Origin of the sequence: Chitinophaga oryzae, from assembly GCF_012516375.2 — a bacterium.
GTDB classification, from domain to species: Bacteria; Bacteroidota; Bacteroidia; order Chitinophagales; family Chitinophagaceae; genus Chitinophaga; species Chitinophaga oryzae.
This window is the reverse complement of record NZ_CP051204.2, coordinates 230,686-346,028: the sequence shown is the minus strand read 5'-3', so window position 1 is coordinate 346,028 and position 115,343 is coordinate 230,686. Positions and strand designations below refer to the sequence as shown.

Annotated in this window: 100 protein-coding genes, 1 tRNA gene and 1 riboswitch (1 of these 102 running past the window's edge); of the genes, 61 read left to right on the top strand and 40 right to left on the bottom strand. The window is 51.0% G+C overall.

Going from position 1 to position 115,343, the window contains the following annotated elements; translation table 11 throughout:
• Both HF324_RS01465 and HF324_RS01460 read right to left on the bottom strand, forming a co-directional pair.
• A protein-coding gene (locus HF324_RS01465) for a DEAD/DEAH box helicase (protein ID WP_168808769.1) crosses the window boundary here: on the bottom strand, positions 1-3,601 show its 5' portion. The gene continues 140 nt to the left of window position 1, outside the view; the window shows 3,601 of its 3,741 coding nt (coding positions 1-3,601); the start codon lies at positions 3,599-3,601; its stop codon lies off the left edge, out of view.
• Positions 3,602-4,028: 427 nt separating this feature from the next.
• On the bottom strand, positions 4,029-4,934 hold the full coding sequence (locus HF324_RS01460) for an MBL fold metallo-hydrolase (RefSeq protein ID WP_246269375.1): 906 nt from the start codon (positions 4,932-4,934) through the stop codon (positions 4,029-4,031).
• Between the two features lie 85 nt (positions 4,935-5,019).
• On the opposite strand from HF324_RS01460, the gene HF324_RS01455 reads away from it, so the two are divergent.
• On the top strand, positions 5,020-5,907 hold the full coding sequence (locus HF324_RS01455) for a helix-turn-helix domain-containing protein (protein ID WP_168861796.1): 888 nt from the start codon (positions 5,020-5,022) through the stop codon (positions 5,905-5,907).
• Between the two features lie 87 nt (positions 5,908-5,994).
• Positions 5,995-6,399 carry a DoxX family protein gene (locus HF324_RS01450; RefSeq protein ID WP_168861795.1) on the top strand — a complete coding sequence of 135 codons (405 nt, stop codon included), beginning with the start codon at positions 5,995-5,997 and terminating at the stop codon, positions 6,397-6,399.
• 90 nt (positions 6,400-6,489) lie between these two features.
• Here the strand turns inward: HF324_RS01450 and HF324_RS01445 are convergent, their stop codons facing one another.
• The 3 genes from HF324_RS01445 to gcvT all read right to left on the bottom strand — a co-directional run bounded on the left by HF324_RS01445 (position 6,490) and on the right by gcvT (position 9,002).
• Positions 6,490-7,212, bottom strand: coding sequence for a 2-phosphosulfolactate phosphatase (locus HF324_RS01445; protein WP_168861794.1), 723 nt, complete (start codon positions 7,210-7,212; stop codon positions 6,490-6,492).
• Between the two features lie 17 nt (positions 7,213-7,229).
• The gene (locus tag HF324_RS01440; RefSeq protein ID WP_168808761.1) at positions 7,230-7,703 is read right to left on the bottom strand and encodes an SRPBCC family protein; all 474 of its coding nucleotides are present in this window, start codon (positions 7,701-7,703) and stop codon (positions 7,230-7,232) included.
• Positions 7,704-7,913: 210 nt separating this feature from the next.
• Positions 7,914-9,002 carry a glycine cleavage system aminomethyltransferase GcvT gene (gene gcvT, locus HF324_RS01435; protein ID WP_168808759.1) on the bottom strand — a complete coding sequence of 363 codons (1,089 nt, stop codon included), beginning with the start codon at positions 9,000-9,002 and terminating at the stop codon, positions 7,914-7,916.
• A gap of 198 nt (positions 9,003-9,200) precedes the next feature.
• Here gcvT and HF324_RS01430 point away from each other — a divergent pair, with 198 nt between their 5' ends.
• From HF324_RS01430 to HF324_RS01400, 7 genes are all read left to right on the top strand, one after another.
• Complete coding sequence (locus tag HF324_RS01430; protein WP_168861793.1) at positions 9,201-10,526, top strand: M28 family peptidase; 1,326 nt, start codon at positions 9,201-9,203, stop codon at positions 10,524-10,526.
• Between the two features lie 128 nt (positions 10,527-10,654).
• Positions 10,655-11,050: a nuclear transport factor 2 family protein gene (locus HF324_RS01425; RefSeq protein WP_168808755.1), complete on the top strand. Its 396-nt coding sequence runs from the start codon at positions 10,655-10,657 to the stop codon at positions 11,048-11,050.
• Positions 11,051-11,061: 11 nt separating this feature from the next.
• The gene (locus HF324_RS01420; RefSeq protein WP_168808753.1) at positions 11,062-11,472 is read left to right on the top strand and encodes a hypothetical protein; all 411 of its coding nucleotides are present in this window, start codon (positions 11,062-11,064) and stop codon (positions 11,470-11,472) included.
• Between the two features lie 12 nt (positions 11,473-11,484).
• Positions 11,485-12,171 carry an NUDIX hydrolase gene (locus tag HF324_RS01415; RefSeq protein WP_168808751.1) on the top strand — a complete coding sequence of 229 codons (687 nt, stop codon included), beginning with the start codon at positions 11,485-11,487 and terminating at the stop codon, positions 12,169-12,171.
• Between the two features lie 357 nt (positions 12,172-12,528).
• Positions 12,529-13,434 carry an NUDIX domain-containing protein gene (locus HF324_RS01410; protein WP_168861792.1) on the top strand — a complete coding sequence of 302 codons (906 nt, stop codon included), beginning with the start codon at positions 12,529-12,531 and terminating at the stop codon, positions 13,432-13,434.
• Positions 13,435-13,456: 22 nt separating this feature from the next.
• The gene (locus HF324_RS01405; protein WP_168861791.1) at positions 13,457-14,872 is read left to right on the top strand and encodes a nicotinate phosphoribosyltransferase; all 1,416 of its coding nucleotides are present in this window, start codon (positions 13,457-13,459) and stop codon (positions 14,870-14,872) included.
• A 94-nt stretch (positions 14,873-14,966) separates the two neighbouring features.
• Positions 14,967-16,553, top strand: a complete 1,587-nt coding sequence (locus HF324_RS01400) for a class I SAM-dependent methyltransferase (protein ID WP_168808745.1) — start codon at positions 14,967-14,969, stop codon at positions 16,551-16,553.
• Here the strand turns inward: HF324_RS01400 and HF324_RS01395 are convergent.
• The 7 genes from HF324_RS01395 to HF324_RS01365 form a co-directional block, all read right to left on the bottom strand.
• Positions 16,536-17,414 (bottom strand): YncE family protein, encoded by an 879-nt coding sequence (locus HF324_RS01395; RefSeq protein WP_168861790.1) that lies wholly within the window; start codon positions 17,412-17,414, stop codon positions 16,536-16,538. The genes HF324_RS01400 and HF324_RS01395 overlap by 18 nt on opposite strands.
• A 165-nt stretch (positions 17,415-17,579) precedes the next feature.
• A complete protein-coding gene (locus HF324_RS01390) occupies positions 17,580-20,762 on the bottom strand; it encodes an efflux RND transporter permease subunit (protein WP_168808741.1) in 3,183 nt (1,060 codons plus the stop codon).
• A 21-nt stretch (positions 20,763-20,783) separates the two neighbouring features.
• The gene (locus tag HF324_RS01385) at positions 20,784-21,854 is read right to left on the bottom strand and encodes an efflux RND transporter periplasmic adaptor subunit (protein WP_168808739.1); all 1,071 of its coding nucleotides are present in this window, start codon (positions 21,852-21,854) and stop codon (positions 20,784-20,786) included.
• Positions 21,855-21,922: 68 nt separating this feature from the next.
• Entirely contained in the window at positions 21,923-23,281 is a 1,359-nt protein-coding gene (locus tag HF324_RS01380; RefSeq protein ID WP_168808737.1) for a TolC family protein, read from the bottom strand.
• A gap of 10 nt (positions 23,282-23,291) precedes the next feature.
• Positions 23,292-23,906 (bottom strand): TetR/AcrR family transcriptional regulator, encoded by a 615-nt coding sequence (locus tag HF324_RS01375; RefSeq protein ID WP_168808735.1) that lies wholly within the window; start codon positions 23,904-23,906, stop codon positions 23,292-23,294.
• Positions 23,907-23,918: 12 nt separating this feature from the next.
• Positions 23,919-24,524 (bottom strand): TetR/AcrR family transcriptional regulator, encoded by a 606-nt coding sequence (locus HF324_RS01370; protein ID WP_168808733.1) that lies wholly within the window; start codon positions 24,522-24,524, stop codon positions 23,919-23,921.
• 549 nt (positions 24,525-25,073) lie between these two features.
• Positions 25,074-26,333 carry a pyridoxal phosphate-dependent aminotransferase gene (locus HF324_RS01365; RefSeq protein WP_168808731.1) on the bottom strand — a complete coding sequence of 420 codons (1,260 nt, stop codon included), beginning with the start codon at positions 26,331-26,333 and terminating at the stop codon, positions 25,074-25,076.
• Between the two features lie 388 nt (positions 26,334-26,721).
• Here HF324_RS01365 and dnaN point away from each other — a divergent pair, with 388 nt between their 5' ends.
• From dnaN to HF324_RS01350, 3 genes are all read left to right on the top strand, one after another.
• Positions 26,722-27,840, top strand: a complete 1,119-nt coding sequence (dnaN, locus tag HF324_RS01360) for a DNA polymerase III subunit beta (RefSeq protein ID WP_078669560.1) — start codon at positions 26,722-26,724, stop codon at positions 27,838-27,840.
• Between the two features lie 317 nt (positions 27,841-28,157).
• Positions 28,158-29,000 (top strand): sterol desaturase family protein, encoded by an 843-nt coding sequence (locus tag HF324_RS01355; protein ID WP_168861789.1) that lies wholly within the window; start codon positions 28,158-28,160, stop codon positions 28,998-29,000.
• Between the two features lie 38 nt (positions 29,001-29,038).
• Positions 29,039-29,290: a hypothetical protein gene (locus HF324_RS01350; RefSeq protein WP_168808727.1), complete on the top strand. Its 252-nt coding sequence runs from the start codon at positions 29,039-29,041 to the stop codon at positions 29,288-29,290.
• An 8-nt stretch (positions 29,291-29,298) separates the two neighbouring features.
• On the opposite strand, the gene HF324_RS01345 is transcribed toward HF324_RS01350, so the two are convergent.
• Positions 29,299-29,775, bottom strand: coding sequence for a lipocalin-like domain-containing protein (locus HF324_RS01345; RefSeq protein ID WP_220100658.1), 477 nt, complete (start codon positions 29,773-29,775; stop codon positions 29,299-29,301).
• A 149-nt stretch (positions 29,776-29,924) separates the two neighbouring features.
• Positions 29,925-30,028, top strand: a riboswitch (TPP riboswitch).
• Positions 30,029-30,080: 52 nt separating this feature from the next.
• On the opposite strand from HF324_RS01345, the gene thiS reads away from it, so the two are divergent.
• The 7 genes from thiS to thiH all read left to right on the top strand — a co-directional run bounded on the left by thiS (position 30,081) and on the right by thiH (position 36,075).
• Positions 30,081-30,284, top strand: a complete 204-nt coding sequence (gene thiS / locus HF324_RS01340) for a sulfur carrier protein ThiS (protein ID WP_168808723.1) — start codon at positions 30,081-30,083, stop codon at positions 30,282-30,284.
• Positions 30,285-30,370: 86 nt separating this feature from the next.
• Positions 30,371-32,224 (top strand): phosphomethylpyrimidine synthase ThiC, encoded by a 1,854-nt coding sequence (gene thiC / locus HF324_RS01335; RefSeq protein WP_168808721.1) that lies wholly within the window; start codon positions 30,371-30,373, stop codon positions 32,222-32,224.
• Positions 32,225-32,236: 12 nt separating this feature from the next.
• Entirely contained in the window at positions 32,237-32,827 is a 591-nt protein-coding gene (locus tag HF324_RS01330; protein ID WP_168861788.1) for a thiamine phosphate synthase, read from the top strand.
• Positions 32,800-33,552: a hydroxymethylpyrimidine/phosphomethylpyrimidine kinase gene (locus tag HF324_RS01325; RefSeq protein WP_168861787.1), complete on the top strand. Its 753-nt coding sequence runs from the start codon at positions 32,800-32,802 to the stop codon at positions 33,550-33,552. The genes HF324_RS01330 and HF324_RS01325 overlap by 28 nt, the downstream gene beginning before the upstream one ends.
• Positions 33,549-34,178, top strand: coding sequence for a thiamine phosphate synthase (locus HF324_RS01320; protein ID WP_168808715.1), 630 nt, complete (start codon positions 33,549-33,551; stop codon positions 34,176-34,178). The genes HF324_RS01325 and HF324_RS01320 overlap by 4 nt, the downstream gene beginning before the upstream one ends.
• On the top strand, positions 34,178-34,954 hold the full coding sequence (locus tag HF324_RS01315; protein ID WP_168808713.1) for a thiazole synthase: 777 nt from the start codon (positions 34,178-34,180) through the stop codon (positions 34,952-34,954). Before HF324_RS01320 ends, HF324_RS01315 begins: the two co-directional genes overlap by 1 nt.
• 14 nt (positions 34,955-34,968) lie before the next feature.
• Positions 34,969-36,075 (top strand): 2-iminoacetate synthase ThiH, encoded by a 1,107-nt coding sequence (thiH, locus tag HF324_RS01310; protein WP_168808711.1) that lies wholly within the window; start codon positions 34,969-34,971, stop codon positions 36,073-36,075.
• Positions 36,076-36,500: 425 nt separating this feature from the next.
• Here thiH and HF324_RS01305 read toward each other — a convergent pair whose 3' ends face one another.
• Positions 36,501-36,962: a ferritin-like domain-containing protein gene (locus HF324_RS01305; RefSeq protein WP_168808709.1), complete on the bottom strand. Its 462-nt coding sequence runs from the start codon at positions 36,960-36,962 to the stop codon at positions 36,501-36,503.
• Positions 36,963-37,216: 254 nt separating this feature from the next.
• Here HF324_RS01305 and HF324_RS01300 point away from each other — a divergent pair, with 254 nt between their 5' ends.
• From HF324_RS01300 to HF324_RS01270, 7 genes are all read left to right on the top strand, one after another.
• Entirely contained in the window at positions 37,217-37,369 is a 153-nt protein-coding gene (locus tag HF324_RS01300; protein ID WP_143312917.1) for a lmo0937 family membrane protein, read from the top strand.
• 114 nt (positions 37,370-37,483) lie between these two features.
• The gene (locus HF324_RS01295) at positions 37,484-38,635 is read left to right on the top strand and encodes an esterase-like activity of phytase family protein (protein ID WP_168861786.1); all 1,152 of its coding nucleotides are present in this window, start codon (positions 37,484-37,486) and stop codon (positions 38,633-38,635) included.
• 59 nt (positions 38,636-38,694) lie between these two features.
• Positions 38,695-39,147, top strand: a complete 453-nt coding sequence (locus HF324_RS01290) for a copper resistance protein NlpE (RefSeq protein WP_168808705.1) — start codon at positions 38,695-38,697, stop codon at positions 39,145-39,147.
• Between the two features lie 63 nt (positions 39,148-39,210).
• Positions 39,211-40,812, top strand: coding sequence for a SusR family glycan utilization regulator (gene susR / locus HF324_RS01285; protein ID WP_168808703.1), 1,602 nt, complete (start codon positions 39,211-39,213; stop codon positions 40,810-40,812).
• Positions 40,813-41,193: 381 nt separating this feature from the next.
• The gene (locus HF324_RS01280) at positions 41,194-44,148 is read left to right on the top strand and encodes a SusC/RagA family TonB-linked outer membrane protein (protein ID WP_246269373.1); all 2,955 of its coding nucleotides are present in this window, start codon (positions 41,194-41,196) and stop codon (positions 44,146-44,148) included.
• A gap of 24 nt (positions 44,149-44,172) precedes the next feature.
• Positions 44,173-45,723: a RagB/SusD family nutrient uptake outer membrane protein gene (locus tag HF324_RS01275; RefSeq protein WP_168861785.1), complete on the top strand. Its 1,551-nt coding sequence runs from the start codon at positions 44,173-44,175 to the stop codon at positions 45,721-45,723.
• Between the two features lie 142 nt (positions 45,724-45,865).
• Positions 45,866-48,325: a glycoside hydrolase family 31 protein gene (locus tag HF324_RS01270; protein ID WP_168861784.1), complete on the top strand. Its 2,460-nt coding sequence runs from the start codon at positions 45,866-45,868 to the stop codon at positions 48,323-48,325.
• Positions 48,326-48,562: 237 nt separating this feature from the next.
• On the opposite strand, the gene HF324_RS01265 is transcribed toward HF324_RS01270, so the two are convergent.
• Entirely contained in the window at positions 48,563-52,435 is a 3,873-nt protein-coding gene (locus tag HF324_RS01265) for a glycosyl hydrolase family 18 protein (RefSeq protein WP_168808697.1), read from the bottom strand.
• Between the two features lie 513 nt (positions 52,436-52,948).
• Between HF324_RS01265 and HF324_RS01260 the strand changes: the two genes are divergently transcribed.
• The 4 genes from HF324_RS01260 to HF324_RS01245 all read left to right on the top strand — a co-directional run bounded on the left by HF324_RS01260 (position 52,949) and on the right by HF324_RS01245 (position 54,905).
• Positions 52,949-53,185 (top strand): hypothetical protein, encoded by a 237-nt coding sequence (locus HF324_RS01260; protein WP_220101264.1) that lies wholly within the window; start codon positions 52,949-52,951, stop codon positions 53,183-53,185.
• 65 nt (positions 53,186-53,250) lie between these two features.
• Positions 53,251-54,114, top strand: a complete 864-nt coding sequence (locus HF324_RS01255) for an AraC family transcriptional regulator (protein WP_168861783.1) — start codon at positions 53,251-53,253, stop codon at positions 54,112-54,114.
• A gap of 74 nt (positions 54,115-54,188) precedes the next feature.
• The gene (locus HF324_RS01250; RefSeq protein ID WP_168861782.1) at positions 54,189-54,596 is read left to right on the top strand and encodes a DinB family protein; all 408 of its coding nucleotides are present in this window, start codon (positions 54,189-54,191) and stop codon (positions 54,594-54,596) included.
• A 12-nt stretch (positions 54,597-54,608) separates the two neighbouring features.
• Positions 54,609-54,905 (top strand): DUF1330 domain-containing protein, encoded by a 297-nt coding sequence (locus tag HF324_RS01245; protein WP_168861781.1) that lies wholly within the window; start codon positions 54,609-54,611, stop codon positions 54,903-54,905.
• A 59-nt stretch (positions 54,906-54,964) separates the two neighbouring features.
• Here HF324_RS01245 and HF324_RS01240 read toward each other — a convergent pair whose 3' ends face one another.
• The 5 genes from HF324_RS01240 to HF324_RS01220 form a co-directional block, all read right to left on the bottom strand.
• Positions 54,965-56,101 carry a family 20 glycosylhydrolase gene (locus HF324_RS01240; protein WP_168861780.1) on the bottom strand — a complete coding sequence of 379 codons (1,137 nt, stop codon included), beginning with the start codon at positions 56,099-56,101 and terminating at the stop codon, positions 54,965-54,967.
• On the bottom strand, positions 56,101-57,381 hold the full coding sequence (locus HF324_RS01235; protein WP_168862458.1) for an NHL domain-containing protein: 1,281 nt from the start codon (positions 57,379-57,381) through the stop codon (positions 56,101-56,103). Before HF324_RS01235 ends, HF324_RS01240 begins: the two co-directional genes overlap by 1 nt.
• A 30-nt stretch (positions 57,382-57,411) precedes the next feature.
• The gene (locus tag HF324_RS01230; RefSeq protein WP_168808685.1) at positions 57,412-59,058 is read right to left on the bottom strand and encodes a RagB/SusD family nutrient uptake outer membrane protein; all 1,647 of its coding nucleotides are present in this window, start codon (positions 59,056-59,058) and stop codon (positions 57,412-57,414) included.
• A 9-nt stretch (positions 59,059-59,067) separates the two neighbouring features.
• On the bottom strand, positions 59,068-62,403 hold the full coding sequence (locus HF324_RS01225) for a SusC/RagA family TonB-linked outer membrane protein (RefSeq protein WP_168861779.1): 3,336 nt from the start codon (positions 62,401-62,403) through the stop codon (positions 59,068-59,070).
• Between the two features lie 189 nt (positions 62,404-62,592).
• Entirely contained in the window at positions 62,593-63,573 is a 981-nt protein-coding gene (locus HF324_RS01220) for a FecR family protein (RefSeq protein ID WP_168861778.1), read from the bottom strand.
• 104 nt (positions 63,574-63,677) lie between these two features.
• Here HF324_RS01220 and HF324_RS01215 point away from each other — a divergent pair, with 104 nt between their 5' ends.
• On the top strand, positions 63,678-64,265 hold the full coding sequence (locus tag HF324_RS01215; RefSeq protein WP_168808679.1) for a sigma-70 family RNA polymerase sigma factor: 588 nt from the start codon (positions 63,678-63,680) through the stop codon (positions 64,263-64,265).
• Positions 64,266-64,303: 38 nt separating this feature from the next.
• On the opposite strand, the gene HF324_RS01210 is transcribed toward HF324_RS01215, so the two are convergent.
• The 7 genes from HF324_RS01210 to HF324_RS01180 form a co-directional block, all read right to left on the bottom strand.
• Positions 64,304-65,221, bottom strand: coding sequence for a helix-turn-helix domain-containing protein (locus tag HF324_RS01210; RefSeq protein WP_168808677.1), 918 nt, complete (start codon positions 65,219-65,221; stop codon positions 64,304-64,306).
• A gap of 5 nt (positions 65,222-65,226) precedes the next feature.
• Positions 65,227-66,195: an NADP-dependent oxidoreductase gene (locus HF324_RS01205; RefSeq protein WP_168808675.1), complete on the bottom strand. Its 969-nt coding sequence runs from the start codon at positions 66,193-66,195 to the stop codon at positions 65,227-65,229.
• 217 nt (positions 66,196-66,412) lie between these two features.
• Entirely contained in the window at positions 66,413-67,714 is a 1,302-nt protein-coding gene (locus tag HF324_RS01200; RefSeq protein WP_168808673.1) for a DUF3108 domain-containing protein, read from the bottom strand.
• A 90-nt stretch (positions 67,715-67,804) separates the two neighbouring features.
• On the bottom strand, positions 67,805-69,106 hold the full coding sequence (locus HF324_RS01195; protein ID WP_168861777.1) for a DUF3108 domain-containing protein: 1,302 nt from the start codon (positions 69,104-69,106) through the stop codon (positions 67,805-67,807).
• 143 nt (positions 69,107-69,249) lie between these two features.
• Positions 69,250-69,405: a hypothetical protein gene (locus tag HF324_RS01190; protein WP_193114981.1), complete on the bottom strand. Its 156-nt coding sequence runs from the start codon at positions 69,403-69,405 to the stop codon at positions 69,250-69,252.
• Between the two features lie 230 nt (positions 69,406-69,635).
• Positions 69,636-69,986, bottom strand: a complete 351-nt coding sequence (locus HF324_RS01185; RefSeq protein WP_168861775.1) for a hypothetical protein — start codon at positions 69,984-69,986, stop codon at positions 69,636-69,638.
• A gap of 1,142 nt (positions 69,987-71,128) precedes the next feature.
• Positions 71,129-71,202, bottom strand: a tRNA-Ile gene (locus HF324_RS01180).
• Positions 71,203-71,333: 131 nt separating this feature from the next.
• Between HF324_RS01180 and HF324_RS01175 the strand changes: the two genes are divergently transcribed.
• Positions 71,334-71,960, top strand: a complete 627-nt coding sequence (locus HF324_RS01175) for an HAD family hydrolase (RefSeq protein ID WP_168861774.1) — start codon at positions 71,334-71,336, stop codon at positions 71,958-71,960.
• Positions 71,961-72,003: 43 nt separating this feature from the next.
• Here the strand turns inward: HF324_RS01175 and HF324_RS01170 are convergent, their stop codons facing one another.
• The 3 genes from HF324_RS01170 to HF324_RS01160 all read right to left on the bottom strand — a co-directional run bounded on the left by HF324_RS01170 (position 72,004) and on the right by HF324_RS01160 (position 72,989).
• Positions 72,004-72,237, bottom strand: a complete 234-nt coding sequence (locus tag HF324_RS01170; RefSeq protein WP_168808666.1) for a hypothetical protein — start codon at positions 72,235-72,237, stop codon at positions 72,004-72,006.
• Positions 72,238-72,335: 98 nt separating this feature from the next.
• Positions 72,336-72,686, bottom strand: coding sequence for a TM2 domain-containing protein (locus HF324_RS01165; protein ID WP_168808664.1), 351 nt, complete (start codon positions 72,684-72,686; stop codon positions 72,336-72,338).
• Positions 72,687-72,692: 6 nt separating this feature from the next.
• On the bottom strand, positions 72,693-72,989 hold the full coding sequence (locus tag HF324_RS01160; RefSeq protein ID WP_168808662.1) for a DUF2752 domain-containing protein: 297 nt from the start codon (positions 72,987-72,989) through the stop codon (positions 72,693-72,695).
• Positions 72,990-73,151: 162 nt separating this feature from the next.
• On the opposite strand from HF324_RS01160, the gene rimP reads away from it, so the two are divergent.
• From rimP to HF324_RS01130, 6 genes are all read left to right on the top strand, one after another.
• Positions 73,152-73,616 carry a ribosome maturation factor RimP gene (gene rimP / locus HF324_RS01155; RefSeq protein WP_246269372.1) on the top strand — a complete coding sequence of 155 codons (465 nt, stop codon included), beginning with the start codon at positions 73,152-73,154 and terminating at the stop codon, positions 73,614-73,616.
• Between the two features lie 16 nt (positions 73,617-73,632).
• Positions 73,633-74,880 (top strand): transcription termination factor NusA, encoded by a 1,248-nt coding sequence (gene nusA, locus HF324_RS01150; protein WP_168808658.1) that lies wholly within the window; start codon positions 73,633-73,635, stop codon positions 74,878-74,880.
• A 91-nt stretch (positions 74,881-74,971) separates the two neighbouring features.
• Complete coding sequence (infB, locus tag HF324_RS01145; protein WP_246269370.1) at positions 74,972-78,580, top strand: translation initiation factor IF-2; 3,609 nt, start codon at positions 74,972-74,974, stop codon at positions 78,578-78,580.
• Between the two features lie 212 nt (positions 78,581-78,792).
• On the top strand, positions 78,793-80,172 hold the full coding sequence (locus HF324_RS01140; protein WP_168861773.1) for a peptidylprolyl isomerase: 1,380 nt from the start codon (positions 78,793-78,795) through the stop codon (positions 80,170-80,172).
• A 232-nt stretch (positions 80,173-80,404) separates the two neighbouring features.
• A complete protein-coding gene (locus HF324_RS01135; protein WP_168808654.1) occupies positions 80,405-82,252 on the top strand; it encodes an amidophosphoribosyltransferase in 1,848 nt (615 codons plus the stop codon).
• Positions 82,253-82,482: 230 nt separating this feature from the next.
• On the top strand, positions 82,483-82,977 hold the full coding sequence (locus tag HF324_RS01130; protein WP_168808652.1) for a SixA phosphatase family protein: 495 nt from the start codon (positions 82,483-82,485) through the stop codon (positions 82,975-82,977).
• On the opposite strand, the gene proC is transcribed toward HF324_RS01130, so the two are convergent.
• Positions 82,974-83,771 carry a pyrroline-5-carboxylate reductase gene (proC, locus tag HF324_RS01125; RefSeq protein WP_168808650.1) on the bottom strand — a complete coding sequence of 266 codons (798 nt, stop codon included), beginning with the start codon at positions 83,769-83,771 and terminating at the stop codon, positions 82,974-82,976. The two genes, HF324_RS01130 and proC, sit on opposite strands and share 4 nt — an antisense overlap.
• Before the next feature lie 87 nt (positions 83,772-83,858).
• Here proC and HF324_RS01120 point away from each other — a divergent pair, with 87 nt between their 5' ends.
• A complete protein-coding gene (locus tag HF324_RS01120; protein ID WP_168861772.1) occupies positions 83,859-87,149 on the top strand; it encodes a DEAD/DEAH box helicase in 3,291 nt (1,096 codons plus the stop codon).
• Between the two features lie 100 nt (positions 87,150-87,249).
• On the opposite strand, the gene HF324_RS01115 is transcribed toward HF324_RS01120, so the two are convergent.
• Entirely contained in the window at positions 87,250-87,819 is a 570-nt protein-coding gene (locus HF324_RS01115; RefSeq protein WP_168808646.1) for an NUMOD4 domain-containing protein, read from the bottom strand.
• 43 nt (positions 87,820-87,862) lie between these two features.
• On the bottom strand, positions 87,863-88,930 hold the full coding sequence (gene dusB, locus HF324_RS01110; protein ID WP_168808644.1) for a tRNA dihydrouridine synthase DusB: 1,068 nt from the start codon (positions 88,928-88,930) through the stop codon (positions 87,863-87,865).
• A 197-nt stretch (positions 88,931-89,127) separates the two neighbouring features.
• On the opposite strand from dusB, the gene HF324_RS01105 reads away from it, so the two are divergent.
• The 5 genes from HF324_RS01105 to HF324_RS01085 all read left to right on the top strand — a co-directional run bounded on the left by HF324_RS01105 (position 89,128) and on the right by HF324_RS01085 (position 92,348).
• Positions 89,128-90,078, top strand: a complete 951-nt coding sequence (locus tag HF324_RS01105; protein WP_168861771.1) for a CPBP family intramembrane glutamic endopeptidase — start codon at positions 89,128-89,130, stop codon at positions 90,076-90,078.
• Positions 90,079-90,105: 27 nt separating this feature from the next.
• Complete coding sequence (locus tag HF324_RS01100) at positions 90,106-90,351, top strand: putative signal transducing protein (protein WP_168808639.1); 246 nt, start codon at positions 90,106-90,108, stop codon at positions 90,349-90,351.
• A gap of 65 nt (positions 90,352-90,416) precedes the next feature.
• Positions 90,417-91,301, top strand: a complete 885-nt coding sequence (locus tag HF324_RS01095; protein WP_168808637.1) for a phosphatidate cytidylyltransferase — start codon at positions 90,417-90,419, stop codon at positions 91,299-91,301.
• A gap of 126 nt (positions 91,302-91,427) precedes the next feature.
• Complete coding sequence (locus HF324_RS01090; protein ID WP_168808635.1) at positions 91,428-92,081, top strand: phosphatidylserine decarboxylase family protein; 654 nt, start codon at positions 91,428-91,430, stop codon at positions 92,079-92,081.
• Between the two features lie 27 nt (positions 92,082-92,108).
• Positions 92,109-92,348 (top strand): hypothetical protein, encoded by a 240-nt coding sequence (locus HF324_RS01085; protein ID WP_168808633.1) that lies wholly within the window; start codon positions 92,109-92,111, stop codon positions 92,346-92,348.
• A gap of 209 nt (positions 92,349-92,557) precedes the next feature.
• Here HF324_RS01085 and HF324_RS01080 read toward each other — a convergent pair whose 3' ends face one another.
• Positions 92,558-93,253, bottom strand: coding sequence for a YjjG family noncanonical pyrimidine nucleotidase (locus tag HF324_RS01080; RefSeq protein ID WP_168808631.1), 696 nt, complete (start codon positions 93,251-93,253; stop codon positions 92,558-92,560).
• A gap of 98 nt (positions 93,254-93,351) precedes the next feature.
• Between HF324_RS01080 and HF324_RS01075 the strand changes: the two genes are divergently transcribed.
• From HF324_RS01075 to HF324_RS01065, 3 genes are all read left to right on the top strand, one after another.
• Entirely contained in the window at positions 93,352-94,053 is a 702-nt protein-coding gene (locus tag HF324_RS01075) for an SDR family oxidoreductase (protein WP_168861770.1), read from the top strand.
• A gap of 201 nt (positions 94,054-94,254) precedes the next feature.
• Positions 94,255-96,192, top strand: coding sequence for a BatD family protein (locus HF324_RS01070; protein ID WP_168861769.1), 1,938 nt, complete (start codon positions 94,255-94,257; stop codon positions 96,190-96,192).
• A gap of 2 nt (positions 96,193-96,194) precedes the next feature.
• Positions 96,195-96,986, top strand: a complete 792-nt coding sequence (locus HF324_RS01065) for a tetratricopeptide repeat protein (protein WP_168808625.1) — start codon at positions 96,195-96,197, stop codon at positions 96,984-96,986.
• Positions 96,987-96,988: 2 nt separating this feature from the next.
• On the opposite strand, the gene HF324_RS01060 is transcribed toward HF324_RS01065, so the two are convergent.
• Entirely contained in the window at positions 96,989-97,612 is a 624-nt protein-coding gene (locus HF324_RS01060) for a sensor histidine kinase (RefSeq protein WP_168808623.1), read from the bottom strand.
• Between the two features lie 109 nt (positions 97,613-97,721).
• Between HF324_RS01060 and HF324_RS01055 the strand changes: the two genes are divergently transcribed.
• The gene (locus HF324_RS01055) at positions 97,722-97,976 is read left to right on the top strand and encodes a hypothetical protein (RefSeq protein ID WP_168861768.1); all 255 of its coding nucleotides are present in this window, start codon (positions 97,722-97,724) and stop codon (positions 97,974-97,976) included.
• Between the two features lie 46 nt (positions 97,977-98,022).
• Here HF324_RS01055 and HF324_RS01050 read toward each other — a convergent pair whose 3' ends face one another.
• The 5 genes from HF324_RS01050 to HF324_RS01030 form a co-directional block, all read right to left on the bottom strand.
• A complete protein-coding gene (locus tag HF324_RS01050; protein ID WP_078669614.1) occupies positions 98,023-98,733 on the bottom strand; it encodes a response regulator transcription factor in 711 nt (236 codons plus the stop codon).
• Positions 98,734-98,795: 62 nt separating this feature from the next.
• Positions 98,796-99,815 (bottom strand): sensor histidine kinase, encoded by a 1,020-nt coding sequence (locus tag HF324_RS01045; protein WP_078669615.1) that lies wholly within the window; start codon positions 99,813-99,815, stop codon positions 98,796-98,798.
• Positions 99,812-100,300, bottom strand: coding sequence for a gliding motility lipoprotein GldH (locus tag HF324_RS01040; protein ID WP_168808617.1), 489 nt, complete (start codon positions 100,298-100,300; stop codon positions 99,812-99,814). Before HF324_RS01040 ends, HF324_RS01045 begins: the two co-directional genes overlap by 4 nt.
• 15 nt (positions 100,301-100,315) lie before the next feature.
• A complete protein-coding gene (locus HF324_RS01035; RefSeq protein WP_168808615.1) occupies positions 100,316-101,191 on the bottom strand; it encodes a YicC/YloC family endoribonuclease in 876 nt (291 codons plus the stop codon).
• 137 nt (positions 101,192-101,328) lie between these two features.
• Positions 101,329-101,907: a pseudouridine synthase gene (locus tag HF324_RS01030; protein WP_246269368.1), complete on the bottom strand. Its 579-nt coding sequence runs from the start codon at positions 101,905-101,907 to the stop codon at positions 101,329-101,331.
• A gap of 71 nt (positions 101,908-101,978) precedes the next feature.
• Between HF324_RS01030 and HF324_RS01025 the strand changes: the two genes are divergently transcribed.
• The 13 genes from HF324_RS01025 to HF324_RS00965 all read left to right on the top strand — a co-directional run bounded on the left by HF324_RS01025 (position 101,979) and on the right by HF324_RS00965 (position 115,276).
• Positions 101,979-102,689 carry a Crp/Fnr family transcriptional regulator gene (locus tag HF324_RS01025; RefSeq protein WP_078669619.1) on the top strand — a complete coding sequence of 237 codons (711 nt, stop codon included), beginning with the start codon at positions 101,979-101,981 and terminating at the stop codon, positions 102,687-102,689.
• A 109-nt stretch (positions 102,690-102,798) separates the two neighbouring features.
• Positions 102,799-103,353 carry a hypothetical protein gene (locus tag HF324_RS01020; RefSeq protein WP_168808611.1) on the top strand — a complete coding sequence of 185 codons (555 nt, stop codon included), beginning with the start codon at positions 102,799-102,801 and terminating at the stop codon, positions 103,351-103,353.
• A 2-nt stretch (positions 103,354-103,355) separates the two neighbouring features.
• Entirely contained in the window at positions 103,356-105,788 is a 2,433-nt protein-coding gene (locus tag HF324_RS01015) for a heavy metal translocating P-type ATPase (protein ID WP_168861767.1), read from the top strand.
• A 187-nt stretch (positions 105,789-105,975) separates the two neighbouring features.
• Positions 105,976-106,272, top strand: coding sequence for a cupin domain-containing protein (locus HF324_RS01010; protein WP_168808607.1), 297 nt, complete (start codon positions 105,976-105,978; stop codon positions 106,270-106,272).
• 7 nt (positions 106,273-106,279) lie between these two features.
• Complete coding sequence (ccoS, locus tag HF324_RS01005) at positions 106,280-106,438, top strand: cbb3-type cytochrome oxidase assembly protein CcoS (protein WP_078669623.1); 159 nt, start codon at positions 106,280-106,282, stop codon at positions 106,436-106,438.
• Positions 106,439-106,478: 40 nt separating this feature from the next.
• Positions 106,479-108,647: a cytochrome-c oxidase, cbb3-type subunit I gene (ccoN, locus tag HF324_RS01000; RefSeq protein WP_168808605.1), complete on the top strand. Its 2,169-nt coding sequence runs from the start codon at positions 106,479-106,481 to the stop codon at positions 108,645-108,647.
• 21 nt (positions 108,648-108,668) lie between these two features.
• Positions 108,669-108,848, top strand: coding sequence for a CcoQ/FixQ family Cbb3-type cytochrome c oxidase assembly chaperone (locus tag HF324_RS00995; RefSeq protein ID WP_168808603.1), 180 nt, complete (start codon positions 108,669-108,671; stop codon positions 108,846-108,848).
• Between the two features lie 9 nt (positions 108,849-108,857).
• The gene (locus HF324_RS00990; RefSeq protein ID WP_168808601.1) at positions 108,858-109,934 is read left to right on the top strand and encodes a cbb3-type cytochrome c oxidase N-terminal domain-containing protein; all 1,077 of its coding nucleotides are present in this window, start codon (positions 108,858-108,860) and stop codon (positions 109,932-109,934) included.
• Between the two features lie 4 nt (positions 109,935-109,938).
• Positions 109,939-111,327, top strand: a complete 1,389-nt coding sequence (gene ccoG / locus HF324_RS00985) for a cytochrome c oxidase accessory protein CcoG (protein WP_168808599.1) — start codon at positions 109,939-109,941, stop codon at positions 111,325-111,327.
• A gap of 27 nt (positions 111,328-111,354) precedes the next feature.
• Complete coding sequence (locus HF324_RS00980) at positions 111,355-111,792, top strand: FixH family protein (protein WP_168808597.1); 438 nt, start codon at positions 111,355-111,357, stop codon at positions 111,790-111,792.
• 6 nt (positions 111,793-111,798) lie between these two features.
• Positions 111,799-112,506: a sulfite exporter TauE/SafE family protein gene (locus HF324_RS00975; RefSeq protein WP_168808595.1), complete on the top strand. Its 708-nt coding sequence runs from the start codon at positions 111,799-111,801 to the stop codon at positions 112,504-112,506.
• Positions 112,507-112,511: 5 nt separating this feature from the next.
• Positions 112,512-113,870, top strand: coding sequence for an oxygen-independent coproporphyrinogen III oxidase (hemN, locus tag HF324_RS00970; RefSeq protein WP_193114980.1), 1,359 nt, complete (start codon positions 112,512-112,514; stop codon positions 113,868-113,870).
• A 461-nt stretch (positions 113,871-114,331) separates the two neighbouring features.
• The gene (locus tag HF324_RS00965) at positions 114,332-115,276 is read left to right on the top strand and encodes a UDP-3-O-(3-hydroxymyristoyl)glucosamine N-acyltransferase (RefSeq protein WP_168808593.1); all 945 of its coding nucleotides are present in this window, start codon (positions 114,332-114,334) and stop codon (positions 115,274-115,276) included.
• Positions 115,277-115,343 lie beyond the last annotated feature (67 nt).

Below are 115,343 nucleotides of genomic sequence, written 5' to 3'. Positions count from 1 at the left end.
TGCGGTAAGCGAAAATATTTTTCGTTTGCCCGATACGGTGAGTACGGTCTATCGCCTGTTGTTCCACGGCGGGGTTCCACCACGGGTCTACAATATATACATAGTCAGCCGCGGTGAGGTTGAGGCCCACGCCACCCGCTTTCAGGGAGATGAGGAACACCCGGCATTCATCGTTATGCTGGAAGTTCTGGATGGCTTTTTCACGCTCCATGGTAGAGGTGCTGCCATCGAAGTACTCGTACGGGATCTTCATGTGCTGCAGCCTTTCGCGGATGAGCCCCAGCATACCGAGGAACTGGGAGAACACCAGCACTTTGTGGTTGCCGATGTTTTCAGCGATCTCACGGGTAAGCTCATGCAGCTTCACGGAATGGTTAGGGTACTGTTCCGTATCGTTGAGGATGGCCGGGGAGTCGCATATCTGGCGCAGCTTCATCAGGCCCTGCAGGATGGTCAGCTGTGAACGTTCCATGCCCTGGTCTTCAATAACACCCAGGATCTTGGAGCGGTAGGTGTTCCTGTAGGCGTCATATATATGACGTTGTTCAGGGTCCATTTCACAGAAGATGACCGTCTCGATTTTATCCGGCAGGTCTTTCGCCACCTGTTCCTTGGTACGGCGGAGGATGAACGGATAAATCAGTTTACGCAGGTGTTCTTTCCTTTCTTCGTCCTGGAACTTGTCTATCGGCGTGGCAAACTCGTTGCGGAAGAAGTCCACGCTGCCCAGCATGCCCGGGTTCAGGAAGTTCATCTGTGCATAGATATCGAAAGTATTGTTCTGCATGGGCGTACCGCTCAGCGCCAGCCTGTTTTTGGTTTGCAGGAGCTGGGCCGCTTTGGTCACTTTGGACTGCGGGTTTTTGATGGCCTGTGATTCATCCAGCACCACATAGTCAAACTCCAGCTTCATCAGCGTCTGGATATCGCTGCGCAAAGTACCGTAGGTAGTGATGATCACATCGAATTTGGCCAGTTCTTCCGAATCTTTGATACGGGCAGGGCCATGATGGATATGGTGTTTGATTTCCGGTGTGAACTTGCGGATCTCATTTTCCCAGTTATAGATCAGGGTAGTGGGACATACCACCAGCGCCATACATTTTCCGCCGTTTTTGTTTTTGTAATACTGGAGGAAGGTAAGCGCCTGGATGGTTTTACCAAGACCCATGTCGTCCGCCAGGATACCGCCCCATTTGATCTCATCGAGATAATTGAGCCACTGGAAGCCGCTTTCCTGGTAAGGCCGCAGCGTAGCCTGCAGGTTATGCGGCAGGGAGATGTTACGGATCTCGTCGAACTGCAGCAGCTTTTTACGTTTCTGTTCCAGTTCTATCACCACCGCTTCATCGTCGATGAACTCGTACAGTTCATCGATCACGCTGAAGTTATATTTGCTGAGTTTAAGGCCTTTGTCTTTCTCTTCCCCTACCTTGAAGAGGAGCGAGTATTTGCGCAGCCATTCTTCCGGCAGGAGGCCCAGGGAGCCGTCTGCCAGCTGCACATAGTTCTGCTTGTTGGCCAGCGCGTTTTTAATGTCTTTGATGCTCACTTTCTGGTCGCCGTACAGTACTTCGATCTGTGCATCGAACCAGTCGATGCCGGAGCTGATCTGCAGGTTGGTGACCGGCTTGTGGGAGCTGAATTTGAAATTGCGCAGGTTGTCGAATCCGAATACCCGCACGTTCATTTCTTTCAGGGCGTCGAAGAAGAGGAAGAACCAGTTGTTCTTCAGGGCTTCTTTGGCGCGCAGGTAGAAATAGTGCTGGTTATCGTTCTGTGCGAAATTGGTATGCAGGGTGCGCAGGCGGCTGACAAAGGCGTCTTCCGCTGCCTTGTTGCGGCGGATGACCAGTACCTTGTTACCTTCCTGCACAGTGATTTTCTCTTCTTCGTTCCATTCCACTTCCTGTCCGCGGTAAGCGAAGCCGGGCTGGATGATGAAGGTTTCGCCCAGTTCTTTCAGGTACACGCGGCATTCCGGTTCGATGTCGGCCACCTCGGCAAGGAGTTCTTTATCGAAGCGGATATCGTACTGGCGGCTTAGCGGCAGCAGGTAGTCCCTGAGGTATACCGGCCATTCCTTGTTGGGAATTTTCAGTTTACCGCCATTCTGCTGGAAGAGTGCCACATGCAGGGCATCCTGCGGGCTTTCGAACAGGTACAGCGTATGCTGGTAAAGGAACAGCAGCGGGCTTTCCCAGTTGTTTTTGGAGACGTCGATCAGTTCCCCTTCGATAGACACGTAGCAGCTGATTTCCACGTTGGTGCTGCCGCTGTTGGTCTTGAGGACCAGCTTCAGCCTGTCGGCCCCTATCTGCAGGGGTTGCAGGTTTTTGGTTTTAAACTGCTGCCTGTTAGGGAGATGAAATACCAGTCCGTGTTCTGCCAGCTGCGGAAACAGTTTGGCCAGTTTGGGATGCAGGTATTCCAGCATCAGTTCTTTGGTTTCAGTAGGCAGCTCTTCCGCATTTTCGTGCGTAATATTTTCCCAGATGCCGGCAAACGGCGAGTTTTTGCTGAGGAACTTGCTGACTTCCGGGCCTTGCAGTTTACGGATGGGGGCGATGAGCTCCCGGTCCTTTTCCCGGTACTGGTAAAAGTCAACGTATTTGGTGAGGTCCAGTTTGCTGGCCAGTGATACGAAGGCGGTCTGCTCATCGTTCACCTCACCGCTGACGATATCTATTTTAAAATAAGGATATAATGTTTCGTTGGCATTGAATACCGCAGCCAGGCGTTGTGTCACCGTCAGGGTTTCTTCCGGTGGCGGCGGGGCCGTCTGCTGCTGTCTGCCGGCAGTGGCGCCGTCTACGCGCTTGATGGTAGGATCGAGTACGCGCAGGAAGGGTTTGCCGTCCATATAGGAGAAAGCAAATTTGCCGTCCAGGTCGTCTGTCAGGGAATAGCCATAGAGGGAGAGGAGTTTGTTTTTTTCCTTGTCCCAGTTGCGCAGCGTATCGAAATAAAACGGGCCGTTTTTCTGCAGCAGCTGCAGGAACAGCGCAGTTTTATGCACGCAGAGCGCATGAGCTGTTTCATCGCAGGTACAATGGGTATCGAAAAAACGTTCTTCATTGCGCTGGATGATCAGCGGGTATTCTTTTTTATCCAGCGTCAGCACGGCCTCTACCTTTTCATCTTTGGCGGATGAAATTTTGATGGGGTGCTGTTTCACGATCGCTTCCGCCTCTGCAATAATAGCGCTGGAGGTAAGCAGTTTGATCGTCTTAATATCGATGGATTTCATTTTGATCAGCGTATGCTGCTGATCAAATTGTGTTTCGAAGCTCTCGAAATGATTCTTGTCCAGCATTTCCTGAAGCTGGAACAGTGCTGCTGCCTCGTGCCGGCAAATGTCGCCCAGGTTATAGGGACACTGGCAACGGATAGACATACCGCTGGTTTCACCGTATTTGTTGATGGAAACCCGGTAGTAATTGGCATGCGTGTCACTTTTGACGCGGAAGGTCGCTGTTTTCAATACCGGGTCTGCTTCTATGAGCTCAACGCCCCCGGTAGAAAAAATACGCTTCCCCCTGCGGATCACTTCATCAGTGCCGTTATTGTAAACATATTTTAGCAAATGGGGCAGCGACATACTATTCGTTGTTGCCTGCTTTTAATATCCACGGGCGGGGGTAAATAAATATATCAAAAATCTTTAACCGCTGATAAAAAGGCAATCCACAAAAGTAAGCAGAAATCTTTAATAAACAGCGGGCAAAATGCCGGTAAAACGGTAATCCTTTGGTGGTGGCAACTTACCCGCGACCCGCCCGGACAGGGCGCCTTATTTGATATATGATTATTTTTATATTTAATTGTTTTAATGCGTTTTTACTAATACTATTTTACCATTGTTTATCAATCCATTACGATCACATCAATAAAAATTGATATAAAGAGCGGGAAAAATGGTTGCGGAGCCTGCTGTGAATGACCGGAGCGAAGGGAAGTAGGGACCGCAATGGATGGCGGCTACCGCAGTTAGCAGTAACCGCCATTTTATCGATCGAAAAAATCGTTTACCGTATATGCTGTATATACCGCTTCACGGAAAAATCCATCGCCTCTTTGGCGCCGGTACGCACATACTTGCCAAAAGCGCCGTACATGGCGTCGTACGCATAGGGCTTCACGGCATCGTCAATCACTTTTACCGCTGCGGCAGACAATGGAATATTATTAGGATAACTATACATAAAGGACATCGTTTTCCTGTCGGAAGAAACCTGGATCACATCGCCCACCAGCAGCATTCCTTTACCGGCTGGACTGTACAACACGTTCGCGCCCGGGAAGTGACCACCGCACAACACCAGCCTCATGCCATCCCAGAGGTCCAGTGTCTGGCCGTCCCACAGTTTGATAACGTCGTCATGCCGCCCCAGCCACGAGGCGTCGAGCTTGTGTACATATACGGGCGCATGGCCGAAGGCATGGCTCCACTCCACAATGGTGGAAAAATAGTGCGGGTGGGACAACGCGATAGCGCGGATACCACCCAGTCTTTGTATGATATCTATCGTAGAGGCGTCGAGGTTAGCGATGCAGTCCCACAGGATATTGCCATTAGGCGTTATCAACAGGTGGGCCCGCTGCCCGATGGCGAAATCAGGCGTGCTGTAGATGGCGTACAGATCAGGCGCCACCAGTTCTATAACATTTTTGTGTTTCTTCTGTATCTGTTCGAAGGTAGTCCAGCTTTGCCCGGACGGGTTCACATACTGCCGTTCATCTTCGCAAACAGGGCAATGCGCCGGGGCTTCGGCAGTGGCATCGTATTGTATGCCGCAGGTTACACAGATATAATGTTTCATGTCTTTCGGTTTATCTGCAGGAAGGTAGGGCATTTTTGATAAAAGCGGAAGCCCTGCCATCGCCAGTCCGCTCTGTTTAAGCCATGCCCTTCTTGAATGTTCTTGTGCCATGGTATACTTGTTTTGAGATACAAAAGTAGCCCCGGCCGGCGCCCCGCTCAAGGGACATACCCGACAAATACTTGTACATTTGAACATGCAATCACCCATTCCTCAACACCGGATCAACGAGGGCGTGACCACATTGGTGTCTACGCCGGTCAAACATGTGCTGATCGCCGGTTTTGACGAGACCGGAAAAATAATACCCCGGCAATATCCGCACCGGCACACGTATTACGAGATCCTGTTGCTGCACAGCAGCAAAGGCATACATTATATCGACTTTCAGGCATGGCCTTTTAACGGAGCAGTGGTTTTCCTGCTGTCACCGGAACAGGTCCATCAGCTGGACAGAGAGGCCTCCACCGGTTATTCCCTGAAATTTGACCCTTCTTTTTTCACCAGCGGCAATGATCCCGACAGCCAGTTGCTGGGGCATTTCCTGTTCGACAATATGCAGTCCTATCCTGTTATTCCGCTGGAGCCCGCAGACCTCGCGCGGCTGGAAAACCTGATGAACATTGCCCGGGAGGAATATGACCAGGCCACAGAAGACACCACGCCCATTCTCTTTTCCTATGTCCGCGTGCTGCTGATGGAGATTATGCGCATCCGCAGACGGCAGCTGTCCGAGCCGCACCTGTTGCCCGGTCAGCCACAGACGCAATTGTTGCAGTTTAAGCAGCTGCTGCATCAACATTTCCATGAACTGCATGAGGTGCAGGACTACGCCGCCCGCTTGCATATCACCCCGCGGCAGCTCAATGCGCTCACTCAGAAGCTGACCGGTAAAACAGCCGGCGCCCTCATCAAAGAGCGGGTGTTGCTGGAAGCGAAACGGTTATTGTTTTTAAATGAATTGACCGTGAAGGAGGTAGGCTACCGGATCGGATTTGAGGACCCGGCTTATTTTACGCGCTTCTTCAAAAAGAATACGGGCAAGTCTCCGCAGCAGTTCCGCGAGATGTCCCAGCCGGTATAAATGTACACGACAAACGTTTTTTTATCCATGGACATCCGCGTTTGCGGACACTGGTTTTGTGTCTTCATTTTTTTAAACACACTCAACATGAAAGACAACAAACAACTTGCGTTTCTCGTATTACGTATAGGTATTGGCGTATTATTCGTCGTTTTCGGCATACAGAAAATCATGGGAGGTCCTGCAGTGTGGGAGTTCCTGGGCGGTACGCTGAAAAGGGCGGGCATCAGCCAGTGGCCGGTTTTCCGGGGCTTTATGGCCGCGCTGGCGGAACTGCTGGGTGGTATTGCGCTTATTACCGGTTTCTTTATCCGGCCGGCGGGTATTGCGCTGCTGTTCACCATGGTGATAGCCTCCCTGTTTAAAATCAGCTCCGGCGCTCCTTTCGCGAACGTCGCGTTTCCGCTGTCTATGATCGTGGTATTTGCGGCATGTATTGCGGGCGGTAAAAATATTTTGGGATTTTGGGATTTTGAGATTTTGGGATTTTGAGATTTATAGGACATTTTGCTATTGCGAAATTCTCAATGAAAAATGTTCCTATAAATCCCAAAATCAAAAAATCAAAAAATTCCTAAATCTCTAAATCCCCACCAGCTCTCCGTTTCTGAAGATGGGCAGCACATTGGCGCCGTCAGGCGTGAGGCAGTAAGCAATATCTTTCTCCAGCCCGTATTTAGCGAGGCGCTGGTAGTGGGAGGCCTGCCGCATGTAGGTATAGATATCTCCTTTTGTAGCGTCGTACAGCGTTTCTGCGGCAATAGCAGAATCACAGTTAACATCAAAATGTTCGCGGATGCGGCTCACCACGGCGCCGGCGAAGAGGGTGTCTTCCATATTGACACGGTCTTTCCAGGCGGCGCAGCCGAGGACCACGTTTTGTCCCTGTGCGGCCAGGTAGTCGCATACGGCGCTGATATTGGGAAAGGAGCCGGTAACGATCCCGATGGCGTCTTTGGCCATGTGCAACAGTTTCGTTCCGTTGGTGGTAGTCAGTACCAGTGTTTTATTTTCGATAAACTCCCGGGGATATTCAAAAGGAGAGTTACCGTGCACCAGTCCTTCTGCCACTTTACCATCGCGCTCGCCGGCGGTGATACCGCCTATCGCGCGGCCGATGTTCACACATTCTTCCACAGTGGCTACCGGTATTACGCTCGTTGCTCCATTGTACAGGGCGGTGCAGATAGTAGAGGTAGCGCGCAGTACATCGATGATGACTACGATGCTGTTTTTCACATCATAGAGATGTAATAAAGCCGGGGATAAACATACTTCCAGGCTGGGTTTGTTGCTAGTTGTCATTCAATTGCATTTATGCATTAATCAAGGACGACTCTCCACTTTTCGCTCTCCGCATAGTCCTTAATAACATCATTCCGGTGTTTCAGCAGGCGGGTCATGTATTTTTTGAGATAAAACCGTTCAAACATCCGCCCGAACCAGCCGTAGGGAGTGCCAAAATCCATGATATCGATCATTACGGTACCGTTACCTATTTCCTTGAAATGGTGCTCATGTTTCAGATGGGTAAAATCTCCTTCCGTCATTTCGTCGGTAAAATGTTCTCCTTCCTTCATGGCAGTGATCTTCGTTGTCAGTTCCCGTATTTTTCCGATGTGTTTGGCGCGCCAGGTGACTGTTTCGTTCAACCGGATCAGACCATTGGTCCGGCCCTTGACGGCTTCTTCCTGCATGTGTGACATGCTGCGTTTATGCAGGGTAATACTCCGGCTCAGGTCATACACCCTCTCTAACGGCGCATGGATAACGGTAGTCAAATGAATAGTAGGCATAGATATGGCAATAAATAAGTTCTCGTCACGCAAAGGCGCAAAGCAACAAAGACGCAAAGAAGAAACATAGGAAAAGAGAACAAAAGCAAAGAACAAACATTTGTTCCTTTGTTTACTGTTTTAATCTCTTTAACTCCTTTGCGTCTTTGTTGCTTTGCGTCTTTGCGTGATGCTTTGCGTGCCTAAGTTAATAACTTTCACCCGCTATTCCTAGCCGAGGAAAGGCACTTTCACCACTTTTGCTTTCAGTGCTTTGTCTCTTACGGCGATAAATATCTCGCTGTCCAGGGCGGCATGGCTTGTTTTCACGTAGCCCAGACCGATAGCCTTGCCTAAAGAAGGGGATTGGGTACCGGAGGTAACACGGCCAATCACATTGCCAGCGGCGTCTTTGATTTCATAGTCATGACGGGCGATGCCTTTGTCCACCATTTCGAAGCCTACCAGTTTCTGGGACACCCCTTCTGCTTTCTGTTTTTCGAAGATAGCGCGGGAGGGGAAGTCTTTGGTGAATTTGGTGATCCATCCCAGGCCGGCTTCCATCGGGGAGGTACGGTCGTCGATGTCGTTACCGTACAGGCAGAAGCCCATTTCCAGGCGGAGGGTGTCGCGGGCGCCCAGGCCGATGGGTTTCAGACCTTTAGGGCCGCCAGCAGCGAAGATAGCGTCCCAGATTTTGTCTGCTGCGCCGTCTTTGTCTTCGAAATAAATTTCGATGCCGCCCGCGCCGGTGTAACCGGTAGCGCTGATCACCACGTTCGGAACACCTGCAAAAACGCCTTTGGCGAAAGTGTAATATTTCAGGTTGACGATATCTACTTCTGTCAGGGGCTGCAGGATGCTGGTGGCGTTAGGTCCCTGGATGGCCAGCAGGCAGGTTTTGTCGGAAATATCATGCATTTCCACCCCTTTGGTGTTGAACTGGCTGATCCAGTTCCAGTCTTTTTCAATATTGCTGGCATTCACCACCAGCATATACACGTTGTTTTCTTCAATGCAATATACCAGCAGGTCGTCTACCAGGCCGCCTTCGTTGTTGGGCAAAGAGCTGTACTGGGCTTTGCCGGCAGTCAGTTTGGAGGCGTCGTTGGTAGTCACCCGTTGAATCAGGTCCAGCGCATTTTCACCTTTCAAAATAAACTCACCCATATGGCTCACGTCAAACACACCGGCGTTGGTACGTACCGCCTGGTGCTCGTCATTGATGCCCGTATAGGAGATTGGCATGTTGTAACCCGCAAAAGGAGCCATCTTGGCGCCCAATGCAATGTGCTTCTGTGTAAAAGGTGTGTTTTTCATACTTTGTTTTTAAAACGGGGCAAAAATAGGGATTTGCCTTTTATGAAAGATAAACCGCTCCCGGCGAATGACCGTTTTCAGACCAATATCATATTAAACATACTTGAAATGCAACAGGAGCTTAAAAAAGAACTTGCCCCGGTTGCGCTATTAGCAGGGGGTAATTCGTAATTTTGCACCAGACCCAAAAAAGATTGCGTGAAAAAGATAACCTGGCTGTTACCACTGGTATGTACTACCTTGTTCGTAGGTGCACAGAAAAAAAATGACCGGAAAACCCTGTCCAATCTGCAAACGCATGTCACCTACCTCTGCAGCGACAAGCTGGAAGGCCGCCAGACCGGCGCCCCCGGCGAACAACTGGCCGCTGCCTATCTTTCTTCCCAACTCGAACAAACAGGCGTCAGCCCCAAAGGGGACAACGGCTTCCTGCAGACCTTCACCATCCGCGAAGGACGCGAACCGGACAACTGCACGCTGAACCTTAACCATCAAAAGCTGGTTCCGGGCAAACAGTTCATCGCATTGCCCTTCAGCGCCGGTAAAAGCGCCAAAGGCGAAGTACTCCCCGCGGTCAACGAACCGGATAATATCTGGTTAATAAATGTTAAAGAAATAGAAGCCGACCCCAATAAAAGCAGGATGGAACTGTATCTCCGGGAAACGGAGGTGGCAGCTAAATCCGGCGCTTCCGCCGTTATTTTCTACAACGGACAGGAAACACCCGCGGAAGTCAGCAGCTGGCACAAACAATCCGTCAAATCCGCCGGCATCCCCGCCGTCTGGGTCAGCAGCGACATCAGCAAAATACTCGGCAACGACGACGCCAACGCTTTCCAGATCGATATGAAAATCGCCTTCAAAGCGGTAAAAGTCACCGGCACCAATGTGATCGGCTATATCGACAACAAAGCGCCCAAAACCGTGATCATCGGGGCACATTACGACCACCTCGGCAAAGGCGAAAACAATACGATCTACCCCGGCGCCGATGACAATGCCAGCGGCACCGCCGCCCTGCTGGAACTGGCCCGGCTGCTCAAATCCGCCCGCCTCAAAAACCACAACATCGCTATCATCGCTTTCTCCGGTAAGGAAGAAGGCCTGGCAGGTTCCGCCTGGTTTACGGCCCACAGCGGAGGCATCGATCTCTCGCAGGTGAACTATATGATTAATATGGACATCATCGGCGACCTGGACGCCTCCAGGGGCGTACAGATCGGCGGCATCAGCTCTTCCGCCGGATGGCCCGCCATCATCGGCAGCGTAGCCGCCAAAGACACCAAAGTCGTTTACGACTCCACCGGCGCCGGCACTTCAGACCACCTTTCCTTTTATAAAAAGAACATCCCCGTTCTCTACTTCTACACCAACGCCCATAAAGGCACTCCCGAACCCGGCGATAAACCGGACAAACTCAACTACGACGGCACACTCACCGTCCTCAAACTGGTGTACGATATCATCGGCAAAACGGATAATATGGAAAAACTGGCGTTCAGCGCCACTACCGCCAGAAAATAAATCCCGCCGCTCACATCGTTTTACATGAGCAGGAATGAGTTACATTTACACGAATTTTATAAATTCGCAGATTGCATCGCGTACATACGCCCTGCTTTATTTGTTATTCATTCAACGCATCCCTGTAAATGGACGAAAAACTGGCCCTCGTATACCGGTATTTCCAACTGCTCGAAAACTTTTCAGCAGATCCGGCCGAGTTTGCCAATATCTTTCATCCGGGCGTTATTCAGACAGAATATCCCAACCAGTTGTCAGCCGAAGTCAAACAAAGGAATTTTGAACTCATGCTCGACAGTATGGCCACCAATAAACTGATCCTGAAATCCCAGCATTACAGCGTACTGAAAGCGGTACAAAACGGCAATACCCTTGTAGTGGAAGCCAACTGGACCGGGGAAATAGGCGTAGATGCGGGCAAATACAGAAGGGGACAGGTGATGAAAGCTTTCATCTGTACCGTCATCGAATTCCGCGAAGGAAAAATATACCGGCAGCGCAATTACGGCTGCTACGAACATTAAAGCCACTTATCATGAAAATATTATTATCCGTCCTGACCGCCGCCACCTGCCTGCTCTTTGCGTGTAACCCTACCCGTAATGACCACCAGGTAAATAAAGACGCCTATGATGTGATCACAGAGAAAAGTTATGTATACCGGGAATTCAAGCCGGCCGCCAGCCCGGAGATGGACTCCGCACTGCGCTTGCGCAAGGAAATCACCGACTACCTGGATCAGCAGGGCTTTAAGCCTCACATCGCCGGGAAAGACAGCCTGCTGTTCCGCAGGACCAACGGCCTCGAAGTAATGATCGAGATGCCTGCTCCGCAGGACGTATGGTCCATGAATACCATTATCGTATTCGATCCGGTGAAAAACCCGTTATTCGTAAATTTACACAAGGGCACCGCCCAGGTTGAAAACTATATTAAAGCAAAATAATCCGTTAGCAGTTTGCCAGTAGTACAAAACATCAGGTTAACCGTAGACGCGGTCGTATTCGGATATATCCCCAGGGAAGGCATCGTTGTGCTGTTGATCAAACGCACTATAGACCCGTATCTGCACAGCTGGGCGCTGCCCGGCGGATTCGTGCTGGACGCCGAATCCCTCGAAACGGCCGTTACCCGGGAACTGCTGACCGAAGCCGGCGTGAATATCAACTACCTCGAGCAACTGTACACCTTCGGCCTGCCGGGCCGGGACCCCAGAGGGAGAGTGGTGTCCGTTGCCTACTTCGGCCTGGTAAACCCCACCAACTTCAAACTGGCGGCCAGCTCCGACGCAGAAGACGCCTCCTGGTTCAATATCAAGGAACTGCCGTCCCTCGCCTTCGACCATGCCACCATTATAGATGTAGCCGTTCAAAGGCTCCGCAATAAAATCCGTTATGAACCCATCGGCTTTGAACTGCTGGATAAAAAATTCCCCATCGCCGACCTGGAAAAACTTTATGAAACACTGCTGGACCGGCCCATCGATCGCCGGAACTTCCAGAAAAAAATAAATCACCTCGGCATCCTGATCGCCCACAACGAAAAACAAAAACAAGTGTCACAAGGCCGCCCCGCCAAACTTTTCAGCTTCAATGAAGAACAGTATTTTAAGCTGAAGAAGGAAGGAATGGCGTTTGAGATTTAGGGATTTTTTGATTTTTGGTTTTTTGATTTCGGGAAGCATATAATAATGACCTGGGGCTGCTGGGCATGGGAGAGTCATCAATAGAGCGCTATCGATTGCGGACTATACCGGCCGGCCAAGCCCATGCGTCACAAAAGGAACTATTTCCTCAACCGCAAAAACAAAATGTTTACTGGCACCACAGAATGATCAGCCTATAAAATCAGCAAAGGGGATGAGAAACAAAAGACCGCCAATCTATTTAAATAATTATAAATCAATCATTTAAAATATTTTGTGTATTTTTTACAAAAAATATTTTGCTGATATTATTTCCCTTCATACATTTGTGTAACAAATACACAAAATAGCTCGGATATGCAAACAACAAAGCCCACAGGAGTTATTATAGCCCGGTTTCAGACACCTTCCCTTCATGAAGGTCACCTTGAACTGATCCGGCAGGTGAAAATGAAACACAACCGTGTACTGATCATCCTCGGCGTCAGCCCCGTAAAAGGCAGCCGTAAAAACCCGCTCGACTACTACACCCGCGAGCGCATGATCAAACAACAGTTCCCCGAAATCATTATTCTTCCCCTGAGCGATCAGAAATATGATACCATCTGGTCCAAAAAGCTGGACGAACTGCTGCACAACAACTTTCCGCACGAAACTTTCGTCCTCTACGGCAGCCGCGACAGCTTCATGGGCACCTATTCCGGCCGCTACCCCACAGAAGCGCTGCCGCCGGTGAAAGACTACAACGCTACCGCCATGCGGGAAGCCTTGTCTGATAAAGTATTTGACACCGAAGAGTTCCGCGCCGGCATCATCTACAACACCTATAACCTCTTCCCCGCCGTATATGCCACCGTGGACATCGCCCTGTTCAGAAACAACAAACAACAGCTGCTGGTAGGCCGCAAACCCAACGAAAACAACTGGCGGCTGCCCGGCGGATTCTCCGACCCCACCGACGAATGCTTCGAAACGGCCGCCGCAAGGGAACTCCGGGAAGAATGCGGCAACGTGGAGACCAGCGCCATGGAATATGTAGCCTCCGTGAGAATAGACGACTGGCGCTACCGCTCCGAAACAAATAAAATCATTACCACCCTCTTCGCTACAGACCTGCTCTACGGCGAGCCGGCAGCCGGCGACGACCTGGCGGAAGTACGGTGGATAACGGTAACGGATATACCGGAACTGATCAAAAAACAAGAACTCGCTGACACACACCTCCCGTTGTTTCAACGCCTGGTTGACAAATATGCTAAATAAGAAGAACTTAAAACTTACTGTCATGACAAAGGAAAATCTCATCCTCCTCGCTGATGCTTACAAATACTCCCACCATAAATTATACATCCCCGGCACACAACATATCTACTCCTACCTGGAAAGCCGCGGTGGTAAATTCGATGAAACGGTGTTCTATGGCCTGCAGTATTTCCTGAAAGAATACCTCGAAGGCGTGGTCTTCACCAAAGAAAAACTGGATGAAGCTGCCGTTACCCTGAAAGAAGTGTTCGGTCGCGACGATGTATTTGACCGCAGCCGCTTTGAATACATCATCAGCAAACACGGCGGTAAACTGCCGGTACGCATCAAAGCCGTCCCCGAAGGAACAGTGGTGCCTGTACGAAATGTGCTCATGACCATCGAAAACACCGACCCCGAATGTTACTGGCTCACCAACTTCCTGGAAACGCTGCTCATGCAGGTATGGTATCCCTGCACCGTAGCCTCCCTCTCCAGGGAAATCAAAAAAGTGGTGAAACGCTACTATGACGATACGGCCAGCGCCGCCGCCTTTGCGGGCATCGACTTTGTCCTCAACGACTTCGGCTTCCGGGGCGCCAGCTCTGTGGAAAGCGCCGGCATCGGCGGCAGCGCCCACCTGGTCAGCTTCTCCGGCAGCGACACCATCGCTGCTTCCATCTTCGCCAAACGGTATTACAACGCCGCTACCGCGCCGGGCCTGTCCATCCCCGCTACGGAACACTCTATCGTCACCATGCTGGGAGAACCGGGAGAGCTGGACATCTTCAAACATGTGCTCAACACCTTCCCAACAGGCACCATCGCCTGCGTATCTGACTCCTACAATATCTTCCGCGCCTGCGAAGAGTACTGGGGCACCGAACTGAAAGAACAGATCCTCAGCCGGCAGGGCACCCTCGTTATCCGCCCCGACAGCGGCGATCCGGTACAAACCCTGCTGCGGGTGTTCGATATCCTCATGAACAAATTCGGCTTCACCGTTAACGAAAAAGGCTACAAAGTATTACCACCACAGGTCCGCGTGATACAAGGCGATGGCATTAGCTACTCTTCCATCCCCGGTATCTTCGAAGCCCTTAAAAAAGCCGGCATCAGCGCCGAAAACCTGGTACTCGGCATGGGCGGCGCACTGCTCCAGCGCGTTAACCGCGACACCCAGGAATTTGCGCTGAAATGCTCCTACGCAGAAGTCAACGGCAAAGGCATCAACGTACAGAAAATGCCGGTGGAAATGGACGCCAACGGCCAACTGCAAACCTCCTTTAAGAAATCCAAAGCCGGCAAACTGAAACTGGTGAAAGAAAACGGCGCCTTCAAAACCCTCGGCACCGACGAGGCGCCCGAACTGGAAGACCTCCTCGAAACCGTCTTCGAAAACGGCGCCGTCACCAAAACATGGTCTTTCGACACCGTCCGCCAGGCAGCCGCTTTATAATATCATTTCTGTTTCCTCCAGTAAGGTTACCCCCATTCCATCGCCCGGGACTCACCCCCCGGGCTTTTTTCCGGAAATCTGTTAACTTCACCGTATGTACTTGCTCATCCCCGGACGCCACCACCTGTTGACCGACTTTCAGTTCAAATACCTGAACCGTCTGATCAAATGCAGCCTGGAAGGCGAAAAAGACGTATATGGACAACCGTTGGACGCTTCTCCCGTAGAAGGCGTCATCTTCGCCGTTACCTCCGCCAACCACCTCGGCACCAAACGCAACCCGGTACCCTTCTACCTGCGCGCCATGGTGATACAGGAATTCTCCAACTCCCTCGATGTACCCGCCTACGTGTACGGCATCGACGATGTTGGCGTGATCCATGACTTCGCGGAATATACCATCAAAACCATCCGGCACTCCAGCGAAGGCGCCCACAGCCTCACCCCACAAAATACTGTGGTCATCTGCTCCACCAGCGTCCGTGAGATGTACCTTAAACAAGGCTTCCGTGTCCTGACGGCAGAATGGGACCCTGCCGCCAACCGGTTCACACAGCCCATGCCGTGGGACCTCGTGAACCTCATCGCACAAACGGGCGACTGGCGCAAACATCCCACCGTGCTGGAACAGGTGCATCCGGCAGCATTCAAAATCTGGTCGCTGTATGGGGTGGGAGAGAAAGTACAACAGATCCTGAAAGACCCTATCATCGGGGCCGACGGCGATCTCACCGCTACCCGCGATTACAACGTGTACGTAAAACAGATGGACGACATCGCGGCACTCAAATACCGCGAAACCGCCCCCTACATACAACCCGGCAATATCGGCGATATCGGCTGCGCCGCAGGCTCCTGGATTAAAATAGCCTGCGAAGACGATCGCCTGCATGAATGCGATTTCTACGGCATAGAAGTATCGCGCCACCTCTATGACATCTGCCTGCAACGCAAACACAACGGCGAATTCGCCAACCCTTCCGTGTTCTTTGCCCAGAAAAACGCCGTCACCAGCCTGGTGTTCGAACCGGGCAGCATGAACACCATCCACACCTCTTCTCTGACACACGAGATAGCATCATACGGCAGCAGACAGGACCTGCTGGCGTTTATACAAAACCGTTACCAGGAACTGGTGCCCGGCGGCGTATGGATCAACCGCGACGTGGTAGGGCCGGAAAACAGGACAGAGACCGTACTCCTGTGGCTCAACGAAACAGACGGCGCCAACGACCTGCCCATGCCGGAAAACCCCACCACTCAAACGTTGGCGGCATGGCTTGGGAAACTGTCCACCAAAGCGCTGTTCCAACGCTTTGCGCAGGACTTCCGCCATGAAGAAGGTTACCAGCTGCCACACCAATGGGTCACCATCGGCGACACCACCTACTGCCAGCTTTCCATGCAGGACGCCTGCGAATTCCTCTTCAAAAAAGACTACCACGACAACTGGCTCAGTGAAATGCACGAGACCTTCTGCTTCTGGAATTACGACGACTGGAAACAGGCGCTGGAAGCGGCAGGGCTGCGACCGGACAACCTGTCGCACACCTACCGCAACGAATGGATTGTACAGAACAGGCTGGAAGGCAAAACCCAACTGTTCCGCCTGAACGAAACCGGGCAACCGGAAGCCATCCCGTTCCCGGTATCTCACATGCTGTTAATGGCGCGGAAATAACCCGGTCAGCGGCCGTATTTCGAGGGTATTGTCCAGCATAACGGGTACCAGTAAACGATGATGTTTCCTGTCTAGTGCAATATCCGCGGGAGAGTGTTTTACCTTGATGCTGCTGACACTTTGAGCCCTGAGGTCATACACCTGCAGCAACCCTTCTGTGGGCCTGTTCACCGTTATCCAGTCAGACAGCAGCAGGTGCGTGGCATCCAGTTGTACCAGCCCGTCAAACAAACCGGACGGGGAGTTTTTCACCGGCTGAAAAGTATCATTGATCACGTCCAGCCGCCTGTGATACAGCTGTCCTTTGCCGTTCATGTCCGGTCCCATGGTACATACATACAGTTCGTCGGTCGATTCATCATAAGCCACTCCGTTGGCGGTGGCCAGGTTGCCCAGCTGCCTGATGGCGCCGCTGCGGGGGTCTGCCAGCAGTACATCCCCCTTAAAGGAATCCGTCACCACCAGCAGGCTGTCATGCGCTGTGGTAATGTCATTCAGCACCCCGGCTTTGCCTTCGAGGTTAAGATCAAACACCTTTTTCCGGCTGTTGATATCATATCCTTTGAGGTGATCGATATCTGTCACATACAGGATATGCCCAATGATGACGAGCCCTTTGGGCGCATTCAAAGTATCATTGAAATAACGGAGGGACTGCACTTTCCCGGCTTTTACAAAAGCGATGGAGCCGTCGCCGTCCTTTGCAGCGGCGTCCAGTTTAGGACCGATCTGTGATACGAAATAGCCGTCTTTCCAGGCTACAACGCTTTCGGGAGTCACCAATCCGGTGATGGTTTGCTGTGCCAGGGAAACCGTGGCAGCCAGTATACCGGCCATTAACAGGGGAATGGATTTGTTCATGAGAATAGTTTATCTCAAAAATAAACATCCCGGTTAGCGGGCAATTGTAACAGGCAAAGCAATAGTTGTGAATATCAAAGTACCGGAAAAAAGAAGACCGGAGTATGAATACTCCGGCCACTACCTAAACCTACAACTGTTACACTGTTAGTAACATATCTTGAATTAGTTATTGTGAATTTCATTCAGGGGAACTTCTTCATAAGAAGCTACCATCCGTTGCCTGATGTAACGTTTGGTAGACAGTTTGCCCCATCCGAACCTGGCCATGATCTTATCAACCACCATGTATACCACCGGCACCACGATCAGGGTGAGGAACATGGAACTGATGAGGCCACCGATGATCACCCATGCCAGGCCGTTTTTGGTAGAGGCCACACCACCGGTAGCCAACGCAATCGGCAACATACCGATCACCATCGCGATGGTGGTCATGAGAATCGGCCTCAAACGCGCGTTGTTGGCGTGTATCAGCGCATTATAGGTATCCTGTCCCTGCTCTTTCATCTGGTTGGTAAAGTCTACCAGGATGATCGCGTTCTTCGCCACCAGACCGATCAGCATGATCATACCGAGGATGGTAAAGATGTTCAGCGTGTTATTGGTCAGCGCCAGTGCCAGCAAGGCGCCGATGATCGCCAGCGGGATGGAGAACAGTACCACAAACGGATAGATGTAGTTGTCATACAGCGCCACCATGATCAGGTATACCATCACAATGGATATCAGCAACGCCGCGCCCAGTGTACCGAAGGAGTCGCCCTGGTTTTCGGCGTCACCGCCGAAGACGAAGTTGATGCCTGTCGGTTTTTCCATTTTCGCCAGTTTGGCGGCAAATTCCTGTGTTACCGTACCGGAAGGGCGTCCCATTACCTGTGACTGCACAGATACGGAAGTATTTTTATCCCTTCTTTCCAGGTGGCTGGGGCCGGAGCCCTCTGTCACGGCAGCGAACTGCGACAGTTTGATCAGCTGGCCTTTGTCGTTCACAAACTGGATGTTGGCCACGTCCTGGATGTTCTTTTTATTAAAATCGTCAAAGCGGATGTTGATGTCATATTCATAATCACCCTGGCGGAACTTCACTTTTGAGTCGTCGGCCGTACCGCTGAAGGCTGTCTGCATGGTACCGCCCACCATATCGAGGGTGAGGCCCAAAGCCGCCATCTTATCGCGGTCCACCTGTACGTTGATCTCCGGGTTACCTTCTTCCACAGACAGTTTCACCTCGCTGGTACCGCTGATGGTTTTCAGGGTGTCCATCGCTTTTTTGGCGAAGCTCATCACGCTGTCCATTTCGCTGCCCATCACTACCAGTTCTACCGGCGCTCTTTCCGCCGTACCCATGATACTTACGTCGGTTGTTTTCACTTTCACGCCGGGCAGGAGCGCTTTGAGTTCTTTCTTCACTTTGGCAGCGTAGATATCGGAGCCTTCGGTACGTTTTTCCAACGGCACCATGATCACCGTGATCTCAGATTTATAGGCGGTAGACTGGGAAGTACCGAAACCGTCTTCACTGGTCTGACCTACGGTGGTGATCAATCTTTCCACTTCCGCTTTTTTATTGAGATATTGTTCCGCGGTGCGGGTAGCCTGGTTAGACTGCTGAACAGACGCGTCTTTCGGCATTTCCAGCATCACGATAAACTGGCCGCGGTCACCTTTCGGGATAAACTCACCGCCAATGTATCCTTTACCGATCAGCATGAAGGAAGCGAACAGCAGGGCTACAGAAGCGATCAGGGTGATAGCTTTGTGCACCAGCGCCCATCTGAGGATGCCGGTCATCCACAGGGTAAAACGTTGCAGTTGTTTTTCAAACCACAGGATAAATTTCTCGAAGATGTTTTTTCCGGTAATGTGTTCCAGTTTTCCGAAACGGGAAGACAGCAGCGGCACGATCATAAAGGAAGACAACAAGCTGAGCATGGTAGAGATCATCACCACTACGCAGAACTCACGCAGGATCTTGGACACCAGCTCGTTGGTAAGGGAGATCGGCAGGAACACCACCACAATTACCAGTGTGATGGAAGTAACGGTGAAGCCTATCTCTTTTACACCGTCGAACGCAGCACGAACACGGTTTTTACCCATCTCCATGTGACGGTAGATGTTTTCCAGTACCACGATGGCGTCGTCCACCAGGATACCCACCACCAGCGACAGGCCCAGCAGGGACATGAGGTTGAGCGAGAAGCCCATCAGTTTCATACCGATGAAGGTGGCTATCAGAGAGGCCGGGATGGAGATCATCACGAAGATGGCGCTACGGATACTGTGCAGGAACAGCAGCATTACCACCGCCACGAGGATTACCGCGAGGATGAGGTCATGTATTACGGAGTCTGCAGATTCCAGCGTAAAGTCGGACGAGTCGTTGGCCACAAGTATTTTCAGGTCGTTGGCAGCATAGTCTTTTTCCACCTGGGCGATGGCCTTTTTCATTTCCTCACTCACCGTTACCGCGTTGGCGTCGGTTTGTTTCTGTACCTGGAGGGCGATCGCGTTGATGCCGTCCACACGGGCGATACGTTCTGCGTCTTTCTGGGCGTCCTGTACGTCGGCCACGTCCTGCAGGCGGATCTGCGTACCTTCTGCGGTGGTTTTCAGCACGAGGTTACGCAGCTGGTCCACATTTTTATATTTACCGGCCAGGCGGATCAGGATCTGATCGTTGGCTGTTTTTACTTTACCGGTAGGGAAGTCCATGTTGGCGTTGGTAACCGCCTGGCGTACCTGCAGGATGGACATGTTGTACGCCTGCAGTTTGGCCGGGTCTACGTTAACCTGTATTTCACGTTCCTGGCCGCCGATGAGGGACACCTGCGCAACACCCGGCAGGCGGGACAGCAGGGGCTGCAGTTTTTTGTCCACCAGGTCATAGAACTTCTTATCGTCCATTTTAGCGGTGGCAGACAAGGTCATGATCGGCAGGTCATCGAGCGAAAATTTATTGAGGGATGGCGGTTTGGCATCGCCCGGAAGATCGGCCAGGATGGCGTTTACCTTACGCTGTGCATCCTGGAGCGCGATGTCCACGTTCGCATCGTTATTCAGTTCTACGGTGATCACGGAAAGGCTCTCGGAAGATTTGGAGGTGATCTTCTTGATCTTTTCCATAGAAGCGATCGCGTCTTCTATTTTTTTCGTGATGGTGCTTTCCACCTCGTTGGGCGAAGCACCGGGATATATCGTCGCAATGGTGACGATGGGGGAGCTGAACTTGGGCAGCAGCTCATAGTTCAGCGATTTATAGCTCATGACGCCCAGCAGGGTGAGGATGGTAAATACCACCACCACGATCGTGGGCCTTTTTATGGAAACTTCAGTAATCTTCATGTTGCAAGAATTGGTTCACGCTTATTTATTGCCACCCTGTACTACTACTGGTGTACCATCTGTAAGGTTGATCTGACCGCTGGTGATCACGGTATCGCCTTCGTTGAGGCCTCCCCGTATTTCCACCTGGTCGCCGATGATCTGGCCGGCGATCACTTTGCGTTTTTTAGCCACCTTGCCTTCCATCACATATATTTCGTTGCTGCTTACACCGCCGATGAAGGCTGTGCGGGCGATGAACATGGTTTTGGCGGCAGTAGGCGCTTCAAAGTGCGCGGTGCCGTACATACCGGCCTTCAGTTCTTTGCCGCTCAGGTTGCCCACTTCCATTTCAACCGGGTAGTTGAGGGAGTTGTCGCCTTTGGCAGCGATGAAGGTGATGGTACCTTCGTAGCTGGCTTCGGGGAACACGTTGGAAGTGACTTTCACTTTCTGTCCTTTTTTCAGGGTGACAACCTGCGATTCCGGTACGGCTACGGCCAGTTTCAGCCTGGACACGTCCACGATGTCAAACATTTTGGTACCGGGGGAGAGGTAAGCGCCCTGTTCCACATATTTTTTATTGATAACGCCGGAGATGGGCGCTTTCACGTAAGTATCGCTCACACGGCGGCCGGCGGCTTCGTAATTGCTTTTAGCGATGTCGTATTGCAACTTCACATCGTCTACCTGTTTCTGGGTAACGCCACCGGTTTTGAAAGCGGCTTCATATCTTTCTTTGTCCACTCTCAGCTGATCGAGATTGGCTTTTGCAGAGGAGAGATCGGTGCTTACGATCTGGCCGTCGATGTAGGCGATGGCCTGGCCTTGTTTTACCACGCTGCCTTCATCTACCAGCAGGCGGGTAATACGGCCGGAGGTTTCGGCGAGGTAAGACAGTTCGCGGATAGGGGCGAAGTTTCCGTTGGCCAGGAAGCCCTGGGCGAAATCGTTGGTGGATACCCGTTGTATCAGTACCGGCACGTCGCCGCTGTTACTTTCCTTTACAAATGCTGTTTTAGCTTCATTGGCTTTTTTATTGGCGTTAAGCTTCCACATGATCAGTACCACTGCACCTACTGTTACCAAGCCCCAGATAATAAACTTTTTCATCTGCAATAATTTGTGTGTTTATATCCGCCACAGTTGCGGTCTATCTTTTTGTTCTTTTGTGTTTGTTGTTAGTTCAGCAGTTCTCTCAGGCTGCCTTTGCTTTTGATAATGTCCAGTTCGGCCATTTTATATTGAAGCAGTGCTTCGTTGTAGCTGTTCTGCGCATCGGCGAGCGATGTTTCTGCGTTGAGCAGGTCTGTCAGGCTGGCGAGGCCAAGTTTGTAGTTATTCTGGGTAGAATAATACACTTCATTGGCCAGGTCTACGTTCTCCTTCTGGGTGTGAATGGTAGACAAGTTAGTGCGCACCTGCAGTTTGGCGTTTTCGTAGTCTGCGTTCAGGTTGAGCGCTATCTCCTCTTTCTGTTTGGCCAGCTGGCGCAGGGTTACGTTTGCCTGGCTTACTTTGGAGCGGCGGCCGAAACCATCGAAGATGGGGATGTGCACAGACAGGCCTACGGCGGCGGCGCCATACCAGAAGGTGGAGTTGGCAGGATCATTTTTGGAGAAAAGCCACTGCTGGCTCATACCGTTGTAGGAATAGCGGCCAAAGAGCGACAGGGTAGGGTAGTACTCTGCGAGATAGGCTTTCTTCTGGAACTCCTGCAGTTGTTCCTGTTTTTTGATGAGTTTGAATTCTGTTCTCTCTTCCAAATTCATATCGTCGTATTGTAATACGCCGGCGGCTTTGGTTTCGATCTCTTTAAGCGAAGCGCGCGGGATGGTAAAGCTGGACTGCAGCGGCATACCCAACTGGCGTTTCAGGTTGTTGGCCTGGGTAGCGGCGTTGTTGAGCAACTGGGTGCGCTGGGTTTTGTAATTGGTCAGGTTTACCTTGATACGGTCCAGGTCAATTTTTTTGGCGAGGCCGTTCTCATATTGTGACTGGGTGGCATTCACCAGCTGCGTCAGCTTTTCGATGTTGCTGTTCACTGTCACGATTTTTTCCTGTAATACCAGCAACTGGTAATAGAGGCCGGAAACGTTGTAGATCACGTCTTCCGTGGATTTCTGCGTTTGCAGGGTATAATATTCTTCTCCGGCTTTGGCAGCTTTCAGGCCGGTGAATACCGCCTGGTTAAAGATCTGCTGATTCAGTTCCGCGCCTACAGTGGCGGTATACTGAGTACCGAAGGTGATGGTCACAGAGCTGTCCGGCTTACCGATCACTGTTCCCGGGAGGAGGGACTGTGCCAGTTTCAGGTTGTCTGTATAGTTAGCGTTACCATTGATTTGGGGAAGGGCCTGTGAGCGCACTTCCTGTGTTTTGAACTTACCCATTTCCTCTTCCATTTTTGTTCTGGAGAGTTGCTGGTTGTTATTCAGTGCAAACTTCAGCGCTTCCTGAAGTGTCAGTGGCGCCTGAGCGTAGGCATGCAATCCCCCTATCCCCATTAAGAGGATAAGCGTTAACTTTAATCGCTTCATACGTTAATAGTTATTCTTCTTCTTTGATTTGCAGGTACTGGTTCACCAGCTTATGTCCTTTGATAGTGGCAATGCCCAGTATAAAATGTGCGGTGACTTGTTCCATCACAGCTGGCATATCGAATGTTTCCGGAGGGTACTGAAGTTGATCGAAGGCCGCGTCCAGCTGCAGCTGCCGCATGCGTGCCATCACATTCAGATCGAGATTGTGCCGGTACAAGCCTTCCGTCATCCCTCTTTTCAGGTTTTCCGTAATGCTGCACAGAATACAGTCCCGCTGGAAGTTTTCAATATTTTTCCAGGTGTCCGGATGATATTTTTGTAGTTCAAACAACATGACCGGGTTAAGCGATCTGGCCATATTGATGGTATATTTCATGTTGCGGACCAGTTCATCGATGGCATTTTCCGCGGTGGTGTGTGTTTCCTTAAAAAAGGCGCTGTGCCCGTCCAGCAGCTGTTGCATGCCTTCGTCGATCAGCGACTGTTTATCGGAAAAGTGTTCATACACCGTTTTTTTCGACATCCCGCAATCACGGGCGATGTCAAACATGGTAACTCCTTTCACTCCGTATATGCGGAACAGCTTTAACGCTACTTCTTTGATTCTTTCCCTCGCTGCCATGATCTTTTCTCTTTATGCCTTCATCCCTTTAATGAAAAAGTCTACCAACAGTTTCTGTTTCTCTATTACCAGTTCAAATGTTTCCTCGTCCAGCTCCTCATCGTTGGAAAAGTGGTCCGGTACGGAGAACCGGAGACCGACGATAGCTTGCACCAGCAGATCTGCCGTTTGTTCCGCGTTATCTACCTTAAATTCACCGGTTCTGACGCCTGCTTTGATCACCTCCGTTGTCAGGGCTATTTCGATCTGTTTGGCCTTTTTCACGCCTTCCTGGAACACAGAAGGACCGTCTTTCTGTATTTTAAAGATCTCCAGCCGGCAGAACTTACTGATGAATGCTTTTTTAACATCGATGATGTTATGCAAAGCCTGCGCCGCCGAGGTGATGTTGGTGGTGACCTTCTCCATCTCTGCGAAATAGGCTTCCGCTATTTTTTCCAGCACCGCCAGGTGCATGGCCTTTTTATCAGGGAAATAATAATACAGGGACGCCTTGGAACAATGAAGATCATCCGCGATCTCATTCATCGTGGTCTTACCGGCGCCATAATGAGTAAAACGCTTCAGAGCCGCCTCAAGGATCTTATCCCTCATCTCGTCTTTATTCTCTGTATGCATTAACTTTTTGACTTTTTTAGTTTCAAGGTCAAAATTAGGAAGTTTTTTCAATATCATAGCAGCTATTGACGTTTTAACAGGCATTTAACTTTTTGATGACAAAAGTCAAAAAGTCAACTTTGATGGACAGGATTTTAACCGATGCGCCTGATTCGGAGAGATGCGAGCGGAGAGGGGAGCTGTTTGCCAGCAGGCGTTTGAAGGGATGTGAGGGCGTTTTAAAAAATATAAACTTGTCATGTTGCCACGAATAGTCCCTCCCGGCGGTGATCGCCTTTTGCCAGGCACTTATTCACAAGTTTTTTTTGCCCTTCGGGCGATGATCAGGTTTTGCCCCGACTATTACCGTGCATGAAAACCCTGCGGTCTATTAAAGTTTTCCAGGCCAACACCTAATATAATTAAATGTTATCGCTGAAAAACAGTCTGAAACACACGGCAGTCCAAGGCTTTAGCCCCGAAAAAAAAGGGGGCCGGCCATTCCGGCCAGCCCCTCAAGCTTATAAACAAAATAGTTAAATGATAAAATCATCAAATAACCCAATGGTCCTATTTCAGTTTTTCCAGTGCTGCTTTCAGTTTTTCGAACATCTCAGGAATCTCCTGTTTCACGCAGGTGCCTACGCTGAGGCGGTACCACGGAGAGTTCTTAGCGGCGCCGAAAGCGTAGAAAGGCACCAGTGCCAGTTTCGCTTCGTTGAGGATGTAAGAGGTAACCGCTGCCTGGTCCTGCAGAACAGTACCCTCAGCAGTGGTTTTGCCGGTGAGGTCCAGCTTCACGGTGAGGTAGATAGCCGCCTGCGGAGCGATGGCTTCCACAGGGTGACCGGCTTTTTTCAGGGCATCGAAGCCTTCGTAGATTTTCACCAGTCGCTCTTCGATCTCTCCCTTGAAATGCTGGAGGTATTTATCCACATTCTCTTTCTGTACGAGGTAGCGGGCGGCGGCTTTTTGCTCTGCCATGGGGCTCCAGGCGCCAACGTGGGAGAGGATGGCTTTCATTTTGCCGATCACATGGGCGGGACCGAGGGCCCAGCCAACTCTCACGCCGGTAGCAGCAAAAGCCTTGCTCATACCGTCGATGAAGATGGTGTATTCTTTCAGTTCAGGACGCAGCTGAACAGGGTTGTAGTGATGTGTTTCGCCAAAGGTGAGCACCCAGTACATCTGGTCGAACATGATGTAGAGCGGCTTTTCGTCGGCACCCCTGCTTTTGTTTTCCGCGATCACCAGGTCGCAGATCTCTTCCAGCTGTTGTTTATGAAAGGCAGTACCGGTAGGGTTCTGCGGAGAACACAGCGCCAGGAGGGTAGCACCTTTCAGCAGCGGCTTCAGTTCAGCGGCAGTCGGCATAAAGTCGTTTTCCGCTTTGGTTTCCAGCACCACGTGCTCTGCTTCGAGGAAGTGGGTATAGTGGTTGTTGTTCCAGGAAGGAGTAGCATATACTATTTTCTCGCCACGGTCAACGATCGTGCGGAAAGTAGCATAAATGATGGGGCGGCCACCGCAGGAGATCACGATTTCTTTGGCCGGATCGTAAGTCAGGCCCTCACGCTCTGCTATAAAATCACCCACCGCTTTTCTCAGCTCGGCGATACCGTCGGCCGGCGGATAGTTGGTCAGGTGTTCCTTATAGGCAGTTATGATTTCCTGTTCAAATTCAACCGGGATAGGGAACACCTTCGGGTCAAAATCGCCGATGGTGAAGTTGTAGATCTTCTCGCCCTTGGCCTGTTTCTCCTTGACTTCAGCTGCTAACTTGATGATTTCTGATCCAATCAATGTTTCGGCTAAATGAGACAGTTTCATAACCTGCTATTTTTTGTTGGTTTTAGAATATTTTTTCAGCGCGGCAAAAGTAACCGATTTGAAGACAATTTAAAAGAAAAGCGGCATTCTTTTTACAATCCTCAATAAGAGCGTCGAATTATTATTTTCCATCTAATTAAACTGCCATATTCCTGCTTTTTGTATAGCATTATATTATTTTTAAATGTGATTTTCTTTCGCCTCAGCCTGTGTAAAACCGCTTATATTTAGTGTATAAGATGTGATCAATTTAAGGGGAATAACAAAACTTTCTATCTTTGTTTACAGTACATTTACACCTTTTATCAGGGATAGTGCCATGTGAACGGACAGACAGGAGGGCATCACTCCCCGGCAACTAAGAATGACAAGCAAACTAATATAGACCATGAAATTTATTGTTTCTTCCTCTACTTTATTAAAACAATTACAACAGATCAGCGGTGTTATCAATTCCAATACAGTATTACCGATACTGGAGGATTTCCTGTTCCTGATTGATAAAAATGAGCTGACCGTAGTTGCAACTGATCTTGAAACCGTTATGCGGGTGAAGCTGGAGGTGGAAGCCAAAGAAAACGGACGGATCTGTATCCCGGCTAAAATTTTGATGGATTCCCTGAAAAATTTACCCGACCAGCCACTGACTTTCCACATTGACCTGAACTCCTACGCGGTAGAAATCACTTCAGACAATGGTAAGTACAAGGTGATGGGAGAAAATCCGGAAAACTTCCCCAAAGAACCGGCTGCCGACGACACTACTTCCTTCACGATGAGCTCTACAGCGCTGGTGACAGCCATCAACAAAACGCTCTTTGCCGTTAGCAACGACGACCTCCGCCCGGCCATGACCGGCGTGTTCTTCGAACTCGGCACAGAAAGCCTCACCTTTGTGGCAACAGATGCTCACCGGCTGGTGAAGTATGTAAGAACAGACGCGAAATGCCCGCAGGCAGACACGTTCATCGTGCCTAAAAAACCGCTGAACCTGCTGAAATCTGCGCTGCCGGACAACGAATCTGAAATCAAAGTGTCCTACAGCCAGAACCACTTTTTCGTGCAGCATGAAGGCGCCCAGATGATCTGCCGCCTCATCGATGCCCGTTTCCCTGACTATAAGGTAGTTATCCCCAAGGACAATCCTTACCGTCTCACCGTGGTAAAAAGCGATTTCCAGAACGCCCTGAAACGTGTAGGCGTATTCGCCAACAAAAGCACCAACCAGGTAGCGCTCAATATCACCGGCAGCGAACTGCAGCTCTCCGCCCAGGACGTTGACTTCTCCTTTGAAGGAAACGAACGTATGAGCTGCCAGTATACCGGCGACGATATGCAGATCGCATTCAACGCTAAATTCCTCATCGAAATGCTGAACGCCGCCGAAGGGGATGAAGTCACCATCGAACTGGCCACCGCCACCAAAGCCGGTATCCTCAAACCCTCCGAAAAAGAGGAAAATGAAGACCTGCTCATGCTGGTGATGCCGCTCATGCTGAACAACTAATGCCCGCTAAAGCAAACGGCTATACTAAAAGCCGGATGCTTATAGTCAAAAGTTTATATATAAAGCAATCTCTACCAAAGAGGTTGCTTTTTTCTTTGCCTGTGGCGGAAAAGAGCGCTTATTTATTCCCCAAAAAGTCGTAATTTTTAACCGGAGTAAACAGACAAAAACAGCTTACAGGACAGTAAAAACAGTTTTCCGATTGAATTAATTACTCCCCGATATCTACCCGTTTGACATTGTTGGCCTGGCAGGAAAACCTCGACATTTCAGAAAGCAGAGATCATACATTCCCGGATATATCTTATTGCCAGCCTATGGTAACGTTTTTTGAAAATATTCCGTCATATTACCGTACCGCTATTTTAGCAGGCGGCCTGTTACTGCTGTGGATCATAGAAGGCTTCTTCCCCCGCTTCACCTTCCGTGGCAATAAGTACCGCCATGCGGGCACCAACCTGTTTTTCACCCTCACCACGGTGATCGTGAACACCGGTTTCGCCTTCCTGATCGTGAAAGCTTCGCAATGGACCAGCAACACACGCTTCGGGCTCCTGTACTGGTTGAACGTTCCTCTCTGGCTGCATACCCTGCTGGCCATCCTGATGCTGGACCTGATCGGCGCCTACCTCATCCACCTGGTACAACACAAAACCGCCTGGATGTGGCAGTTCCATAAAATACACCATATCGATACACAGATCGACGCTACCACCGCGCTGCGCCATCACCCGGTGGAAAGCCTGTTCCGCGTAGGAGCGCTTTTAGCTGCCATCCTCACCATGGGCGTTCCCTTCTGGATGGTCATGTTCTACCAGTCGCTCTCTGCGCTCATGTCGCAGTTTAACCATGCCAACATACGCCTGCCCAAATGGCTGGATAACGGCCTTAGCTGGATCATCGTTTCGCCCGACATGCACAAGGTACACCACAGCCATTATCAGCCGGAAACGGATTCCAATTACGCCAACATCTTCTCGATCTGGGACCGGCTGTTCGGCACGTTTACCTTTATCCCCGATACCACCTCCATCCGGTACGGTCTGGACGAATACCAGGACAACCGCTACCAGGAAGTAGGTCCTTTATTGAAAGTACCGTGGGAACAAACCGCCGTAGCAAAAAATGATAAGATTAGTGGAGTGAGCAGTAACCTGTAGCCAGTATTGATTTCCCTGTTTATTTAAATCCGAAATATATGCAACACTCAACAACACTCACAAAAACGGCCTGCATCGCAGCATTGGTCATCGGCGTTCTCTCAGCAGCACTGGCTTTTGCCACCAAAACACCGGCCTACGCTGTCACAGCAGGCGCTGTAGCAGGCCTGATCGGCATCGTATCCCTGTATATCGGCAGAAAAAATATTGATGATATGCAACTTGCTGCAGCCGGCATCTTTATGGCGGTAGTAGCCTGCCTGGTAGGATTATGGCAGATGTATAACTAAAAAGACGATTAATGGCTCCGGCTATACCGGTCTGTATATCCTTCCGCTGCCTTCAACGGAAACAGTACCAGCGATGTGTCGGACAACTCCCTGATAATGGTGGTGTCCACAACAGCGGAGGTATCTTTTACCCCCTCCGAATGGCTCCATAAAAACAGCGTGTCATTGTTCAATGTCCATTTTTCATATACCAGCGTATACATGTTGATAGACCGTGCCGTTCCGTTCTTCCGCAGCTGAAACCCCTGCATCTCCTTATCCAGTCCCGCTACGGGCTGTATCCATTTCCCTATGAGCTTAGCTGTGTCTACCCGCAGCGTATCAGTTACAGCAGCAATGCTGTCGGTAACGCCGGCATTGCTGCTGTCTGTAACCACCAGCAGACTGCTGTCATGCTGTGCCGCGTCTTCCTGCACAGGCGCTTTCTTCGGCTTACACGCTGCCAGTAGCAACAATAACAGCAATAATGACGATAACTGTTTCATTAACATGAACCTAAATTACGAATTACCGGTATATGCGCAGGAAAATTTTTTGCCGCATGCGGCTGCAACAGCCCCTTCACCAGACTTACAACATTTACCTGCCCAATAAAATTATCACGATGCAATTATTATTTTTTTCCTACTTTTACCCCTCACTTTAGGGGTGTTTATCCCGTACCCGGGATAAGCTGAGATGATACCCTCAGTACCTGAAGCAGCTCATACTGCCGTAGGGAAAAGTAACTGAACTTTCTCATCTTCCACACATCCTTAAAGTTTATTGTTTCACTTAAATTCCAACACGCATGGAAGTGCTTGTAAACAATAAACTTTATGCGGTGCAGCACGGAACTACGATTGCTGCGCTCTTACAGTTTATTCAACTCTCCGCCCAAAAAGGAATCGCTGTTGCGGTCAATAATCAGGTCGTTCCCCGGAACAGCTGGGATGACCAGCCCTTACAGCCATCAGACAACATAACGATTATCCGCGCCACACAGGGAGGATAGTTCGCCCGTATAGTCTTTTTCGTTTAGCCTTCATCGTTATACGCTGTAACGAAACGGTATTCCCATGTCCACAAAAATCCTTTCTCATGCAAAAACAACCCGTGGCTATCAGCCGCACACCCTTTCCCGCCTCAGAAAAAATATATGTCAGCGGGACCCTGCATCCTGTAAAAGTAGCCATGCGCAAAATAACGCTCACGGATACACGCATTCACGGACGTAAAGGCGACGCTGTTCCGAATGAACCGGTCATCGTATACGACACCAGCGGCCCGTATACCGATCCGTCCGTAGACATCGACGTTACCCGCGGCCTGCCCAGGCTCCGCGAATCCTGGATCACCGGCAGGGGAGATGTAGAACAACTGCCGCAATACACCAGCCCCTACGTTCGCCAGCTTCAGCAAAAAGGAGATAACATGCCCGGCATGAGCATCACCGCACAACCACTCCGCGCACTGCCCGGCAAAAATGTTACCCAGCTGTATTATGCCCAGCAGGGCATCATCACCCCGGAAATGGAATACATTGCCATCCGCGAAAACCAGTACGCAGAGAAATATTACCAGGAAAACAGCCCCCTCTGGCATCAGCACCCCGGCAACAGCATGGGCGCCAACATACCGAAACTCATCACACCGGAATTCGTCAGACAGGAGATAGCTGCCGGACGCGCCATCATCCCCGCCAATATCAACCACCCGGAAAGTGAACCCATGATCATCGGGCGCAACTTCCTCGTGAAAATCAACGCCAACATCGGCAACTCCGCCGTTACCTCCAGCATCGAAGAGGAAGTGGAAAAAGCCGTATGGTCCTGCCGCTGGGGCGCAGACACCATCATGGACCTCAGCACCGGCAAAAACATCCACGAAACAAGAGAATGGATCATCCGTAACGCTCCCGTGCCCATCGGCACCGTGCCCATCTACCAGGCGCTCGAAAAAGTAAACGGCAAAGCGGAAGACCTCTCCTGGGAAATCTTCCGGGACACCCTGATCGAACAGGCAGAACAAGGCGTAGACTACTTTACCATCCACGCCGGCGTACTGCTGCGCTATATACCGCTGACGGCCAAACGCACCACCGGCATCGTATCCCGCGGCGGCTCCATCATGGCCAAATGGTGCCTCGCCCACCATAAGGAAAACTTCCTCTACACCCATTTCGAAGAAATCTGTGAGATCATGAAGGCCTACGACGTTTCCTTCTCCCTCGGCGACGGCCTCCGCCCCGGCAGCATCGCAGACGCCAACGACGCCGCTCAGTTCGCCGAACTGGAAACACTGGGCGAACTCACCAAAATCGCCTGGAAACATCATGTACAGGTAATGATAGAAGGTCCCGGCCACGTACCCATGCACCTCATCAAAGAAAACATGGACAAACAGCTGGAACACTGCCATGAAGCGCCTTTCTACACCCTCGGTCCCCTCACCACCGACATCGCGCCCGGATACGATCACATCACCTCCGGCATCGGCGCCGCTATGATCGGCTGGTTCGGCACCGCCATGCTGTGCTACGTTACGCCGAAAGAACACCTCGGCCTGCCTAACAAAGAAGATGTACGGCAGGGCGTTATCACCTATAAAATCGCAGCACACGCCGCCGACCTGGCCAAAGGCCATCCGGGCGCACAACACCGCGACAACGCCCTCAGCAAGGCCCGCTTCGAATTCCGGTGGGAAGACCAGTTCAACCTCTCGCTCGATCCGGAAACAGCGCGGTCCTACCACGACGAAACATTGCCGGCGGAAGGCGCTAAAATCGCCCACTTCTGCTCCATGTGCGGACCTAATTTCTGCTCTATGAAAATTACCCAGGAAGTGCGCGATTTCGCCGCCCGCGAAGGACTGGACGAAGCCGCCGTATTGGAAGCAGGCATGCAGGACAAAGCCCGGTCTTTCGCTGAACAGGGAGGAGAAATCTATCAATAAAAAAAACTGCTGATGCTCTGGATCGTGACATCACCTGAACGTATATACGAAGAAGCGAAGATCATCGCCGACCTGCTGCAGGCAGGCGCCAGCTACATCCTGTTGCGCAAGCCCTCCTGGCAGACGGCCGACTACCTGGCTTTCCTGGATAATACGGACCCGCAATGGCTGCCGCGTTTCATCATCCGCGACCAGCCGTCAGGCTGCCACTTCCCGGTAGGAGGACTGCATCTCAGCGCCAGCGCCCGCGCCGGTACCGACAGCCGTGACCTGCAGCGTTTTGCGCTTTGCAGCACCGGCATACATGATACGGCAGCCATCGGCATAATGCCGCCGTCCTTCTCCGTACTGCTGCTCAGCCCCGTCTTCGACAGCATCTCCAAAACAGGCTACCAGGGCCGCTTTGCGAAACCGCTGCCCGACAAACACGGAAAACAGGTGCTGGCACTGGGAGGCGTGAACGCATCCAACATCCACCGGCTGAAAGCCTGGCATTTCGACGGCGCCGCCTTGTTAGGCGCCATCTGGCAACAGCCGGACAAAGCAGTAACAATATTTCAGCGCATACAACAACGATGGAACAGCAACGACCAGTCGTCATGAGCTTTGCAGGCCTCGACCCCAGCGGGGGAGCCGGCCTGCTGGCAGATATCAAAACGTTTGAACAGCACCGCGTGTATGGCCTTGGCGTATGCACCGCCCTCACCGTACAGACAGCCAGCGATTTCATTTCGGTGGACTGGCTTCCGCTACCGCGCATCCTCGCGCAGGCAAAACCGCTGCTGGCCACCGAAACGGTGAGCTACTGCAAAATAGGCATCATGGCAGACGTACAGTCCCTGCTGGAACTGGTACGCACCATCAAACACCTGTCGCCAGGCATCCGCATCGTCCTGGACCCGGTGCTCAAAGCCTCTGCCGGACATACTTTTCACAACAGCATTCCCCGGCAGGCATGGCTCGAATTGCTGCCCGAGCTGTATCTGATTACGCCCAACTACCACGAAGCCGTACTGCTGGCAGGCACCGGCGACGGCGACGAGGCGGCGGCGCAACTCTCCACACACTGTGCTGTACTGCTCAAAGGCGGCCACCACCAGGCCCGCCCTGGCGAAGACGCCCTGTATACCGGCAATGGTATACAACGGCTTCTTCCCGGACCCAAACAGGTCCATCCAAAACACGGGTCAGGCTGCGTGCTGTCTGCCGCCATCACGGCCAACCTTGCCCTCGGCTGTTCATTGTCCGATGCCTGCGCTAACGCGAAAGCATATACGGAAAATCTACTGTCCAGTCATCCTTCACTAACCGGATATCATCACATATGATCAACAAACTGCATTATATCTCCCAGCAAACAGCGCAACGCAGCCACCTCGATAATATCCGGGCGGCCTGCGAAGCCGGCTGCCAGCTGATACAACTGCGCATTAAAAACGAAACGCACGAAAACGTGCTGCCGATAGCTACCGCCGCCAAAGCTGTCTGTGACCGCTACAACGCGTCACTGATCATCAACGACTATCCGCATATCGCGGCTGCCGTTGACGCCGCGGGCGTGCATGTGGGCCTGCAGGACATGACCGTGGCCGAAGCCAGGGCTATCGTAGGACCGCAGAAAATAGTCGGCGGCACCGCCAACACGCTTGCCGATATACTGACGCATGTACATAACGGCGCCAGTTACGTAGGACTTGGACCATTCCGCTTCACGACCACCAAACAAAACCTCAGCCCCATCCTGGGCCTTGAAGGTTATCAGGCGATCATGGCAGCGCTGCGCGAACAGCAGGTCCACACACCGGTAGTAGCCATCGGCGGCATCCTGGAAACGGATATCCCCGCCATTATGCAGACGGGCGTTCATGGCATTGCCGTCAGCGGACTGATTACGCAGGCCGCCGGACCGAAACCGCTGGTACAACATATTTATAACCTTTTAAACAAGCAGTGATGACACAACCATTAACCATCGCAGGCCGGACATTCAGCTCCCGCCTGTTTACCGGCACCGGCAAATTCGCCGCTGCGTCGCTGATGGAAGAAGCGCTGCTCGCCTCCGGCAGCGAACTGGTGACCGTGGCTTTGAAGAGGGTAGACCTGCAACAGCAGGCCGACGACCTGCTGCGGCATCTTCACCATCCGCATATACAGCTGCTGCCCAATACCTCTGGCGTACGTACCGCCAAAGAGGCCGTTTACGCCGCCCAGCTGGCACGGGAAGCACTCGATACCAACTGGATCAAACTGGAAATACATCCCGATCCCCGCTACCTGATGCCCGATCCGGTGGAGACCCTGCTGGCGGCCACCGAACTGGTGAAACTGGGATTCGTGGTGTTGCCTTACATACATGCAGACCCGGTATTGTGTAAACGGCTGGAAGACGCCGGCGTAGCAGCCGTAATGCCTCTCGGTTCGCCCATCGGCAGCAACAAAGGCCTTCGCACTGCCGACTTCCTCGACATCATCATCGCACAAAGCAACGTGCCCGTAGTGGTAGACGCCGGCATCGGCGCCCCTTCCCACGCTGCACTGGCCATGGAGATGGGAGCCGACGCCGTCCTTGTCAACACCGCGCTGGCTGTTGCCAAAGACCCGGTGAAAATGGCCGCCGCCTTCAAAGCCGGCGTAGCAGCCGGCCGCATGGCCTATGAAGCCGGACTGGCGCCCACCAGCGCCCAGGCCATCGCCTCCAGCCCGCTGGTGGCTTTTCTGGATGAAGCTTAATCAAAACAGCGATCATGTTTAAAGACATTTTTGAGCAATATCAATGGGATGATGTAAAAGCAGGCATCTACTCAAAAACTGCGGCAGACGTGGAACAGGCCCTGCATAACCAGCGCCGTACCCTCGACGATTTTGCCGCGCTCATCTCGCCCGCCGCAGCGCCGTACTTACAGCCTATGGCGGAAATGAGCCACCAAAAGACATTACAGCGGTTCGGCAACACGATGCAGTTATACATTCCCATGTATCTCTCCAATGAATGCCAGAATATCTGCACCTACTGCGGGTTCAGCCTCGATAATAAAATCCGGCGCAAAACCCTCAGCGCCGCAGAAATTCTGCAGGAGACCGCCGTCATCAAAGCAATGGGCTACGACCATGTGCTGCTCGTTACCGGTGAAGCCCATCAGCTGGTAGGACTGGAATATTTCAAAAAAACACTGCAACTGCTGCGGCCGCATTTTTCTCATATCTCTATGGAAGTGCAACCGATGGACGAGGCGGATTACGCCACGCTCATCCCACTGGGATTACATGCCGTACTGGTATATCAGGAAACCTACCATCAGGAAGATTACAAAAAACATCATCCCAAAGGAAGGAAATCCTCCTTCCAATACCGGCTGGAAACACCCGACAGGCTGGGCCGCGCAGGAATTCACAAAATGGGCCTGGGCGTGCTGATAGGCCTCGAAGATTGGCGTACAGACAGCTTTTTTACCGCCCTGCATCTTCAGTATCTCGAAAAAAAATACTGGCAAACGCGGTACAGCATCTCTTTTCCACGCCTGCGGCCATTCTCCGGCGGACTGGAACCCAAAGTGGAAATGAATGACCGGGAGCTGGTACAGCTGATCTGCGCCTACCGCCTCTTCAACCAGGAGGTAGAACTCAGTATTTCCACACGGGAACAGGAATCGTTCAGAGACAATATCATCCGGCTGGGCATTACCAGCATGAGCGCAGGTTCTCGCACCAATCCCGGTGGTTATGCCGCCGACCGGCAGTCGCTGGAACAGTTCGAAATATCCGATGAACGCAGCGCCGCCGCTATCGCCGACATGCTGAAAAAAAGCGGTTATGAACCGGTATGGAAAGATTGGGACCAGGTGTTGGGTTAAATAAAAGAAGGTGGCTTTGGTGGCCACCTTTGTTGTTTTTCATAGCTGGTTAAAAAGCAATATTACAAGGGGTAATAAACTTCTCTCAATCAGTTTTAAAGATAATATGCTCACCGGTATAAAAAAGCAGTGAACTAAAAATGAACAAAATGAACAGATTTCAGGAATGGTGAACAAAATCAACGGTTTTGACCGGTTAAAGGCTATATATCCTGTTAAACCCAATACACCTGCAGGAATAAAAAAAGGCTGCTTCTTTGGAGAAGCAGCCTTGTACCGAAAAATCCCGTAGTTGCCATATTACTTATAAAAATAAGTATGATTGGAATACCGCTATCCAAAAATAAAAAGCTATTCCTGAACAACCGTATTTAGCTTCAGTTTGAACAAAATGAACAATGATCGTTTTCCTGCACGGAAAATGTTTAATACACGATCCGTTGTACATCCCGGTACGTCTTGATGATATCATGATCATTCCTTAACGCCTTTTGCTGATTTGCGATCAGTTCCCTGATGCGGTAAGGCATCGTGATGTCTGACCGAAGCGCCGTACTGTAAGCACGTTGCGCTGCATCTTCACCATATTCACAAAAAGACAGAATAGCGTGCCGGTCATGTCCGGTAAAAGCAGTCTTTATGTCCATCCAGGTACGGTAAAGCTTGCCGGCCGCTGTTGTGCCAAAACGCCGCTGCTCACCCAGCGCCACCAGTTCGTCGTACAGCTGGGTAGCATACCGGCGGCTGTCGTCGATCATACGCTGAAACAGTGCCTTCAGATCCACATCGTCTGTCGCTTCTATTGACTGCTCATATCCCTCCACTCTGTCGTTGTTGATCCTGACGAGGTCGCTGAGCACTTCGGCGAGTAATTCCTGTTGTTGCATATTCCGGTAAATTTTAGGATTAAAGAATGGTAACCTTCCTAACAGATCCCAAAAATGCGACCATTTCGCACAGCCTTTATTACCAGCCAGTTCAGCTACAGCCCCTTGCTGTATCCGTCCTTTTTTTTCTCGTATGGTGGAAGCGATTCCACACCTTTAGAACGTCCTTTCCACCTGCTATATATTGTATATAAAGGGCTTATCAGCATTGGCATATATTTTTTAGGAGTATAACCGAACCAAATCCTTAAAACATGAATAACCTGTTATATCTCATCGCCGTCATACTGATCATTGGATGGGTTCTTGGATTTTTTGTGTATTCTGCCGGCGCATTGATTCACGCTTTACTGGTACTCGCTATTATTGCCATCTTAATTAACATTATCAGAGGCAGAGCCGTATAGCACAATTACGAATTACGAATTACGAATTAAAGGTACTCTTACAGAGCGGTTATTTAGTAGCCTTTTCATAAGACAACCCTCAATTCGTAATTCGTAATTCGTAATTTCGTAGTTATGAAAATATCCCGGTTTTTGCTGTCCCTCATGATCATGGCATTTATGGCCGGTTGTGTCAGCACACGCCCTGCCGCTCATTCCGCTAATACCCGCTTCGGCAAGCTCCGTTTTATCGGAGCGCAAACCATTCCACATAATATGCCATTCATGGGCGCTGTCACAGGAGGCCTTTCCGGCATAGATTACGACGCCTCCCGGCAACAATATTACATGATTTGCGACGACCGGTCCGAGCTGGCGCCAGCCCGCTTTTATACGGCTAAGCTCTATTTTTCCGGTCAATCATTCGATAGCGTCCGCTTTACCGGGATGACGACGCTCCTGCAGCAGAACGGCCATCCGTATCCCGGCGCGAAAATAAATGCCGCCCTTACACCCGACCCGGAAGCCCTGCGCCACAACGCGAAAAAAGACCGTTTTGTCTGGAGCAGCGAAGGGGAGCGGATTGTAAACAACAAAGACACCATCCTCACCAATCCCGGCATATATGAAATTTCACCTGATGGCCGTTACCTCGATTCTTTCGCCCTTCTGTCGCAATTCCGTATGCAGGCCACTGAAAACGGTCCCCGCCGCAACGGCGCATTCGAAGGCCTCGGCTTCACGCCTGGCTACCGCTACACTTTCGTCAGCCTGGAAGAGCCCCGCTATGAAGACGGTCCCCGCGCAGACGTCAATGACACTACCGCACTTACCCGTCTGATCAAATATGATAACAACACCCTGCAGCCCGTCGCCCAATATGCATACCGGCTGGAGCCGGTGGCCCATCCGGCCGTTCCTGCCAATGCCTTTAAAGTAAATGGTATCTCCGACATCCTGGTATTGTCTGATGACCGGCTCCTGTCAATAGAACGGTCCTTCTCCTCCGGCGTAAAAGACTGTACCATCAAGGTATTCCTCACAGACCTGCGCGGCGCCACCGACATCAGTCAGATAAACTCCCTGAAGACAGCCACCGGTGTGAAGACCGTTACCAAATCTTTACTTTTTGATTTTGCTTCCCTTGGGAAATATATCGATAACATTGAAGGGGTAACTTTCGGGCCCGTATTACCCAATGGCCATCAAAGCCTGGTGTTTGTGGCGGATAACAATTTCTCCGCTGCAGAGGAAAGCCAGTTTTTTGTCTTTGAGTTGATTCCCTGACCTGCAGGCGTTAACTAAATGCCGGGCCTGGTTGTTATACGGGAAAACCATTCATCGTTATGAAATACCTCCTGTTATTACCTGCCATTGCCCTTTTTGCCTGCCAACATTCCCGCTCCGGCCAGCAAGCCGGTCATTCAGACAGCACAGCGGTCAATACCCCCGCCCGCATCACGTATACCGGCACGCTACCCTGTGCAGACTGCAGTGGCATCCTTACCACCCTGGTCCTCGAAGAGAACGGGACCGACGGGGAGCATACGTTCAAACTAAAGGAAACCTATCAGGGAGTAGGTGGAAAAGACCAGACTTTTAACAGCGAAGGCAATTATGCTGTGCTGCATGGAGACGGAGAAGATAAGGACGCCGATATCATTCAACTTAATCCTGACAAAGACCGGAATCTTCAGCGTTTTTACCGGAGAGCAGGAGATGTGCTCCGCCAGCTTGACAAAGACAGGCAGTCTATCCCCGGCTCGCTGGACTATAGCCTCAAACGCGTGGAGGAATGACCAATATATCAAAAAAGTCGCTTAAATTTAGTCCGGACCAGTGACTTTATCATTCCAAAATTTATGACGCGTATCTTAGGCTGCCTGATGGCTTTGCTGATGTTGCAGGTGTATGTGTTTGGGAAATCTCCACAGGATAGCTTGCTGAAGGAGTTAAACCGCAGCATCGAAAATGCACCTGTCTACGACGCCTTGAAAATAAAAGGCATTGACAGTATCCGGCGCACCCTTGCCAATACCGGCGCCGATCCGGGCGCCCGCTATCATATATACCAGCTCCTGTATGAACAGTACAAGGTTTTCAATTTCGACTCCGCCTTTGTATACGCCCGGCTGATGGAAAAGCTGGCCGGTGAAATGCAGGACCCGTTACGGCTCACGTATGCCCGTACCAGGATAGGCTTTATCCTGTTGTCGTCCGGCATGTTCACAGAGACCTCCGCTTTCCTTAACAGTCTCGATGTAACCGGTATGCCCGACAGCATCCGTTCCCAATACTACCTGATGAAAAGCCGGTTCTATTATGACCTGGCCGACTATAACCAGGACCGGTACTATTCCCCGTCGTACATTCATCAGGGGAGCGTATACATGGACTCCGCCCTCCACCTGATGTCTCCCTCTTCTTTTGAGTATCAGTACAACAAAGGACTACAATATTATAAGATGGGCAACCTTGCCGCCGCCCGCGGCAGTTACCCCAACCTGGACCAGCCTGGCCTCAACCACCGGCAGCTGGCTGTCGCCGCCTGCACGCTGGGGTATATCTATCTCCATGCCCATCAGCCGGATACTGCCATTGAACTGATGTACCGTTCCGCTATCGCGGACATTAAATCGTCAACCAAGGAGACTATGGCCATGTACACACTGGCCACCCTGCTGTTTGAAAAGGGCGATATCAAAAACGCTTCTCATTTTATTGAAAAGGCGGTGGCAGAAGCAGTGTTCTACGGCGCAAGGCAGCGTAAAGTACAGGTTAGTAGTATTTTACCTATCATTGAACAGGAACGGATCAATACCGCTGAAGAAAGAACCAGGTCGTTACTCATTTATGCCTCCATCGTTACCTTATTACTGGTAGCTGTTGTAATACTGGCGATCACCGTTACACGGCAGGTGCGCAAACTGAAGGTAGCCCAGGAAATCATCACCGCCGCCCATCTCAGGCAGCAGGAAATCAATAACCAGTTGCTGGAAGCCAACAAAATAAAAGAAGAATATGTGGGCTACTGTTTTAATATCTATGCCTCTTATATCGGAAAGATCGAAAAATTAAAACACGCCCTTGAGCAAAAATTAACCGACAATAAACCCAGCGAGGTAAAATATCTTGTAAATAATATCAATATCCGGCAGGAACGGGAAGATCTTTTCACCACCTTCGACCGGGTATTCCTGAAGATATTTCCGCATTTCGTGGAAGAATTTAATACCCTGTTTGAACCCGCCAACCGGGTAGTCCTCCGGGAAGGTGAATTATTAAATACCGATATCCGGATTTTTGCCCTCATTCGTATAGGCATCACTGATAATGAAAAAATTGCCCGGATACTGGAGTACTCCGTCAACACGATTTACGCTTATAAAACCAAAATCAAAAAGCGCTCTTTAGTGCCCAATGAAGAATTTGAAAACCGGATTATGGCCATAAAAGCCCTCTGAAAGCGGGATAAAAAGGGTTGATTCCGTCAATATATTTAAAATTTATATTTGTTTGTAATCAACTGTCTTTCAAAAAGATAACATCAGAATATACTCAAAATAGCCTTTTATTTTCTATATTTATATTGTATTAGTTGTTCACTTGAGCATTGCTTTCTTACTTTGGCTAAAAGGAAGCATAAACCAAAATTCCGAAAATTTTAAAAGCCAATAAAGAATCTAAGTCAGGGCATCATTTGCCACCCACGTAAACCAAGTTAATTGATAAATCCACGTTGTTCAGCATGTCGAGCCGTATCTCACATTCAGCAACCAATTTGAATCTAAGTTTTTAAATCCACGGTAAACAGAACAGTCAATCACTGCTCAAAAATCCACATTATGATGAAAACACGACTTTTCAGGCATCTTTTCCTGTGCACATGTTTCATGTTGTTACAGGGTCTGCTCATGGCCCAGAACAGGACCGTGACAGGTAAAGTTACGGATGAAAAAGGCGCTCCTATCCCTGGTGCTTCCGTGCTGGTCAAAGGCACTAAAAGCGGGACCACCACCGATCCTGACGGTAATTTCAAAGTATCTGTCGGCCCCAGCGCCAACACACTGATCGTTTCCTTTATCGGCCAAACCGCACAGGAAATCAGCATTACCAACAAAACGCATGTAGATGTAAAACTGGTGGCCGAAAACACCACGCTCACCGACGTAGTGGTGGTAGGTTACGGCACCACCCGTAAGAAAGATATTACCGGCGCCATTTCCCAGGTGAAAGCCGCGGACTTCAACCGTGGCATCACCTCCGCCCCGGACCAGCTGATCCAGGGTAAAGTATCCGGCCTGATGGTACTTAACAACAGCGGCGCTCCCGGCGCCTCCGCCACCGTGCGCATCAGGGGCGTATCCTCTGTAAGGTCCGGCAACCAGCCTCTGTACGTGATTGACGGGGTGCCTCTCGACGGACGTGTGGCCCGGCCCTCCATCAATGTCAGCGGCCTTGGCCAGACACCGGATGCCAACCCGCTCAACTTTATCAACTCCAGCGATATCGCCTCCATGGACGTACTGAAAGACGCTTCCGCCACCGCGATCTACGGCTCCCGCGGCGCTAACGGCGTGATCATCATCAGCACCAAAAAAGGCACGCCCGGCGCCACCCGCCTCGATGTGGCCTATTCTGTCGGCGCCAGCAACATCATGAAACAGCTGGACGTACTCGATGCAGACGAATACCGCTCCGCACTCAAAACCTATAACCTGACAGGCGGCGATTACGGCAGCAGTTCCAATGGCATGAAGTCCATCCTTCGCACCGGCATCACCCATAATATTAATGTGGCCATGAGCGGCGGCAACGAAACCAGCCGTTACCGTGCCTCCTTCGGCGTACAGGACCAGGAAGGTATCGTTAAAAAATCCGGCCTGAAAAAATATACCGCCACCCTCAACGGGCAGAACAAATTCCTTGACAGCAAAAACCTGGGCATCGACTATAACATCATGGCTGCCCAAACCACCGAGCAACTGGCGCCCATCACCAACGATGCCGGCTTCACCGGCAGCCTTGTGAGTATGGCATTGCAGTGGAATCCCACTATGGCCCTCCGGAATGCCGACGGCTCGCTGAACATCCTCGGCGAAGGCAGTGCCGTTAACCCGGAAGCCATGTCTCAGGCCTACGACGATAAAGTAAACATCAGCTATATACTGGCCAGCATATCTCCCTATTATAAATTCAATGACAACTGGGAATACCGTGCCCTGTACAGCATCAACCACCAGGTAGGCAAAAGACAGACACAGGTAGCTTCTTTTATCAATATCCCCGGTATCATGAAACAGGGCCTGGCTTATTACGGTAATGTTGAACTGACCACCCAGTTGCTGACCAACACCCTGAGCTTTAACAAACAATTCAACCCGGCCTTCAACCTGAACGCCGTAGTAGGCCATGAATATCAAAAATTTGACTATTTCGGTATGGGCCTCGGCGCTACCGGGTTCCCGACTTATGCCGTAAAATATACTGACATCCTCCAGGCGCCCGCACAGGCCAATACCAATATCAGTTCTTTCAGAAACCCCAGCTCCGAGCTGCAGTCTTTCTTCGGAAGAGCCACTTTCAACCTCTATGATAAGTACATCCTCACCGGTACCCTGAGGGCCGACGGCTCCAGTAAATTCGGTTCCAACAACAAATACGGCTACTTCCCGTCTTTTGCTGCCAAATGGAACATCACCGGTGAAGATTTCCTGAAAGGCAATAAAACCATCAATAACCTCGCACTGAGGTTAGGTTATGGCGCTACCGGCAACCAGGAATTCCCTGCCGGCGCGGCACAGGAACAATACGGCCTGGGGGCTTCCGGCTCCGCAGCCCTCACCAACGTGGCCAACCCCAATCTGAAATGGGAAAGCTCCAAACAGTTCAATGCGGGTATCGACTTCAGCCTGGTAGACAACCGCATCTACGGCAGCGTGGACTACTTCTATAAAAATACCAGCAACCTGCTGTTCAGCTTCCCCGCCATCCAGCCGGCGCCTGCATCCACCTATTGGATCAACCTGCCGGGCAATGTGATCAACAACGGGGTGGAAGTATCCCTCAAAGGCGACATAGTACGGAATAAAGACCTGCGGTGGACATTAGGCGTAAACGGTACCGTGCTGCGTAATGAACTGAAAAACTACGACGGCCCTCCGGTACTCACCGGCGCTATCAGCGGCCAGGGCGTTTCCGGGGCCACCGCACAACGGCTGGCCAACGGTTATCCGCTGAACACCTTCTATGTGCGCAAGTTCGAAGGCTTCGATGATAAAGGCCAGGCGAAATACGCCGACAACGGCAACACCCTGTATTACCTTACCAATCCCAACCCGAAAGCACTCCTCGGTATCAACACCGAAGTGGTATTCAAGAAATGGGTACTGGCTGCCAGCGGCCACGGCGCCTTCGGCCATGAGGTATACAACAACACCGCCAACACTGTACTGCCTATCGGCAACCTCGGCTCCCGCAACATTGCTAAGTCCATCCTGGGCAACGGAGAAGCGCTCTCCAATCCTATCACCGTGTCTTCCCGTTATCTCGAAAAAGGCAACTTCTTCAAACTGGATAACGTGACGCTCACCTATAACATCGGTAACGTAGGCCGCGTCCTGAAAAATGCATCCGTATATGCTACCGGCCAGAACCTCTTCGTGATCACCAAATACAGCGGCTTCGATCCTGAAGTGAATACCGACAAAAACGTGAATGGTGTGACCTCCTTCGGCATTGAATACGGTCCGTATCCAACCGCCAGAACGGTCATGCTCGGCATCCTGTTTTCCTTGTAAACCATTCACCTTAAAACTGCTATCATGACTAAACATATTTTCCGATCCGCTATCGCAATCGCTTCTATCGTGGGCTTCCAGGCCTGCGGGCTCAACGAGCAGCTCGGCTCCACCATCAACCGGAAAGATGCTGACTCCGTAATCAAAGTGCCGGCCCTGTTAAAAGGCGCCTACGACAACCTCCAGCTGCCCTACCAGGAATTTGACAACAGCTGGGGCCTCTCCCAGATGACGACAGACGAAACCGCAGGTCCTACCCGCGGTGGTGACTGGGACGATAACGGCGTATGGCGCTCCCTCCACGAACATACCTGGAACGCAGACCACGCGCACATTCAATCTGCGTTCACCAACCTGCTGACGCTCCAGTTCAGCGCCAGCAACGTGCTCAATTTCAAACCGAGCAACAACCAGGCTGCACAGGCCCGCTTCCTCCGCGCCCTCTCCATGTTCACCGTATTGGACCTCTGGGGACAGGTACCTTTCAGGAATCCCTCAGACACACTCCTGAATGCGCCTAAAGTGCTGAAAACACAGGAAGCGCTGGACTATATCATCTCCGAGCTGAACGCGATCATGCCGGACCTCGGCGCACGCCCTGCAACGCCCGCCTATGTGGCCAACAAGGACGCCGCACGGGCGCTGCTGATGAAATGTTACCTCAACAAAGGCGTATTCCTCAACAGGGCCGCCCCCACATTCGCAGCAGCCGATATGCAACAGGTCATCACCCTCGCAGATCAGATCAAAGGCACCGGCACTTACAGGCTGGCTACCGATTACTTCGACAATTTTGCCCGTGACAACGATTTAAAATCTACCGAAAACATCTTCACGCAGCAAAACGGCCCCGGCTATAGCACCGTACGCAGTGGCAACGCCACCTATGCCCGCTGGAAATTTACCGTTCACTATAACATGACGCCCAGCGGCTGGAACGGCTTTACCACCCTGTCCGATTTCTACGACAAATTCCAGGCTTCCGACAGAAGAAGAGGCGGCGCCTATACCGGCCTGACAGATACCAGCGGTATGCTCGTAGGCTTCCTCATCGGTCAGCAATATGACGTGAATCACAACCCGCTGAAAGACCGTAAAGGCAACCCGCTGGCTTTCACCCGCGACGTACAGCTCAAAGAATCCGGCGCCAACCTCGAAGTGACCGGTATCCGCGTCATCAAGTACGTACCGGACTTCTACACCTCCCAGAATTCCAAAGACAACAACGAAGCCAGCAATGACTACGTTTTCTTCCGCTATGCAGACGTGCTGCTGATGAAAGCAGAGGCACTGCTGCGTACCGGTAATACCGCCGGCGCGCTCGCCATCGTGAACGAAATACGGATTGCCCGTGGCGCCACCGCACTGGGCACACTGGACGTGAACTCCCTGCTGGACGAAAGAGGACGTGAGCTCTACTGGGAAGGCTGGAGAAGACAGGACCTGATCCGCTTTGGCAAATTCCTGCAGCCATGGCAACTGAAACCCGCTGACAACCCAAGGAACCTGCTGTTTCCCATTCCTACCAGCGACCTTGCTGTTAACAAAAACCTGGTACAGAACCCGGGTTACTAAACTATATTTTCCATTACCGGGAACAGTGCCACGCCGGTACTGTTCCCGGTAAATCCTCCGGCATTTTTACCTGTTACCCGCTGCTGCGCCCGGTCCCGCCAGGCGTGCCGGGGGAGGATTGTCTCATCAAATCACCAGTATCATGAACAAAATTCCGCTGCCGGCCTTTCTACTGTTGCTTTTCCTGTTGATACGGACCCCGGTCATCGCCCAGACGCCCGTGATGCCGGCAGGTAATGTCATCAGCGTCAGCATCTCCGGTCAACAGGTAAAAATTAAAACTACCAATGCCTTTGCGGAGGTAACAGTATATAGCCCTTCCGTTATCCGCGTGAGAATGGACAAACAACCGCTGAGAGCCGATTTCTCGTATGCTGTGGTGAGCAAACCATCCCCCGCGAAAGCACAGATCACCCAAAACAGCAACGAGATCAGTATTGTAACCGATTCCTTAAAAATGCGGATACAAAAAACACCTTTTGCTGTTGCTTTTTTCAGCCCTTCGGGCGATGTGATCAGTGAAGATGAGCCAGGCCTCGGTACTTCCTGGATCGGTGATGAAGTGACGACCTATAAAAAGATACAGGAAAACGAGCGGTTTATCGGGCTGGGTGAAAAAACCGGCAACCTGGACCGTAAAGGTGAAGGCTATACGAACTGGAACTCCGACGTATTCGGTTATGCCACCAACAGGGATCCCATCTACGCCACCATTCCATTTTATATCGGCATCCACCATCAGCAGAACTACGGTATTTTCTTCGACAACAGCTACCAGAGTGACTTTAACTTCGGCGCCAGCAACAATCGCTTTTCGTCGTTCGGCGCAAAGGGAGGAGAGATGAACTATTATTTCATCTACCATCCGCAGATGGCAGACATTATCCGGTCCTATACCGGCCTGACCGGCCGTATGCCCTTGCCGCCGCTGTGGAGCCTCGGTTATCAACAGAACCGCTATAGCTACTATCCCGACACAGAAGTGTACCGGGTGGCACAAACCCTGCGCGAAAAGAAAATCCCGGCAGACGGCATCACCCTCGACATCCACTATATGGATGCCTATAAGCTGTTTACCTGGAACAAAGAACGTTTCCCCAACCCGGCACTGCTTACCGGCAAGTTAAAAGACATGGGATTTCGTGTAACCGTCATCGTTGACCCCGGCATCAAAGTGGAAGAAGGTTATCCCGCATATGAAAACGGCAAAAAGGAAAATATCTTCATCAAATACAGCGACGGGCAGAACTATACAGGGCAGGTATGGCCCGGCTGGTGCCACTTTCCCGACTTTACGAGCGAGAAAGGCCGCAACTGGTGGAAAGGCCAGGTAAAATCGTATATCCGTGACGGTGTCAGCGGCATCTGGAACGATATGAATGAGATTGCCACATGGGGGCAGAAAATGCCTAACAATGTGCTCTTCGATTATGAAGGGCATCCGGTTACCCACTTGCAGGCGCATAACATCTACGGACTGCAAATGGTGCGCGCCAGCTATGAAGGCGCCCGCGAAGCGCTGCAAAAACGGCCATTCCTGTTAACACGCGCCGCTTATTCCGGCAGCCAGCGCTATACCGCCATCTGGACCGGCGACAACCGTGCGGAAGAAGACCATATGTTGCTGGGCGTTCGGTTGCTGAACAGCCTGGGCGTGAGTGGTTTTCCCTTCTCCGGAATGGATGTAGGGGGCTTTACCGGCAACCCGTCCGTTAGTCTTTACACCCGCTGGATGCAGATAGGCGCTTTTATTCCGTACTTCAGAAACCATACCGGTGTCAACACTAAATCAGCGGAGCCCTGGGCGTTCGGGGAAGAGGCACTGGAGATTACCCGCAACTATGTAAACCTGCGGTACCACCTGCTGCCTTACCTGTACAGCACGCTGTACACCGCCAGCCGTACAGGCATGCCCGTGATGCGCACGCTGGCGCTTCAAAACACTTTCGACCCGCAGGTATATGACACCCGCTTCCAGAACCAGTACCAATTCGGCGATGCCTATATGATCGCTCCCTTCGAGAGCACCAAAGAATTCGGCAGTATTTATTTCCCTAAAGGGAAATGGTACAACCTCTATACAGACGCCGTTATCACAGGCGGCCAGGACGTCATTACTCCCCTCAATATCAAAACCTTACCGGTATATGTAAAAGAAAGCAGCATTGTGCCCATGCAATCACTGGTGCAGTCTACGCGCGAGAAACCTGCAGACACGCTTTTCCTTCATCTCTATAAAGGCAGTCAGCCTAATACATTTGTGTACTATGAAGATGATGGCGAAAGCCTCTCTTACGAAAAAGGTGATTTCTATGAAAGGTCTGTCACCTATGATCCTGCGCAGCAAACGCTGACACTGCAAAAACCGCAGGGCAGCTACCGTAGCCAGTTTCATCACATCAAACTGATCCTGCACGGGTTTGACAGCAAACAGCGTATAACCGTCAACGGTAATTCCACGAGTGTAGACTCAGGTCCCTTTTCTTTTTTGTCACCCATATCCCGGTTTGATCCGCAGGGATCATTTATACCGGCTGAAAGCTGTCCGGTACAAGTGGCCACCTTTGCCAACAGTAACGAGCTTCTTAACGTGGGTTTATGAGAAAAGAACGGCACCCCCGGATTTTCCGGGGGGCCTTTTCTTCACGCAGGGTTCCCGCAAAGTCGCAGAGCAGCAAAGAGCGCAAAGAATAAGTATAAGCGAGCTAAGAAAAGCAAAGGGCGGAGATCAAATTTGATCTCCGCCCTTTGCTTTTCTTATTTAATCTTAAAAATCTTTGCGCTCTTTGCTGCTCTGCGACTTTGCGAGAACCCTGCGAGCCTGCGAGCAATTATGTGATTATAATTTCACAACCTTGCTACGCCAGATTTTTCTGCTTTGCTGGCTGGTCACCCGGATGATCCAGGTACCATTCGGCACTTTAGACATATCTACGCGTAAAGGCAGGGTGCCTTTGGCGTTGGCGGTATGTATCTGTTGCAATACCGGTGCGCTGCCTTTCAGGTCCAGTACTTCCACCAGCAGCTTATCGCCGGCCGGGGCGTCTACCTGTATCTGCAGATCGGGTCCCACTACCGGGTTGGGGTAAGCGATCAGCTGTTGAGGCTGGGAAGCAGCCATAGCGGCTCCTGTACAATCGCGGACATACTTCCACGGTTTACCGTCGCCCATGCTGATATCAGGCTGTTCGCCCTGTGTCCACCATTTTGCAGAATATACCTTACCGTTATATGATACCTGTGCTCCGCCGTTGTAAGCAGTAGTGGGCGACCACGCCGGGATACCGTTACAGTTGTCGCCGCCGCTCACGGTAATGCTCACAGCTGCAGATGTGGTAGTGGCGCCGCCGTTGTCGGTAGCTCTCGCGGTGAGGCTGTAAGTGCCTGCTGCCACGTTGCTCCAGGTCCAGGTGTATGGCGCTACACTGTCTACGCCCAGTTGGGTACTGCCCTGGTAGAAAACCACGCGTTTAATGACACCGTCACTATCGGAAGCTGCCGCCTGTATGTTCACGGTAGCCGGAGCAGTGAAGGTGGCGTTGTTGGCCGGAGAAGTGATATTCACTACCGGAGGTTTGTTGCCTCCTGTTGTTACGCTGATGTTCACCACAGCAGAAGTGGTGGTAGCGCCTTTGTTGTCGGTAGCTCTGGCGGTAAGGCTGTAGTTTCCCGCTGCCACATTGCTCCAGGCCCAGGTATATGGCGCCACGCTGTCTACCCCCAGCAGGGTGCTGCCCTGGTAGAACGCTACGCGGGTCACCACGCCGTCGCTGTCGGAAGCCGCCGCCTGAATATTCACGGAAGCCGGAGCGGTGAAGTTCGCATTGTTGGCAGGAGAAGTGATGTTCACCACCGGTGGTTTGTTGACCGGCGAAGAACCGAAGAAATATTCGTAATAGTTGTTGGCAAATTCGTCGCCATTGGCTTTATCCCAGTTCACAGACCATGTCATGATACCACGCAGGCCGGGGTATCCTGCAGCGTTGCGCAGCTGGTAGGTACCGCCGAAGGACTGTCCTTTCATCACATAGTCCAGTGCTTTTTTCACGTTGGCAGGTGCGATATAACCACCGCCGGCAGCGCGGGCAGAAGCCGGAATACCAAAGGCAACCTGGTCCTGGCGCAGTGCCGGGAAAGTCTGCGTGGTGCCGGCTACCGGGAATCCTCTCAGCAGCATTTCGGTCAACGCTACGATAAAGTCAGGCGTCCCCTGGTTGTACACGCCGTTATCGAGGCCCATGACAGAACCGGTATTATAATATTGGGTCTGGATGAAAGTCAGCTCGTTACGCAAGCCGTAGATAACAGGCAGGTAAGCGCCTACCAGCGGAGAGTAAGTAGAGCCATAGGCCGTTTGTACATAGTACGTTTCCGGCGCCATGGTGAGCCAGCAGTTTTTGCCCTGGCCTTTGCGGTAGGCTATGATCTCTTTCACGCCGGCTATCAGGTTTTGTACTTTGGGCGTGGTGGGGTTAGTGAAATCCTTATCGCCGTTGTCCAGCTGCAGGTTGTTACCACCTTCTATGTCCAGGTCAAAGCCGTCAAAATTGTATTGGTCCATCAGTGCTTTCATGGACGTAACGAAAGCTTGTTTTTTCGCCGTGGTGGAAAGGTTCAGGGAACCGGTTTCACCACCGAGCGACAGGAGTACTTTTTTACCCTGTGACTGCAGGTATTGTACGTCTGCCAGGAACTCCGCCGGCGTTACGTTTTCGGGCACAAAGGAAATAGTGGCCAGGTCGGATCCGCTGACCGCGAAAGCTACTTCAATGACGTTGTATTTTGGGTTGACATTACGGAGAGGGATATACGGAGATGCATCCGAAGGCGATCCCCAGTTCTGCCAGTAGCCGACAATTACTTTACCGGAATCGGGCTGACCGGTCCCGGAAGTGTTTACCACCAGGTTCACCACAGAGGATGTGGTGGAAGCGCCCTTATTGTCCGTTGCGATGGCTTTTACGGCGTAGTTGCCTGCCGGTGTGCCGTTCCATGCATAGCTGTAAGGAGCAGTGCTGTCTGAGCCCAGCAGGGTGGCGCCATTGTAGAAGTCCACCCTGATCACGGTGCCGTCGGTATCGCTGGCGGCAGCCTGCAAAGTGATATTGGCGGGGGCGGTGAAGGTAGCATTGTTGGCGGGGGCGGTGATGCGGACCACAGGGGGCACATTGGTGCCGCTGCCGCCGGATGCGAATACTTCATTGATTTTATTCACCAGTGGCGACCGGGTATTGGGGCAATAGATGAGTTTACCTTTGGGCACGGTGCTGCTGGTCATGTTCACCATGTCAGCGTATACCTGCCAGATGATCACGCCTGCCAGGCTGTTATCTTTGATGTACTGGGCTTTGGCGGCAACGGAACGTTCGTTGTCATAGCTCAGGAAGAAATTACCTTTTGTTTTATAAGGCACTTTGGCAACGTCGTCCCAGTGGTCGGTCCAGCCGGACCCGGAGCCCGTGGTATTAAGTATATAGCTGTAGTTGGGCGTGCCGTCCCATACGTCCTTTGTCCAGTTGGTATAGTCTGCGCAGGTCTGAATAGGGCCGTCAGGCTGCACGGTTTCGGCGCGTTTCACGGTAGGCGTATGCAGATCAGCGGTGCCGTTGGTAATAACGCCACGGCCGTAGAAAGGTGCGCCGAGATTGACTTTGCTCATGTTGACTCCCAGTGCGCGCAGCCCTTTGGTGGTGGCGTCGAGCGAGAAGCCGGCATATTCCTGGCCGGGGTATTCGTACAGCGGGGAGTTGTGGCCGGCTTTGTTGGACCAGCCGCCGTTGTAGTCATACGTCATCATGTTGAAGTAGTTCAGGACATTGTTCAGGCGTGGCCAGTCAAAGCCCTGCAGTTTGTTGAGGGCAGGGGAGAAACAGCTGGTCATCAGTTTATTGGGACCGATGGCAGCTCTCACGGCTTCCAGCAGTATCGCGAAGTTGGTATAGTCCGCGGCACTGTAGTGTTCAATGTTCATACCCGCATCATTGGGGTATTCCCAGTCGAAGTCGATCCCATCGAAGCCCATGGCGATCAGCTGCTGGCAGCCGGCCACGAATTTGGCTCTTTTGGTAGCGTCTGCCGCTACTTCGGGATAGTGTTTACACATGCTCCAGCCGCCGATGGAAGCCAGGACTTTTACACCTTTCTGGTGGGCCAGATCGATCACGCCGGGAGCGCCGCCCTGTTTGGGCACAGAGAGCGGGAAGCTGCCTGTTTTACCGGTGTTCACGTTGGTCCATCCGCTGCCGCCGTTACGGTATCCGAGGGAATAGGCATAACTGTTGTCAGGGATGTAATACAGCACTTCCAGTTCTCCGTACAGGAGATACATGTCCCAGCTGCTGTAGATGTCTTCATTGACCATGGGAGCGGGGGCCTGTACGGCGCCTGCCTGGTAAATGTTCTTGTTGCGGTAGTCGCCGCTGTGCAGCGATCCGTCATTGGCTACGCCAAAGAACGAAAAGTTCAGAATGGTGTACTGTGAATAGTCCACGTTCAGGTGATTGTAGCCGCCTAACGGAACGGTGCCTGCCACATTTTTCCAGGCGTCCCATTGGGTGATGTAACCGATCACCTGCTTGTTGTGTTGCTGCGTGGTGGCCGGAACAGTAGGGCTCACCTGGGCAAGGGTCCCGGGCGACAGCGACAGTAACAGCCAACAGACGAATGCGATACAGCGAAGCGCTGCGCCTCCATTGGTAGATTTTGGTGTCATAGTGATTGTTTGTTAAGATAATGGTTATTAAAAACTAGTGCTCAACTAAAAGGGAATTACATGTGCGTTCGGGTTATATGCTAGGCTATCGTATATAAGGTTTTCAGATCTCCTGATAAGGGTTTCACGTAAAATACAGCACGATGGGGGAGTCGGTGCAATCTAAAAAAAGTACTACGTCAAAAAAAAAATTTTTCACGGGCCACTGCTGTATTTTTACTGTCAGAAGGCTTATATATTTTATATTGTCAGGATTCCTCCTGCTGCTTTTTTGAAGGAGCGTAAGAGCACGCAAATCCTTTGCGTATTGATGAACTATCTTGCTGTCAGCATCATGTGATCGTTGTTTCCGGTGTGCCGCTTCTTCTTTCCCTCACCCACAACAAAAACCAAATGACTTCAGATCCAAACTTGCTCAGAGATGTTTACGCTGTTTTCAACATTTTTTGCGGAAGGTTCCGGCAGATGGTATGCACCGCCTGTAACTGGAGCGAACCTACGTTCTATCGCAAAATGAGATGTCATCACCCTGCGGCCGGCAAAAGAGGCCGGAAATCGTTCCTCAGCCCGGCCGAAGAGGAGGCTATCCTGAAGGAAGCGCATATGGCCTCCGAACATCTTACCCGGCTGTTACAGCGGCACTTTTCCACGCCGGAAAAATATCCGCTGTGGCTGGAAGAACCGGAGGAAAGAGAAGATGCCTGGTTTCTCAGCGAAGTGACGATTCCGCTCGAAGAGATTCCTTTTTAACATTCACGCGCTTTAATTATTCACCAACCAAAGTCTGCCGTAAAGGGAACGCCAATTGTTTACCTTTGCAAAAGCAGGCTACAGACAACCATATGGAAGCTATCGTACAAAATATGTATCAGTCAACTGTTGGCAATGTGCACAATTTCCTGTGCCAATGCCAGCAGTGCAAGCTGTCAGCCTGGGAGCACCAGGAAACTTTTTCCATCGCCTTTATCCGGCAGGGTAATTTTACCTTCAAAGTATTCCGGAATGACCTCGATGCGTTCAACGGCTTGTTCCTGGTATGCAAACCCGGATACGAACACCGGGTAGGGCATGTGCATGAAATGCCGGACCAGTGCACAATATTTTCTTTCCCTGCCGTTCATGCGGAACAACTGGAAGAACAAGGCAGGGAGCTTTCCTGGTTTCTGAAAAACCCGGACCTTCATGCAGTACTGATAAAGGCCACACCGGAAATGGAATACCTCCACCACCGTATCTTTTATCTACTGCAGAAACCACATTTTCCCCGCCTGTGGATTGAGCAGATGATGCTCGAGCTGTTCTCGCTGGTGCTCTCGCGCGGGCAAAATAAAAACATCCCTCCGCTGACAGAAAGACAAAAACGCCATCATCTTCCCCTGATAGCCGCTATAAAAACATTTATCAGCAATAATTTTTCGGAAGACATCTCTCTTCCCCAATTAGCCGCGGCAGGACATCTCAGCCCTTTCCATTTTAACCGGCTGTTCAAACAGATGACGGGCATCACGCCCTACAACTACCTGCTGCAGGTGAGACTGAAAGAAGCGCATCTGCAACTGCGGCACAGCAGCCAGCCGGTAACGCATATCGCCTTTGATACCGGCTTCAACAGCCTCGAACATTTCTCGGCTGCCTATAAAAAACAATTCGGATCATCCCCTTCTTATACCCGGCGATAAAAAACAGCAATTTTTCTTAAACCTGCCCTTGCAGGGTGAGATAGTTTTGTGTCATCAAACAACTCGTTATGTTTATGAAAACACAATTATTAAGCACGCTGGAGAACGCCCGTCAGTACACGCTGAGCGTAGCTGCCGCCATGCCGGCAGACAGCTATGCGTTTAAACCGGATACCGCCATCTGGAGCTTCAATGACCTGATGCATCATATCGGCTACGGCATCCATTGGTGGAACGAAAACTTTATCCTGCAGCAGCCGGCCGACTGGAACCCGCCTGCTGCCACTAAAACAGCCGCCGCCACCCAGGCGTACCTGTCCAAAAGTTTTGATGCCCTGCAAAAGAGCATAGAGAAAGCGAACACGGATGAAAAGGTGATCCATGGTTTTTATGCTACGCTGGACCATATTACGCACCATCGTGGCCAGGCAACCACTTATCTGCGCTGCAAAGGCATCACACCACCGGAATACACCTACTAAATTTTTATGCACATGGCAGCAGCCTATTATATTAACAGTTACGACATTGTGGACATGGAGCTATTCAGTCAATACCCTCCGGCGGTAATGACACTGCTGGAGAAATACGGCGCTTCGGTAGTGGCCTCCGACCTTGCGGGCGTGGCCGTGGAAGGCAGCCCCCGCATGATGAACGCCATTATCCGGTTTCCTTCATCCGAAGCGGCGCTTCAATGTTACGAGGACCCGGAATATCAGCCACTTAAAGCCATCCGGCTAAAATCCGTCCGCAACTGCACCATGGTACTGGTGCAAGCCTTCACTTCTTAATACAAGCGGGGCGCCCCTGGAAAAGAGCGCCCCGTACTTTGAGAATTCCACGGTTATGGTTAACGTTTGGCGGCTTCCCGGATACTTTTAAACAACGCTTTAAAAGTGTCCGCATTATCTTTTGTGCCGGGCCTGAATTCGCCCTTGCCGTAATAAGCATTGATAAATTCCGCGGTATTAACCCACATCGTTTCGAAAACACCTTTCATCCGCTCAGCCACGGGCAAGGCGAAATCTGCACGGGTACCGTCTTTGCGGGCAGCCAGTATCTGGTCCAGCTGCGCCAGCGCAACATCCGTTTTGGCACAGGCGCTGGCCAGTACATTAAATCCTTTCAACGCAAAATATGCCGGCGTAGGGGGAGCGCTTTCATATTTCCAGTCAGTGATCACGATATCTTTCGGGATGTGGTCAATAGCGCGGTGCGTATCATTCATACTTGCCTGCCACGCCAGCAGATTGGTGGTTTTGCCATCTATCAGGCGGTCGCTCCACATCCACATTTCGCAACCCTTTTGTTTTAAGTGGGCGTGCAGCAGGCGAATGTATTCCGCCAGTATTTCAGATTTATCACGGCCACCGCAACGGGGGCACTTATCATACCCGATGATCCAGGCTTCGTCCAGTCCCACATGCAGGGCATCAGCGCCGCATACGTCAATCAGTTCATCCATAACAGGGAACAGGACCTTTGGCAGATCCGGATGCGCCGGGCAGAGGCATTTGCTGTAGAAATCAAACATGCCCCCGTTTTTCCAGGGCACCGGCGGATTGTAATCCGGTGATTCATCAAACTGCGGGTAGTGTTTCAGCAGAGGACCGATCTCCGTTTGCTCGCTCTGGTGAGCAAGCAGGTTCATCATGGGAATGAAGCGGATTTTTGCGTCGCGGCAGGCCTGTACAATCTGCTGCAAGCCTTCTTTGCTGATGGCGTTAGGCTCTGCCAATTCGGGATGTGATTCGTACTGATACCAGAATTCAATCCGGAGGGCCAGGGTATTCACCCCTTCTTTCGGCAGTGCCTTCCTGATAAAATCGCACAACATGGGTATGTCCTGTTTGTTCGGCACACTCAGCATCAGCCCTCTTATGGGCAGTTCATTCCATTTAAAGGAGCGATTGTCCTGCGCATGGAGCTGCAGGGCGATAGCCATGCCTCCCCATAATAGCATCCATTTTAAAAGTCTTTGTCTCATTATTCTGCGATTACTTTTCTGACGCGGTTATTTCTTCTGTCTACTACGTAGACGGTACCATCTTTTCCTACAGTTACGCCGGTGGGGGCGTAGAACAAGGCAGCTGCGCCGGTGCCGTCTGCAAAGCCGGCAGTGCTGCCACCGGTGTAGGTGCTCACCTGCCAGGTGCCGGCGGCTACGAAGCGGACACACTGGTTGGTATTAACGGAAGACCCGTCCCAGGTACCGTTGCCGGCTATATAAAGGTTGTCATGCGCGTCGGTAGCTATCATCCAGGGATATTCGAATTTAGCGTCAGTGGCCGCGCCGTTTACCAGGCCGGTCACGCCGGATTGGCCGATGGTCACGCCTTTTTCCCAGGTGCCGTATTTATATTCCTGGATAACGGAATTACCGTTCACCACCACGAAGAGGTTTCCCTTGCTGTCTACCGCTACATCGGAAGGATAGGAGAGCCCGGTGATGATCTGATCGGCGGTGCCATCCGGCTTTACTTTAAAGACGCTGCCATTGCTCCGGGCGTCGGTGTAATAGATGGTGCCGTCTCTCTTATCGATACCGATGCCCCAGGCTTCAAACCAGCCCACGAGGGAGGTGGTGCCGTCGGGCGTTATTTTGCGGAGTGTCCAGGCGGCAGGGTCAGAGGTGAAAATGTTACCCTCTTTGTCCACTACCACGTCCATGGGCAGAAAGAAAGAAGCAGCGGTGCCTTTGCCTTCCGCGTATTCGTTTTTCCCGCTGCCGGCGAGGGTGGTAACAGTCCCGTCAGGCGCTATTTTACGGATACGGCGGTTTTCCGCTTCCGCTACATACAGGTTACCATCGGCATCGATATCGAGGCCGCAGCGGTTACCGAAGTTAAAAGCGGCAGCAGTGCCTTTACCGTCGGCATATCCCGCGGAACCGTTGCCCGCGAGGGTGCTCACTACGTAGGACGTCTGGTAGTTAAAATTCTCTTTGCTGGTCCCTGCATTTCCGTCGATAGTAACCACTATCTTACCGGTACCGGCCTTGCGGGGGATAACGACCAGGATACGGTCTTCCACCACGCCTTCCACATATGCTTTTACACCGTTAACGGTAACGGTTACACGACTGGTGTCCAGGCTGAAATTATTGCCATAGATGAGCACTTCTGTGCCGGCGCCGCCGGAAGCGGGCGTGAATTTATCGATGACAATCGGCGACGAGGCATCGTGTTGAAATGCTTTGTCTTTTTTGCAGCTGCTGAATACCAGTACGCCCAGCAGCAGCAACAGATAATATCGGATGTGTTTCATGTTGTCTTAGTTTTTGGGATGAAGCCTTTATCACCAGCCTGGGTTCTGAACAAACTCCGGATTACGGCCGCTCACTTTGTCCATTTCCGCCTGGGGAACGGGCAACCAGTAAGCGCGTTTAGCATCGAAAACACGTTTTTCCACTACGGGGTAGCTGTAGGTCACATTTCCGCTGCCGGAAACGGTCACGCCATGTATTTCACGGTTGTCCGTAACTTCCGCAATTTTCCAGCGGCGTACGTCCCAGAAGCGGTGCGCTTCCAGCGCCAGCTCTATCCTTCTTTCATGCCGGATGCGTGCCCGCAGGGATTCTTTCGTGCCGCTGTTGACAGCGGGGATACCAGCACGACCTCTGACAGCATTGAGGGCATTATATACCTCTGCACCGGGACCTGCCACTTCATTTTGAGCTTCTGCATAGTTGAGGTACAGTTCAGCAGTCCGTATCAGCACCCATTTACGATCGGTGGCGCCGGTGCCTGCAAACAGGTTCACCCCTTCCAGCAAATACTTGCGGGGCCAGTAGCCGGTAGCGTTCTGACCGGGGCGGGGCACGTCTTCTCCGTTAGGATTCAGCGGACGGCCTTTCCACATACATCCCGGATACAGGATAGTTGCATAAAAGCGTTTATCGCGGCCATCATAGGGCCGTTGCGGGTTATAGCCCGAAGCAGGATCGGTGATCGGCAACCCGGTGCTTTCCATCTCGTAATCATCTACCAGCTCCTGTATAGGGTTCACGTTACCATAGCCGTTGGCGCCGCGGGGGTTCATTTCCCGGTCTATGCCGCCGTCGCCGAATGCGCCGGGCGCGGGCCTGCTCCAGATCACTTCTTTGTTGAAGTACTGCGTGAAAATCTCTCCGTAGTTATCATTCAGTGTATAACCGTTGCTGAGCGCTGAATCCAGCGCCGCCTTACAGGCGTTGGCCGCCTGCGTCCAGCGGTTCTGATCATTCGAAGGATTGTACAACGGGCTGGCAAAATACAGCAGTGCACGGCCTTTCAGCGACAGCGCTATCACCCTGGATGCTCTTCCCCAATTGTTGGGACGCTCCGCATAGGTAGGCGGCAGCAGGGTAGTGGCTTCATCCAGATCTTTAATAACCGCTCCCAGCACATCCGCGATGCTGTTACGCTTAAAGTAGATGCCATCCGGGTTATCGAATGGGTTTTCCACCTGGTTTAGCAGCGGTACGTCTCCCCAGCGGATAACCAGCTGAAAATAATAGAAAGCCCGCAGCAACAGTATTTCGCCCTTCAACCGGGAGCGGCGGTCGGGATAAGTAGGATCGTTGGGAACTTTATCGTAATTCTTCAGGAAGATGTTACAGGCGCGTATTTTACCATAGTACTCGGTCCATTGCCCGGCAAGCGGGAAATTGGACGGGCTCATGGACCCCGTGTTAAAACTTCCTGCGTCAGCGCTGGAGTTGTCTATGGCCTGGTTGGTTTCATCCGTGGCGCTGCTCAGTGGCCATCCCCAGGGCTGAAACATATCGGGCAGGCTTTGATAGGTAGTATTTACAAAGCGTTCCGCATTCTCAATATTTTTAAACACCTCTTCCTCCGTGATCAGGTCACTGGGTTTCCTGTCGAGGTAATTTTTCTTGCACGCGCAGACACATAATATCAGCGCTGACAGTATACCTGTTCTAATTTTCACTGTTAGTTTCATGATCGTGGTTTAAAGGTTGATGGTAATGCCGGCGTTATATATGCGCATGATAGGGTAGGGCTGCCATCCCCAGCGGTCTGCCGTATTGGCCTCGGGATCCACGCCCAGGTCTTTGACATTGTCCCAGCTTACCAGGTTCATACCGTTCACGTATATACGCGCGCTTTTCAGCTTGACTCTCTTCACCCATTCGCGTGGCAGCCGGTAGCCGATCTCCAGGTTTTTCAGCTTTATATAATCGGTTTTCCTGATCCAGTAGGAGGAGCTGATGAAGTTGTTGGACATATTGCTTTCAACAAGATGCAGGGCCGGGAAGGTGGCTTTGTCCGCCGTCTCCGGTGTCCAGCGGCCTTCATGGATAGGGCGGTAGCTTTCGCGGTAGTTGTACACCAGCTGTGCGGAGTACATCTGGCGGCCGCCGGTAGCGCCCTGGAACAGTACGCTGACATCGAGTCCCTTGTAATCCACTCCCAGCGTAACGCCAAAGTAGCCGGTGGGCACGTTCAGCATGGGCAGCATCACACGGTCTGCTTCGTTAATAATTCCGTTGTTATCGATGTCTTTGTATTTAATATCTCCCGGTATCAGCGGAGCAAAGGTCTGTTTAGGGCTTTTAGCGATTTCGTCTTTGCTCTGGAAAAGGCCTTCCGCGATATATCCCAGACCATAGCCGATAGGATTACCGACCTGGCTCTGGTGAGCGTAAGCCAGCTTGGGCTCATCCATCTCCAGTATTTTGTTTTTTACGTACTGGTAGTTGGCTTTCACGAAAACGCCTACCTGCCGGATATTGGTGTTCATATTCAGTTCTACCTCCACGCCTCTGTTGACCACGCGGCCCAGGTTGCGGTTAAGTGCCGCCGTGATGCCGAGATAAGCAGGTATGGAGCCGGCCTGTGTAAGGATGTCGCTCCGCAGCTCGCGGAACACGTCCATGTTCAGTTTTATCTTGTCTTTGAGGAACCCTGTTTCTATACCAAGGTCTGTTTTAGATGCTTTTTCCCAGGTGATAGCGGTATTACCGATCCTGTTTTCCACATAGCCGCCTACACCGGAGGCTACGCTGCCGAAGGTAAAGCCACCGGTTTTCGCGAAGTCGGAGATATAGAGCCAGCGGCCGTTGCCCACCAGGTCGTTGCCCACATAGCCGTGGGAGAATCGCAGTTTCAGATAGCTGAGGGCGCCATCTTTGGGCATGAAGCGCTCATTGCTGACCATCCAGGCCGCAGACACTGCGGGGAAGAAGCCATAACGGCGGCCGGGAGGGAAGTTCTCGGAGCCGTTGTAGCCGGCGTTGAATTCGAGGTAGTATTTTTTATCGTAGTTGTAGGTTAAACGGCCTACGTAGCCTTCGTATACCCTTGGCAGATCGCCGGACTGGGAGCGGTAGTTGCGGTTGAACAGCAACAGGCCGCCCAGTGAATGTTTAGCGAAATCGCGGTCGTACATCAGTTTCACATCGTAGTAGTAATAACGTTCGCCGCTGGTGGCGCCGGAGCGTTGCAGGCTGGTAGCGGCGCGGTGTTGGGAGTAGGTGCCGCCGCCGGTACCGGGAACCGTTTTATAGCGATAGGAATCAAATTCCTGGTCGAACGCCACGTTGATGGTGCCGTAGTTTTCGAAGGTAAAGAGGCCTTTTACTTTCAGGCCGGGCGTGATGAAATCCAGTTTGCGGGTAAGTGCTACGCTACCGTTGGTGCTGTGCCAGTAGGCGTCCAGGTAGCCGTTGCGGGTAAGCAGGCCGTAAGGGTTGTAGAAATCTTCCCGCATATTGCCGGAGGCGATGCTGCCGTCAGGATTCTTCACCGGCGTGAGGTTGTTGGTCATTTGCGACAGTACCACCCAGAGGAATTCAAAATCGGCCCTGTCGGAGGAGGGACCGGTGCGGTTTTCGAGGCGGGAGGCCAGGTCTACCTGCAGGTCGGTGTTTTTATCCAGGGTGATGTCCACGTTAGAGCGGAAGTTGAAGCGGTCGTATTTGTATTTGATGCCGTAGATATTTTCATTGGCGTGTTTATAGAGGGGTTCCTGGCGGAGGTAAGAGCCGGACACGAAGTACCGTACGTATTTGGAGCCGCCGCTGATATTCATATTCAGGGTTTTCTGCGGGGAGAAGTTCCTGATCAATTCGTTGTACCAGTCGGTATTGGGATAGTCATAAGGTTTGAGGCCGGTGCGGAAATATTCCAGTTGCTGATCCGACCATACCGGCAGCATGCCGTCATTTTTAGCTGCTTCGTTTTGCAGGAGGCCGGAGCGGTAAGAGTCCAGGAAGCGGGGGAAGGTGGTCGGTTGCTGCAGGGCGTATTGGCCGTTGATCTGTATGTTGGGAGGGCCGTCCTGTCCGCGTTTGGTGGTCACGAGCACGATACCGTTTGCTCCCTGAATACCGTATAGGGCGGTGGAGGAGGCGTCTTTCAGGATGGTCACGGATTCTATTTCGTTGGCGTCCAGCTGGCCGAGGTCGGCGTTACCACGGGGGAGGCCGTCGATCACGATCAGCGGGTTGGTGGCGCCGGTGGTGTTGATACCGCGGATGAACAGCTGGGAGTAGTCGGAGCCGGGACGGCCGGAGCGCTGGGCCGTGATAAGGCCGGGCAGACGTCCTGCCAGTGCGTTGGTGAGGTTGGCTACCGGGCTTTGTTTCAGTTCCTTGGTCTGAATACTGCTGATAGCGCCGGTAACGCTTTGCCGTATCTGTTTCTGGCCGTAGCCCAGTACCACCACTTCGTTAAGGCCTGCGTCGGAGGCTTTCAGGGTGATGGTGCTGAGTTGTGTTTTCCCGTTGACAGGTACTTCCTGGGAGGCGTATCCCACATAGGAGATGATCAGCACGCCGTTGGCGGGGGTATTGATGGAGAAGTTACCGTGCTCGTCGGTGGCGGTGCCGCGGCTGGTACCTTTCAGTTGTATGCTTACGCCTATCAGCTCCACGCCGTTGTTGCCCACCACTTTCCCTTTTACGGTGATATCCTGTTGCTTTTCAGCGGGGGAGATGACCACGAGGTTATCTTCCAGGATGCGGTAGGTATAGGATTTTTGCAGTACCCCGTCGAGGATAGCCGGCAGCGTGGCATTGTCGAAGTTCACATCGACTTTATCCGTGGCGGGAAATGTTTTAAAGTTATAGAGAAAGCGGTAGCTGCTTTTGGTTTCGATCCATTCGAGCAGCCGGCGCATTTCCATCTGTTTGCTGTTGATGGAAAAACGGGTTTGTGAATACACTGCCGCGCGCAATTGCAGGACAAAAGCAGTCATCAGTAACAGGCAAAGCTTCATACACAATAGTGTTTTTCTCAATAAAGACCGGGGAATGGCTGGTTGTGGACACAGCTTTTTTTTCATACATTTGATTTGAATGTTAGACAATTTGAAACACATGACTTCCCGCACGGAAAATGTTGTTTCATTCCATGTTTGACGGCAAAAAGGGGAGTGTAGCCGCACTTCCCTTTTCTATTGATGTATAGGGGCGCTGCTAGCCCGGTTGTGGAATAGATGTGGACATTGGCATTGTTCTGTTCTTTTGGTTGATTATTTATATATGATTACTATATCTCCCTTGATTTTATAGTTAAAGTCGGCGGTCAGCTGCAGGGCTTTCAGCGCACGGGTCACGTCTTCCCGGCGGAAGGTGCCGTTGAACCGGTTGCTGTTGAGCGATGCATCTTTTATCAGGATGGTTTTGCCGTACCATCTTTCCATAATCCGCGCCAGTTCGGAAAATGATTTATTGTGGAATTCCAGTTTGTCTTTCTGCCAGCCGGTTTCTGTTTCGCCCTGCCGCTGGATGGGCTGCACTTCCGCGATGAACTCGCCCCAATCTTCCCCGGAGGCCTGTTCCGCGTCAGCTTTGCGGGTCAACGTCAGTTTCTGTTGCGGCGCCAGCTGCAGTGATTTTTCCGGCAGGCTGTTCAGGCTTACCGCCACCTTACCCTGCAGCAGGGCTGTTTCCAGCGATTCGCCGTTATAGGCTTTCAGGTTGAACCGGGTGCCCAGCACCTTCACGGTGATATCTTTCGTATGGATGATAAAAGGGTGGAGGTCGTTAGTGGCCACGTCGAAATAGCCTTCGCCTTCCAGGTATACGTCGCGCTGAGCGTTTTTCATGCCGGCGCTGTATTTCAGGCTGCTGCTGACATTAAGCCATACCTGCGTGCCGTCGGGGAGGGTCACCTGCCGGTGATGCCCTGCCAGGGTGCGCACCTCCTGCATCCGGGAAGGCCATATCACCCATGCCAGCGTGGCCCCGGCGACCAATACCAGCACTGCGGCCGCGGCTTTCCACCAGCTACGTATCTTTTTAACCGGCGCCGCCCATACCTTTTCGGCCTGCAGCTGCGCCACCATACCGTCGTACAGCGCCGGCACCTCCGCCGGGCCGTTATCCGCCAGCCGGGATTCATAGGCCTCGTACCAGGACTCCAGCAGCTGCCGCTCCTGTTCCGTACAGTGCCCCTTCAGGTATTTATCCAGCAGCTCCAGCAGCTGCCGATCGGTGGTATCTGGTTGCATACCTCTATAAGACACATAACTTTTTACCCACCCTACCCCCTTCTTTGGTCTTTTTTAGGGAGATAGCATCAACATCGCCTTAATTTTTTTAACTTTTGCCCCGAATGATCGAGTATTCCACCTTATCCGACCACGAACTGATAGTCCTGCTGGCACACGACGATAACAGCGCCTTTAAAACGTTGTACGACCGCCATGCCCGTATACTATACCTGGCCGCTTTCAAAAAGCTGCCCGTGCCGCATTTGCTGGAAGACCTGCTGCAGGAAGTGTTCCTCACCCTGTACCGCAAACGTTCGTCCCTGAGCGAGATCACCAACCTGCGGGCCTACCTGCACAGTGCGCTGCGGAACCGCATCTTCAACGAACTGCGCAACTCCCTTATTCATGAACAGCACCATCAGCAGTTAACCGTTGCTGAATCCACCGAAAGTCCCTGTAACTACGACCTGCAGCTGCTGGAGAAACGTTTTGGCGAAGCGCTGGACCGGCTTTCAGAACGCAGCCGGGAGATATTTTTACTGAGCAGGAGAGATGAATTGTCCTATAAGGAAATAGCAGAACGTTTAGGCATCTCCGTGAAGGCCGTGGAAAAACACATGGGGAAAGCGCTGCAGGTGATGCGGAGCGAGTTTAAGGATTATGGCGTGATGGCGGTGGTGGGGTTGGCGATGGTGGAGCGCTGGGTGTGATCCGACAGCATCGGGAATTTTCCTGGGTTAAGTGATCGCTAACTTTTGAATGACCGCCTGAATTCGAGGGGAGAAAGTTGTGTTTTCGCTTTAAACAACCGGCTAAAAGATTGCAAATGTTCAAACCCCAGCTCATAAGCGATCTCGCTTATAGAAAGCTCACTGGTGGAAATTCTTTCTTTAGCCCTTTCTATCAGCTTTTCGTGGATGTAATGCTGCGTGTTTTTCCCTGTATGCAGGCGTAACAAGCTGCTTAAATATTTGGGGGACATATTGAGCATGGCAGCAATATCGTTGACAGCAGGAACACCTTTAGTGGCTGGTTGACCACTACTTAAATAGGTTTCCAATACTTTTTCCAGGCGATCAAGTATATGATGATTGGCCTTTTCGCGTGTTACAAACTGGCGGTTATAAAACCGTTCAGCATAGTTCAGCAGGCTTTCCAATTGTGATATGATGATCTGTTTACTGAACTTGTCAATGTTAGCGTGGGTTTCCCGATGTATATTTTCAATGATATTAATGATAACCTCTTCCTCTTTTTCAGATAGGAACAGGGCTTCGTTTACAGTATAATCCCAGAACTCATATCGTTTAATGTTGTTCGCTAAGGCAGTATTCCACAGAAAATCAGGATGGACAATTACATACCATCCTGACTGCTTCACTTCAGTATCCTGGTCGACAGAAAGGCTCGTCACCTGGCCGGGAGATACGAAAGACATAATCCCACCATTAAAGTCATAAGGTTGCTGTCCATACTTTAATTTTATTTTTTCGGCGCCTGTCACCCGCTTCAGCGCTATGCAATAGAAGTCGCAAAAAGCTTTCACGGATTCGCCGCTATACATGATTTTGGCAATATCTACCTTAAAAACACTGATAAGCGGATGCTCAGGCATTGGCAGTTGCCAGGCCTCGAACCATTGACTGATCGTTTTATAGTGCATCATAGACTTTAATCTTCTTTACGGACCTGAAGTACAATTTTGCCCCGAACGTGCTTTGTTTCACTATCACGGTGCGCTTCAGCGGCCTGCTCCCACGGATAAATCCTGCTGATAACAGGTTTTACTTTTCCTGCGTCAATCAATTTAGCCACTTCAGTCAGGCAATGATAATGATTGATATCAACACCCGCCATCGATACAGTTGCATTTTTCCTGGCGAGTAATTCCTTAAACTCGTCACCAGGCCACACGCCATGAGTACATACAAAGATACCACCTTCTCTTAGAACTTTGACAGACCGGAGACGCAATGCTTCATCGACGGTAGTGGTAGGAGTGGCATTGAATACCACATCCATATCACGCACAATGTCTTCAAACTTTTGTGTGTTGTAGTCAATCACGTCGTCAGCGCCCAACTGTTTTAAAAAATCAGCATTATAGGCCGATGCAGTCCCAATGACATAAGCGCCATGAGCTTTAGCAAACTGTAACGCAAGATTTCCGATCCCTCCGGCTGCGCCATGAACCAGTACGTGCTGACCAGGCTTTATCTTAGCCTTCTCAACCATTCCACTCCAGGCCATACGCGCGCAGGCCGGCAGCGAACCGGCCTCGTTAAAACTGACAGACTGCGGCATAAGGGCAAATTGATCAGATTTAGCTGCCAGGTATTCAGTGTAACTGCCATCCAAATAGTTAGGCACCCCATATACACGGTCACCTATTTTGAATTTGGTCACCTCACTTCCAATTGCCTCTACAATTCCTGCTCCGTCAATACCTAATCCCATCGGCAGCTTCAGGAGAGGCTTCAGGCCTTCATTTCCACCTCTTCGTATGATGTAATCGGCCGGGTTAACGCTGGCAGCGTAAACTTTGACCAGGATTTCGTCTGGTGCCGGAACGGGGCGTTCGACTTCTACAATTTTCATCACTTCCGGCTCGCCGAACTCATAAATTCTGATTGCTTTCATAATGACTCATTTTTATACAAAGGTCTGGAACCAGATGATGTTAGATTTAGCCGGAATGCGCTTTGATTTAACCGAAATGACGACATTGAGCTTTACCGTTTACTTACACGGCTATTGAAAAGCTGATTAATGCTATATACAACACTAAGACGGTCTGCTCAGAATAAAAAAAGCCTCCAGCATCATCTGCTGAAGGCTTCCAATATATTAAACGTATTTACGCTCTCGTCTTCTTCAATTTCACATCCACTTTCTCACCGGGCTTGCTCACGGTCACCACTTTCTTCACGGTGGCGCCGGCGCCGGTGTTATAGTTCCTGCTGACAGTATTAGCACTGGTGCCCTGGAACATGCCGTTAATGTAATGATCTGTATATCCCACTACTTCGTTCTGGCTGTAAGAATGCACATAACTGAATTCTGTGTACAGCAGGTATTCTCCGGGCATCAGGTTCACAAACTCAAAGTGGCCGCCGTCGTCGTATACGGTGGTAGATTTGATGCATTCGGCGGCTTCGTCGGAAAGTGCAATACCTTCCCGGCCTTTTTTCCGCTGGGATTCATTGACCTTGATCCATTCCTTGAAGTAGTCGTTGTAGGGGATGAGGATCACTTGGGTACCTTTAGGAGCAACCTGCTTGGCCTGGATATTCATGACCTGCATTTTGGCCCATATGGTGCCATTATCGTTAAAGTCGCGGGCAAATACCTGTCCGGCGATGATGGCGTCGCCACCTTTCACCATTTTCAGGGTGGCTACTTTATCGAAAGGCGCCTTAATGGAGTTGAAGTCTGTCTCCATGTCCACCATCCGGACATGCTGACCGTTGGCCCACTCTTCCAGCTGCCAGAGGCGACGGGTCTTTTTATCGATGAGGTAAACCATTTTATCACCGGTGGCTGGTTCTACCGCGGATACTTCCCATACATCATGTTTGCCGGTGAACTTACTAACGTAGGTATTGTTCCTCACTTCATCCACCACAATCTTTTTCATATTGTCGGTGTTGGTAGGCTTGTATTCAAACACGGATAGGTCTGTCTTGTAACCGGAAGTCAGCGGCAGCGTTGACACCAGGAAAGGATAGGTGTAACTGTCCACGAAAGAGGGGACCCCGGCTTCTTTGATCACTTTCTTCTGACCTGTTTTTTTGTCGATGTGATAGCCGGTGATGTTAGGGCCGAAGTTCACCACCATGTCTTTCATGGTATTATGCGAAGCAAGATAGATCGGCTTGAAGGTATTCAGGTCGGTCACGGCGGTATCCTTCCACGCTTCCAGTCCCGCGATCGCGGTGACAACGGTCAGCGACAATTTATCGCCGGTGGTATTAACATTGAAGGTGAAAGTACCGATTGCCTGTTCACGGCCTTCATTGGTCATAAAACAAGCTAATGTATACTTGCCATTTTTTAGCAGATTGGCGTCGAACTTACTCTGGGCGTTAGCGCTCCCTGAAATAGCCGCAAATAATGTCGTTACGGCGATGAATATTGAGTTACGTAATGGAGAAAACATAATCCTGATAGTTTATCTGACAACACAAAAGTAGGCTTTTCGGCGTTGGAATACCTACTGGTAAACCAGTAGATTTCATACTGAAAGCCTTTACTGCTTCGTCTTTTTCAGTTTTACCTCCACTTTCTCGCCGGGTTTGCTCACGGTCACCACTTTCTGAATGCTTGCCCCTGCGCCGGTGCTATAACTATTGTTAACAGTATTGGCAGACGAATACTGGAACATGCCGTTGATATAGTGATCTGTGTAGCCCACCACCTCGGTCTGGCTATAGGTATGTACAAAGCTGAACTCCGTGAACAGCAGGTACTCGCCGGGCATCAGGTTCACAAATTCAAAGTGACCGGCATCATCGTATACGGTAGTGGTTTTGATACACGCGGCAGCTTCTTCCGAAAGAGCGATACCCTCCCGGCCTTTCTTCCGCTGCGATTCGTTTACCTTGACCCATTCCTTAAAGTAGTCATTATAGGGAATGAGGACCACCTGGGTGCCCTTAGGCGCCACCTGCTTGGCCTGGATATTTATCACCTGTATTTTGGACAATAGCTGGCGCCCCTGGTCATGGTCACGGGCAAATGCCTGCCCGGAGATGATGGCTTTGCCACCTGTTATCATTTTCAGGGTCGCTGCTTTATCGAAAGGCGCTTTGATGGTGTTGGCATCAGATTCCGTATCTATCATTCTCACCTGCAGCCCGCTGGTAAAGATGTCCACCTGCCAGAGACGGCGGCTCTTTTTGTCAATATAGGATATGGACTTTTCTCCGGTGGAAGGTTCCTCCACCGTAACTTCCCATACGTCGCGACTGCCGGAGTGGAGGGTCTTATAGACATTGTTTTTCACTTCTTTCACAACGGCAGTCTTCACGTTGTTTTTGTTCGAAGGCTTGTAGTCATATACCGGAAAATCCGTCTGGTAGCCTGATTTTAGCGGCAGCAGCGAAAGGATGAAGGGGTAGGTGTAACTGTCAACAAAAGGCCGGTCGCCCGCTTCTTTCACCTGGCGCTTCTTACCGGTTTTCTTATCGATATGATAACCGGTAATATCATTTCCGAAGTGCAGCACCATCTCCCTCATATCGTTATGAGAAGCGCGATAGATAGGCTGGAAGGTATTCAGATTGGATACCGCGGTATCGTTCCACAGGTCCATCCCATGAAAAGCGGTGGTGGTGGTCAGGGAGAACTTGTCCCCGGAAGTATTGACGCCGATGGCGAATGTACCGATCAGCGTTTCGTTGCCGTCCTGCACCTTATAGCAGGCCAGCTTATAGTTGCCGCTCTTCAGCAGTTTGGGATCAAATTTACCCTGTTCCTGGGCGCTGCCTGAAACCGCCGCCAGCAACATTGCGGCGGCGATGACGATCGATTTACGGGAGAAAGAAAACATAGTCCTGATAGTTTATCTGACTATGCAAAACTACGCCTTTCAATAAGTACAGCCTATACCGGGAAACCAGTACGCACACAATAGAAAAAGCTTTCAGCGGATTATCGCTGAAAGCCTTTCGATGTATCATGCTGTTGTTCTTTTCACCTCGTCTTCTTCAGCTTCACTTCTACTTTCTCACCGGGCTTGTTCACCGTTACCATTTTCTTTACGTCCGCCTCCGGGTCTTCGCGGTGTTTCCTGCTTGGGGTATTGGACACGGTAGTAGTAGTCTGAATATCCCACCACTTCCGTTTCACGCCAGGTGTGGACAAAGTTAAATTCAGTGTACAGTACATAGTCTCCGGGCATTGGCGCAATTATCAATTATATTTAGTGAACGTTTGAAACTTAATCTTTCACCGCGACACACTTTATGTAATACTACCGGTACAACAAGCAAACAAGTAATCTATCGTTTACAAAACGATTAGTCAATTAGCAATAAGTCAAACTGAATTGTTGAGTTATTGCTAATTGACTAGGTCTCTTATTCCATCCTCCTTTTCTTCTCTACGCCTTCCTTATATGCCATCATCACTACATCTTTAAGCCAGTTATCAAATGCTAATTCTGATTTGACAAACTGTCCGCCTTTCATCGCCCCAATTTCAAAGGCTCCACTATTCTCTCTAATGTAGAAAAGCTTTCTTTCCGGTGGATTTAAAAACCCATCTACAATTTCCCTTTTTATCATTTGAACACTGATCAAATGATGAGATTGGTTTTCGAATGTTTTGAGTTCAACCGGATGTGTTGTTAAAGTACCGTATACATCATACCCCGCCTCTTCAGCAGTTGATTTAAATACAGAATGGAAATGATTGGATAAATGTTCCATACACTTAATCTTTAAGCTAGTGAATACTTCCCTTTGCTGGAGGATAGCGCCAGATGTTCAAGAAAGTTTAGATCGTTTTTGAAATTGGTATCGTTTGAGTATACCAACCTTATTATTTCTGATTCGCTAAAAACGAACACAATAGCAGACGAGGTTGTCTTTTCAACCCGTATAGCCCTTACTAAATCAAGATTAATCAAGTTGGCCTCTGTCCCGGCCTCTGACGGTTTAAAAAAATTAGCCATAAAATTAATTTTTAGATCCTTATCCCTCCTAATAACATGCCATGCCATAAATGAATCAATGATTAAGCGTAGCAAGCATCATTGTCATGACAGTACCTTCAGCTGAAATAGGCAAATAAGACCTTTTGACAATAAAAAACGATTTGCGAAAATTTTATGAGCATAACACATTATTAACAAATATTTTTGGCCATCGATTGCATTTTTTGAGGGCAGAAAAGTGATCGGAAAAACATAACCTAATATTAGGTATATAATCGGCTTCCCATAATCATCTCAGCTTTGTGGCTATAAAACAATTGTGTGATGATTATACTACAACTCGACAGCGATCCCTATACTTCACATTGTAGGAAAAGACCTACCGGTGGACGTAAGGAAAGGATTCACAGCAGGAGCAAATCTGTATCTTTTTGATTCACTGGAAAATTCATACTGGATAGTTGTTACGCAGGAAGAACTACTGTATAAGGCATCCATAAGCAAAGTATTACACCACACCGACCCTGAATTATTAACCAAATCAACCACATACAGCATGAGAAAAAGCAAAATTAACATGCTCAAAAAGGCACGTAATGAAATCGCCGCGCTTGATTATTCATTTCGCATGGCCTACTACAAGGCGTGTGACTGGTCGCCTGCCACCTATTACCGAAATCACGGACGGATTCCGGGATTGCGCCGGAGCTTAGTAACATCGAAGCAAAAGTCACTGTTGATATTGCCATATTGACTACGCAGCAGCTCCTTGGAAGGCTAAAGTCAATGGCCCTAAAAATGGATAACAACGGGGTAGGTAAATGACGCTTATACTTTGCCGTCCTTTGTATGCAAATTGTATGCAAATGAAAAAAGGCTCCCAACGTAAAACCGCTGAAAGCCTTTAGTGTAGTGTGCTCCCACCAGGGCATGATCCTGGGACCCCCTGATTATGAGTCAGGTGCTCTAACCAACTGAGCTATAGGAGCCGTTCCGAAGAACTAAATTCCCCTTTTTCAAGGGACGGCAAAGTTAATTATTTCCCCGAATTATCCTAAATTTTTTTTACTATAGGCACGGATACGCCTATACTGTAAAAAATCTGCTTTCTTTGTATCCCATGAAAAACATCAAAAACATCATCTTCGACCTGGGAGGGGTGATCCTCAATATAGACCACCAGTTGACCCGTGAGGCTTTCACGGCGCTGGGGGTGCAGCATTTTGAACAATTATACAACCAGTTCAAGGGTTCCCGGTTGTTCGACAACCTGGAAACGGGGCATATCACACCGGAGGGTTTTCTGGCGGAAATGAAGAAGCATGTGGCCGAAGGTGTGACGGACGAACAGATCATCGCGGCCTGGAATGCCATGCTGCTGGACTTCCCCCTGCAACGTCTACAGCTGCTGCAGCAGCTAAGGCAGCATTACGGTATGTATTTACTGAGCAATACGAATGCGATACACCTGGAAACGTTTAATAAGATCCTCCAGGACACGCGGGGCATCCCGTCACTGTCGGTGTTTTTCGACAAGGCGTATTATTCCCACCTGATGGGCTACCGGAAGCCTGACCCTGAGTCTTACCGGATGGTGCTGGACGAGAACGACCTGAAAGCGGAAGAGACCTTATTTATTGATGATACGTTGCCCAACATAGAAGGGGCGAAGGTGGTGGGCTTACAAACGCTTCACCTGCAGGCTCCGAAAACGATACTGGATATTTTCCGGCCGCAGAACGGCTGATGATAATAAGAGATAATAAAAAAGGCCGCATCGCGGCCTTTTTCTATTTAACTTCTTCAAAGTCGATGTAATCGTCTCTTTTGGGCGGCTGCGAACCTGGTCGCTGGGAGGACTGCTGCTGGGTGTTATAACCCTGCTGGGCAGCCTGCTGCTGCTCATACTGTTGACGCATATGCTGCTGGATGTCGCTCATCTGCTTACGAACCGCCTTGGTGGACCTGTAAACCGGTATGATAAAATCAAATACCAGCTTGTACAGCAGCCACGCAAAAAACATGTATAGTAAAAATTTCAACATAGTGCGACAAAGGTAGCAGATTATCTTTCCGTTAACCGGATAATCCGCTGATTTTAAGGATTCTTTAACGTTGCCTGTTACAGGCCCAGCAGTGCGGCGCAGGACAGCGCCTCCTTTTTATTGAATTCCCATGCCAGCCTGCGATGGTTGACCGCATCGATGATGGTGCCGATCATACAGAAGCCGAAGGTCACGAAATAAAGGATGCCCATGGCAATCTGGTTGAGCATAAAACGCTGGATCCCCGCGGCGCCTACCAACCCGATCAGGCAGCAGATCAGGATCATCTGGGGATCTTTCCGGCGGGACTGGTACAGTGCCAGGAAACGTTGTTTGTTTTCGGAGCTGTAGCCTCTTGTCAGTTCCTGCAGCCACAGCATTTCTTCCTGTTCGATGCCCGGTAACATGGCATATGAAAAATCAGACATAACGATTTATTGTAATTTAAGTTCTGCAAATTGAAGCCGGGCCAGTTGAACGGTCCGGTAAACCAGTATCAGTACCACGGCGGGCGCCAGCCAGTGGTGGTGCAGGGCCTCCAGCCAGCGGCCGTGCAGGAAAAAGTGGATTCCGTGGCCCAGCCCGCAGCCGGGGCAGAAGGGAATACCGATATTTTTAAACAGGCACAGGGAGGGCTGACCAGCGGCCGGGTCCAGAAAAAACAATCCTGTCAGACCCACCGGCCAGGCCAGCAGTTCCAGGGGAAATTTCTTCAGGAACGTAAATATCATTAAAAAAATTTAAATATGTTCTGTCAATGGGGCTGTCTGCGGTCTGAATTCACTTCAAGTTAAAGATTTTGTTTTTCAATCAAAATAATAATTTGTAGATTTGCATCAGGAAAAATGATTCAAACGAAGGGGACGAGAGAACGTCCCCTTCTCGTTTTTTGTATGGCAAACGAACAAGTGATAAAAGCTATCCGGGAATTGGCAGAAGGACTGCTGGTAAATAATCCCGACGATTTTTTGGTAGAAATCAGGATAAAACCCACTAATAACATAAAACTTTTTATTGATGGGGATAAGGGGATACCAGTGGACAAACTGGTGTCTTTCAACCGTAAACTCTACGCATTGCTGGAAACCAGCGAGCTCTTTCCGGACAACGATTTCTCCCTGGAAGTTTCTTCCCCCGGGCTCGACGAGCCCCTGAAACTGCACAGACAATACCTGAAAAACATTGGCCGTAAGGTGGAAGTCACCCTCCTTGACGGCGCAGTGAAAGAAGGTACATTGCTGACGGTAACGGATGACTCCATCACCATTGAGGAAACAATCGGCAAAAAGAAAGAAACCAAACAAACGGAATTAAAACTAAATGAAATAAAGCACACCAAAGTGTGCATCGTGTTTTAAAATATAATACATAAACATGGCTAGTATTAACCTGATTGAGTCATTCACCGAGTTCAAGGAGGCGGAAAACATTGACCGCCCTACGTTGATGAAGGTATTGGAAGATGTGTTCAAAACACTGCTGCGGAAAAAGTATGGCTCTGATGAGAATTTTGACGTGATCGTAAATACAGAGAAAGGTGACCTTGAAATATTACGCCGCCGCACTATCGTGGCTGACGGCGAAGTGGAAGACGAAAATGCGCAGATCGCCTATTCCGACGCCATTAAAGTAGAACCGGACTACCAGATTGGGGAAGATCTCTATGAAGAAGTGGAGATCCTCGACTTCGGCCGCAGGGCTATCCTCGCCGCCAAACAAACCCTCTCCGCGCGTATCGGCGACCTTAAAAAGAACATCCTGGTAAAGAAATACGCCGACAAAGCCGGCGAAATTGTTACCGGGGAAGTATACCAGGTTTGGAAAAAAGAAGTTTTATTGCTTGATGATGAAGGGAATGAGTTAATTTTGCCCAAATCTGAGCAGATTCCGACGGATTATTTCAAAAAAGGAGAAAATGTAAGGGCGGTAGTAAAGAAAGTGGAAATGAAAAACAACGCGCCACTCATCATTCTTTCCCGCACACATCCATCCTTCCTGGCTAAATTGCTGGAAATTGAAGTACCCGAGATCTTTGACGGCCTGATTGTGATCAAGAAAATCGTCCGCGAACCCGGCGAAAGAGCGAAAGTGGCCGTTGAATCCTACGATGACCGTATCGACCCGGTAGGTGCCTGCGTAGGTATGAAAGGTAGCCGCATCCACGGCATCGTGCGCGAGCTCAGAAACGAAAATATCGATATCATCAACTATACTACCAACATCCAGCTGTTGATTCAGCGCTCCCTCACACCCGCCCGGATCAGCCGCATGGAAGTAGATAGCGAAAACAAATACGCTTCCGTTTACCTTAACCCTGACCAGGTATCACTGGCCATCGGTAAAAAAGGCGTTAACATCAAACTCGCCTGCGAACTCACAGGCTTTGAAATTGATGTCTTCCGCGACGAAGCCCAGGAACAGGCTGAATTTGATATCGATCTGGAAGAATTCTCAGATGAAATCGAAGAATGGATCATTGACGAACTGAAAAGAATAGGTTGTGACACTGCCCGCAGCGTATTGGAGCTGACCACTGAAGAACTGGTTCGCCGTTCGGATCTGGAAGAAGAGACAGTGCAGGATGTAAGAAGAATATTACAGGAAGAGTTTGACAAAGAATAAAGCCCAGCCAGAAACCTTCCCAGGTAAAGGGCTTATTAGAAGGGGAATTGATTTTTTCGAGTTATTGTTTAAACGTAAAAAAACATCCCGTTTGGAAGAAACGGGAAACAGGGGAGGCCCGAAATACGATATGCCTGAAACAACAAACAACACACCACGATTGCTGGCTGCAGCCAAAGAGTTTAATATTGGTAAGGAAACGCTCATCGATTTCCTTAGCAATAAAGGCTTCGATATGGGCGGCTTTGGATCTCCAAATGCCCGCCTTACGGCTGTCATGTACACAGCTCTGCAGTCGGAATTCCAGCAGGACAAGGCTAACAAACGCAAAAGCGACCAGATAGCCCTGCCCAAAGGAAGCGTGTTAGAAACAAAGATGAAGAAGGAGAAAGAGGAAGCAGAGGCTGCGGCAAAAAAGAACCTGAAAGATAAAGATGAGGCTGCACCCGTAGCGGAAGCTCCCAAAGCTGAACAAGCCCCCGAACCTAAACAGGAACCTGTGAAGGAAACGCCTAAGAAGGAACCTCAGGCGGCTGCTCCGGCTCAACCCACACCTCCTCCGGTAAAAGAAAAAGAGGAAGCCCTGCCCAAACAAGAACGTCCGGCTGTTACAGCTCCCCCTGTTGCGGAAGTTCCCAAAGCACCGGCTACTCCCGCTGAACCGGAAGTCGTGAAAACAGAATCTCCTAAGATTAATGGCCCGAAAGTCATCACCACGATCGACCTCGACGCCCTTAACCGTAATAAAAAACCCGCTGCCAAAAAAGAACCGGAAGAAAAACCGGTTCCACAACCGGCTGCCCCTGCTCCCAAAGAGGAAAAACCACAACCGGTGACCCCTCCCGTAGCAGCTAAACCGGAAGAAAAACCGGAACCCACGCCGGCTCCAACTGCCCCCGTTGCAAAACAGGAAGACGTGGAAAAAGCAGCACCAAAAGCGGAAAAAGCCGAAACAGCACCCGCTCCGCAAGCAGAGAAAGTAGCGCAAACAGTTAAAACCGATACGACAGAAAAAACGGAAAAAGCCGCACCGGTTGAAGATAAACCTGTAGTTAACAAAGTGGAAGAAGTATTACAAGAGGCAAAACCGGCTGCAATCAAAGAACCGGCTAACATTCCTGTTAAACAGCCCGTAAAGGAAGAACAACGCAATATTCCGCCTGCCCCCGCTGCTGAAAACACACCAACTCCTCCCCAACAACCGGAAGAGCCCACCGTGATCAGTAACATCCAGGCCGAAAAACTGACCGGCCCTAAAGTAATCGGGAAAATCGAACTGCCCGTTCAGTCCGACAGACGCGATAACAATAAAGGCAACTTCAACCGCGATGAAAAACGTAAACGCAAACGTATCATCGTGGAGAAAAAACCCGAACCCATCCAGCCGAAAGACTTCAAAGAAGGCGGCCAGCAAGGACAAGGCGGCGGTAACCGTCCCCACCACGAAAACCGCGACAACCGCGGCGATAACCGTGGCGGCAATCGCCCGCACGGCGACAACCGTAACCAGGGTGACAACCGCAACCAGGGCGGCCAGGGCCATGGCAACAGACCCGGCGGCCAGCAAGGCCAGGGCGGCGGCTTCAACAGAGGCGGCGGCCAGCAAGGCGGCGGCTTTAACAGAGGCCAGGGCAGTGGCCAGGGCGGCAACAGACAAGGCGGCCAGCAAGGCGGCAACTTCAACAGACAAGGCGGCCAGGGTCAAGGTAACAGACCCGGCTTCAACAGACCCGGCCAGGGCGGCAACTTCCGTCCCGGTGGTCGCGGCGCTGATGATAAACGCACTGTGGAAGAAAAGGAAATCGATAAAAACGAAATCCAGAATAAAATCAAGGAAACCATGGCCAAACTCGGTGGCGGCGGTCGCGGTAAAAACGTGAAAGCCAAACACCGTAGGGAAAAACGCGAGGAAAGAGCCAGCCAGAAAGCCAAAGAGGGCGTTGAAGACAACAAACTCCAGGTAACGGAATTCGTTTCCGTAAGCGAACTCGCCAACCTCATGGACGTAAGCTTCGCCGAAGTCATCTCCAAATGTATGGGCCTCGGTATCATGGTGTCCATCAACCAACGCCTCGACGCGGAAGTAATCGAACTGGTAGCCGGCGAATTCGGCTATGAAGTGGAATTCATCGGCCTCGACGCTGTGGAAGACTCCGAAGAAGAAGAAGATATCGACGCTCCGGAAGACCTCCAGCCACGCGCTCCCATCGTTACCATCATGGGTCACGTTGACCACGGTAAAACATCACTGCTCGACTATATCCGCAACGCCAACGTGGTAGCGGGTGAAGCCGGCGGTATCACCCAACACATCGGTGCTTACCAGGTAACAACAGCCAACGGCAAAAAAATAACCTTCCTCGATACCCCCGGCCACGAAGCCTTTACGGCCATGCGTGCCCGCGGTGCCAAAGCAGCGGATATCGCTGTGATCGTGGTAGCCGCCGACGACGCCATCATGCCTCAAACACGTGAAGCGATCTCCCACTCTCAGGCCGCAGGCCTCCCAATGGTATTCGCTATCAACAAAATTGATAAAGACGGCGCCAACCCGGAAAAAATCAAGGAACAACTCGCCCAGCTCAACCTCCTCGTGGAAGACTGGGGCGGTAAATACCAAAGCCAGGAAATCTCCGCTAAAAGCGGCCTCAACATCGATATCCTGCTGGAAAAAATCCTGCTGGAAGCAGAACTCCTCGAACTGAAAGCCAACCCGGACCGCGAAGCATCCGGTAGCATCGTGGAAGCTTCCCTCGATAAAGGCCGCGGTTACGTTGCCTCCCTGCTGGTACAAAACGGTACCCTCCGCCAGGGCGATACCATCGTGTCCGGCTCCTTCTACGGTAAAATCAAAGCCATGTTCAACGAACGCGGCCAACGTATGGATGAGGCTGGTCCTTCCATGCCGGTACAGGTGCTCGGCCTCAACGGCGCACCACAAGCCGGTGAGAAATTCAAAATGTACGAAGACGAATCTGAAGCTAAAGAAACGGCTAACCGCAGAGCCCAGATCGTTCGCGAACAAGGTATCCGCACCAAGAAACATATCACCCTCGATGAAATCGGCCGCAGGCTGGCTCTGGGTAACTTTAAACAGCTCAACCTCATCATCAAGGCCGACTTCGACGGCTCTGTGGAAGCATTGAGCGACTCCCTCCAGAAACTGTCTACCGAAGAAATCGTGATCAGTATCGTACACAAAGCAGTAGGCCAGATCACCGAATCCGACGTATTGCTCGCTACTGCCTCCGACGCCATCATCCTCGGTTTCCAGGTACGCCCCTCTTCTCAGGCCGCCAAACTTGCAGAAAAGGAAAACATCGAAATCCGCAACTACTCCATCATCTACGATGCGATCGACGAGATCAAAAGCGCGATGGAAGGCATGCTGGAACCCAAAATCGAGAAAAAAGTGGTGTGCAACGTACAAGTACGCGAAACCTACAAATTCGACAAGGTTACTGTGGCCGGTTGCTTCGTACTCGATGGCAAGCTGACCAGGAACACCCGCATCAACGTAGTACGCGACGGTATCGTAGTCCACACCGGCGAACTCGGCTCCCTCAAACGTTATAAAGACGACGTGAAGGAAGTTGCCGCCAACATGGAATGCGGTCTCAGTATCCGCAACTACAGCGACCTCAGACCCGACGATATCATCGAAGGCTTTGAAGAGGTGGAAGTAAAAAGAACACTCTAATACCCGCTTCCCGGCCCCAAGGCCGGGAAGACATAAAAAAGCTGTCAGAAATGGAGATACCCTCAATATCCCCGCTTTTTGACAGCTTTTTCTTTTGATATCCCTCCCCATCGGCGTAAAACCAAAGGCTTATCTAAACTTTTGTTAAATCCGTCGATATTAAATACAGTCCTGATCTTTAAATGGTTATTTTTGGATTTTACCGCTATAATATGAAGAAACTTTTGGCTTTATCTGCAGGAGCTTTGCTGTTATGGCAAGCTGCTGCCGCTCAGCAAAAACTCGTGGCAGACAAAATTATCGGCGTAGTAGGGGATAAGATCATCCTCAAATCCGATATGGACGGCGCCCTGGCTGACCAGGCCCGGAACTCCCCCGATGGCACCGTCAGCCCCCAGGCTGCCTGCACTACCATGGAAATGCTGATCTCCCAAAAGGTGATGGTGCTCCAGGCAGAAAGGGACAGCTTGCCCGTTTCTGACGGAGACGTGGAAGCACAAATGGAAAACCGTATCCGCTACTTCGAACAGCTCTACGGCTCCAAAGAAAAAATGAAAGAAATTACCGGCTATAGCGTATACCAGCTCCGCGAACGGTTCCGCCAACCCATCAAGGAAGGCCTCCTCGCTCAGGCTATGCGCAATAAAGTGGTGGAAAACGTAAAAGTAACACCCTCCGAAGTAAAACGCTACTTCGACGCCATCCCCAAAGACAGCCTCCATTTCTATGAGTCCGAACTGGAAATAGGACAACTCATCCTCATCCCCAAGGCCACCCGCGAAATGGACAACTACGCCATCGAACGCCTCCAGGACTTCAAAAAAAGAGTGCTCAACAAGGAATCCGACTTCGGCTCCCTCGCCATCCTCTACTCTGAAGACCCCGGCGTGAAAGAAAACAAAGGCATCTACGTGATGAACCGCAGCGATAAACAATGGGATGCCGACTTCATGGCGGCAGCCTTCCGTCTGAAAGAAGGCGAAATATCCTCCCCGGTAAAATCACAGTTCGGTTACCACCTCATCCAGATGATCAAACGCTCCGGTGATAACGTAACCGTACAGCATATCCTGCTCAAAGCAGCGGTGACCAAGTCCGACCTCGCCGGCGCTACCACCAAACTGGACTCTATCCGCACCCTGATCGTGAACAACAAACTCACCTTCTCCGAAGCGGTAGCCAAATACAGCGACGCCCCCAGCGCCAAATTCGACGGCGGCATGCTCCAGTCCAAAACTGGAGAAGGCACCCTGCTCACCATCGACCAGCTGGACGATCCCTCCGAAAGAGACATCGTACTGATGCTCGATACCCTCAAACCCGGACAGATATCCGCCCCCGTTTCGTTCACCGACGAAACAGGCCGCGCCGGCGTACGGATCGTGTACCTTAAAACACGCACCCAGCCACACCGCGAAAATCTGACGGACGACTATTCCCGCATTCAGCAACGTACCCTCGATATCAAAAGGGCTGAAGCCATCAACAAATGGCTCATCGAAAAAATACCCACCTTCTACGTACATGTAGATGATGACTATAAAAACTGTTCCCACATCAGCCAATGGATGGCCTCCCTGGCCAAACAATAACGGTAAGGAACAGGATATAAACGAATTCTCCTGAAGAGCGAAGATAGCAGCGAACAGCTCCTGTCTTCGCTCTTCCTCATTGCTGACACTCCTGCTTCCCCCCGTTGGCCCCCCGTTTCAGGCAGATGCCCTCCTTTTTCCCCCACACTCCGTCAACCGGCTTTTCACCACTCAACACACAATTCGTAATTCGCATTTTTTTGGCGTAACTTTGCGTCTTCAAATTTCAGCGATGAGTGATGCGATCAAACATGAATGCGGCCTGGCATTCATAAGATTAAGAAAACCATTCTCTTATTACCAGCAAAAATATGGGACTGTGTTCTATGGGCTGAACAAACTGTACCTGCTCATGGAAAAACAACACAACAGAGGCCAGGACGGCGCTGGGGTGGCCGCGGTAAAACTCAATACAGAACCGGGGGTTCCTTTCATGCACAGAATTCGCAGCGCCGCCCCACAGGCTATCGGCGATGTTTTCAGCAAAATCCGGGAGGAAATCCAGGAAATAGAAAAATACCAGCCCGAAATCACCAAATACCCCGGCCTCCTCAAAGGACATATCCGGTTTTTAGGTGAAAACCTGATGGGACACCTCCGCTACGCTACACAGGGCAAAAACAACGTGGAACTCTGCCACCCCTTCGTACGCTACAACACCATCCCCGCCCGCAACCTCGCCATGGCAGGCAACTTTAACCTGGTAAACGCCGATGAACTCTTCAAATTCGTTCAGGTAAACCCCGGTGAAGTACATAAAAACTCCGACCTCGCCGCCATGCTGGAAACCGTTCACCACTTCCTCTGCAAAGAAGATGAAGAACGCCGCAACGGCCTCGATGTTAAAAATATCCTGCAACAGGCTTTCTCCCTGTTCGACGGTGGCTACCACGCCTGCGGCCTTATCGGCACCGGCGACGCCTTCGTGATCCGCGACCCGCACGGTATCCGCCCGTCTTACTACTATATCAACGACGACGTGATCGTTGCCGCCTCCGAAAGAGCCGCCATCCGCACTACCTTCAACGTAGGCGAAAATGAAGTGCTCGAACTGATGCCCGGCAACGCCCTCATCGTCAAAGAAAACGGCGAATACGCCATCGAACAGATCCTCGAAGCCAAAGAACGCAAAGCCTGCTCCTTCGAAAGGATCTACTTCTCCCGCGGTAACGACGAAAAAATATACAAGGAACGGACCTCCCTCGGCCGTAACCTGTCTGCCACCGTGCTCAAAGCCATCGACAACGACCTGAGAAATACCATCTTCTCCTTCATCCCCAACACTGCTGAAGTAGCCTTCTACGGCCTCTTAAAAGGACTGGAAGATTATCTCAACAAAATCAAAGTGGAGAGAATCCTCTCCTGGGGCAAAGACTTCGATGAGGAAAAACTCAACGAAATGGTCAACCGCCGCATCCGCATCGATAAAATCGCCATCAAAGACGTGAAAATGCGCACCTTCATCACGGAAGATTCCAGCCGTAATGAAATGGTACAACACGTATACGATATCACCTACGGTACCGTAAGGCCCGGCATAGACTCCCTCGTGGTCATCGACGACTCCATCGTTCGCGGCACCACCCTCCGCGAAAGCATCATCAAAATGCTGGACCGCCTCGGCCCCAAACGCATCATCGTAGTGTCCTCTGCACCGCAGATCCGCTACCCCGACTGCTACGGCATCGATATGAGCAAAATGGGCGACTTCGTAGCCTTCCAGGCCGCCATCGCCCTGCTGAAAGACCACGGCAAGGAACATATCCTCCAGGAAGCCTACGGCCTCTGTAAAGAATTACAACGTACCAATACCCTCCACGCTCAAAACGTGGTGAAAAACATCTATAAACCGTTCACACCGGAACAGATCTCCGCTAAAATCGCGGAAATCCTCACCCCGGAAGGCATCGGCGCAAAAGTGGAAGTCATCTACCAATCCATCGAAAGCCTCCACGAAGCTTGCCCCAACAACCTGGGCGACTGGTACTTCACCGGTAACTATCCTACCCCCGGCGGCAACCGCGTGGTGAACAAAGCCTTCATGAACTTCATGGAAGGCAAAAATGAAAGAGGATATTAATTACGAATTACGGATTACGAATTACGAATTGAGGGCTTCCTTTTAGAAAGGTTATTAAATAACCGCTCTGTAAGGAAGCCCTCAATTCGTAATTCGTAATTCGTAATTCGTAATTTCCCCCGTGTTAATTTTGTCTTAAATCAGTCCTCACCACCCCGCTTTATTCTTCTAACACATTAACTTCCTGTAAATTCTTTATTTTCGTTCCGGTAAATCACCGTTTTCAGCCCATGAAAACACTCTTACTCATCCGTCATGCAAAATCCAGCTGGAACAATCCGGACATGGACGATTTTGACAGACCGCTCAACAAGCGGGGAAAACAAAATGCGCCGGAAATGGCACAACGCCTCGTTTCCAGAGGCATGGTCCCGGAGCTGATCATCGCCAGCCCCGCCAAACGCGCCCGCTCCACCGCCAAAATCATGGCCGAAGAGTGGCACTACCCCAAACAGGCCATCCTGCTGGAAGAAGAACTCTACCTCTGTTATGCCTCCACTTTCCTCAAGGTAATCACCCGGATAGACGACGACTTCAACGCGGTAGCCATCTTCGCCCATAACCCCGGTATCACCGACTTTGCCAACTACCTCACCGAAGAAATCCGCATCGATAACGTGCCCACCACCGGCATCTTCGCCATACAGGCCGACACCGACAGCTGGAAAGACTTCGACCTGGCCCGTAAAAAATTCCTCTTCTTCGACTACCCCCGCAATAACTAACCCTTTACAATTTTATTGTAGGAAGTACTAATGCCTTTTATCAGGGATGAACTGAAACCCTGGTGCTCCATTTCATTCAAACCCGCAATAGTACATCCCTTCGGCGTAGTCACCTTGTCAATCTCCTCTTCCGGATGACGGTTCTCACGGATCAGCAGCTCGGCTGCCCCCTTCACGGTCTGCGCAGCGATCAGGCTCGCCGTCCGCACGTCAAACCCGATTTCAATACCTCCCTGGATATTGGCCCGGATAAACCGCAGCGCAAAGGCGATACCGCAAGCGCCCAATACCGTAGCCGCATCCATCAGCTTCTCGTCGATGCTCACCGTGGCACCCAGCTGGTCGAACATCGTCTTCACATAACGTAATTGCTCCTCACTGGCATTGGCGGCACAGATACAGGTGATCGATTCCTGTATGGCAATAGCCGTATTAGGCATGGCCCGCACCACCGGCATGCCCGGTACGATGTGCGACAAATCAGCAATGCTGACGCCAGTCACCACGCTGATCAGAATATGTTTCGCAGGGTCGAGATCACCTTTCAGCTGCTGCAGCACTTCCCGCACATTGTACGGCTTCAGCGCCACCACAATCACCTCCGACTGCCGGATCGCTTTTGCATTGTCCGTCTCCACCTGTACGCCGGCGGCCTTCAGATCGGCCAGCGTGCTGGTGTTACGCTTGGTAACAGTAATATCGGAAGGCTGGGAAAAACCGCTTTTCACCAATCCCTGTGCAATGGCAGAACCCAGATTCCCCCCGCCAATAATGGCTATTTTTTTGGCTGACATAAAAATTATTTTTTCAGATAAAATCCTACGGAAGGTATAACAATTGCGCCACTGATGCAAACCGCGCGTATTCCTTATCTTGCAGCTATGCAGGCAACACACAAGGCAGCCGCTTTTTTCGCCAGGATAAAAGAAGCGCATCGTTCAACCAGCCCCGAAGAAAAAATCCGCCAGTACCGGCAGATACTGGAGACCTTGTTCCGCGACCTTACCCGCGAAGAAACCCGGTCATTCGGTAACCTGTTTGCGCGTATGCAGTTTTATTTTGATAAACAGGCGGTGCCCCCCGAAATAAGGCAACCGCTGTCTGCGCTCCGCCTCCTCACCAATAAGGCTACCAGCGGCATGTTCCCGTTACAGGAACAGGAACATCTCTGTTGTATCAAAGCACTCTCGGAAGCAGTAGCCTGGGCCTACCAGGAACCGGAACCGGACGACCTGCGCCTGCTGTTCCGCCCAGTAAGCGATATGCGCCTCTCGTTGTCCTACCAGCATCATCCTTCCGATATCCCGCTGCTGAAATGCATGGTCACCGGCACCAGTCCGCTCACGCTCAACGATAAAGGCTCCCACACCTTCACCATCTCCGCCAAAAACGATGAACAGGGCGCCTTCGAGCTATCCCTCGACCAGCTGGACGACCTCACCGTGGTAGCCCTTTATCCGCTGTTGCGCCCGTATGATACCATCCTGGTCCATCACTGCCGGCAGGGAGACAACCCGCATCATTACGTCACCGTACCGGAAAGCCAGATCATCCTGGAGCCGGACCTGCTCATCGATATCAGCGAACTGGCAGAATGTTTCACGCACAAAGGGGCCAACCACCTGCTGTACCTCGTTCGTAAACTGACGCCACAGCAACCGTCGCCGGCCGCATTCAAGGGTAACCTGGTGAATGCCCTGCTGGACGAGATGCTGCGCAACGGCGAAGTGGACGTGAAAACCTCTTTCGTGGAAGCTGTTGCTGAAAACGCACTACAGGCCGCCGCCTATGGCCGGGAACAACTGAATGAAATGTTCCGCGATATCCGGCAGCACCACTGGGGCAACCTCCACGCCACCGTTCGCGACCTGCGCGACAAACCGGTACAGATAGAGCCCACTTTCTTCTCCGCCCGTTACGGCCTGCAGGGAAGGCTGGACCTCATGACGGAAGACAACGGGGACCCGCACCGCAAAGAAATCTTCGAGTTAAAAAGTGGCAAAGCGCCGGATTTCAATACCTGGAAAAACCACGAGATGCAGGTAGTGGGCTACAACCTGTTGCTAAAGTCCGCCTTCGGCCGGCAACGCAAAGGAAGTTCCGCTATTTTGTATTCAGCCGCTGCGGCTAATCCGCTCCGCAATGTCAGCAGTACGCACCGGACCGAAAATGAACTGATGCTGCTGCGCAACCAGGTGGTCGCTATGTTGCTGCGGCTGGCAGGAGAGGAGTACGGCGTGCTGTCTACCATCACCGGCGCTGCGGCTACCGGCTTGCCCTCCTTCAGCGCGGCGCACTTCACCGCTTTCGAAAAAGCCTGGTATTCCGCCGCTGAAGAAGCGAAAGCTTATTATAAACAATACCTGTCCTTTGTGCTGCGGGAATACCTGCAGGCCAAATGCGGCATGTATTCCGAAGTGGACCGGGAGGAAGACGCCGATGGCTTTTCCGCTTTGTGGCTGCAAAGCCCCGAAGAGAAAGCCGCACGGTTCAATATTATCCCCGGCCTGCACTTCCGGGAATTTGACCCGATGAACAGCGCGGTTATTTTTGATATAGCCGGCCCCGTTAGCCACAATTTCCGCGCGGGCGATACCGCCATTATCTATCCGCGCACCGGGGCGGGGCTGCAGCCGTTACAGCAACAGCTGCTGAAAGGCCGCATCGACGACCTGGCCAAAGATACGCTCACCTTCTCCCTGAACAACCGGCAGATGACGCTGGATTTCTTCCGTCAGTTTGAAGAGTGGGTGATTGAACATGATATTTATGAGTCCAACTACTGGATGGCCGCCGCTGCGCTGTTTCATATGCTTTCGCCGGTAAATGCACAACGGGTACGGCTCCTGCTTGGATTGGAGATACCCCGTTGGCAGCCCTTACCATTTCCGGCGCCGGCCATGTTTAACGCCAACCAGGAAAAGATTGTGCAACAGGCGCTGGAAGCGCAGGACTACTATCTGCTGCAGGGGCCGCCGGGCACCGGCAAAACGTCTTCACTGCTCACCACCATCGTGGGAGAGATGATCAAACAGCAGCGACATGTGGTGATCGTAGCTTTTACCAATAAAGCGGTAGAAGAAATCTGCAGCAAGCTGGAAGCCCGCCAGATACGTCATTTACGCCTCGGTGGGCGGAATACGGCGCCGGCGCAGGAGTTGCGGCAGTTATGCCTCCGGGGCTCACTGGACGATGCCCGCGCGTATATTACCGGTCACCGTGTGTTTGTAGCTACTGTCGCTACCATGGCTACCCGGCTGGACCAGCTGGTGATGATGGGCATCCCCACGGATACGCTGATCGTGGACGAAGCGTCGCAGCTCACAGAGCCGCAGCTGCTGGGCTTACTGATGCCTTTTCGCAAGTTTATCCTCATAGGTGACCAGAACCAGCTACCACCGGTGGTGACGCAGGAAGCCTCTTTCTGCCGGGTGAAAGACCCGCTGCTGCTGGAACTGGGCATGCGGGACCTGCGGTCTTCCATCTTCGAAAGACTGATGCATTGTTGCAAGAAGTGGCAGTGGCGCCATGCATGGGGTATGCTGAACACCCATTTCCGGATGCATGAAAGTATTGCCAGCCTGGTGAATCACTACTATGCCGGGCAACTGGCATCGGGAGGGGAACAGCAACGGGCGGACTTTGACCCGGGGCCATGCCCCGAAATGCAGCCGTGGCAGCACATACTGACCCTGGGCAGGAAAGTATTCATTCCCAGCCCTTATGAGGCCACTTCCAAGATGAACCAGACGGAAGCCGAAAGGGTCGTTTCCCTGTTGCAATATCTCAGGGCGCAGTATGGCGCCTCCTTTACCCGCGATACGGTAGGAGTGGTCACACCCTGGCGCACCCAGATCAGCCTGATCCGGGAACTGCTGGCGGGAGACAAGGCCCTGCAGCAGGTGAACATAGACACGGTAGAGCGTTTTCAGGGATCGGAAAACGATATTATCATCGTGTCCCTGGCGGTTTATCATGCCGCACAGGTGGATACCCTGCAATGCCTGGGCAGTTTCACATGGGATGAAGCAGATATAGAGGTAGACCGTAAGTTGCTGGTAACGTTATCGCGTGCACGAAAACAGGTGGTCCTGCTGGGCTATGAGCCGGCTTTGAGCCGGAGCCCGCACTACCGGAAGGTACTGGGTGAGATGGTCAGGGGCAGCCTGTAAAACAGCTAAATCGAAAAAGTAACCAAACAACTATGGCCACACGCAAGTATGGCCATAGTCAGACAACATCATATATGATCATTCCTGGTAAAACCAGGCATTAATCCAGTGTTACATGCGCCCAGTTCTCACCGCTTTTAATACGGTACAGCTGCATTTCGCTGATGTCGAACTGCTCAGCGATCTGCTTCATGGTTTTTTTACCGGGCTTGTTCAGTAAGCGCTTGATGCTCTTTACTTTGGTCACATTCAGCTTCAGTCCTTTGAGACGGTTGCGCTGCTTCTCCTTGTAGGCCAGTTTTGCCGGGCTGTTCTGCTGATGCTCTTCCATTTCCTCTTTGGTAGCCCATTTCAGGTTGCTGGCCTTGTTGTTTTTCTTGTCATAGTCCAGGTGGATCACGTAGCGGTGGGCACGTCCTGGTCTTTTGTTGAAAAGCTTGGCCACTTCCCGGTGCAGGTAGAGTGACTGGTAGCTGTCCGCCGGTTTTACATTCAAAACCGTATAGCCTTCCACGGTAGAACCCGTGAGCAGCTTACCATCTTCTGTACTTTCATGATAACTGATCACTCTCCCCATGTTTGAAACCGCGTATCGCTTACGCAGGGCAGATTTGTTTTTAATCTGTAAGTCTTTCCAGACTTCATTTCTCAGATTTTTAATTGTGGTCATGTGAAAGTAATTTATAATTTTTGTTTTGATGGGGTTAGTCCGTTTAGACGTAAACGTTACAACCAGCCGTTTCATTATCCGCTGGTAGAAAATTCTGTTCAGCTGGTGGGGGAGAAGTCCTTTCGAATATGTGGTCCTTGTACTGTGTAACAATCGCGTCTAGTACGTCTTCTATTTCAGCTAATGTTTTGTAAGTTACTAATTGTTGCCTGAATTCTTTGATATGGGGTAGCCCTTTGAGGTAATTCGCGTAATGGCGGCGCATTTCAAGGATTCCCACAATGTCACCTTTCCAGGACACGGACTGGCGGAGATGTTTTTTGCAGACTTCTACTCTTTCCAAAACAGTCGGAGGCGGCAAATGTTCACCCGTCTTCATAAAATGCTTGATCTCCCGGAATATCCAGGGGTAGCCGATGGCGGCGCGGCCTATCATGACCCCGTCTACGCCAAATTTCTCCCGGGCTGCAATCGTCTGTTCCGGCGTACATATGTCACCGTTACCAAAAATCGGAATCTTAATACGGGGATTATTCTTCACCTTCCCGATCAGTGTCCAGTCCGCATGGCCTTTATACAGCTGTGTACGGGTACGGCCATGGATCGTGAGCGCCTGTATGCCCACATCCTGCAGCCTTTCCGCTACCTCTTCAATATTCCTGGTGTTATCATCCCAGCCCAGCCTGGTTTTTACGGTTACCGGCAACCGGGTGGCTTTTACCACGGCAGCCGTCAGTTTCACCATTTTAGGGATGTCTTTCAGAATACCGGCGCCGGCGCCCTTGCACACCACTTTCTTCACCGGGCAGCCAAAGTTGATGTCCAGCAGGTCCGGGTTGGTGGTTTCCACGATCTGGGCGGCCATGGCCATAGGCTCTTCATCTCCGCCGAAGATCTGGATGCCTACCGGTCTTTCATAAGGGAAAATATCCAGTTTCTGCCGGCTTTTGATGGCATCACGGATAAGCCCCTCCGAAGAGATAAACTCAGTATACATCAGGTCAGCCCCGTTATCCTTACAGACCGCACGGAAGGGCGGATCACTCACATCCTCCATAGGCGCGAGCAACAGGGGAAATTCACCCAATTCTATATTTCCTATCTTCACCATAAGTTAAATACCACAGCGCCAGGCTGTAGTTATTATTTTTATACTATATATTATTCTTTTTCACAGCGGGAAGTGACAGTTCCTGACTTCCGAAAAGAAGCAGGCAGGATACAAAAAAGATGATGGAGATCACCAGGTATCACTGCAAACTGGATTTCGCGATGTAAATTTACGCAAAATTAATACAGTAAGTATTTATGACCGGTTATCTGAAACAGTCCCCACCCGCTTTACAGTTTATTACCTTTTTCGGCTTTTTCATTGGTTTCATGCTGATATACAATACAGCACTGATGTTGCTGATGGAACCCATGACCGGTCATTCGCTGATGGACCTTCAAAGCGGGGATATAACAGACCCTAACCTCATCGGCTATCTGAAAATTACACAGTTTTTCTATTCTATCGTAGTTTATCTGGTCCCGGCAGCCCTTTTTGCCTACCTGTGGCAGCCCTACCCGGGCCGCTACCTGGGCCTGAAACCCGCTCCGGCCGCTATCCAGGTGTTGCTGGCGCTGATGGCCATGTACTCCGTTACCTGGTTTGGCGGCTTCCTGAACAACTGGAACCAGACCTGGCAGGTACCCCAGGCTGCCCGGCAACTGCAGGAGCAAACGGAAAAGCTGATCACGGTCATGCTGCGCATGCCTTCCATAAAAGACTTATTCATCAACCTGGTACTGATGGCCATTGTCCCTGCCATCGCGGAAGAGCTGTTCTTCCGTGGCGTATTCCAGCGCCTGCTCATCCAGAGCACCCGCAAAGTATGGCTCAGCGTGTTCCTGACCGCCGTCTTCTTCAGCTTCATCCATTTTGAAATGCTGGGCTTTATGGTGCGCGTGGTACTGGGCTTTATTCTGGGCGCCATCTATGTGCTGAGCGGCAATCTCTGGTTAAGCATCTTCGCCCACATCCTCAACAACGGCTCGCTGGTAGTACTGATATACCTGTTCCAGCGGGGCATTATCAAAACAGATCCTGCCACAGACACGCAGGTGGAATGGTATATCGCCCTACTGAGCCTTGTGGTCACCATCGGCCTCCTGTGGGCGCTGCGCCAGAAATCCACGCCCATGGTGATGACAGCGCCTGTCCGAAAGGCGGACGATGATCAAATAGACAACCTCGGTGTGGATGAAAATCAGTAATTTACCGCTGAGACAAATGTTATTACTATGGAAAAAGGTTGGGTTAAAATCTTCTCAAGTGACCGTCCCTTCGAGGCGGAGATTGTAAAAGGAATGCTGGCAGACAATGGTATCACCGCAGTACTGATCAACCGTCAGTCATCTTCCTACAATATCACCCTCCCCGGTCAGGCAGAGCTATACGTACACGAAAAAGAAGAACAAACAGCAAAGGACCTCGTACACAATCACAACAACCTTCCCACCGGCGACCCCAACGAGGTGTCGGAATAGCAATTTGCTCCGCAGGGTAATTTTGTACACTTTTGCGGTTAGAATCTTTAACAGAACTACGCATAATGAAGACTTTTTTTACCCGCACTGCCTCGGCGCTGGTGTTTGTGGCAGTGATGCTGGGAGGTATCTTATGGAGTCCCTTCACCTTTTTTCTGCTCTTTTTCCTGGTCAGCACCTTCGCACTGCAGGAGTTTTTTAAACTGATGCGCCTGATAGATACCGGTTACAACAGTATTCCCTCCTGGCACAAATGGGGGGTAACTATCGCCGGCGCCGCCATTATGCTGGCTTTTACCGGGGAGAACTTTCAGTTGGGCGACATCTCCACCGGCTTCATCGGCTGGTGGATCGCTATTATTTTCCTGCTGGTACTGCCGCTTGGTGAAATACTGCTTGATAAGGATTTCTCCCCCCGTAACGTCGGTTACTCCTGTATGGGCCTGCTCTACGTGGTGATCCCCTTCAGCCTGCTGGTCAATATCCGCCTCAATGCCATAGATATTCACTATACACCGGAAAATGTGGGCACCGCCCCCGGTTGGCTCATTCCCTTGCTGCTCATCATTTTTATCTGGATCAACGATACCATGGCCTATATCGTAGGCTCTCTCATCGGCAAAACCCCCTTCTTCCCGTCGATCTCTCCTAAAAAAACCATCGAAGGCTCCGTGGGAGGGATGATACTGGCTGTTGCCGCTGCCGGTGTATATGGCTACTACTGGGGACAACAATACCTGTCACTCCAGCACTGGCTGGCACTGGCCGGCATCGCCGCCGTATTCGGCACCACCGGCGACCTGCTGGAGTCCAGGCTCAAACGCATGGCCGGCGTTAAAGACTCCGGTAACATCATGCCCGGCCATGGCGGCTTCCTCGATCGCTTCGATTCCCTGCTGCTGGCCGCCCCCTTCGCCTGGATTTATGTACACGCCTTTATGATGGCTTAGCATACACATAATCAATATTTCATATTCATCTGACAGAAAGAAGTATTTCTGAAGTAACTTTGCACTTTGCTTAACCATCCCGGCGAAAGCCGGGATATATATAAAATCTAACAAACAAGAAAACAAATGAAGATCCATCGTGAAGGATTTGCTACCATTTCCCTTGTATTCCTGGTACTGGCACTGATCAACGGAGCCGTATTTTACTGGCTGGGCGCCGTTCCGGCTGTAACCTATGTCATCCTGGTCTTTTCCATCCTGTTCTTCCTTTTTATCGTATCGTTTTTCCGCGTGCCGGCCAGACAGTATACGACCGGAGACAACCTGGTCATCTCTCCCTGCGATGGTAAAGTGGTAGTGATAGAAGAAGTTTTTGAACCGGAGTACTTCCAGGACAAACGCCTGCAGGTATCCATCTTTATGAGCCCTGCCAACGTACACGTAAACCGCAACCCTATCAGCGGCACCGTGAAACTGTCACAGTATCACGCCGGTAAATACCTCGTGGCCTGGCATCCGAAATCCTCTACGGAAAATGAAAGACACTCTGTAGTGATCGGCAACCAGAAAACAGATATCCTGGTAAGACAGATCGCCGGCGCCCTCGCCCGCAGGATCGTTAACTACCTGAAACCCGGTATGCAGGTAGGCCAGAATGAAGAAATGGGCTTTATCAAATTCGGCTCCCGTGTGGACCTCTACCTGCCTTTAGGCACAGAAGTGACCGTACAGCTGGAGCAGGTAGTAAAGGGCGGCCAGACGGTGATCGCTAAAATCTAGTATATTAGTAGGCTCAAACAGGACTGTATGAAAAATATTTTGACTGCACTGACACTGCTACTCCTTGCAGGAGCAGCTACTGCTCAGGATAAACCCGGCCGGAAAGCGCCTGCCAAACAAGCCACTGCAACGGCCCATAAACCGTTGCCCTCCGGCACGCCTAAGCTGGCGCAGTATCAGCACGATTCTACAGCCCGTAACAACCCGAAAAAAAGCTGCTGTACGCAGCCCTCCCGCACCGCCAGCCTCAGAACAAAAAAAATATAGAGATTTTTTGATTTACGATTTTTTGATTTCGTCTATAAAACAAGAAGACCGTGGAGATTCTGGGATTTTTTGATTTACAGATTTTTGATTTCATATCTTGATAAGATATTGATAAACAAGAAGACCGAAGCGAGTCATAAAACAGCTTCGGTCTTCTTGTTTATTATCCCAAAAATCAAAAAATCCGTAAATCAAAAAATCCCCAAATATCAAAGTATGTTCCTGAGCTCCTTTAAATGCCCGATAGTATAGGTCGGCGTAAAGTCCACCGGCGGCTTGGCCGGATTAAAATACACCTGGTCCATGCCCACGCCATGCGCCCCTTTAATATCCAGCTCCATAGCGTCGCCCACCATAATGCTCTCCGCCGCGCTGGTGCCGGCTTTACTGATGGCATATTCAAATATCTGGGGATAGGGCTTCAGACTGCCCGCCACCTCAGAGGTAACGATATGGGTAAAATAATGCTCGATGCCTGCATTCCTCATCTTCAGCAGCTGCGTTTCTTCGAACCCGTTGGTAATCATATGCATCGGGTAGTTTTTGGCCGCCAGATAGTCCAGCGTTTCTTTCGTTTCGGGAAACAGCGCCTTTTTGTTCGGCAGTATCTCCAGGAACTCCGTGCTTATGGCCTGACACAGCTTCTCATCACCGATTTTGAAGTCCAGCAGCGCAAGGCGGAAGCGTTTGTCCCGCAACTCGGCCCGGTTGATGAACCCTTTCCGGAAGCGCTCCCATAAACGTTCGTTGTGCCCGACATAAGATTCGGAAAATGCTTCGAAAGATGGTACTCCGCGGTTGGCCAGCCCATGGCTGTCGAAAAGTTCCAGCAAGGTCTCCTGTTCGTTGGTTTCAAAGTCCCAGAGCGTATGGTCCAGGTCAAAGAAAAGATGCTTATATCTCATAACGCAGCAAAGGTACAAAATACCAGACAGATGGGGTTTCCGGACTAAGGTCATTCAACTAAAATTCATTATTTTAACACTTTAATCGACAGAAATTTATGAACGCAGTTATAACAGGTGCCAGCAAAGGCATCGGAAAGGCTATTGCAGAAAGACTGGCGGCAGAGGGGTTCAACGTGGCCATTTGTGCCCGCAACACAGACGCGTTGGCCGCTGCAAAGGCAGCTATCGGGGAGAAAAACCCCGCAGTAACGGTCATCGCCGAATCGGTGGATATGGGTGATAAAGCGCAGGTGATGGCTTTTGCACGGAAAATAAAAGACACCTGGTCCACCGTGGACATACTTGTCAACAACGCCGGTATCTTCATACCCGGCGCCCTGCACGAAGAAGCGGACGGCCTGCTGGAAAAGCTGATGGCCGTCAACGTATACAGCGCCTACCACCTCACCCGCGAACTACTGCCCCTCATGATAGCCCAACGTAACGGCCATATCTTTAATATGTGCTCCACCGCCAGCCATCATGCCTATCCTAACGGCGGCTCCTACAGCATCACCAAATACGCCCTGCTCGGATTCTCCAAAAACCTGCGCCGGGAGCTGATGCCCCACAATGTGAGGGTCACCTCCGTAAGCCCCGGCCCAACGCTCACCGCCTCCTGGGACGGCTTCGAAGGCCCGGCCGACAGGATGATGCCTCCCGAAGACATTGCCAGCGTGGTGTGGAACGCCTTTACCCTGGCCAAACAAACTGTCGTAGAGGAAATACAGCTCAGACCTATGTTGGGAGATATTTAAAACAATTACGAATTACGGATTACGAATTACGAATTACGAATGGGAAGCCGACTGCTGAAAGCCACTACAAAGCCCCACAAAACAAATGATTTTAATTCGTAATCCGTAATTCGTAATTGATATTAAAGATCTTTTAACTAAGTTTTAACGGCAGCCGACACCGCTTCCGGAGCGGGTTTGGTTAAATTTGTTGACATAACTATGAAGGACAGATTTAGTATAAGGAAGTACATTTTCTCTGTTTTGTGTTGTTTAGGGCTGGTTGTTTGCGCCAGCGCACAAGATCTCCGTTTTACCACCAGCGTGAGCAGTAACTCCGTTACGCTGGATGAAGCTTTCCAGATCCAGTTCATGCTGGAAAACGGGACCAATATCACCAGCTTCACGCCGCCCAGCTTCAAAGACTTTGAAGTGCTGCAGGGCCCTTCACAAATGCAGGGTCAATCTATCTTCAACGGCCGCCGCTCCGAATACTTTGCACTGAATTACGTGCTGCAGCCCAAACATGTGGGCAACTTCACCATACCCGGCGCACAGGCACGGGTAAACGGCAATGTTATCAAGTCCAACCCCGTGCTTATTGAAGTACGGAAAGGCAACACTCAGGCGCAGCAGCAGCCGCAGCAGGCAATACCGCAACACCGCGGCCAGAACGGCGGTGGCATCAGCGAAGACCTGTCGGACGGTATCCTCAAAAAAGGAGAGGACATCACCGAAAAACTCCGGAAAAATATCTTCCTGAAAGTAGATGTTGATAAAACCAACCTGTACGAAGGTGACCAGCTAACGGCCACGTATAAACTCTATACACGGCTGCCGACGAACTCCAGTGTCACCAAAGTACCGGCGTTTAAAGGATTTTCTGCGAAAGACATAGAACTTCCCAACCCGCCGCAGGCCACTGAAGAACGCATCAACGGCATCCCCTATAAAGTGTTTACCATCCGTAAAACACTGCTGTTCCCGCTGCAGTCCGGCACCCTGGAGCTGGACCCCGTGGAAGTGGACAACCAGGTACGCCTCGTCAAACTGGTGGGCAAACGCAACCGCGGCGCCCGCGACCCGTTTGAAGAGTTCTTCAACGATCCGGCTTTTAAAGACCCGTTCTTCGACGATTTCTTCAACCGGCCGGAAGTGGAATACCAGGACGTGCCGTATAAAATCCAGAGCAACCCGATAAAGATCAACGTAAAACCATTGCCGGTAGAAGGCCGTCCCCTCAGCTATAACGGCGCGGTGGGCAGCTTCAAAATGAGTGCGGTAGTGGATAAAAACACCCTCAGCACAGACGACGCCCTTACCCTGAAGGTCACTATCACCGGCCATGGCAACGTGAACCTGCTCAATGCCCCCAAAGTGGACGTACCCTCCGGATTTGAAAAGTACGATCCCAAAATGACCGACGATATCGAGAAAAACAGCAACCCGCTGTCCGGCAGCCGGACATTTGAATATGTGCTGATGCCGCAGGAAGCCGGTAAACATACCATTCCCGCCGTCGAGTTTTCTTACTTCGATCCGGAAGCCAACAGCTATAAGACGCTCCGTTCCGAAGCGTTCGTCATCGACATCACCCAGGGCAAACGCATAAAAGAAGACAAACACGATTTCAGCACAGGCAGAAATGAACTGGTGAAAATAGACGGAGGCATCCAGCAATGGTCCAAACGCAGCACCTGGTTTATCCTCAGCCCCTGGTTCTATGCGCTGCTGATATTGCCGTTGCTGATCGCCGGCGCTGTTATTTTCTACAAACGCAGAAAAGACTACAATACCACCAACGCAGCGCTGCTGAAGCACCGCTATGCCAATAAAGTGGCCCTGAAAAGGCTGGAACTGGCCGCCCGGTACCTCAAAGAAGGGAAGGACAAAGCTTTCTACGAAGAAACATCCCGTGCCGTATGGGGGTATCTCAGCCATAAACTGAAAATACCTTTTGCAGACCTGAGCAAACAACTGATCCAGGATAAACTGGCCGCCCGCCATATCAACGGCACCAATACCAGCGACCTGTTTGAACTGATCGACAACTGCGAACTGGCCTTGTATGCACCTGGCCACAATGACGATAAAATGCAGGGCACCTATTCCAAAGCGGTGACCATCATCACCAACCTGGAAGATGCTTTGAAAAATTAATTATGAGAAAAGGTAGTATGCCCGGACATAAACATATTAAAACCGCCCTGTTACTGGCTTTCCTGCTGCTTGCCGGCAGCGCGATCAGGGCGCAGCAGGCGCTCCCGCAACAACGTTTTGATGCGGCCAACAGCCTTTATCAGCAAAGTAAATTCACCGAAGCAGCAGCAGCCTATCAGCAACTGATAGATGAAGGCTACAACATAAAAGCATTGTATTTCAATGCCGGCAACGCATACTACAAAGCCGGCAAAACAGGGGAGGCGGTGTATAATTTCGAGAAGGCGCTGCAACTGGCCCCGCGCGATGAAGCCGCCCGGCACAACCTGGCCCTCGCCAATCAAAAAGTAAGCGGTTTCGTGGATGAGTTGCCGTTAGTCTTCTTCCAGCAATGGTGGCGGCAGTTACAACAGCTGCACAAGCCCAATGGCTGGGCGGTGGGATGCATTCTCTTCTTCTGGCTGGCGATCGCCGGTATTATGCTCAACACGTTCCTGCCCGGCTGGAAAAATAAGTTCCTCCGCTGGGGCAACTATGCACTGGGAACACTGTTTGCGCTTTACCTGCTGATGGCGATAGATACTTATGCGGTGGCCAACAACCACCAGACGGGCATCATCACACAGAGCAACATCAAGGTAAAAACAGCGCCGGACGATAACAGCAAAGACGCTTTTGAAGTGCAGGAAGGTATGAAGGTACACATCGCCGACGCCACCAAAGATTACTGCAAAATATCGCTGGCCGATGGTAAAACCGGATGGATCAGCTGCGCCTGGATCAGGCGCCTGTAGGTTTATACCGCTACCGGCATGTGCCGTGACAGCATATGTTCCATGCTGATCGTGAGGCGGTTGCCGGTGGGCCGGTGGGCTTCATCAAACAGCTGCTGCGCCTGGATGCCTGCTTTCAGCTGATATTTCTCACTCATCATATACAGCCGTTCCGCGGCAATGTCTATCCCGGTAGCCTGTCGCTCCCCGGTGTCGTCCAGCAGTTCGCTGGCCTGGATACCGTTGTCTTCCAGCTGAATACAGAGCCGGTTATGGTCTTTTCCTATATGGATCACCAGCCGGCCCCCGGTTTTTTCCGGTCGCATCAGCAACCGGTGCCAGATCACGTACTGCACATAGGGCTGGATAATGAGGGGAGGGATGAGGGTACTGTGGGAGTTGACATCCTGTACAATGCGCACCTGATAAGAAAACTGCTGGTCAAACCGGAGCTGTTCCAGTTGTATGTATAGTTCCAGCGCTTCAAGGTCTTCCTGCAGGGTTACCCATTCCTTGTTGAAATTACCGATCATAAGGCGCATCAGGCGGGCGAAGCGGGTAAGATACAGGGAGGCCATGTCCGTACTGGTGGTAAGGATGTAGTGATGGATAGCGTTGAGGCTGTTAAATATAAAATGCGGGTCCATATGTGCCTGGAAAGCATGGAGTTCCAGGTTGATTAAGGTGTGTTGTATGGTTATTTCTTTCGCTGAGGCTCTTTTTATGTTTTTTTCCCGTTGGATAAAAAATATTACAATGGCAAGGAGACTTAACAAAAAAAACAGCCAGTACGGCCATCCCGCAGCAAAAACTATTTCATTGAAATGTTGTACCACGTCTAAGGTTTACAGGAAAGTTGAACGTCTTTCTGATCAGTCCAATAAATATCGGTCAAATCACTTCTTTGGGGAAACGGTAATTATCCGGAGGCAGGTTTTAACAGGCAAGCGGGGAGAAATTGCGGAAAAGTGGTTTTCCAATCAGGAATTTTTTGATTTTGGAATTTTTTGATTTGTAGTAAATCAATAAATCCCAAAATCAATAAATCTCGACATGTTTAGGCTTCGGTAAACTTGTACCCAACGCCTCTTACAGAGTGGAAGTACTTGGAGTTGCGGCTGTCTTCCTCAAAATATTTGCGGAAGTTGAGGATAAAGTTGTCGATGGTACGCGTGGTGGGATATACGTTATATCCCCATACTACCTGCAGTATTTTCTCACGGGTCACGACTTCGCCTTTGTTTTCGATCAGCAGTTTCAGCAGCATGGCTTCTTTCTTGCTCAGCTCATAATGTTTCCCGTCTTTGCCTACGCATTCCTGTGCGGCAAAATCGATCATATTGTTGCCAAAGCGGTAAACATTGGGCACGCTGTCTTTATCCTGTATTTTTTTGTTTTTGACGATCAGCTTTTCTACGCGCAGCAGCAGTTCTTCGAGATTGAAAGGCTTGGTCATGTAATCATCACCCCCTTTTTTGAGGCCCAGCACACGGTCGGCGCTGCTGTTTTTGGCGCTGAGGAAGAGGATGGGCACTTCATTGTTCTGGATGCGGATGTTTTCGCATACAGCAATGCCGTCCATTTCCGGCAGCATGATATCCAGTATGATGAGATCGAAATATTCGTTTTTTACTGCTTTCAGGGCAGCGGTACCATTATCTACGGCGGTCACCTCATATCCTTCCAGTTCCAGGTTGAGCTTAAGCGCTTCCTGGAGGTTCTCTTCGTCCTCCACCAGTAATATGGATGCTTTGGTCGCTTCCTTCATGTGTTATCGTTTGATGTGACTATAAATCACGGACTTGCCGAAGCATGAATCCGTCAACTAATTTACGCTCTTTGCACGGAATATTGCTGCCAGATTATCTCGAAGCAGGCGCCTGCAGGCTCATTGTCTTTCACCCAGATGAGGCCGTCGTGTTGTTCCACGATTTTGGCGGTGAGAAACAATCCCAATCCTGAGCCCTTTGCTTTCCGGGTGTTTTCGTTGCCAAGGCGGTAGAATTTCATGAAGATGCGTTCTTTTTCCTCATCGGGCACCCCGGGGCCTTCGTCGGACACCTGCAGTTTCAGTCGGTGGCCGGCTTCAAAGAGGCGCACGGTGATCGTGGAGTTGCGGGGAGCATATTTTACCGCATTCTCTACGAGGTTGCTGAGGATGATCTGTAACATCAGCTTGTCACCCTCCAGCCACACATGTGGCAGAATGTCTGCATTTATGACATGTGTCCCGATGCGGTTACGCAGTTCCCGGATATTCGCTTCCAGCAGGGCGGAGAAGTCGAGCGGTTCCTTAAACAGCTTATAGTTGTGGGTTTCCAGCTGTGCTGCCAGCAAAATGTTGTTACAGAGCTGGTCGAGCCGGTTGGTTTCCCGGATGGTATTATCTATCAGCTTGGCCTGCTTTTCCTCATCCAGCTTGTGTCTGCGGATGGTTTCCAGGTTCAGTTTGGCGACAGCGATGGGTGATTTCAGTTCATGCGTCACGGCCATCATAAAGTTTTGCTGTTGCCGGCTGAGCTTCATGTATTTCCAGACGGCTCTATATACAAAGAGCGCGCCGAGCAGTATGATCCCTAAAAAAATGGCGCCTTCCCCCACATATTTAAAAGATCGCATATGAGCGTCTTTTTCAATCCGTTGGAATTCCAGCTGATGTTCTACCGGCTGGGCAAGGCTATCGATACGGAGGGAAAGGTTTTGTTTCTCGAACTGGCTGATCTGTTCACTTTGCCGGAACAGCAGCACGCCCCACCAGATGAGGGCTACGATCGTATAAGCCAGTACGAGCAGGTAAATGAAGGAAACGGACTTTCCTTCCTGCATTTTATTAAAAAATTTTCTCATCATGGCCGTTTGCCGGCTTTCTCTATCCGCAAACCTATATTCATTACATGGGGGAGCGGGTTTTGCCGCATGTTTTGTTCGAATGTAAACTGATAGGTGCCTGGTTTGTTGAAGAGGGCTTTTTGCTGGATGAGTACCCGGTGTTCAAAAATATCATCGATACCGTTGCCATGCCATTTGCCGTTGATATCTGCCAGCGGCAGTTCTACCCTTTGTTCTTTGGGAATACTGTCGCCCGGGTATCTGGTGCCTATCAGCAGCCACATATTGCTGTAGGGGTAGGCGTCGGTATGCCGGACATTCACATAAATATCAAAGAGGGTAGCCGTATCTTCCGGCTGGATGGTCACATCAAAAGAGGGTTTATAGCCGTAAGCCCAGTCGTGTTCCGGAATCTCCCGGTTTTTCTCGTAGGCATCCATCCTGATCGGCTTGCAGGCTGCAGCCAGTAAAAATAAGCCTGCGGTTACCCCAAATAGTCTTTTCATACGGTATACGCCTTGCTATAAAACGTTTAATACTTGTTCTTTGGCTTTTTCCAGTTCGTCTTTCATCAGCACTACCCACTGCTGGATACCGGCGTCGTTGGCTTTGGAACCGGTGGTATTGATTTCGCGGCCGATCTCCTGCAGCACAAAGCCCAGTTTCTTTCCTTTGGCAGGGTCTTCGTCTTTCAGGATCTCACGGAAATAACGGAGATGGTTTTCCAGGCGGGACAGTTCTTCAGAGATGTCCAGTTTTTCCAGATAGAAGATCAGCTCCTGTTCCAGCCTGTTACCGTCTACATTGTCCTTTCCCACATGTTCGGCCAGCAGGCCTTCGAGGCGCTGACGGATACGGTCTTTCCGGAGCGGGTCCAGTTCACGGACTTTGCCGGAGTATTGTTCAATGTTATCTATTCGTTGTTGCAGGTCTGCTTTCAGCATCTGGCCTTCGTCCTGGCGATGCAGGTCCAGATCCGTAAGGGCTTCCTTCAGGGTGTCTTCCACGTCTTTCCACTCTTCCCTGGTCAGCTGTTCGGTAGCAGGCGAAACCACTTCCGGCAGTTTCATCAGCACGTTCAGCAGGTCGCCCTGAGGCAGCTCGAGCTGGTTGGCCAGCATTGTAATAGACTGGTAATAGTATTTCGCCAGGTCTGTATTAATCACAACCGGCCTTGTAGCACCATTCTGACGAATGTTGATGCTGACATCCAGTGTCCCGCGTTGCAGGGTTTGTTGCATCAGCGAACGGATGTCAAATTCGTAGGGTTTTAGCAGGGGCGATATTTTCAGGTTCACCTCAAATTGCTTTCCATTGAGCGATTTGATCTCTACCACGATACTTGTTTCGCCTCTCGCGCTTTCTGCCCTTCCGAAGCCAGTCATTGATTTCAGCATAATAGATATTTGTAGGCAACAAACCTAGTTAAAATTTGTGGATTTGCTAAGGTTGACAGGTGGTTATTTGATGCCAACTGACAGATTTATACAGTGAATCCGGCAATTAAGTATCAAAATACTTAAAACCATCCACATCAGGATGATAGCAGGCGGAGTTTTTTATAAACGGTATTGCGGCTCAGTTGTACCATGTCGCCCGGCTGCATGCCTGCAATCGTTATTTCTTCCATGCGGTAACGGACAAGCCTCAACGTAGGGAAGCCGGTGGCCGCGGTCATTTTACGCACCTGCCTGTTTTTTCCCTCATGAAGCACCAGCCGCAGCCAGGGCGCCGGGATGTTCTTCCGGAAACGGATAGGAGGGTTGCGCTCCGGCAAAAAAGGCTCCTCCGGAAAAATTTCCGCCAGGCAGGGTTTTGTATGATACTGCTTACCGTCCACCGTGATATCCACCCCTTCCTGCAGCTGCCGTATGGCCGCATTGGTCACCGCCCCGTCTACCTGCACCCAGTATTCCCTTTCATGTGCGTATTGCGGCATCAGCAGCCTGTTATTCAACGACTTGTCATTCGTGAGCAACAACAACCCCTCGCTGTCATAGTCCAGCCGCCCCACAGGGTACACATCCCGGGGCACTTTAAAGTAATCTGCCAGGCAGGATTTATTCCCTTCCGGCGTAAACCGGGACAGCACCTCATATGGTTTATAAATCACATAATAATTTAACGACACGACAGCATTTGCTTTGGTTAAGGAGCCGTAAATTAGTACTTTTGCAGATTGATATGGGTAGCACAATTCAAAATCCTGCTTGCCAACATTGCAGGGACCGTTTTTCCTCCATTTTCTGCAAGGCGGAACAGTGCAATCTGGAACAGATTGACCAGGCCAAAGTATGCTCCGTATACAAAAAAGGCCAGGTGATCTTCCATGAAGGTGCATATCCCTTTGGTGTCTACTGTATCAACGACGGTAAAATAAAGCTGTCCCACAGCGGCGACGATGGCCGCGAACAGATTATCCGCCTGGTAAAAGCCGGCGATATCATGGGATACAAAGCGCTGCTCAGCAACGAACGCTATACCGCTACCGCCACTGCCCTCGAAGACTCTTCCATCTGCTTCGTACCGAAAGACCTGTTTATGAGCATCCTCCAGAAAGATGCCTCCCTGTCTTTCGAAATGATGCGCATCCTCTCCAGCGAACTGCGGAAAGCGGAACTGAAAATCACCCACCTAGCCCAGAAACCCGTACGGGAAAGACTGGCAGAAACCCTGCTGTTCATCAAAGAAACCTACGGCGTGGAAGCCGACGGCCATACCCTGAGCGTCCGCCTCTCCCGCGAAGAAATCGCCAACCTCGTAGGCACCGCCACCGAATCCGCCATCCGCCTGCTCTCCGAATTCAAAAAAGACGGTATGATAGAACTGGAAGGTAAAAAAATACGCCTCCTCGATCTCCAGCAGATCGTAAAAACCGCCAATCTCCAGGACTAGCCGCCGCTCCGGCCCACTACTGACAAATATCATACTCCACCTTGATACATATCATTCCGCCGGGATGGGTGTACCGGTACTTTTGTAACATCAAAAATACCATCCATCCATGCATCCATATGCTATCATCAACTTTCACGAACTGACGCCCGCCGCACTCTGCGACGTGATCGTGAACAAGTTCCACCAACCGATAGAACGCACCGCAGAGGAAGTAATGGCCTGGTTTAACCTGGAAAGGCAGGACGACCCGACTGCCCCGGCCACCGCCGATCTACAGCAACTGCTGTTCGCTAAAATGCTGAACGAAATAACCCAACTGATGCGCAAGGAAACCACGCTCATCTTCCCGGTCATCCGCAACGCCACCATTCACAAAAAAGGCCGCAAAAGCCTCAAACCCACAGCTTATGACGGCATCCGGCAATCATTCGATAAAATCATGCTGCTGCTCCAGAAACTCCGCCAGGTAACCGGTAACTACCTGCTGCAAGGCCACTGGAGCCCCGCATATAAAATATGCCTCAGCGATATGTACACCGTTGAACAACTGCTGCAACAGTGGCACTATATCGCGCAAAACATCCTGTACCCCGCCGTACTGCCCGCCAACACCATCGTTATCCGGCAGGATGAAATTCTTAACACCGTAAGTATCGACTAATCATGGCTACCTATTCTGACGTACAAGTATCCTGCTATCACTGCGGGGAAGACTGCCACAACCGCGACATCATCATCCAGGAGAAAGTTTTTTGCTGCGAAGGGTGTAAACTGGTATACGAAATACTCAACCAGTACGACCTCTGTGAATATTATGACCTGAACAACAAACCGGGTGTAAATCAACGGATTACTGTCAGAAAAGATAAATTCGCCTTCCTGGAAGATGAAAAAATACAGCAACAGCTGGTACAGTTCAGGGACGAAAGCCAGACCCATGTCAACTTCTATATCCCGCACATCCACTGCAGCTCCTGCCTGTGGCTGCTGGAGAACCTCCACCGGCTCGATAAAGGCATTCAGCGTGTAACCGTCAACTTTAGCAAAAAGGAAGCGGTCATCATTTTTTCCGAAACACAAACCTCGCTGCGGCGCGTAGCAGAAGTGCTCACCGCCATCGGCTATGAACCTTACATCAGCCTGCAGGACCTGCAGCATAAGAAGCCGGGCATTAAACGTAATCTTATCTACCAGCTGGGCGTTGCAGGCTTCTGCTTCGGCAATATCATGCTGCTCAGCTTCCCGGAATATTTCACCGGCAGCGGCCATACCGACGCAGGCATGAACCGCCTTTTCCAGTACATGAACCTCGTACTGGCGTTACCGGTATTCTTTTACAGCGCACAGGTGTTCTTCAAATCCGCCTGGAGCGGCCTGAAACACGGCTTCCTCAATATCGACGTACCCATTGTGCTCGCTATCGTGGTAACTTTCATCCGCAGCGTGGCAGACGTTATGCAGGGCCAGGCCGGCTACTTCGATTCCATGTCCGGTATTGTCTTCTTTATGCTGATAGGGCGTATCCTGCAGGACAAAACCTACCAGGGCCTGTCTTTCGACCGTGACTACACGGCCTATTTCCCTATAGCCGTCAGCGTTATACGCGAAGAAAAAGAAGTGCCCACCGCCTTACCGGACATCAAAACAGGCGATACCCTGCTCATACATAACAATGAACTGGTGCCGGCAGACGGTATCATCGTCCGGGGAAAAGCATTGATCGACTACAGCTTCGTGACCGGCGAAGCTACGCCTGTCAATAAATCCGTAGGCGAGATCATCTACGCCGGCGGCCGGCAGCTGGAAGGCAACATCGAAATACTCACCATCAAAGAGGTGGCGCAGAGCTACCTGACCAGCCTCTGGAACCGCGACGAGCTGAAAAACAAAGAAGAAAAACACGTGTCTTTCGTGCACCTGCTGGGCCGTAACTTCACCTGGGTGGTACTGCTCATCGCCGCGCTCAGCGCCACCTACTGGGGATTTCATGATCCGTCCCGCATATGGCCCGCCGTGACTGCCATCCTGATCATCGCCTGCCCCTGCGCACTGCTGCTGGCGTCTTCTTTTACCAACGGACATATCCTGCGTATCCTGAGCCGCCACCGCCTGTATCTGCGCAACGCGCAGGCGATAGAAAACATTGCTAATACCACCCACATCGTGTTCGACAAAACCGGTACGCTTACCGGCAAAACCGGCAGTGATGTTAAATATTACGGCGACACGCTCAGCCCTTTCCAGGAAAGCCTGATCGCCAGCCTCGCCAAACAGTCCACCCACCCGCTCAGCAAGGCTATTGCCACGTATTGCAACGCTGCTACGGTGATGCCTGTACGTGATTTCCGGGATGTTGCCGGCAAAGGCGTGTCCGGATGGGTGGAAGGTAATTACATCCGGATGGGCAATGCTGAGTTCACCGGTGCACATCGCAAAGAGGAAGTCGACGGCAGCATCGTATACCTTTCCTTTAACAATAAACTGGCCGGGCTCTTCACCATCCACAACAACTACCGCAGCGGTATCCGGCCGTTGCTGAAACAGCTTCAGCAGCAATATCCGCTGTCTGTGCTCTCCGGCGACAATGACCGCGAAGCCATGAACCTGCGCAGGCTCATGGGCCACGAAACCACGCTGCTGTTTGAACAGAAACCTGCGGATAAACTGGCGTATATCATCTCCCTGCAACAACAGGGTAAAAAAGTAATGATGATAGGGGATGGGCTGAACGACGCCGGGGCATTGAAACAGAGCGATATCGGCATCTCCCTCACAGAAGACAGCAACAACTTTACCCCCGCCAGCGATGGCATTCTCGAAGCCACGCAACTGCCGTTGTTACTTTCTTTCGTACAACTGTGCAAGGCCAACAAACGCATTATCCTGGCCAGTTTCATTCTCTCCCTGGCATACAACATCACCGGCCTTTACTTCGCCGTTCAGGGGCTGCTCTCTCCGCTGGTGGCGGCTATATTAATGCCCGCCAGCTCCATCAGCATCGTGCTGATGACCTACCTGCTGAGCGAATGGCAGGGCAAAAAGCTGGCTGGCCAAGCCCTGCGGGAAATGTCTGACAAAAATCATATTCCTGATTGAGCAATGTCATTGCAGTGCCATGTGGTTGCTGTTACCTTTGCTATCAACACAATATACACACCGTGAAATCTTAAAAGCGCCAGTATTAAAGCCCGATTGAAATGGATGTACGGGCAGCCTGAAAAGCAAGGCTGCCTGTGCATAACGGGTGATCTATGCTTATCCGATTTGCACATATCATGATTTTATGCTGATGAAAACCATGAACGTATTACAGGAAGAGGGGACCGGGAAAGTAACAAGCCGGTTAGTGCTGAAAAGCAGGAGAGCAGAGGCCACCCTTATTATCATGCAACAGGGACATCAGATTCCGCCGCATGTATCCCCTGTAGATGCGATGGTGCTGATACTGGAAGGAAAAGTGGCCTTTATGCTGAAAGACGAAGTTACGGTGCTGGAAACCGGAGACGTGCTGACATTCGGCGCCAACGAAAAACATGCCCTGCAGGCTTTGGAAACAACCCGGTTTTTACTGGTAAAATAATACTGTTATGAGCGTAATTATTCTTTTACTTGGCGCCAGCCTCCTGGTAGCAGCAGGCTTTCTGGCCGCCTTCATCTGGTCGGTAAAGAACGGACAGTTTGAAGATGATTTCTCTCCCGCACACCGTATTCTCTTCGAAGATAAAAAAGATAACACCAACGAATAAACGCAAATAAGCCATCTATTAAGCAACAATAAACAGCACTATGTCTCTCGAAAAATTTTATTACGACAACCGCACGGTAAAATGGTTTGCCTACGCTTGTGTGTTCTGGGGGCTGATCGGTATGCTGGCTGGGCTCTGGGCAGCCCTTACGCTGGTAATTCCGGAGCTTAACCTGGGCTTCGCGCCAACTACCTTCGGGCGTCTCCGTCCCGTACACACCAATGCCGTGATCTTCGCCTTCGTGGGCAACGGTATTTTCATGGGTGTCTACTACTCGCTGCAACGGCTGTGTAAAGCCCGTATGTTCAGCGACCTGCTGAGTAAGATCCACTTCTGGGGATGGCAGGCGATCATCGCCGGCGGCGCACTGACGCTTTTCCTGGGATATACTACCGGCAAGGAATACGCCGAACTGGAATGGCCTTTCGACATCGCTATCACGTTGATCTGGGTGGTGTTTGGCGCCAACATGCTGGGCACGATCCTGCGTCGGCGCGAGTCTCACCTGTATGTAGCCATCTGGTTTTACATCGGCACCTGGGTAGCCATCGCCATGTTGCACATTATCAACTCTTTCGAGTATCCTTTGTCGCTGTTTAAAAGCTATAGCTGGTATGCCGGCGTACAGGACGCACTGGTACAGTGGTGGTACGGTCACAACGCGGTAGCGTTCTTCCTGACCACGCCTTACCTCGGCCTCATGTACTACTTTGTTCCCAAAGCGGCTAACAGACCGGTATATTCCTACCGCTGGTCTATCATCCACTTCTGGTCGCTGATATTCATCTATATATGGGCTGGCCCTCACCACCTGCTGTACACCGCGTTGCCTGAATGGGCGCAGTCGCTCGGCACCGTGTTCAGCGTTATGCTGATCGCACCTTCCTGGGGCGGTATGCTCAACGGTCTGCTTACCCTGCGTGGCGCATGGGACCGCGTAAGGGAAGACGCTATCCTGAAATTCTTCGTGGTAGCGCTTACCTGCTATGGCATGGCTACCTTCGAAGGACCAATGCTGTCTCTTAAAAATGTGAACGCTATCAGCCACTATACCGACTGGACCATCGCACACGTACACGTAGGCGCCCTGGGCTGGAACGGATTCCTGACCTTCGGTATCCTCTACTGGATGATCCCGCGCATTTTCTCCACACAGCTGTACTCCCGCAAATGGGCCAACACCCATTTCTGGATCGGCACCCTCGGCATTATCTTCTACGTGATCCCGCTGTACTGGGCTGCCTTCACCCAGAGCATGATGTGGAAACAGTTCACCGAAGAAGGACAACTGAAATACCAGTTCCTCGAAACAGTGACCACCATCGTTCCCATGTACGCCCTGCGCGCCTTCGGCGGCTTGCTGTACGTAAGCGGCCTTGCACTGATGATCGTGAATCTCTGGAAAACGATCCGCCGCGGTTCTTTCGTCGCCGACGAAGCAGCTGAAGCCGCTCCGCTGCCGAAAGTAATCCCTACTCACGGCAAAGCGCACTGGCACAACTGGATCGAACGCCGTCCTATCCAGCTGGTGGTATTCAGCCTCGTGGTAGTAGCGGTGGGCGGTATCCTCGAAATGGTACCTACCTTCCTTGTACGCAGCAATATCCCGACCATCAGCAGCGTACAACCGTATACGCCGCTGGAACTGCACGGCCGCGACATCTACATCCGGGAAGGCTGTTATACCTGTCACTCCCAGATGATCCGTCCTTTCCGCGACGAGGTGGCCCGTTACGGCGAATACTCCAAAGCCGGTGAATTCATCTACGACCACCCGTTCCAGTGGGGCTCCAAACGCACCGGTCCGGACCTGGCCAGAATAGGCGGGAAATACCCCGACAGCTGGCACTACAACCATATGCTGGACCCCACCTCCATGTCTCCCGGCTCTATCATGCCGCCGTATCCATGGCTGTTTGAAGAGCGCATCGACAGGGGCAAAACGCCCGCGATGATCAACGTAATGCGGAAACTGGGCGTGCCTTATGCAGACGGTTACGAAAAACAGGCCCTCGCCGATCTTGATAAGCAGGCCGCCGGCATCGCTGCCGCCCTGGAGAAAGACAAACTGCCCGTGAAAGCAGACCGTGAAATTGTAGCGCTGATCGCCTACCTGCAGCGGATGGGCAAAGACATTAAAATGGCGCCGGCACAAAAGCCCGCTACCGCGGACGCCAGCACCGGCAGCAACGACAAGAACGATTTTTAGTCAACATAAAAACACAGGACCATGAAGTTCATTAATTATCTGGAATCAATTGCCGGTGTCAGCATCTACCCGATGGCTTCCCTGCTGATCTTCTCCATCTTCTTTGTCTTCGCCGCCTTCTGGGCGTTCCGGGCAGACCGCAACATGGTGGACCAGATCAGCCGCATCCCCTTAGATAATGATGAAACCCAAAGCCTATAAACGATACATATGAAAAGGAAGCTGTTATATACACTCAGCGGCAGCCTGTTATGCAGCCTGTCCGCACTGGCCGGCGGCCCCAAACCGCCGTCCGAGCTGAAAGATCCGGTAGCGCTGGTGCTGCTGACGGTCATCATCGGGCTGGTACTGGTGATCGCCATCCTCGGCAACGCGGTGGTGGGCGCTATGGACCTTTACCGTGAAAGAATGAAAAGAGAAGCAGCCAAATTGCCGGTTATCCTCGTGCTGGTAACGCTCTCCCTGGCAGCAAGCCTGCCGGCGGGCGCTACCAGCCCGGCACCGGAAGCCTCATCCTATTATACATCACTTTCCCAGTCCTCCCTATACCTGTTAGTTTCCATTGTTGTACTGGAAATCGCGGTGATCATCTCCCTGCTTTTTGTATTGCGCTTCCTGGCCGGTATCAAAAACAAGAGCAAGCGCCGGGCCGCTGCCGATGCAGCAACGCCTGCCAAACCACGCATCTCCTGGCTGGAAAAAATCAACAAAACCAGGACCCTGGATGCTGCGTCCGAAACAGAAGAAGACATGGGCCACGACTTCGATGGTATCCGTGAGCTGAACAACCCCACACCGCCCTGGTGGAAGTGGGGTTTCATCTTCAGCATCTGTTTCGGCGTAGTATATTTCTGGCGCACAGAAATATCCCACTCCGCTCCCAACCAGCTGCAGGAGCTGGCCATGGCGGAAGAAAAAGCCGCCGTCGCCAAAGCGGAATACCTGAAGAACGCGGCCAACAACATCGATGAAAACAATGTGAAAATGATGGACAACGCGGACGATCTCGCAGCAGGAGGCAAAATATTCGTCGCCAGCTGCGCCCCGTGCCACGGGCCGCAGGGACAGGGCGTCGTAGGTCCCAACCTCACCGATGATTACTGGATGCACGGCGGCAAAATCAATGAAGTGTTTAAAACCATTAAATACGGCGTACCCGACAAAGGGATGAAAGCATGGCAGGAAGATTTTTCACCGAAACAACTGGCCCAGCTGGCCAGCTACGTGAAATCCATTCATGGCAGCAACCCTCCCAATCCTAAAGAACCACAAGGTGTAAAAGAATAAAGTCATGGCCGACAGCAATACGTTCAGAGACAGTTTAGCCACAGTTGATAAGCAGGGAAAGCGTAACTGGATCTTTGCCCAGCAACCGAAAGGACGCTACTATAACATCCGGAGCATTCTCAGCATCTTTTATTTTAGTGTTTTTTTCAGCCTGCCGTTTATCTCCATAAATGGCAGGCCTTTATTTCTGCTCAATGTAGTAGAAGGTAAATTCATCCTCTTCGGTGCTATTTTCTGGCCTCAGGACTTCTTTATCTTCGGCCTGGCCATGCTGGCCTTTATCCTTTTCATCGTTTTGTTCACGATGGCCTTTGGCCGGCTTTTCTGCGGATGGATGTGCCCGCAGACCATTTTCATGGAGATGCTTTTCCGCCGGATAGAATACTGGATAGAAGGAGATGCCGCCGCACAACGCATGCTGGCCAAACAACCATGGAACACCGACAAGATCATTCGTAAAACCGCCAAACACCTCGTTTTTTACGCACTTTCTTTCCTCATCGCCAATATATTCCTCGCTTATATCATCAGCGCCAAAACACTCGGCAACATCATTACTGCGCCTTTGTCTGAACATACCGGCGGCTTTATCGCCATACTGGTATTCTCCGGCGTGTTCTACGGCGTATTCGCCTTTATGCGCGAACAGATATGCACCATCGTTTGCCCGTACGGCCGCTTACAGGGCGTATTACTGGATAAAAACTCCATCCTTGTGGCCTACGACTACGTAAGGGGAGAACCCCGCGGAAAATTCCGTAAAGATGATGCCCGGGCCATCGGCGATTGTATCGATTGCGCCCAGTGCGTGAAAGTTTGTCCCACCGGTATCGATATCCGCAACGGCACCCAACTGGAATGTGTGAACTGCACCGCCTGCATCGACGCCTGCGACCATATGATGGACAAAACCGGCCGCGCCCGCGGGCTGATACGCTATGCGTCCGAAAACGGCATCGCACAGAAAGCGCCGCTGCGTTTTACACCACGGCTGCGTATCTATACCGGCATCCTCACCCTGTTGCTCGGCGCCATCGTTTTTATGCTCGCCAGCCGCAAACCCGTCAGCGGCACCATTATGCGCACCACCGGCATGCTGTACCAGGAAAGAGGCGCCGACAGCATCTCTAACCTCTACCGTATTAAACTGATCAATAAAACCACTGCTGAAATACCCTTACAGCTGAAACTGGAAGACGAACCGGGACATGTGGAAGTAGTGGGAAAAAGCACCATCACCGTAAAAGCAGAAGGCCAGGGAGAAGGCACCTTCTTTATCATCGTGCCGAAAGCAGCGTTGCACAACCGGAAATCCACTCTTTATATCGGCCTGTATGAAGGCGATAAACGGATCACGCGCATGCGCACCACCTTCCTCGGGCCTGTACAATAAATTTTATAGCATCTAAATCATACCATCATGAACTGGGGACATAAAATCATCATCGTGTTTGTTGTTTTTGCTGCCGGCATCCTGACGCTGGTCACCAAAAGCATGCGCACTAAAATAGACATGGTCACCAAGGATTACTACGCGGAAGAGCTTAAATACCAGCAGGTAATAGACGGTAAAAAAAATGCCGGCGCACTCTCAGCTCCCGTGCTGATCGCTCAGCAGTCTGAAGGTATCGCCGTTACGTTCCCGCAGGAACTGCACGGCGCCAATATCACCGGTAAGATAAAATTCTACCGCCCTTCCGATGCCGGTATGGACGTGGAAATGCCGCTGCGCCTCAGCAGCGGGGGCACGCTGATGATCAACCGCCAGCTGTTCCACAAAGGCAATTACCTCGTGAAAGTACAATGGGAAAACGGCGGCAAACCGTTTTACCAGGAAGAAAATTTACACATTAACTGATCACTCATGATAGGCGCACTTATTCTTGGCTTCCTGGGCAGCTTCCACTGCATCGGTATGTGTGGCCCGATAGCGCTCACTCTGCCGGTCCAACATCTCGACGGGGTGAAGAAACTGGCAGGTATCCTGCTGTACAATGCTGGTCGTATCACCACCTATGCTTTGCTGGGGATGATCTTTGGCTGGGTGGGCCGGCAATTGTACCTCGGCGGCCTGCAACAGTGGCTGTCTATCGGTATCGGCGTCCTCCTGCTGCTGATCGTGTTACTGCAGTACACCGGCATATACCGGTCAAAAGGCGGTCATCTCCCCGGTATCTATCTCTCTAAAATAAAATCAGCGCTGGGTGCACTATTACGTCAGCAGCGATTCAGCACCCTCTATGGTATCGGTGTGCTGAACGGTCTGCTTCCATGCGGGCTGGTGTACCTGGCGGTCGCCGGCGCTGTTGCCACCGGCGCCACCTGGAAAGGCAGCCTTTTTATGGCCGCTTTTGGCGCAGGTACCATGCCGGCGATGATGACCGTCACCTGGTTCAGCCACCTGGTGAGCATCGGGGTACGCAACCGCATACGCGCCCTCATACCGGTAGCAGTAGGCATTATGGGCATCCTGCTTATCCTGCGGGGGCTCAACCTCGGCATACCGTATATCAGCCCTGTAATGTCTGCCCACAGCGAAAAAGTGGTGGAACGTTGTTGTCATAAACCTTAAAGATCATGGACCTTATCCGCAAATACAATATCGCAGCTCCCCGGTACACCAGTTATCCGACTGTACCCTACTGGGACGAAAACACTTTTAACCTGCCGGCATGGAAGACGTTGCTGAAAAAAGCATTTCAGGCCACCAACCATAAAGACGGTATCAGTATTTATATCCACCTGCCGTTCTGCGAAAAGCTCTGCACCTATTGCGGCTGCAACAAACACATTACGGTCAACCATGCGGTGGAGACGCCCTACATACAGACCGTACTGAAAGAATGGGAACTGTATGTGGCTGCTTTTGAAGGCAGGCCCCGTATCCGCGAGATACATCTCGGCGGCGGCACCCCTACTTTTTTCAGCCCGGAGAACCTGATGATGCTGCTGCAGGGTATTTACCGGCATGCAACATTACTGCCGGATGCTTCCCTCAGTTTTGAAGGTCATCCCGGCAATACCACGCCCGAACATCTGCAGACATTATACGACCTTGGCTTCCGCCGCGTGAGCCTCGGCATCCAGGATTTTGATCCAAGGGTGCAGGAGATCATCAACCGGTTACAACCTTTCGAAATGGTGGAGAAGGTGGTGGAACACGCCAGGAAAATTGGCTTCACGGCCATCAATTTCGACCTGATATACGGGCTGCCGTTACAGACCGCCTGCGGTATGCAGGACACTGTCAGCAAAGTGATGTTGCTAAGGCCGGACAGGATCTCGTTTTACAGCTATGCACATGTGCCGTGGATCAAAGGCGTGGGACAACGCCGTTACACTGAAGCCGATCTGCCCAAAGACGAAGAGAAAAGACGGTTGTATGAACTGGGTAAAAAGCTCTTCGCCCGGAACGGTTATACCGAGATCGGGATGGACCATTTTGCACTGCCGGGAGACGAGCTGTTTATCGCCGCAGAGAAAGGTGAACTGCATCGTAACTTCATGGGTTATACCGTTTCCCACACCTCGCTCCTGGTAGGACTGGGTGCTTCTTCCATCGGTGATAACGGCTATGGCTATGTACAAAACGAGAAGCAGGTGGCAGCGTACCAGGAGCGGGTAGCCGGAGGAGAATTTCCCATCGTCCGCGGACATATCCTCAGCGATGAAGACCAGCTGCTGAAAGGACATATCCGCGACCTGATGTGTACTTTTGAAACGAGCTGGCGCAAGGCCGACACACAGTGCGACGCGGTGATAGAAGGGCTTCAGCGCCTGCAGGAACTGGAGAGGGACGGACTGGTGGAAGTAGTGAAAAACAGCGTGAAAGTTACTGCGCAGGGACGGCCGTTCATCCGTAATATCTGCATGGCATTTGATGCCCGGTTGTGGAGAAAACTGCCCGAAAGCCAGTTGTTCAGCAAAGCCATATAACTTCATCGGGAAAAAATGGGGAGCAAAGGATACTTCAACGTGTTTTTGCTCCCTTTTCCCTTTTTCCGGAGATGGGGGAGCGGGAGATAAAATGCCCCTTCAACAGATGAAGTGATGTATACCCGATGAGGAAGAAAAAAATAGCAGTCGGCTGTAATGCTTGCCAGCAAAGGATTTCAGCGGCAATAAAAAAAGTCTGACCGTTGGAACAATCAGACTTTCTTATTATGTGAATGGGTTAGTAAGTACAGGGAAACAAAATTCCCTACACAATATTAAAAAGAATTTCATGACAAAAGAAAAATTTTACAAAAAATTTTATTCACACTACTAAAATAATTGTGGATAACAGCAGTCTGAAACTTCCCGGTTATCGTTATACCCCCCTCCATATTTTGCTTATTGCTTTCCCCGATTTACTACCTTTGTTGCACTTAATATTATTCAACAACTCAGATCATATGAAGTTTGAAGCACCCGTTGCAGTAACGGAAATCGCTGCATTCATAGGCGCAGAGCTGGTAGGCAACAGCCAGCTGATGGCTACCGGCCTCAATGAAATACACAAGGTAACACCCGGGGATATATCTTTTGTAGACTTTGAAAAATACTATAACGCCAGTCTGCAATCTGCCGCCACTATCATCATCATCAACAAGAAAGTGGAATGCCCCGAAGGCAAGGCGCTGTTGGTACTGGAAGATCCCTTCAGTGCTTATGTAAAACTGGTAAACCGCTTCCGTCCATTTGAACCGGCCAGCAAAGCGGTCAGTGATTCCGCAGTGATCGGAGAAGGTACTATTGTACAACCTAACGTATTCATTGGCAATCATGTGCGCATCGGCCGCAACTGTCTGATACATCCTAACGTAACGATTTATGACCACGCTGTTATCGGCGACAACGTGATCATTCATGCCGGTACCGTACTCGGTGCTGATGCATTTTATTTTAAGAAAAGAGCCGACAGAGAGGTGATATACGACAAGCTCGTAAGCTGTGGCCGGGTGATCATCGAAGACGATGTGGAAATAGGCGCAGGCTGCACGATCGACAAAGGCGTAAGCGGTGATACCATCATCGGCCGGGGCACCAAACTGGATAACATGATCCATATCGGTCACGGTACCGTGATCGGCAAAAACTGTCTCATTGCCGCGCAGGTTGGTATAGCCGGTAAAGCCCATATTGAAGATAATGTGATCCTCTGGGGACAGGTAGGCGTGAACAAAGACCTCACCATCGGCAAAGGTGCGGTGGTACTGGCGCAAAGCGGCGTACCCAGCAGCCTCGAAGGCGGTAAAGTATATTTCGGTTACCCGGCAGAAGTGGCCAGCGAAAAAAGACGAGAACTAGGCTGGGTAAAACGTATCCCTGAAATCTGGGACAAAGTAAAATCCCTTTAACCAATTACGAATTACGGATTACGAATTACGAATGGGGGTTTTTCCCGTCGTAACCGTCAATTCGTAA

Bases quoted from the DNA above. Each gene is read 5' to 3' on its own strand.
- HF324_RS01460 (WP_246269375.1), bottom strand. From the start codon at position 4,934: ATGGCACAAGAACATTCAAGAAGGGCATGGCTTAAACAGAGCGGACTG.
- HF324_RS01455 (WP_168861796.1), top strand. From the start codon at position 5,020: ATGCAATCACCCATTCCTCAACACCGGATCAACGAGGGCGTGACCACA.
- HF324_RS01450 (WP_168861795.1), top strand. From the start codon at position 5,995: ATGAAAGACAACAAACAACTTGCGTTTCTCGTATTACGTATAGGTATT.
- HF324_RS01445 (WP_168861794.1), bottom strand. From the start codon at position 7,212: ATGACAACTAGCAACAAACCCAGCCTGGAAGTATGTTTATCCCCGGCT.
- HF324_RS01440 (WP_168808761.1), bottom strand. From the start codon at position 7,703: ATGCCTACTATTCATTTGACTACCGTTATCCATGCGCCGTTAGAGAGG.
- gcvT (WP_168808759.1), bottom strand. From the start codon at position 9,002: ATGAAAAACACACCTTTTACACAGAAGCACATTGCATTGGGCGCCAAG.
- HF324_RS01425 (WP_168808755.1), top strand. From the start codon at position 10,655: ATGGACGAAAAACTGGCCCTCGTATACCGGTATTTCCAACTGCTCGAA.
- HF324_RS01420 (WP_168808753.1), top strand. From the start codon at position 11,062: ATGAAAATATTATTATCCGTCCTGACCGCCGCCACCTGCCTGCTCTTT.
- HF324_RS01410 (WP_168861792.1), top strand. From the start codon at position 12,529: ATGCAAACAACAAAGCCCACAGGAGTTATTATAGCCCGGTTTCAGACA.
- HF324_RS01405 (WP_168861791.1), top strand. From the start codon at position 13,457: ATGACAAAGGAAAATCTCATCCTCCTCGCTGATGCTTACAAATACTCC.
- HF324_RS01400 (WP_168808745.1), top strand. From the start codon at position 14,967: ATGTACTTGCTCATCCCCGGACGCCACCACCTGTTGACCGACTTTCAG.
- HF324_RS01395 (WP_168861790.1), bottom strand. From the start codon at position 17,414: ATGAACAAATCCATTCCCCTGTTAATGGCCGGTATACTGGCTGCCACG.
- HF324_RS01390 (WP_168808741.1), bottom strand. From the start codon at position 20,762: ATGAAGATTACTGAAGTTTCCATAAAAAGGCCCACGATCGTGGTGGTG.
- HF324_RS01385 (WP_168808739.1), bottom strand. From the start codon at position 21,854: ATGAAAAAGTTTATTATCTGGGGCTTGGTAACAGTAGGTGCAGTGGTA.
- HF324_RS01380 (WP_168808737.1), bottom strand. From the start codon at position 23,281: ATGAAGCGATTAAAGTTAACGCTTATCCTCTTAATGGGGATAGGGGGA.
- HF324_RS01375 (WP_168808735.1), bottom strand. From the start codon at position 23,906: ATGGCAGCGAGGGAAAGAATCAAAGAAGTAGCGTTAAAGCTGTTCCGC.
- HF324_RS01370 (WP_168808733.1), bottom strand. From the start codon at position 24,524: ATGCATACAGAGAATAAAGACGAGATGAGGGATAAGATCCTTGAGGCG.
- HF324_RS01365 (WP_168808731.1), bottom strand. From the start codon at position 26,333: ATGAAACTGTCTCATTTAGCCGAAACATTGATTGGATCAGAAATCATC.
- dnaN (WP_078669560.1), top strand. From the start codon at position 26,722: ATGAAATTTATTGTTTCTTCCTCTACTTTATTAAAACAATTACAACAG.
- HF324_RS01355 (WP_168861789.1), top strand. From the start codon at position 28,158: ATGGTAACGTTTTTTGAAAATATTCCGTCATATTACCGTACCGCTATT.
- HF324_RS01350 (WP_168808727.1), top strand. From the start codon at position 29,039: ATGCAACACTCAACAACACTCACAAAAACGGCCTGCATCGCAGCATTG.
- HF324_RS01345 (WP_220100658.1), bottom strand. From the start codon at position 29,775: ATGAAACAGTTATCGTCATTATTGCTGTTATTGTTGCTACTGGCAGCG.
- thiS (WP_168808723.1), top strand. From the start codon at position 30,081: ATGGAAGTGCTTGTAAACAATAAACTTTATGCGGTGCAGCACGGAACT.
- thiC (WP_168808721.1), top strand. From the start codon at position 30,371: ATGCAAAAACAACCCGTGGCTATCAGCCGCACACCCTTTCCCGCCTCA.
- HF324_RS01330 (WP_168861788.1), top strand. From the start codon at position 32,237: ATGCTCTGGATCGTGACATCACCTGAACGTATATACGAAGAAGCGAAG.
- HF324_RS01325 (WP_168861787.1), top strand. From the start codon at position 32,800: ATGGAACAGCAACGACCAGTCGTCATGAGCTTTGCAGGCCTCGACCCC.
- HF324_RS01320 (WP_168808715.1), top strand. From the start codon at position 33,549: ATGATCAACAAACTGCATTATATCTCCCAGCAAACAGCGCAACGCAGC.
- HF324_RS01315 (WP_168808713.1), top strand. From the start codon at position 34,178: ATGACACAACCATTAACCATCGCAGGCCGGACATTCAGCTCCCGCCTG.
- thiH (WP_168808711.1), top strand. From the start codon at position 34,969: ATGTTTAAAGACATTTTTGAGCAATATCAATGGGATGATGTAAAAGCA.
- HF324_RS01305 (WP_168808709.1), bottom strand. From the start codon at position 36,962: ATGCAACAACAGGAATTACTCGCCGAAGTGCTCAGCGACCTCGTCAGG.
- HF324_RS01300 (WP_143312917.1), top strand. From the start codon at position 37,217: ATGAATAACCTGTTATATCTCATCGCCGTCATACTGATCATTGGATGG.
- HF324_RS01295 (WP_168861786.1), top strand. From the start codon at position 37,484: ATGAAAATATCCCGGTTTTTGCTGTCCCTCATGATCATGGCATTTATG.
- HF324_RS01290 (WP_168808705.1), top strand. From the start codon at position 38,695: ATGAAATACCTCCTGTTATTACCTGCCATTGCCCTTTTTGCCTGCCAA.
- susR (WP_168808703.1), top strand. From the start codon at position 39,211: ATGACGCGTATCTTAGGCTGCCTGATGGCTTTGCTGATGTTGCAGGTG.
- HF324_RS01280 (WP_246269373.1), top strand. From the start codon at position 41,194: ATGATGAAAACACGACTTTTCAGGCATCTTTTCCTGTGCACATGTTTC.
- HF324_RS01275 (WP_168861785.1), top strand. From the start codon at position 44,173: ATGACTAAACATATTTTCCGATCCGCTATCGCAATCGCTTCTATCGTG.
- HF324_RS01270 (WP_168861784.1), top strand. From the start codon at position 45,866: ATGAACAAAATTCCGCTGCCGGCCTTTCTACTGTTGCTTTTCCTGTTG.
- HF324_RS01265 (WP_168808697.1), bottom strand. From the start codon at position 52,435: ATGACACCAAAATCTACCAATGGAGGCGCAGCGCTTCGCTGTATCGCA.
- HF324_RS01260 (WP_220101264.1), top strand. From the start codon at position 52,949: ATGAGATGTCATCACCCTGCGGCCGGCAAAAGAGGCCGGAAATCGTTC.
- HF324_RS01250 (WP_168861782.1), top strand. From the start codon at position 54,189: ATGAAAACACAATTATTAAGCACGCTGGAGAACGCCCGTCAGTACACG.
- HF324_RS01245 (WP_168861781.1), top strand. From the start codon at position 54,609: ATGGCAGCAGCCTATTATATTAACAGTTACGACATTGTGGACATGGAG.
- HF324_RS01240 (WP_168861780.1), bottom strand. From the start codon at position 56,101: ATGAGACAAAGACTTTTAAAATGGATGCTATTATGGGGAGGCATGGCT.
- HF324_RS01235 (WP_168862458.1), bottom strand. From the start codon at position 57,381: ATGAAACACATCCGATATTATCTGTTGCTGCTGCTGGGCGTACTGGTA.
- HF324_RS01230 (WP_168808685.1), bottom strand. From the start codon at position 59,058: ATGAAACTAACAGTGAAAATTAGAACAGGTATACTGTCAGCGCTGATA.
- HF324_RS01225 (WP_168861779.1), bottom strand. From the start codon at position 62,403: ATGAAAAAAAAGCTGTGTCCACAACCAGCCATTCCCCGGTCTTTATTG.
- HF324_RS01220 (WP_168861778.1), bottom strand. From the start codon at position 63,573: ATGCAACCAGATACCACCGATCGGCAGCTGCTGGAGCTGCTGGATAAA.
- HF324_RS01215 (WP_168808679.1), top strand. From the start codon at position 63,678: ATGATCGAGTATTCCACCTTATCCGACCACGAACTGATAGTCCTGCTG.
- HF324_RS01210 (WP_168808677.1), bottom strand. From the start codon at position 65,221: ATGATGCACTATAAAACGATCAGTCAATGGTTCGAGGCCTGGCAACTG.
- HF324_RS01205 (WP_168808675.1), bottom strand. From the start codon at position 66,195: ATGAAAGCAATCAGAATTTATGAGTTCGGCGAGCCGGAAGTGATGAAA.
- HF324_RS01200 (WP_168808673.1), bottom strand. From the start codon at position 67,714: ATGTTTTCTCCATTACGTAACTCAATATTCATCGCCGTAACGACATTA.
- HF324_RS01195 (WP_168861777.1), bottom strand. From the start codon at position 69,106: ATGTTTTCTTTCTCCCGTAAATCGATCGTCATCGCCGCCGCAATGTTG.
- HF324_RS01185 (WP_168861775.1), bottom strand. From the start codon at position 69,986: ATGGAACATTTATCCAATCATTTCCATTCTGTATTTAAATCAACTGCT.
- HF324_RS01175 (WP_168861774.1), top strand. From the start codon at position 71,334: ATGAAAAACATCAAAAACATCATCTTCGACCTGGGAGGGGTGATCCTC.
- HF324_RS01170 (WP_168808666.1), bottom strand. From the start codon at position 72,237: ATGTTTTTTGCGTGGCTGCTGTACAAGCTGGTATTTGATTTTATCATA.
- HF324_RS01165 (WP_168808664.1), bottom strand. From the start codon at position 72,686: ATGTCTGATTTTTCATATGCCATGTTACCGGGCATCGAACAGGAAGAA.
- HF324_RS01160 (WP_168808662.1), bottom strand. From the start codon at position 72,989: ATGATATTTACGTTCCTGAAGAAATTTCCCCTGGAACTGCTGGCCTGG.
- rimP (WP_246269372.1), top strand. From the start codon at position 73,152: ATGGCAAACGAACAAGTGATAAAAGCTATCCGGGAATTGGCAGAAGGA.
- nusA (WP_168808658.1), top strand. From the start codon at position 73,633: ATGGCTAGTATTAACCTGATTGAGTCATTCACCGAGTTCAAGGAGGCG.
- HF324_RS01140 (WP_168861773.1), top strand. From the start codon at position 78,793: ATGAAGAAACTTTTGGCTTTATCTGCAGGAGCTTTGCTGTTATGGCAA.
- HF324_RS01135 (WP_168808654.1), top strand. From the start codon at position 80,405: ATGAGTGATGCGATCAAACATGAATGCGGCCTGGCATTCATAAGATTA.
- HF324_RS01130 (WP_168808652.1), top strand. From the start codon at position 82,483: ATGAAAACACTCTTACTCATCCGTCATGCAAAATCCAGCTGGAACAAT.
- proC (WP_168808650.1), bottom strand. From the start codon at position 83,771: ATGTCAGCCAAAAAAATAGCCATTATTGGCGGGGGGAATCTGGGTTCT.
- HF324_RS01120 (WP_168861772.1), top strand. From the start codon at position 83,859: ATGCAGGCAACACACAAGGCAGCCGCTTTTTTCGCCAGGATAAAAGAA.
- HF324_RS01115 (WP_168808646.1), bottom strand. From the start codon at position 87,819: ATGACCACAATTAAAAATCTGAGAAATGAAGTCTGGAAAGACTTACAG.
- dusB (WP_168808644.1), bottom strand. From the start codon at position 88,930: ATGGTGAAGATAGGAAATATAGAATTGGGTGAATTTCCCCTGTTGCTC.
- HF324_RS01105 (WP_168861771.1), top strand. From the start codon at position 89,128: ATGACCGGTTATCTGAAACAGTCCCCACCCGCTTTACAGTTTATTACC.
- HF324_RS01100 (WP_168808639.1), top strand. From the start codon at position 90,106: ATGGAAAAAGGTTGGGTTAAAATCTTCTCAAGTGACCGTCCCTTCGAG.
- HF324_RS01095 (WP_168808637.1), top strand. From the start codon at position 90,417: ATGAAGACTTTTTTTACCCGCACTGCCTCGGCGCTGGTGTTTGTGGCA.
- HF324_RS01090 (WP_168808635.1), top strand. From the start codon at position 91,428: ATGAAGATCCATCGTGAAGGATTTGCTACCATTTCCCTTGTATTCCTG.
- HF324_RS01085 (WP_168808633.1), top strand. From the start codon at position 92,109: ATGAAAAATATTTTGACTGCACTGACACTGCTACTCCTTGCAGGAGCA.
- HF324_RS01080 (WP_168808631.1), bottom strand. From the start codon at position 93,253: ATGAGATATAAGCATCTTTTCTTTGACCTGGACCATACGCTCTGGGAC.
- HF324_RS01075 (WP_168861770.1), top strand. From the start codon at position 93,352: ATGAACGCAGTTATAACAGGTGCCAGCAAAGGCATCGGAAAGGCTATT.
- HF324_RS01070 (WP_168861769.1), top strand. From the start codon at position 94,255: ATGAAGGACAGATTTAGTATAAGGAAGTACATTTTCTCTGTTTTGTGT.
- HF324_RS01065 (WP_168808625.1), top strand. From the start codon at position 96,195: ATGAGAAAAGGTAGTATGCCCGGACATAAACATATTAAAACCGCCCTG.
- HF324_RS01060 (WP_168808623.1), bottom strand. From the start codon at position 97,612: ATGGACCCGCATTTTATATTTAACAGCCTCAACGCTATCCATCACTAC.
- HF324_RS01055 (WP_168861768.1), top strand. From the start codon at position 97,722: ATGGCAAGGAGACTTAACAAAAAAAACAGCCAGTACGGCCATCCCGCA.
- HF324_RS01050 (WP_078669614.1), bottom strand. From the start codon at position 98,733: ATGAAGGAAGCGACCAAAGCATCCATATTACTGGTGGAGGACGAAGAG.
- HF324_RS01045 (WP_078669615.1), bottom strand. From the start codon at position 99,815: ATGATGAGAAAATTTTTTAATAAAATGCAGGAAGGAAAGTCCGTTTCC.
- HF324_RS01040 (WP_168808617.1), bottom strand. From the start codon at position 100,300: ATGAAAAGACTATTTGGGGTAACCGCAGGCTTATTTTTACTGGCTGCA.
- HF324_RS01035 (WP_168808615.1), bottom strand. From the start codon at position 101,191: ATGCTGAAATCAATGACTGGCTTCGGAAGGGCAGAAAGCGCGAGAGGC.
- HF324_RS01025 (WP_078669619.1), top strand. From the start codon at position 101,979: ATGGGTAGCACAATTCAAAATCCTGCTTGCCAACATTGCAGGGACCGT.
- HF324_RS01020 (WP_168808611.1), top strand. From the start codon at position 102,799: ATGCATCCATATGCTATCATCAACTTTCACGAACTGACGCCCGCCGCA.
- HF324_RS01015 (WP_168861767.1), top strand. From the start codon at position 103,356: ATGGCTACCTATTCTGACGTACAAGTATCCTGCTATCACTGCGGGGAA.
- HF324_RS01010 (WP_168808607.1), top strand. From the start codon at position 105,976: ATGCTGATGAAAACCATGAACGTATTACAGGAAGAGGGGACCGGGAAA.
- ccoS (WP_078669623.1), top strand. From the start codon at position 106,280: ATGAGCGTAATTATTCTTTTACTTGGCGCCAGCCTCCTGGTAGCAGCA.
- ccoN (WP_168808605.1), top strand. From the start codon at position 106,479: ATGTCTCTCGAAAAATTTTATTACGACAACCGCACGGTAAAATGGTTT.
- HF324_RS00995 (WP_168808603.1), top strand. From the start codon at position 108,669: ATGAAGTTCATTAATTATCTGGAATCAATTGCCGGTGTCAGCATCTAC.
- HF324_RS00990 (WP_168808601.1), top strand. From the start codon at position 108,858: ATGAAAAGGAAGCTGTTATATACACTCAGCGGCAGCCTGTTATGCAGC.
- ccoG (WP_168808599.1), top strand. From the start codon at position 109,939: ATGGCCGACAGCAATACGTTCAGAGACAGTTTAGCCACAGTTGATAAG.
- HF324_RS00980 (WP_168808597.1), top strand. From the start codon at position 111,355: ATGAACTGGGGACATAAAATCATCATCGTGTTTGTTGTTTTTGCTGCC.
- HF324_RS00975 (WP_168808595.1), top strand. From the start codon at position 111,799: ATGATAGGCGCACTTATTCTTGGCTTCCTGGGCAGCTTCCACTGCATC.
- hemN (WP_193114980.1), top strand. From the start codon at position 112,512: ATGGACCTTATCCGCAAATACAATATCGCAGCTCCCCGGTACACCAGT.
- HF324_RS00965 (WP_168808593.1), top strand. From the start codon at position 114,332: ATGAAGTTTGAAGCACCCGTTGCAGTAACGGAAATCGCTGCATTCATA.